Raw genomic sequence first — 110605 nt, 5'->3', positions numbered from 1 at the left:
GATTCGCCGCGGTCGCGGCAACGACCGCGCTGGTGCTCGGTCTGACCGCCGCGTGCGGGTCCAGTGGCGGTCCCAACTCCGGGACGATCCACGTCCTCGTCTACGGGGACGCCGCGAACAAGGTCGAGAAGCAGATCGTCGATACCTTCAACAAGACCTCGAAGGTCAAGGCGGTGTTGGACACCATCCCCGGCGCCGACTACCAGTCGAAGCTCAACACGATCATCAACACCCCGCAGGCCCCGGACGTCTTCTTCAACTGGGGCGGCGGCAGCATCGCGCCGTTCGTCAAGAAGAACCTCCTGCTCCCCCTGGACGACATGATCGCCAAGGACCCGGGGCTCAAGTCCAACTTCCTTCCCTCGGTGTTCAACACCGCGGTGATCGACGGCAAGTCCTACGGTGTCCCGATGCGCGGCACGCAGCCGGTGCTGCTCTTCAACAACAAGAAGGTCCTGGCGAGCGCCGGCCTGAGCGTCCCGAAGACCTGGGACGACCTGATCAACGACGTCAAGGTGCTCAAGGGCAAGGGGATCACGCCGATCGCGCTCGGCGGCGGCGACCAGTGGCCCACCCTCATGTGGTTCGAGTACGTTTTCGACAGGCTCGCAGGGCCGGACCTGTTCCGGAAGGCGCTCGCCGGTGACAAGACCGCGTGGGCCAGTCCGGACAGCCAGAGGGCCCTGGGCATGCTGAAGCAGCTGACCGATGCCGGTGCCTTCGGCAGCAACTTCGATTCGGTGAAGTTCACCGACGGCGGTTCCCCGGCGCTGCTGGCCAAGGGCAAGGCTGCCTTCGAGCTGATGGGCTCGTGGGAGTACTCCACCCAGCAGTCCGGCAACCCCGACTTCGCCAAGAACGACCTCGGCTACAGCGCCTTCCCGTCCGTCCAGGGCGGCAAGGGCGACCCGAAGGACGTCGTCGGCAACACGAACAACTTCTACTCCGTGCTGAAGAAGACCAAGCACCCCGACGCGGTGGCGGCGTTCCTCAAGCTCATGTACTCCGACGAGTTCGTGAAGGCCCAGCTGGGCATCGGCAACCTGCCGACCACCACCAACACCGCCAACTTCCTGTCCACCTCGGCCAGCCCGGACTACTCGCAGTTCCAGTTCAACCTGGTCAAGCAGGCGCCCTCGTTCCAGCTGTCCTGGGACCAGGCCTACCCTCCGGCGGCGGCCACGCCGCTCCACACGGCGATTCAGAAGTTCTTCGACGGCAAGACCGACGCCGACGGCTTCATCCACGCGATGCAGTCGCTGTCCAACTCCTGAGCAGGATCGATGAGCTCAATCTCTCTCGCAGCTGTGTCCGGCCGTCGCTTCAAGGCGCGCCGGGCCGGCGTCGGGGTCATCCGCCCGGGCTTCGTCTGGGCGGTACCCGCGACCGTCTTCTTCCTGCTGTTCGCGATCCTCCCGCTGGTGCTGGTCGCGGTGCTGTCCTTCACCAGCTGGGACGGCATCACCTCACCGCACTTCAACGGGACGGCGAACTGGACCAAGCTGATCCATGACCCGGTGATGACCCAGAGCATCTGGCTCACCCTCGTGCTCACCGTGCTCGGAGTCGTCACGCAGACGCCCGTCAGCATCCTGCTGGGCGTCTGGGCGGCCGGACCCCAGCGCAACCGGGCCGTGCTGTCGGCGATCTTCTTCGTCCCCCTGCTGCTCTCCGCGACCGCGGTCTCGGTGCTGTGGCGCGCCCTGCTCGACCCCAACTTCGGCCTCCCGGGACAGCTGCCCTGGCTGTTCGGCAACGGCAACCTGCTCGGCAGCCAGGCAGGCTCGATCGCGGTGCTGACCTTCGTGGGGATGTGGCAGTTCACGCCCCTGCACGCGCTGCTCTACCAGGGCGGCGCCCGCGCCATCCCCCAGGTGCTCTACCAGGCCGCATCGATCGACGGCGCCGGCACGGTGCGGCAGTTCGAAGGCGTCGACCTCGCCGCAGGGACACCGCACCGGGACGCGATCGTGCCGCCATCCACCGTCTTCACGCCTACCACGCCTACGCGGGGGCCCAAGGCATCGCCATCTGGCGCTACAACGGCCATGAGGCCGTCGACCCGGTCGAGGACCAGGGCGCCCTCGACTTGCTCGCCGAGCGGCTCGGTCCCACAGGCGGGGTGGGGTGCACCTGCCCCACAGCGTGAACGCCCGGACCGATCCCTCCACCACGAAGGCAGCGCATTTGTGATTACCGAGGCACGACTGAGACTGCGCCATGACTCCTACGCCGAACTGCCCGACGGGCGACGAGTGAGTCGCTGGATCTTCGGGCCGGCGACCGGGGAGTCCACGCCGAGGCCCTGAACCTCGGTGCCGGCCCGCACGCCCGGCACGCCCCGACCGAGACGCCGCGTCCGCCGACGTCGTGCTCAGCCCCAACTGCTGGGCGGAGCCCGCTGCTTCGGCGCTCCGCCAATCGCGTCGTGCATGGCGAACCGTCCCTCGACGGCGTCGTGCACCGCCTGGAAGCTCAGGCTGGACAGCACCACCCTCCATGGGGTCCCTTGCGCACCGGGTCCGCCCCCCCGGTGCCGCACCGCGGTGATCAGCTTTCTGAACTGACGCGGACTCAACCCGGCACGGCGCCCTGGCGCCCGAAAGGAACACATTCTGTGCGTACGTACGACAATCCTGTGATCAGTGGGTTCCACCCCGATCCAAGCGTGTGCCGGGTCGGTGACGACTACTACCTGGTGTGCTCCAGCTTCGAGTACTTCCCCGGGCTGCCTCTCTTCCACAGCAAGGACCTGGTGCACTGGGAGCAGATCGGCAACGTGCTCGACCGGCCCGAGCAACTGCCGCTGCCTCTCCCCGGAGCCAAGGCGTCCGGCGGCCTCTACGCCCCCACGATCCGCCACCACGACGGCCGTTTCTGGGTCATCAACACCAATATCGACGGCGGCGGCAACTTCGTCGTCTCGGCCGAGCGGCCCGAGGGGCCGTGGAGCGACCCGGTGTGGATCGACCTGCACGGGATCGACCCCGATCTGGCGTGGGAAGAGGACGGCACCTGCTGGTGCGCCTTCTCCGGGCCCGAAGGCGGCATCAACATGGCCAGGATCGACCCGGTCAAGGGGGAGGTATTGGAGGGGTCTTTTGCCACATGGTCGGGCAGCGGTCTGAAGTACCCCGAGGCGCCGCACCTCTACCACATCGGCGACTGGTGGTACCTGCTGATCGCGGAAGGCGGCACCGAACGCGGCCACAGCGTGTCCGTCGCCCGCGGCCGCTCGCCGCGCGGACCCTGGGAAGGCGCACCCGCGAACCCCCTGCTGTCCCACAGCGGTACCGGCCGCTCCATCCAGAACACCGGCCACGCCGACCTGGTGGAGGCTCCCGACGGCAGTTGGTGGATGGTGCTGCTCGGTGTCCGGCCCCGCGGCTTCACGCCCGACGTGCACGTGCTCGGTCGCGAGACGTTCCTGACCCCCGTGGAGTGGGACGAGGACGGCTGGCCCGTCGTCGCACCCGTTCCCGAGAGTCACGTGGCCCCGGGTGGTGCCTGGCACCCCGTTCCGGCCCTGCCCGCCCGCGACGACTTCGACGAGTCCGCCCTCGCGCCGCAGTGGGTCTCGCCGTTCACCCGCCCGGAGGGCTCCTGGTCGCTCACCGAGCGCCCTGGCTGGCTGGTCCTCAACGCCACTGGTGCCACCCTCGACCGCCCCGGGTACACCTTCGTCGGCCGCCGCCAGCAACACCACGACTGCCGCGTCACCGCAGCGATCGACCCGGGTACGGGACGCGGCGGCCTCTGCGTGCGCCTGGACGAAGCCCACCACTACGAACTGGAGGTCGGGAACGGAGAGGCCGGCGTCGTCGCCCGCATCGGTCCGCTGCGCCAGACAATAGCCAGCCGACCGGTCCCGTCCGGGCCGCTGACCCTCACCGTCGCGATCCGGACGTCCGACCTCGTGCCCGCGTCGCCCGAACTCACCGATGGCGGGACCACCGGCCCTGACACCGTCGCCTTCTGGCTCGGCGATCCTGACGCCTCGGACGCCCAGCCACTCGTCGAACTGGACGGGCGCTACCTGTCCACCGAGGTCGCCTGCGGATTCACCGGCCGCGTTATCGGCATGTACGCCACCGAGGGCGCGGTCGCCTTCGACTGGTTCGAGTACGCACCGGCCTCGGCACCCTCCGCTTGACGCCCGGCGTTCGGCCGCGTGCGTCCCCCGCGTCCGTGCGGACACCGCACGCGGCATGCCGCGAGGTCGCCCTGTCTTGTGCCTGCGTAGCCGGCGCCGATTGCAGAACGTCTCGATGACAGCGAAGACCTCTGCGTGGGCGGTGGCACGGTCGGACCAGGTGCCGGTGCCGGTCTCTTCCTTGAGCAGGGCCCAGAGGCTCTCCGCGGCGGCGATATCGAAGCGCGATCCGGTGCGGCCACAGCTTTGCCGCAGGTTCAAGTCCCTTATCCCGCCCCGGAATGCGGCTCATGTGTATGCGCCGCTGCGATCCGAGTGCGTGATGCGTCCGGGCTGCACGCCGCCGCGGTCGTGTATCTTCACGGCGCGTCGACGACGAGGGAGGCGCGGCGGTGGTCGGCCATGACGTAGCCGCCGACCTCGACGGTGGCCAAGTCCAGCCGGCGGACGAGGTAGAGCCAGCCCTCGGCGGTGGGGAGAAAGGTGATGCCCCCGACCAGCTTCGTGCCCGGCCGCGCGGCGTGGAAGTCGCGGCCGATCCGGTCCGGCGCCCATCTCGACTTCTCGTCCGGCCGGGTCAGCGAGCGTCGTCGGCGGTGGTGGAAAGACCGCCGGTGGCGATGACGGACTACTCGGACGAGTTCCCCGGCCGATGCCGTGGCCCTGTACGAGTCCACGCCCGGGGCGGCGTACAAGAGCATCGCCGCTGACCTGGGCATCAACCGGGCGACCCTGCGTGAGTGGGTTCTGCGGGACCGCGAACGCCGTGGTGTCGGAGTTCGGGTGGCCAAGCTCGTGACGGGTGAGCGGAAGCCGGCGACCGGACGGGACGTACTCCCCAAGGTGCCTGATTTCGCCAGGGACCAATGTCTGGTGCTGTACCTGGGGCACGACTGCGACGTGTCGTTTCTGACACACGAATTCCTCTTCGAGAAGTTCGGGGACCTCCAGAACGTCTGACGGTTCCGGAGCCGGATGGTGTGCGGCCTGACCGGCGGGTGTCCGGGAGCGCCACGGCTACGTGACGACGGTGCGATCAGTGGCGTGAGAACTGGACCCCGGTCGGTTGCGCGAGGTTCGGCCGCGGCGCGATCCCGGTGATGGGCAGCCGTTCACCGTAGATGTCCGTGATTCTGAACGCGCCGCCGCACTCGCTGCCGTCGACGGAGAGGAAGTAGTCGTAGTCGGTACGCGGCAGTTGCTGCCGGACATCCGCGGTGCGGACCTCAAGCGCGGCCACCGGATTGGGGTGGCCGATCGCCTGGATGCCGCACCAGTAGGGGCTGGAGCCGGACTTGTACCGGATGGAGGTGGGCCGGCCGTACCGGGGCTCAGCAGGCTCCGCGTGATCGGGATCCGGCCGACACTGAGGTCGGTGAGAGTGGCGAACGCCTGTCGGCTGAGGTCGAGTTGACCGGGTGGTCGCAGGGCGCCGGGCATTCGTTGGTGATCCGGACCGTGACGGAGGCGCCGTTCGCCGCGCGCACGAGGACGTGCGGCCCGCACGCCCTGGACGACTCGTCGTCGGCCGTGTTCATCGCCGCGAACATGAGGTCGGGGCTGGGGCCGAACAGGCAGGCGCCGTTTCCGTCGCCGGCCTCGTAGGCGGTGGCGACACCCTGGGAGGTGGTGCCGGGCCGGCTCCGAACGGCCGCCGATGCCGTGGCGGGCGTCGGGCGCGGGAGCCGCGGGGTGTCTGTGACCGATGGCTCTGCAGCCGCGGACGCCGCAGCGTGCGTCGCGGTCGCCGTACCCGGCGCCGTCGAGGTGCCGGCCCTGGGGGGGAGGTCGTGCTCGCCTGGGCGGTGGCGGCGGTCCCGGCGTCGGCCCTGCGGTCGGGGAGCAGCGCCAGGACCAGAGCGGGCAGAACTCCCGTGGCGGTCAGCGCGACGGCGGTGCCCAGCATGAGCCTGTGTCTGCGCGGCGCTGTCGCGCTGCTTGCCTCGCCGTCGTGGTCGCTGTCCTCGTGCCAGTCCGTTCGGGGGATCGAGCCGATGGTGCACTGCTCAGTGGCCGCAGGAAGCGAGAACGTAGCCGACCAATTTCCACACTTCCCGTTTCGGTTCGCGCCGCCGCTCGGTGAGCACCGCCCGCCGCTGGCCCCTCACCTCGGCAGCCTGCCCCGTCCCCCCGGCCGCGATCCCGTACGCGACCAGCACGAGCAACCGTGTCCGACAGGGCTCAGCGGTTGAATGTCAGGCGTGGTACCGCGTTGCGGGCCAGTGCGTGGGCCTGGTCGGGCCACCATGTGCCGGCGGGTGGGTCGACGATGCCGTATTCGGGATCGATCGTGCCGCCGGCGTTGCGTGTGCAGCTGCCGTCTGATTCACCGGGGGTCTTGATCCACAGGTAGGCGTCGACGAGCGGGACGCCGGTGTGGGCGGTGGGGCGTGGGCCGAGACCGCGGCCGGGCGCGTTGCACCAGGCCTCCGGGTCCCCGCTGTACTTGCCCGGCGGAGGGGTCCAGGCGCCCAGGCCGTTGCGGCTGGTGTCGATCACGAAGTGCCGCAGCTCGCCGGCCGGCGCGGTGCCTGCGTTCTGGTCGAACCAGGCATCGGTCCACCGCCAGGTGCCGGGGTCCGCGGGGGAGACGGCGTCGCCGGGGGCGCCGTCGTTGGGGGCGGCGGACGAGTAGTACTGGCTTGCGCACCAGTCGGTGTGGCCGCGTGCCTGCTCGGGGCCTTCGGTGGCGTACCAGACGCACTTGGCGATCCAGGTGCCGTATCGGGCGTTGTGGTCGGTGGGGTGGTTGTTGGACACGTTCAGGGCGAAACCGTCGCCGTACTGGACGCCGGCGTCGAGCAGCCGCTGGGCGATGTCGCCGACGGCCCGCCACTGGACGTTGCCGGCGTCCAGGTAGACCGCGGTGCGGGGCCTCGCCTTCAGGGCTTTGACGGCGTATCGGAGGTCGGCGATGCGTGCGGCGGTGAGTTCGCCGGTCGGGTCCGTGGCGGGCCCGCAGTCGTTGGGGAGGTTGGCGAGGCCGTCGGGTTCGACTACGACCACGGCCCTGTCGCCGCCGATTCCGGCGGCGAAGGCGTCGATCCATTGGCGGTAGGCGGCGGAGGACGCGGCTCCGCCGCTGGAGTACTGCGAGCAGTCCCGGCCGGGTATGTCGTAGGCGACCAGCACGGGGGTCCGGCCGACGGCCCGGGCCCGGCGGACGAGCGTGTGTACCGTGGCGCGCACCTCGTCGGGCGTGCCCTGGGTGAACCATTCGGCCTGCGGCCAGCTCGCGAGTCTGGCCATGTTCGTGGCGTCCTCGATGTCGCCGTTCCCGAGGTCGACGAGGGCCTGTTTCGCCGCCTTACTGTGCGGGTCCACATAGAACTTCGTGGCCGGGGTGATCACGTCCTGCGTGGGCGTGGGCGTGGCCTGAGCCTGTGTCGCGGTGAGGGCGGTGCAGACGGTGAGCGCCGCGATGACGGCGGCGGCGCGGCGCCGTAGGCTGCGTGGTTTCATGACTGCTCCTGGGCGGTGGATGGACGAGGGGAGGTCTGGAGGACGGCGAGCGGTGGACCCGGCGGGGCTGCGGCGGACGGCGCCCGTGGCCCGGTGGCGGGGCAGGAACGCGCCAGGTCGGCCAGACGGGGATCCGGGATCAGTAGCCGTAGATCATCTTGTAGGCGACCTCGGGGAGGAACTGTCCGGCCGAGGTGCCGGCTCCGACGCCGCAGTTGCCGTCGGACTCGCCCGGGTTCTTGATCCACAGGAGCATCTCGGCGCCTCCGCCCGTCTGGGTAGGGCTGCCGATGCGGCGGCCTGAGGGGTTGCACCACTGGCCGTCGGAGCCGTGACCGTTGCGGCTGGTGTCCACGACGAACGGCTTGGTGTAGCCGTAGCGGGCGCCCAGTTCGCTGTTGACGGCGTTGCCGTAGGCGATGTTCTCGGCTGTGGTGAAGTAATTGGAGATGTTGAGCGAGAAGCCGTGGGCCTGCCGAAGCCCGGCTTCGTGGAGGCGCTGGGCCATCGCAGCCGGGCTCGCCCAGGCCGGGTTGCCGGCGTCCAAGTACACCCAGGTGTTGGGAGCTTGGCGGTTGAACTGGGTGAGGGCGTCGGTGATCATGCCTTCGCGTTCGTCGATCTGAGCCTGGGTCATGCAGCCGTAGTCGGCGAGGGAGTCCGGTTCCAGGAGGACGATGGCCGGGCGGCTGGCGATCCCGCCGGCGAACTGGGCGATCCAGCTCGCGTAGGCGGACGGCGAGGCGGCTCCGCCGGCGGAGTGCCCGCCGCAGTAGTCGCGGTGGTAGATGTTGTACGCGACGAGGAGGGGCAGCTTGCGTTGGGAGGCCGCCGCGCCCGCGTAGGCGCCCGTGGCAGTGCCGATGGTGCCGCTCCAGGAGCCGAACCATAGGGCCATCGGAGTGTTGGCGATGAAGGCGTTGATCGCGGGCGCCCGGCCGTCGCCGGGGTTGGCGGCGACCCACCGTTTCGCGCTGGAGTCGGGGTCCACATAGAACCCGCTGGTCATGGTCGTCGGGTCGGCGGCATGGGCGGACGGTGCGGCAACGAGCACCAGCGGCAAAGCGAAGAACGCCGTTACGAGGGCGCGGAGTCTGCGGCGCATGGCTGTACCTCGTTTCCGGGCGGGGATGCGCCGCATGCTCTCGTCCGGAGCGTGCGGCGCGCTGAGGAAGTGCGGGGTGAAAGCATGGGAGCGCTCCCAAACTGGCAGCGGTCCCAGGGACTTCGAGAACCGTGGGCTGTGGCCGGTATCGTGTGGCCCGCCGCTCGACCTGTCAAGAACATCGCCCGTCCCTCCCTTCACATGGCGGAAAGAAGGCTCTACCGTCTCGGAACTGGAAGCGCTGCCAACAGCGCGGCCGACGGGGGAGGGGCTCACGGGCCATGGCAGGAAACGCGCCACGCAGGCAGTCGACGATGGACGAGGTGGCCGGACTCGCCGGTGTCTCCCGCTCGGTGGCCTCCCGCGTCCTCAACAACGCCCCGCATGTCAGCCGCGCCAAGCGCGAGGCGGTCGAACGGGCCGTCCGGCAGCTCGGTTACGTACGCAATCCGACCGCCCGCGCGCCGGCGACCCGTCGGACGGGAGCGGCGGCCCTGGTCGTCGCGGGAGAGGACCCGTCCATCTTCACGGACCCGTTCTTCGCTCAGGTGATCGTGGGAGCGTCGGCCGCGCTGGAGGAGGCCGCCCTGCACCTGATGCTGTGCCTGGCGGCCTCCGACCGGGGCCGCAAGCGGGTGGAGGAACTCCTGCGGTCCCGGGGCGCCGACGGCGCCATTCTGATGGCGCTGCGCGACGGGGACCCGCTGGCCCGGACGGCCGAGGAAGCAGAGATGCCCGTCATGTTCGGCGGACGCCCGGTCGGTCCGGCTCCCCGGTGGTACGTCGACGTCGACAACGCCGACGGGGCGCGCGAGGCGACCGAGTACCTGATCTCGCATGGCCGGACCCGCGTGGCGGCCATCTGCGGGCGGCTGGACACCGAGGCGGGGCGTGCCCGGTACCGCGGCTACCGGGGCTCCATGCTCGCGGCCGGACTCAAACCGTACCCACCGCATGAGGGGGACTGCACCGAGCCCAGCGGAGCCGCCGCCACGGCCGCGTTGCTGGCCCAACATCCCGACAGGGACGGGGTGTTCGCTGCCGACGACAGCATGGGGGCGGGAGCGCTGCGCGCCTTGCGTGAGGCCGGCCGGCTGGTCCCGACGACATCGCGGGGGCCGGCTTCGACCACCGCGCCGTCGCCCAGGTCACAGATCCGCCGCTCACCACCGTCCACCAGCCCACAAGGGCTCTCGGAACGGGAGATGGCGCGCATGCTCGTCCCGCTCGTCAACGGACTGGAACCTACCCCGCTGCCGTAGTTGCTCACCTGAACGGGTGAGCCTGGCCGCCTTCGTGGTGAGACCTGCGGTCCTTGACGAGCCCGATTTCGGCACGAAGCCGTTGTGCGAGGAGGCGGTCGCGGAGCGCGTGGTCGTGGAAGAAGCCGTTGTCCCACAGGACGGCGGCGACCTCGCTGGTGCGGGCCGTGCGGCACCTTCCATCTACCGGGCGATTCGTGATGGCCGGCCCGATGAGGCGCTAGGCCACGCCGGCACGCCTCGACAGCAGTCACCGATCTGTGTCGGCGTACCCGCCGTCGTGGAACTGCCCGTGAAGTCGCGGCACTTGCCCGCACCCACCGCACGCAGCACACCCGTCCCGCTGGGCGGTGTGGCGGTCGACGATGCGTACGGGCACTCGGGCGACAGATCGAGATGCCGGGGAGGTCGGGCAGCGGAATTGGGTGTAGAGGGTGTCGTTGTCGACGAAAGTTTTGAGCCAGGGGATCAGGAACCTTCATCCCGGTGCCGGATCTGGTAGTCCGACGCTGCCGGCGGGGGGTGCCGTCAACGTGATCGTCGCCGCCGGTTCGGTCGTCAGTGCGCCCGGCGGCGAGATCTCGTCTCATCGCGTCTTCTTCGGGTTCGGGCGCCGATTCCCTGCGGCCGTGCGGCGCAAGGGTGATGAGTTCGCGGCGGTGAGCCGGCGTAAGACGTCGCAAATCACTCGACGGACTGGTCTCAAGCGGTGCTGAACGAGCGCCTTGGCACCCACGGTGTTTCACGGGCGTCTGGGCATCATGAAGGCACAGATGGGCGAGGAGCGTCTGAGTGCCATGTGCCCACGGGGAATGACGTCGGGCCGGGAACCGTCCGGTGGTCAATCGTTTCACGCCTTACGCAAGGTGCGGCGCGAACCGGTTCCACGCAAGCGCTTCGACGGATGAGGTTACGGCCGGAGGCGTGCTCGGTCAATGGCGTGCCGCGAGTCGAAGTCGGATGCCGACGCAGGGGCGATGCCCCGCCGCTCGGCCGGTGCACTCGGCAACCGGTGGCCCGGCATCCGAGTTTGTTGGCTGCGCTCCTGTTCACCGGCGGCATGGCAGGTCATCCGGGTGGTCCGGGACCAGCCGGAGGCCATACCCGCCCGCCCTGCCGGTCCGCGCGGCCGGCGGACACGCCACCACCTGCCAGCCACGCCGCGGGGCGCGCGTGGACGCGTCGGTCGGCTCTGACCCGCTGGAATCCAGCCGTCGAATCGATTCCGCGACAAGGTTTGCGACAGGGGCTCCAAGAGCCTTGACAGTGCCGCGAAATCGGGAGCACCGTCTCCCCCCGAAACCTCTCTGCAATCTCGCTGCAAAGACAGCACATTCAAGCGCTTCCGGATTCGCCGACGCCACCACCAAACCCGACCGGGTTGCGTCGGCATGGTGGGGAGATCAGATGGGCACCGTACGTGCAAGACGCCAGCTGCTGTCCGGCCGCGGTGGCGTCCGGTTGTTACTCGCGGCGGTACGACGCCGTGGCAGGCCGGAAAGCGTGCCGGATCAGGCACACGTCCCTCCGCAGGCAAGCTCGCCCCGCTCTCGGCACTCTCGGCGGACCATGGTCGTCCGGGTGGGGGCCGCGGCCGCGCTCGTCGCCGGTACTCTGATCGGCGCCACGGCTGCGGCCGGCACAGCGCGGGCCGCCGCCTCCGGGCCGTGCGACATCTACGCGGCGGGCGCTACGCCCTGTGTGGCGGCGCACAGCACGACGCGAGCGCTGTACGCCTCGTACGACGGGCCGCTCTACCAGGTCCGGCGCGGTTCGGACAACACCACCCGGGACATCGGTGTCCTGGGCGCGGGCGGCTATGCCGACGCCGCTGCCCAGGACTCGTTCTGCTCGGGGACGACGTGCCTGATCACGATCGTCTACGACCAGTCCGGCCGTGGCAACAACCTCACCCAGGCGCCCGCGGGCGGCGCCGCGGGCGGGCCCGACAACCTCGCGAACGCGACCGCCGCGCCCACCATGATCGGCGGGCACAAGGCCTACGGCGTCTTCGTGGCGCCCGGCACCGGTTACCGGAACAACCACACCAACGGCATCGCCACCGGGGACAGCCCCGAGGGCATGTACGCGATCTTCGACGGCACGCACTACAACGGCGGCTGCTGCTTCGACTACGGCAACGCCGAGACGAACAGCAACGATGACGGCAACGGCACCATGGAGGCCATCTACTTCGGCAATATCAGGGTCTGGGGCTACGGTTCGGGCAACGGTCCGTGGATCATGGCCGACCTGGAGAACGGGCTGTTCTCCGGAGTCGACCAGCACTACAACGCGGGCGATCCGACCATCAACTACCGGTACACGACCGCCATCATCAAGGGTGGGGCGAACCACTGGGCGATCCGTGGCGGCAACGCCCAGTCCGGGGGGTTGTCCACCTTCTACGACGGGCCTCGTCCCAACGTCTCGGGCTACAACCCGATGCGCAAGCAGGGGGCCATCATCCTGGGCACCGGCGGCGACAACAGCAAGGGCGCCCAAGGCACCTTCTACGAAGGGGTGATGACCTCCGGCTACCCGTCGGACGCGACCGAGAACGCCGTCCAGGCCAACATCACCGCGGCCGGATACAGCAATTCGTCTTCCGGAGGCGGGACGAGTACCGGCGCGCTGCACGCGGTGGGCGCGGGCAAGTGCCTGGACGTGCCGAACTCGTCCACCACGGCCGGCACACAGCTGCAGATCTGGGACTGCAGCGGCGGCACCAACCAGGCCTGGACCCACACGTCGTCCAACCAGCTGACCGTCTACAGCGGCAGCAGCCAAATGTGTCTGGACGCGTACGACAACCAGACGTCCGCCGGGACCAAGGTGGAGACCTGGCCCTGCAACGGCGGCGCCAACCAGCAATGGCAGCTGAACTCCGACGGCTCCGTCACCGGCACCCAGTCCGGACTCTGCCTCGACGTCACCGGTGCCTCCACGGCCAACGGCGCCCTCGCGGAACTGTGGCCGTGCAACGGCGGATCCAACCAGCGATGGAACCTCAACTGACCTGACGGCTCCGGTTTCGTGGCCGGCACACCGCCGGTCACGAACCGCTCGCCAGCAGGCCTCGACACCACGGGACAACACCCGCCGGCACCGGAGGATGAAGCATGTCCAGAGCCAGAGCGCTCCGTGGCCTGTGGGCCGCCCCCGCGGCTGTGCTCGCCCTACCGGCCGGCAGTCCCGCCGCGGCCGGGGTCGGGTACGGGGGTCCGGTGGGGCGCCGAGCGGCGGCTGCCGACCTGTACGTGGCGCCCGATGCGTCCCCCGGCGGGAAGGGCACGGCCGAGCAGCCGTTCGCCTCCGTCGACCAGGCGCAGCAGCCCGCGCACCGGCTCTCGGCTGATTCGAACGTCGTCGTCCACCTGGCCGGTGGCACGTACCGGCCGTCCAAGCCACCGACCTCCGGCTCCGGCGACGGCGGCCAGAACGGCCATTCCATCACCTACCAGGCCGCGCCCGGCCGACAGCCGGTCGTGTCAGGCGCCCAACAGGTAGTGGGTTGGCAGGTGCATGATCGGAGCAGGGATATCTGGTCGGTCCATGTCGGCACCGGCGTGAACACCGGCATCCGCTTCACGGAAACCTCCTGGCTCGGCCCGAGCGGACCCGACGGCTACGCGGACCAGCAGAGCGGCGCGCACATCACCGGTACCAACGCGATGCCCGCCAACTGGCTGAGCACTTGCAAGTCCGGATGCACACGTTTCGAGGCCACCCGTAACCACTGGGCTCAGGCCGGCAGCGGCATCCAGGTCGGCGGGATCCAGCCGGACGCGCACCACCCCGGCAACCCACAGATGACCAACCAGAACATCACCATCAGCAACAACAAGGTCAGCGGGGTGGGTGACGACTACAAGGAGACCCCGGCCATCCTGTCCACCTGTGTCACCAACGCGACGATCACCCACAACCAGTGCGACCACCTGGCCTACGACGGGATCGACATCGGCTGGGGCTGGGGCGTCAACGCCCCGGGCGGCAGCCGCGAGTACGTCAACCGGGGCACGTACACCTATCAGCCCGTCTACAGCACTCCCACGACGCTGAAGAACAACACCGTCTCGCACAACCTGATCTACGACACCAAGAACGCGATGTTCGACGACGGCAGCATCTACAACCTGTCCGCGAGCCCCGGCTCGGTGATCTCCGACAACTACATGTACGACAACAACCACACTGACGACAGCACCTTCTTGGGTAACTGGTACGCCACCAGGCCCCCACACGACAACGTGCTCACCGGCAACGTCCGGGTCGGCGGTACCAACTGGCCGCAGGGCGCCAGGCAGGTGATCGAGCTGGCAGGCGTCCAGCCGTCGGGCGGTGACGGCTTCCCGACCGGTTACCACCAGTTGGTGATCGGTGGCGACAGCCTGTGCCTGGACGTGCACGGCGACTCCGGCAGCGCGGGCGCCGCGATCGACCAGTGGACCTGCAACGGGCAGAGCAACCAGCAGTTCCCGTTCGTGCCGGCCGCGGGAGGTTACGGGCAGTTGCCGGTGCGGAACTCCGGGCAGGTGGTTGCCGTGTCGGGCAGCTCCACGGCTGCCGGCGCCCCCCGACATCGTGCAGCAGGCTCCGGGCGGAGCGGCCAACAGTCTGTGGCTGCCGCTACAGCAGTCCGACGGCTCGTACGCCTTCCGGAACCAGGGCAGCGGCCTGTGTCTGCACGTCCACGGCGGCGGCCACGACCCCGGCCGGCAGCTCGGCCAGTGGCCCTGCAAGGACGCCGCCGGGACCAACCAGAACGTCACTCCCCGCTGGCTGCAGCAAGGGGCAGCTTGTTCAACCCCCCCGCTATTTCCCCCACTCGTGAGGAACGCACATGAAGAAGTGCTCGGTAGCTCTGGCCGCAGCGCTGACGGCCGCGCTCGGCGTGGGCGCCGCACTGCCCGCCGCGGCTGCCACCGAAACCGGTGCGCCGCCGTCCGCCGAGCGGGCCGCCGCGCCCGACCCGTTGCGGCTGATGCCGTTGGGCGACTCGATCACATGGGGCGTCGGCAGCCCGTCCGGGAACGGCTACCGGGGCTTCCTGTGGAACCGGTTGGCGGCCGAGGGGCATGCCCTGGACTTCGTGGGGTCGGGACGCAACGGCACGATGTCCGACCCGGACAACGAAGGCCACTCCGGCTGGCATATCGACCAGATAGCCGGCATCGCGGACTCCGTGCTGGCCCGGTACCGGCCCAACGTGATCACCCTGGAGATCGGCACCAATGATCTGAACGGCGGCTCCCAGGCCGAGCCCGCCGCCGAACGGCTCCATGCGCTCATCGACCAGATCACGGCTGACGCCCCTGACGCGACCGTCCTCGTCGGCACCCTGATCGTCTCCACCAACAGCACCGAGGAGGCTACCCGCCCCGCGTTCAACGCCAAGCTGCCCGGCATCGTCCAGGCTGAGCAGGCTGCCGGCAAGCATGTGCGCCTGGTGGACATGAGCGCTCTGACGACCGCGGACCTGTCCGACCCCCTGCACCCCAACGACAACGGCTACAACAAGATGGCGGACGCCTTCAACGCCGCGGTCCAGGCCGCGGACGCGGCAGGCTGGATCAAGCCGCCGGTCTCCGTGGGCGGGCCGGTGCACTCCGGGGTCGCGGGGAAGTGCCTGGACGTCAACGGCGGCAACAGCGCCAACGGGACCGCCGCACAGATCTGGTCCTGCAACGGCGCTGACGCGCAGTGGTGGTCCGCGCGCTCGGACAGCACCTTGCGGGCGCTCGGGAAGTGCCTCGACGCCACGGGCGGTGGTACCGCCAATGGCACCAAGATCGAGATCTGGGACTGCAACGGCGGCACCAACCAGCAATGGCAGGCGTACAACGGCGGTTACCGCAACCCCGTTTCCGGCCGCTGCCTCGACGACCCCGGTGCGTCTGCCACCGACGGTACGCAACTGATTCTGTGGGACTGCAACGGCAGTGCCAACCAGCAGTGGACCGCTCTGCCGGTCTCCTGAACCTCGTGAACCGACTCCACAAGATGCCCGTCTCGTGATCGCCGTCTCCCCCCCACACACGAGGAGAATGATCCTTCATGTCCTGGTTCAACGAAGGACCCCGTCTGGGTAAAGTCCTGGCCTCGGCCACCGGTTTGACAGCCGCCACGGTACTGGCCCTGGCCGGGACGGCGGCCCCCGCCGCCCACGCGGCTTCCGGCACGCTGGGTGCGGCAGCGGCCGGCAGCGGCCGCTATTTCGGCACGGCCGTCACTGCCGGAAAGCTCGGCGACTCGACATACTCCACGATTCTCGACCGGGAGTTCAACATGATCACCCCGGAGAACGAGATGAAGTGGGACACCACCGAACCGTCCCGTGGCAACTTCAACTTCGGCCCGGCCGACCAGATCGTCAACCACGCCACCGCGCACGGTCAGCGGATGCGGGGCCACACGCTGGTCTGGCACTCCCAATTGCCCGGCTGGGTCAGCTCCATCACCGACGCGAACACCCTGCGGAGCGTGATGGACAACCACATCACCACCGAGATGACCCACTACAAGGGCAAGATCTACGCCTGGGACGTGGTCAACGAAGCCTTCGCCGACGGCGGCAGTGGCCAGCACCGCAGTTCGGTCTTCCAGAACGTGCTGGGCAACGGTTTCATCGAAGAGGCCTTCCGCACCGCACGGGCGGCCGACCCGGCGGCCAAGCTCTGCTACAACGACTACAACATCGAGAACTGGTCGGACGCCAAGACCCAGGGTGTCTACAGCATGGTGCGCGACTTCAAGGCGCGCGGAGTGCCCATCGACTGCGTCGGCTTCCAGTCGCACTTCGGCGTCGGCGGACCGCCCGCCGGCTTCCAGACCACGTTGTCGAACTTCGCCTCGCTCGGCGTCGACGTACAGATCACCGAGCTGGACATCGCGCAGGCGTCGCCCACGGCGTACGCGAACACCGTCAAGGCGTGCACGAACGTCGCCCGCTGTACCGGCATGACGGTGTGGGGGATCAGGGACAGCGACTCGTGGCGGACGGGGGAGAACCCGCTGCTGTTCGATGCGCACGGGAACAAGAAGCCCGCCTACGACGCCGTCCTGTCCGCGCTGGGCGGTGCTACGGGAAGCTCGGGTGGCATCGTCTCGGGAACGGTGTACTCGCTGACCGACGTCGCCACGGGGCGGGTGCTGGACGTGCCGGGCGGGGAAACGGCGAACGGTACGTCCCTGCAGGCCTGGGACCCCAACGGCGGTGCGAACCAGCAGTGGCGGGCGAGCCAGAACAGTGATGGTTCGTACACGCTGACGAACGTCGGCAGCGGGCGGGCCCTGGACGAGCCGGGCGGTCAGACGGGCAACGGCACGCGGATGGAGATCTGGGACGCCAACGGCGGCGCGAACCAGCACTGGCGGGCGAGCCGGAACGGCGACGGTTCGTACACGCTGACCAACGTCGCTTCCGGCCGGGCGCTGGAAGTCGCGAGCGGGCAGGGCGCCAACGGGAGCCCCGTCCAGGTCTGGGACTCCAACGGCGGCGCCAACCAGCACTGGAGCCTCAGGTGACGTAGTCGCGCCCTGGGAACGAACGCCCGCGCCCGGTACGGCGGCCGTATCCGGACGCGGGTTTCGCGAGTCTTCCCTGCACAAGCTCTCGGGCGCGCCGACGGGAGCGCTCGACGCCGTTCGGAGCCCCTCAGGAAGCCGTCGTCCTGGGCAGCGGCCGCGGCCCCTGCAAGCCTGGCGGCGCCAACCTGAGCGCCGGCACCTCCAGGCCGACGTCACTGCCGCTGCCTTTCACTGATTGCCCGTCAGTTCCCAACTCGTCCCAGGAGCAGATGACTTATGCCAACGACCACTAGGACAGCCAGGCGCCTTCGGCCGCTGCCTTCACTGCTGTCCCTGCGTAGAATCCTGGCACTCACCTTCTCGGCCGCGCTGCTCATGGTGGCCGCCCCCCTGCTCTCGCTCGGTGCGGCGCATCCCGCCGCAGCGCTCGGCAACGGGCTCGCGGCGACCCCGCAGATGGGCTTCAACGACTGGAACGCGTACGGCTGCAACGTCTCCGAGTCGCTGATCAAGTCCACCGCTCAGGCGATGCACACCAACGGCATGCAGGCGGCGGGATACTCGTACGTCAACATCGACGACTGCTGGCTGACCCACAGCCGCGACTCCGGCGGCCACCTGGTGCCGGACCCGGCCAAGTTCCCCGACGGCATCAAGGGCACCGCGGACTACGTGCACTCGCTGGGGCTGAAGCTCGGGATCTACGAGGACGCGGGCACCGCGACCTGCGCGGGATACCCGGGCAGCCTGGGGCACGAGACCACGGACGCGCAGTCGTTCGCGTCGTGGGGCGTGGACTACCTGAAGTACGACAACTGCAACAACACCGGTGCACCGGCGCAGACCCGGTACACCGCGATGCGGGACGCCCTGGCGGCCACCGGCCGGCCGATCCTGTTCAGCCTGTGCAACTGGGGCCAGGAGAACGTGTGGACCTGGGGCGCGGGCGTGGGCAACAGCTGGCGCACCACCGGGGACATCACCCCCACGTACTCCAGCATGCTGTCGATCTTCCACAGCAACGTGGGACTGGCCTCCTACGCGGGCCCCGGGCACTGGAACGACCCGGACATGCTGGAGGTCGGCAACGGCTCGCTGACGGCGACCGAGAGTCACAGCGAGTTCAGTCTGTGGGCGGAGATGGCCGCGCCGCTGATCGCGGGCACCAACATAGCCTCGGCCAGTGCGGACACCTTGTCCACGCTGACCAACTCCCGGGTGATCGCGGTCGACCAGGACCCCCTCGGCAGACAAGGGACCATGGTGGCGTCCTCGGGCGGCCTGGACGTGCTGGCCAAGCCGCTGGCGGGCGGGGACGTGTCGGTGGCGCTGTTCAACGAGACGGACTCGACGGCGACCATCACCACCACCGCGGCCGCGATCGGGAAGACCGGGGCGTCCACCTACACCCTGACCGACCTGTGGTCGGGCGCGTCCTCGACCACCTCCGGCACGATCAGCGCCTCGGTACCGGCGCACGGCACGGTGCTGTACCGGGTCGCGGGCGGCACGAGCGGCGGCGGCACCAGTGCGACCGGTGAGCTGCACGCGGTGGGTGCGGGCAAGTGCCTGGACGTACCGAACTCCACTACGACCGCGGGTACCCAGGCGGAGATCTGGAGCTGCAACGGCGGCGCGAACCAGACCTGGACGCATACCGCCTCCGAGCAGCTCACCGTCTACTCCGGCAGCGGCCAGATGTGCCTGGACGCCTACGACAACCAGACCACCCCGGGGACGAAGGTGGAGATCTGGCCGTGCAACGGCCAACCCAACCAGCAGTGGTCGCTCAACGCCAACGGCACGATCACCGGAGTCCAGTCCGGCCTGTGCCTGGACGTCACCGGAGGGGCCACGGCTGACGGAACCCCCGCCCAGCTGTGGACCTGCAACGGCGGCAGCAACCAGCGGTGGACGCTGGGATGACTCACACCTCCCCTCGGCCACCGGCAGATTCGGGACCGCCGCGCGGCGACACCGCCACAGCACAGGTCTCCTCACCCGGAGCAGCAAGCGCTCGCCGACGAAGGCGAAACCCGGCCGTGCTCCTGATGGCCCTGGCCGTGTCGGGCACCCCGACGTTCGCCACTTCCTCGCGAACCAGCACGCCCTCTGCGGTCCGAACGGCGCAGGTCTACGCCTTCGCAGTCGGCGCGTCGCTGCCCTGTGACATCCATGCCGCGGGTTGTACGCCGTGCGCGACGGCGCACTCCACGACCAGGGCGCTCTTCGCGTCGTACAACGGGCCGCTCTACCAGATCCAGCGTGCCTCCGACCACGGTTACCGCGACATCGGAGTGCTCGGCGCGGGCGGATACGCCGGCGCCTCGTCCCAGGTGTCGTTCGGCGCGGGCACGCCGTGCACGATCACGAAGATCTACGACCAGACCGCCAGGCACAACGACCTGCCCATCTCCTGGGGCGGCTGCTGGAAGGGCCCCGGACCGGGCGGATCCGACGTCGGAGCGGACGCCATGGCCCTGCCGGTGACCGCGGCCGGCCACCATGTCTTCGGCCTCAAGGTCACCCCCGGCGTCGGCTACCGGCTCGACCACGCGAGCGCAGTGGCCACCGGCGCCCAGCCCGTGGGCATCTACATGCTGACGTCGTCGAACTACACCAGCCAGTGGTGCTGCTTCGACTACGGCAGAGCGCCTCCCACGAGCTGACCGTCTCCTCCGGCGGCAGCCGCCTGTGTCTGGACGCCTCAGGACAGGGCGCCAGCCCCGGCACCAAGGTCGTCACCTGGACCTGCAGCGGCCAGCCCAACCAGCAGTGGACGCTCAACGCCAACGGCACCGTCACCAACACCCAGTCCGGTCTGTGCCTGGACGCCACTGGCGCGGGAACGGCCAACGGCACCCCTGTGGAGCTGTGGACCTGCTGCGGCGGCAGCAACCAGAAGTGGACGCGCAACTGATCCGGTGACGGCCGAGATTACCCACCCCGTGGACGACGCTGAGAGGCTCCGCATGACTTTCTCCTCCCTCCCGATCAGCCGGCGCCGGCTGCTGGCGGCGACCGGCGCGGCCACGGCCTTCGGCATGCTGCGGTTCGCTCCCGCGGCCGCCGCGACCGACGGCCCGGCGAACTACACCGCGAGCTGGTCCTCCGTGGACCAGCACCCTCCCGCCCCGGCCTGGTTCCAGGACGCCAAGTTCGGCATCTACTACCACTGGGGCGTCTTCAGCGTCCCCGCGTTCGGCAACGAGTGGTATCCGCGCAACATGTACATCAGCGGCTCGGCCGAGAACCAGCACCACATCGCCACCTACGGCGACCCCTCGGTATGGCCGTACAACAACTTCATCGACGGAGCCCGCGACAAGGCCGGCAACCACGTGCAGTTCGCGCCCAAGCTCGCATCCCGGGGCGGCAACTGGGACCCGAACGCCTGGGCGCAGCTGTTCAAGGCCGCGGGCGCGAGGTTCGCCGGCCCGGTCGCCGAGCACCACGACGGCTTCTCCATGTGGAACAGCCGTTCCAACCCGTGGAACTCCGCTCGGCGCGGTCCCATGCTCGACCTCGTGGGGCTGCATGCGCAGGCCATCCGCGGGCAGGGGCTGAAGTTCATGGCTTCCCTCCACCACGCCTACCACTTCAACGGCTACTACGACCACGTGCCGAACCAGTCGGACCCGACACTGCGCGTCCTCTTCGGCCAGCAGGGCCCGGCCGCCGAGAACCAGCTCTGGTACGACAAGCTGGTCGAGGTCGTCGACGGCTACCAACCGGACCTGATCTGGCAGGACTTCGACCTCAACCTGGTGCAGGAATCGGACCGACTCCAGTTCCTCGCGGACTACTACAACCGGGCCGTCTCCTGGAACAAGGACGTCGTCGCCACCTACAAGGACGGATTCGACAACAAGGGCGAGGTCTTCGACTTCGAGCGCGGCGGCCCGGCAGGACTGCTCACCCCCTACTGGCTGACCGACGACAGCATCTCCTCCTCCAGCTGGTGCTACACGGTGGGCATCGGCTACTACTCCACCCAGGCACTGCTCCACTCACTGATCGACCGGGTCAGCAAGGGCGGCACCATGCTGCTGAACATCGCCCCGATGGCCGACGGCACCATCCCTTCCGGACAGCAGTCCATCCTGCTCGGCATGGGCGACTGGCTCGGCCGCTTCGGAGAGGCGGTTTACGGCACCCGTTCCTGGACGAGTTACGGCGAGGGCCCCACCAAGATGGGGGGAGGCGCGTTCAGCGGACCGGTGGCCGGCAAGCCGCAGGACATCCGGTTCACCCGAAGCCAGGACAACAAGGTCCTCTACGTCACCGCGCTGGGCTGGCAGGGCGGCACCATGACCGTCACCACGCTGAGCTCGAACCAGATCAACCTCAGCAGCCTGACCGGCGTCCGACTGCTCGACAACGCCGCCGGCACCTACGTCGATCTGCCCGCACCGACCCAGGACGCCACCGGCCTGCACCTGGCCATGCCCTCGCCGAACCCGCCGTTCGACGCCCTGGCATACACGGTCAAGCTGACCTTCTCCGGTGAGATTCCCGTCCTGGGCGCACCGGGCGGCTCCACGACCTGGGTGAAGATCGCCAACGTGACCAGTGGACTGGTGCTCGACAGCGGAGGCGGCGTCGCCTCCGGCTCCACCCTCAAGCAGTGGAACTACGACGGCAGCGCCAACCTGCAATGGCAGCTGATCGACCTCGGCAACGGCTACTACCGCATCATGAACCGCACCAACGGCATGGCCGCCGACAGCTGGGGCAACTCCGCCAACGGCGCCCCCGCCCGGCAGGCGGCCTGGAACGGCGGCACCAACCAGCAGTGGTCGCTGAGCAGCCTCGGCGGCAACCGCTACCGGATCGTCAACCGGGCCACCGGCACCGCGCTCGACGGCAGCGGCAGCACCGCGGCGGGCTCGACGGCGGTGATGTGGACTCCGAACTCCAGCACCAACAACGAGTGGACGATCACCGGTGTGTGACCCCCCGGCGACAGACGCTCCGTCCCCATTCCTCAACCAGGGAAGAAGGAGTGCATGAAACGCAAACCGCTCTTGATGTCCATCGCGGCCGCGATACTTCTCGTCCTGTCAGCTGCGGGCACCTCGTCCAGCAGCGGCCTCGGCGCGCCCGTGCCGGCCATCACCGGCGCGGCCGGGGCGACCGCCGGCTGTGGCAGGGCTCCAACGCTGACAAGCGGCACCCACACGATCCAGAGCGGCGGCCAGACACGCAGTTACATCCTGCGGGTCCCCGCCGGCTACGACATCAACCATCCCTATCGGCTGATCTTCGGTTTCCACTGGCGGGGCGGGACCGCCAACGATGTCGACTCAGGCGGAACGGACGGGTACAACTGGTCCTACTACGGCCTGCGGCGCCTGGCGGACAACGCGAACAACGGCACGATCTTCGTCGCCCCCCAGGGCAACGGCAACGGCTGGGCCAACCCCGGCGGCCAGGACGTCGCCTTCGTCGACGCCATGGTCAGCCAGATCGAAGCAGGTCTGTGCGTCGACACCACGCAGTTGTTCTCCGCCGGCTTCAGCTACGGCGGTGCGATGTCCTACGCCCTCGCCTGCACCCGGGCGACGGTCTTCCGCGCTGTCGCGGTGTACTCCGGCGCGAACCTCAGTGGGTGCAACGGCGGCAATCAGCCCATCGCCTACGTGGGTCTGCACGGCATCAGGGACAACGTGCTGCCCATCTCGTCGGGACGGGAACTGCGCAACACTTTCGTCCGGGCGAACGGCTGCACCGCGCAGAACCCGCCCGAGCCGGCGTACGGAAGCCTGACGCACATCATCACCAGCTACTCAGGATGCAAGTCCGGATACCCCGTGGTCTGGGCCGCGTTCGACGGAGCGGGCCACGACCCCGGTCCGATCGACGGATCCACCGGTGACGGCTGGCGCACCTGGACGTCGGCAGCCGTGTGGCAGTTCTTCACACAGTTCGGCTCGAACCAGCCGCCGCCCTCCGGCAACCAGGAGATCGTCGGCCGGCAGTCGGGGCGCTGCCTCGACATCAACAACTCCACGACGGCCAACGGCACGCAGGCACAACTGTGGGACTGCAACGGCGGCTCCAACCAACGGTGGACCTACGCCGCCGCGAAGCAGCTGATGGGCTACGGCAACAAGTGCCTGGGCGTCGGCCAGTCCGCGGGCAACGGCACCCCCGCGGCGATCTGGGACTGCACCGGGCAGTCGGACCAGCAATGGAACGTCAATCCCGACGGCACGATCACCGCAGCGCAGTCGGGGCTCTGCCTGGACGCCAACGCCCAGGGGACCGCGAACGGTACGAAAGTCCAGCTGTGGAGTTGCACGGGCGGTGCGAACCAGCACTGGCGCCTGGAGAACTGACACGCCGGGGCCAGGCAGGGCACCACGCCCGCCTGGCCCCGCAGACCCCGACCAATGCCGAGCCGGACGGACCCGCGCAGCCCCCCCCCGCGCTGCTGACGGGAAACGTCGCGGCATCCGGGCTATCAAAATGTCGTGGGAACAGCCCGTCTGTCTGCCTGCCTGGCGGCAGCGGCACACGCCGTGTCGGTGGGCGACTGCGCATTCGCTCTGCTGGGCTTCGACCGGGACGACTTTCGCATCGACTTCGACCGGGCATCGTTCGTGGCGGCCGAGGCGGGGGCCACGTCCGTGATCATGTGGGCAACTCGCGGCATGTGCCGATACTGCCCCGTGAGGGTGCCCGAGGGCGGGGAGTGTGACGCCGGTGGTGTGATGGGTGCAGTGGTGGGCTGTGTTGGTGGACGGTAGTGTCGCCGCGGATGCGGCCGGTGCGCCGGAGAAGACGCCGACGATGGCTATGGCCACGGCTGAGGCAGCAAGACGTGCGCGCAAAGGAACTCCCTTTGAGCAGACCAAGCGCAGGGTGACTTTATCGGGATATGAGTTGCCTCGTGCACGTGCCACCACGCCGTGGCTCCGCAGACTCCGAATCCGGCACCGACATGTGTCAACGTCTCGTTCTTCCGCAGGTGTGCGAGAAGCAGCAGGACCAGGAGAGGTGCTCGACCAACTCGTGCGGGACGCCGAGCATGGAGGGATACGGAAAGCCCCCGGCCGTCGGCGTGCTGAGTGGGATCTCCACGCCAACGACTCAGAGGCGCGGCTGGAGTGATGCGTGCGGGCTGGATTGTTGGCTCCAACCCTGATACATGACCTTGTCATGGCCATGAATGTGATGGAACTGCATACTATCAATCGTTGGGAGGCGTCCTTCCTGCGCGAGGAGGTGGGCGGCTACTTCACCCACGGCGTCGAGTGCATGCCCGGCGCGACGGTACTCGACGTGGGCGCCAACATCGGTGTGTTTTCAGCGGCCGTCTATGAGCGGTCGGACGGGGACGTGCGGATCTACGCCTTCGAGCCGGTGCCGCCACTGCATGCGATACTCGAACGCAATGCTCGTGAATTCTTCAACGGACGTCTGACCGTGCTCCCTTACGGCCTGGCGTCCCGTGACGACGAGCTCGATTTCAGCTACGTTCCGGCCGCCACGATCTTCTCGTCCTCCTCGCGGGATCAGGGGAACATCGAGGCAGAGCGTCGGCGGGTCACCGCCAGCGTTGTCGAAATGATCCGCCGGGGCGGCCTGGGGCCGGTCCTGCGCCGCGTACCCGTTCCCGTCCTCACTCTTCTCGTCAGCCGCAAGCTGCGGGTGATGCGGCGGCTTGAGACGCACCGGGTGAAGGTCAGGCCCTTGTCATCGGTGCTCGACGAGCAGGGCATTGACCATATCGACCTGCTGAAGGTCGATGTGGAAGGCGCCGAACTCGATGTACTCAGAGGCATCGAGGAGCGGCATTGGCCGTTGGTCCGCCAGGCCGTCGTCGAGGTGGAGCGCTGGCAGCAGAACCGCGACACAGTCCGCGAGGTCTTCCTCACGCAAGGCTTCACTGTCAGCACCGAGCAGGACCCGGTGCAGCAGGCCGGCGACATCGGCATGGTGTTCGCGGTCAGGCCCTGACCACGCGCAGCCCGGCACTCGATTGCGAACTCCAGACCGGTGGCGGTCATCCCCCCTGCGGGGCTCGTAAAGTCATTGGTGCAGGTGGGAGGCTGCGTGCGAGACGCCTGGGCGGTGACTGGGATGCTGCATCCGTGATCGTCGCGATGCCGTACGGGGCCGCCCGGGCGTTGCTGTCCGTGCCTCGGTCCTGCTGCGCCGGGACACGGCGAAGGACGCCGAACTGCTGGTGCTGTGGCACGAGAACGTGCTGCTGCCACGGCAACTCGTCGGTCCGGTCCGGCACGAGCCTGAGCACCGGTCAGGAACCCACTCGCTTGACCATGTCCTCGATCGCGTTGATGACTACATCCGGCCGGTCAATGGGGATGTCGTGTGAGCTGTGCTGTGCCACGACGAGGTGGCGGTCGGGTGCGGTGCTGACGAACTCCTGCTGGGCCTGCTTCCACAGCTGTGCGTCGACGGGCGAGGTCGTGAAAGGGGTCTGGGAGGAGACGATCGCGATGGCAGGAACGCTCTGAGGCCAGCTGAGTTTGTGGTACGCGATGTGCACGGGGCCATAGTTCTCGGCCTCGGCGAGGAGTTGGCGCGTCGCCCTGGTCTGTGGCTGGTTTTTCAGCGCCGCGATCCGCTGCTGGTTCGCCGCTACGATCTTGGCCGTCTCGTTGTCGGTGTAGAACTCGGGCAGGCTCGCGTCCACCAGTACCGCGCCGGAGATCCAGTGCGGGTGTTCGTTGACGAAGTACGTGGCGATCTCTCCGGCGAGCGAGTGGGAGACCAGAACCACGTTCTTGGTGACGCCCAGTTGGGTCAGCCCGGCCGCGAGGTCGGACGCGGCGTTCTGTGCCTTCCACGGCCCCGGAACGTCGCTGCTCCTGCCTTCCCCTGAGCGGTCGTAGGTGATGACCTCGGACCCTGTCCGCTGCGCTATGACGGGCGCCACCTTCTTCCAGTACGACGCGTCGAGTCCTCCTCCGGCGTCGAGGACGACGGCCGGCAGGCGGCCGGGGGTGACATAGAACGCCAGCTTATGCCCGCCGTTGGTGATCATGTGGAGGGATGGCTGGGCGCCCGTTGTGGAGGCTGAGGCTGGGGTAGTCGGGGACGTTGTTGCGGCGGGGTGTGAGGCTGCCCGGGCGGGGCCGTCGCAGGCGGCGAGTCCGCAGGCGGCGAGCGTGACGCCGGCCAGGGCGGCGGCGGTGCTTCGCAGACGCCGCAGGCGTGTAGTGGGGTTGGCCACGGAAGTTCCTTCCATGAAGGACAAGGAGAGCAGGGGCCGTTCGGGGCGATGGTCGGTCACCTCGGTCCGCCGAAGGCTTTCTTGCGGGTCCTAGCCTTCATCCGGCACGTGGCTGGCCGCGACGGTGCATGCCCCCGAGGCTGGGGGGTGCCAGCCCTACCTCAGGGCCTGCGGGAATCACCCGGTACGAATGAGGCCGATGGGTGGACCGTTACGGCTTTGCCGGAGGCCCTCTACATCATGGAGGGCCTGCTGAAGAACGCTTCCGAGGTGCGGCCGGGCACGATCCACGTTGATACGCAAGGGCAGTCGAAGCCGCCGACGAGAAACAGCTGACCAAGACCATCGCCCGTTGCGGGCGGGACGACCTGCTCTGCATCGACGAACTGGGCTACCTCGAACTCGACCGCCGTGGAGCCGAGATGCTGTTCCAGGTTTTGACCGAGCGGGAGGAAAAGAACAGCGTGGCCATCGCTTCGAACGAATCCCTCGGAGGCTGGACCAAGACATTCACCGACCCCCGGCTCTACGCGGCCATCGTCGACCGGCTCACCTTCAACGGCACCATCATCGAGACCGGCACCGAGTCCTACCGCCTCGCCAAGACCAAAGCCAAGCAGCAGGCCGGAGTGCGTACTCAAGAGCAGCGGGGAAGGTAGGTGTGCCCCCAGCCACGGGAGTTCCACCGTCATACCGGCGAACCCGGCCAGGCAAGGACTCGACAGCCCCTCCAACAACGCCGGACTCCGGCACAATTGGCGAGCCCCCCCATGCGGGTCACCAACCCGCCCAGGCCCGGCCCGAGGGATCCACATGATCGAGTGCGTCCGCGCGGTCCTGCTCACTCCCGCCGACAGGCTGCTGCTGATCCGCCGCACCTGGCCCGGCGGCATCCCCTACTGGACCCTGCCCGGCGGCCACGTCGAGCCCGACGACCTGGACCTGCGCGCAGCACTGACCCGCGAGGTCTGCGAAGAGACTGGCGGCACCCCGGATATCCTCGGCCGTCTGCTGACCTTCGACGATACCCACCAACGCGACCACGTCTACCTTGCCCGGATCACCAGCTGGTCGGAATGCAGCCGAACCGGGCCGGAGATCGGCGACCCTGACCACGGCACCTACCAGCTCGACGAAATCCCCCACACCTCCGCAGCCCTGCACACCCTCCCGTTGCTCCCCGAGGCTGTCGCATCATTTCTGCAACGGACGGCTGCAACCAGAGAGGACCTCACCATCCTTGCCAACCCGACGGCACCGTGAGGACCCTTGACGCCCGTCCGCCGGCCACTGGGGCCAACTGACACCGGAACTCGGGGCCATCCGAGACCGGATCAGCTCTCCCAGTCGGCTGCCCGTAGGGCCATCTCAGGCCGGAAAGTGGGGCCGGTTCAGACCGTTGACGCCACAGGAATCACTTGCCCACGGCCCAACCGTCCATCTGACGCCGCTCACTGAGCGGCGGCTGCTTCGTCGTGGCGCGGGCCGGGCCGGGAGATGTTCCGCCCGGCCCGCGCTGCGCAACCCCGAGAACCTCCGTCCCAGGCGGATACCGTGTCGGCGGCTTCGAGCCGCTGGGCAGGCAACTGGCCCGAGCCGCGGTCCGTGCCACTGGCCTGGCCGCGATCGGGTGCGCTGAGGGTCCCGAGGGCGTTGAGATTTTAGAGGTCGTGCAGGCAGGTGGTGTGGATGAGGCGGGCGGGATCCGCCGAGTCGTCGACAGCGTCCCGTGCTGAGTGGTCGCATCGCCAAGAAGCGGCCGTGAAATCCATTGGGCGCCCGTTCGACTTCGACCTACCATCGCGCGCATGACGACTCATCACGACATACTCGAAGCCGCGCTGGCCCGGATCACCGCCGGTTACGTGTTCCCCGAGAAGACGGCTGCCATCGACGCGGCGATCCGGCGTCGGCTGGACGAAGGCGCATATCGGGACCTGGACGTGCAGGAGCTCTGCGAGCGAGTCACGGTCGACCTCCAGAACGTCTGTCCGGACAAGCATTTGCGGTTGTTGTGGGCCGAGGAGCCGCAGTCGATGGACGAGGAGCCGGAGGACGTTGCTCGCGCCCGTTTCGCGCAGTACGCAAGGGAGAGCAACTACGGCATCCGGCGGGTGGAGCAGCTCGACGACAACATCGGCTACCTCGACCTGCGCATGATCGCCCCCGCCGATCTGGGTGGTCCCGCAATCGCTGCTGCCATGCAACTGCTCGCTACCAGCGAGGCATTGGTCATCGACCTGCGGCAGTGTCGGGGCGGCTCACCGGAAGGCGTGCAGTTGTGGTGCAGCTACTTCTTCGCTGACGACGGGGTGCACCTGAGCGACATCTACGAGCGCGCCACTGACTTGACCCGTCAGTACTGGACCCTCGGGCACCTCGCCGCACCGCGCTACCTCGACCGCCCGGTCACCGTGCTGACCAGCGACCTCACCTTCTCCGGCGGAGAGGAGCTGGCGTACAACCTGAAGGTGTTGGGGCGCGCCACCTTGATCGGCCAGACCACCCGCGGTGGCGCCCACCCCACGGACCGTGTTCCGGTCGCCCCGCACGTCACCGTGACCGTTCCCGCCGCCCGCTCGATCAACCCGGTCACCGGCACCAACTGGGAAGGCGTCGGTGTCGAGCCCGACCTGGCTGTAGCGGCCGGGGACGCGCTGAAAGCGGCGCTGGAGCACCTGCGCACGCGGATCGGCTGAGCAGCGTCCGACGCTTCACAGACAGGCGGCGCGGAGGCAGGTGCAGGTGCCGGGATCATGGAGTTACGACCCTCTGCGATCACGGGAGAAGACTGTGCCTGCGCTGCCTTCATGGCTGGTCGAACCGCTCTGGGACCTATTCGCCGCCCTGCTGCCGCAGCGACCGCAGTTCGAACCGCTCCACGCGCTGGGCTGCCACCGACGCCGTATCCGTGACCGGTCGTGCTCGACAAGCTGCTCCAGGTCCTGCGATTCGGCTGCTCGTACGAGTCGATCGCAGACTCCACCTGCTCGGCCACGACCCTCCGCAACCGACGCGACGAGTGGATACGCCTGGGCCTGTCCGCGCGCTTGAAGCGGATCGCCCTCGACGCCTACAACCGCGTCCTCGGTCTCGTCCTGGACCAGATCGCCATCGACGGCGCCATCACCAAGGCCCCCGCAGGCGGCGAAGCGGCCGGACGATCCCCGGTCGACCGAGGCAAACAGGGTATGAAACGTTCGAACATGACCGACGGCTACGGCATCCCGCTCGGCCGGGTCCTGGCCGGCGCCAACCAGCAAGACTCCGGCTACGACTCCACCAAGTCCCGTACGGTGCTTGGCAATCGGAGACTGCACGGCCAGATCGCCCGCAAGGGGACCAAGGCGCCGGTCCAGGGGACCCAGCGGTGGCACATCGAGCGCACCCACGCCTGGCAGTACGCCTTCCACCGGCTCGCCCGCCGTTACGAACGCCGGATCACGGTCATCGAAGCCTCCTCCGACCCCGCCGATACGGTCATCACCGTTCGCAGCCTGATCCGCCGGGCGCGGATCACCCACCACTGGGATGTGCGCTTCCGACGCCGATCATGAGCGGCCGCCTATCTGCGTGGCTGCCCGGCTGTGACCTGAGGAGGGCTGGGGGAGGAGCGGTGCGAGGTTGTCCCGTACGAAGTCCGCCGCCTCCTTGACCGATTCGCCGGCCCCGGTCTGGTCTTCGAAGACGCTGGTGGCGAGCATCACTCCGTCTCCGGCATCAACTCGCGGCCCCTGCGGTGGTGACCGGCGGTGACTCACCGCCGACGGGAGATGGCGATACCGGTCAGGCAGAGCACGCCGCCGAGGAGCCCGTATGCCGTCGGGATCTCGGCGAGCAGCAGCCACGACAACAGCACTGACACAGCCGGAACGGCGTAGGTCACCGCGGAGAGCCGACCGGCGTTCATGCGGCGCAGCGCGTAAGCCCAAGCGGTGAAACCGATGGCCGTGGGAAACACGCCCAGGTAGACGGCGCCGAGCACCGCTCCGGTGGACGCTACCTGCAGCTCGCCGACCAGCTGAGGCGTCCAAGGCAGCAGGACCGCAGCGGCGACGACACAGCCGAGCCAAATCGCGGTGAGCCCGTCGACGTGGCGCAACGTGACCTTCTGGATCATGACGCCGGCGGCGTACAGCACGGCGGCCAGTAGGCACAGCAGAACGCCTGCCCAGTCACGTTGTGCGGTGGCCCCGGTCGCGATGATCGCGGTTCCGCCCAGCGCGACGAGCGAGCCGACGATGAGAGATCGTGAGAAGCCTTCACCGAGAAACCTCCCAGCAGTGACAGCGACAAGCAGCGGCGCGAGGTTCACAAGCAATGCCGCAGTCCCGGCATCGACGTGCCGTTCCCCCGCGTTGAGGGCAACGGTGTAGCCGGCGAGCCACAACACGGCGTACGCCGCGATCAGCAGGAGCGCCTTGCGGGACAGGCGGACGCGGACCGCACGCTTGGCCACCGCGATCACTGTGAGCGTGGCGGCCCCGACGCCTAGCCGGAGCAGCGCCAGGGGCGCAGGGGACAGCGCGTGCCCAACGCCGCGGATGGCGACGAATGCCGAGGCCCACGTCACTACCGCGAGCCCGGCGGCGGCCGCGATCTTGCCCATGTCTGTTGTGCTGGTGCTGCCGGCGGGCGGGGCGGTCTGAATCAGATCGGTCACCCAGCCATCGTCATCTCCGCCTTCTGTACAGCACAAGCGACGAGTTCTGTACATCCGTTAAGCATGGCTGTACATTCACAACATGTTGGACATCCCACGGCTCCGCGTCCTGAGGGCGGTCGTCGCGACGGGGTCGATCCGCGCGACCGCCTCCGCGCTCGGCTACACACCGTCCGCGGTGAGCCAGCAGCTCGCCACCCTGCAACGGGAGACCGGGCTGCAGTTGTTCGAACGATCCGGTCGCGGTATCGAGCCCACTGCGGCCGGCCGGACCCTCGCTGCTGAGGCCGACACGTTGTTCGAGGCATTCAGTCAGGTCGAGCGGGTGGTCGGCGATCTGCGCGCCGGCCGGGTCGGCAGCCTTTCGATCGGCTACTTCGGCTCGGCCGGCGCGGCATGGCTGGCGCCGACTGTTGCCACGCTGCGTGCGGAGTTCCCGGACCTCCGGCTGGACCTGATGCTGACCGAGTTCACGCCGGGCGATCCGGACGTTGACATCTTCGTGGAGGAGACGGGTGTCGAGCGCCTCGGGTCCGTCGACGTGCACAGGCTCACCGAGGACCCCTACCTCGCCGTCGTCCGCGTCGACGACCCCCTCGCGGAGGTGCCGGAGGTGCCGTTGGCGGATCTCGCCGAGCGGCATTGGGTGGACAACGACCTCCGCGCAGGGGCGTGCCGCCAGGTGCTCCTGAACGCCTGCGCGCAAGCCGGGTTCTCCCCGAGTTTCGTGGTGGAAACACACGACTACCGGACTGCGATGTCCTTCGTGGCAACGGGAATCGGGCTGACTGTGGTGCCGGCGCTCGGTATCGGCGAACTGCCGGAGGGCCTGACGACGGTCGCCCTGGTGTCCCCCACTCCGGTCCGGAATCTCAGTCTCGCGGTGAAGAAGTCGATTGCGCGGCACCCCGCCGCCCAGCGCGCTGTCGAGCTGCTGGAAGGCCTGGTGTGCGCGGGCACATCCCTGGCTGGCTGATGGGCCTTGAGGCAGCGGGCGCCGCATTCTGAACGCCTGCCCGACGTACCGAAGTCATCGTCCGCGTCGGCCGGTTCAGCCGGACAGACCGGGACCCGTCAACTGCTGGCCCTGCGCTTCCGACAACGTTGCCCGCCCGTGGTTGCTTCGCCGGCCTCCACGTTCTTGTTCTTCGTCATCGGACCAGCTCCAGGTTGCTGCTCGTCGGCCGGGTCCCGGAACGGGCACGGGGCCCGCATGCGGCGCCGTACCGAGCGGCGGAGAATGGGAATGTGATCTTCCGCGAGGGGCGGGCAGGTGGGCGGGCAATCCCCTGGCGGCCGTCGACCGTATACAGAGGTGTGTCGGGTTTCCGGTTCCCCGTGGGCCGCCTTTCGGACGAGGCTCTGCTGTCCGGGCTGGCCACCGGTGATCCGGAGCTCGCGGTCGTCTTCGTACGAAGGTTCCAGCACCGGGTCTTCGGGGTCGCCATGGCTGTCACCAGGGATGAGCAACTGGCCGAGGACATTGCCCAGTCGACGTTCGAACGTGCATGGCGCCACGCCCAGATCTACGACTCACGCCGGGGCTCGGTCGCCACCTGGCTGACGAGCATCGCGCACAACCTCGCCGTCGACGCCGTCCGCGCCCGGCGGACCGAGCCGATGGCACCCGAGGACCTCGACGCCCTCATCGGCGCCGTCACCGAGACCCCCGAGCGCTGGGCCCTGGCCGACGAGACCTCCGTCCAGCTGCGGGCCGCCGTCGCGCGGCTGCCCCGGGAACAGGCCCGCGCCCTGGTGATGGCGGGCATCTACGGCATGACCGCCCAGCAGATCGCCGACGCGGAGCGGATCCCCCTGGGTACCGCGAAGACGCGGATCAGGGCCGCCATGGCCAAACTGCGCACCACGCTCGCGCCCGCCAACGGAGGCGACCATGTCCAGTGACGCGCACTGCGAGCGGCTGCGGGAGATCGGCGCCGAACTGGCGCTGGGCGTGCTGCCCGGCCGGGAGCGAGCCGAGGCGCTCGCCCATCTGGACCGGTGCGCGGACTGCCGGGAGTACGTCCGCCAGCTCACTCTGGTCGGCGACCGGCTCATCGGCCTGCTCCCGGATCGCGAGCCACCGCTCAGCTTCGAGACCAGGGTGGCGCGCAGGCTGGCCCAGCGGGCGGGGGCGAGCGAGCCTGCCGCGGGCGCCTTCGGCCGCGCGACCCGGGATCTGCGCGGGCGCGCCAGGCGGGCCCGGCTGCGGCTCGCGGCCGTCGCCGCCGCGCTCACCGTCGCCGTCGGGTTCGCCGGCTGGGGGATCGGCACCGCCGTCGAGAACGTCGTCGCCTCGTCCGGTCCCGCCGCCGAGTCCGAGCTCATGCTGGTCGGGGACATGGTCTCCACGGCGAGCGGCGGCGGCACCGTCGGTGAGGTCTACGCCCACCCGGGCAGCCCCGGCTGGGTCTTCGTATCCGTCGCTCTCACCGGCCCGCACGCCTCGTACACCGGCCGGGTCACCTGCGTCCTTGAGTACTCCGACGGCACGACCGTGCGCGTCGGCGACTTCCCCCTGACCGGTGGACGCGGTGGGTGGGGAGTGGCTGCCCCCGGCGACCTGTCGACCCTCTCGGGCGCCAGGCTGACCACGCTCGACGGTACCGCCCTTGCCACGGCCCACCTGCGCACGGGTCACGTCGTGGAGCCGGACACCTGAGCCGAACGGCACGTCAAGGCCGCTCAGGACACCAGCGCTCCCGCGCTCAGCCGGTGCAGCCGGGCGTATGTCCCCCCGCTGCGCAGCAGGTCGCCGTGGGCGCCCTGTTCCACGATCCGGCCGTGGTCGAGCACCACGATCCACGTGGCGTCGCGGACGGTGAGCAGATTGTGCGAGATGACGATCGTCGTCCGCCCGGCCATGAGCCGGCGCAGCGGATCCATGATCCGCCGGCCGGAACGCACATCGAGCGCGGTGGTCGGCTCGTCCAGCAGGAGCACGGGCGAGTCCCTCATCATGGCGCGGGCGATCGCCAGGCGCTGGCACTGTCCGCCGGACAGGGTCCGGCCCCGCTGGCCGACCAGGGTGTCATAGCCCTGCGGGAGCCGCTCGATGAACGCGTGGGCGTCGGCCGCCCGTGCCGCCGCGACGATGTCCGACTCGCTCGCCGCCGGCCGGCCGTAGGCGATGTTCTCCCGCACGGTGCCGTGGAAGACGAGCGTCTCCTGGAGTACCACGGCGACGCTTTCCCGGACGTAGGTCAGACTCAGCTCCCGCAGATCGACGCCGTCGAGCCGGACCGCTCCCCGGTCCGGGTCGTAGAAGCGCAGCTGGAGGCCGGCGAGCGTCGACTTGCCGGCCCCGCTGGCCCCGACCAGCGCCAGCGTCTCGCCCGGGGCCACGTGGCACGACACGTCCGACAGCGCCCACGCGCAGGTCCCCGGATACCGGAACCATACGCCGTCGAACTCGACCTCACCCCGCGCGCGGCCGGTCCGTCGGGCCCCGCCCGGCACCTCCACGACCTGTGGGCGCTGGTCCAGCAGCTCGATGATCCGTTCGGCCGAGGCGGCGGCCGTGGAGAAGGCGGTACCCAGTGCTGACAGGCCGTGGACCGGGCCGTAGAGCTTTCCGATCAGCGCCAGGAACACGAGCAGTCCGCCGAGTGTGAGCTGGCCCTGGGCCACCTTCCAGGTGCCCAGGCCCATGACCGCGAGCCCCCCCGTCACCTCGATGATGTCGACGACCGGTCCGTAGACGGCCCGGATCCGCACCGAGGCCATCGCCGCCCGGAACCGGCCCGCGTTCTCCCGCTCGAACCGGGCCTGCTCCCACTCCTGCCGGTTGTACGCCTGCACCAGGGCCACGTTGCCGAGCGCCTCCTCGGCGACCGCGCCGAGTGCGCCGCCGCGCCGTCTGCGCTCCCGCGAAGCCACCTTCAGCCGTCGGGCGAAGTGGCGTGCGGCGGCCCAGAACAGCGGCACGATGGCGAGGGAGAGCAGGGTCAGGTCCCAGCGCAGATAGAACAACAGGCCCAGGAAGAAGACCAGTTGTACGACGTAGTACAGCACGTCCGCCACCCCCGACAGCAGGAACGTCTCGACCGCGTCGATGTCCCCGGTGAGGCGGGACAGCAGGTCCCCGAGTCGTCGGCGCTCGAAGAAGCCGAGCGACAGCCCCTGGACGTGCCGGAACACCGCGGAGCGCAGTGTGAGCAGGAAGCGCTCGCCGACCCAGGTCGACGTGACCTCGTCCGCGTACGCCAGCACCCCGGAGCCGACGACGAGCCCCAGATAGAGCGGCGCGATCCACAGCAGCGGCCGTAGGTCCCGGGGGACGAGCACGCCGTCCACGACGGTCTTGAAGAGCCAGATCTCCGCGGCGTCGACAGCGGGTCCGGCCAGGCTGAAGAAGAGAACCGGGACGAGCCAGCGGCGGCCGCCGTGTGTGTAGGGCCAGAACCGCCGGAACACCGCGCGCGGCGAGACGGCGGGCGCGGGCGCGACAACGCTGTCGACGGCCTCGCCCACCGCCGACGGACGCCACAGGATGTGCACCATGTGATGCGTTCCCCGGAGAGCGGCGAAGCGGACCGGTTCACCCGGCCACCGGTCCGCTCGGCCTGGTGTGTGGTCTCAGTAGCGGTCGTCGTGGTCGTGGCGGTCGTCGTGGTCGTGCCGGTGGCCGTGACGGTCGTCGTGGTCGTGACGGTGGTGATCGTGCCGGTGCCCGTGATCGTCATCGTGGCGGTCGTCGTCACGGTGACCACGGAACGCGGGCAGGAGACTGGTGAAGACAGCCATTGTGTTCCTCCCGAAACTTGCTGTACCCGGGATACGTTCGGGAGCGGGAAAGGGATGTCTCCTCAGGGCGACTTTTTTGCCGACCGGCGCCGAGAAGACCAACCGCGACCGTCTCAACCAGACCGCCAGAGCGGCCTCAAAGCCCACGAGGCGAGCCCAAGCCGCAGATGACCGGTGGCCCGCACGCGCCCCGAGAGCGGCGAGGGGGTGGCGTCCCGGGCTGACTGTGCAGCCCGTACCGGGTGAGGCCCTGCGGTTTGTACACGGACAGTGCCGTCGCTGCCAGTAGTGCCACCGGGGGGCAGCGGATTGGACGACGAGTTGGACCCGCAGCCTTTTGAGTTCGCCGCCGGATCACGTCGCGGCCGCGCCATCTGGGAGATCCGGTCGATCGGGCTCGTGTGGATGAGCAGGACCAGGGTGGAAAGGCGGGTGATCACCAGCTTGATCCCGACGCGCTCGTACCGGAACAGGCCCCAGGCAGTACCGAGTGACGAGACCAACCCGGCAGCCAGGGAGGCGAGGCACAGCGGGACGAAGACGAACCAGCCGATCGGCCCCATGACGGCGTAGACGGACCACACCAACAGGGAGTCATGGCTCGTCAGGCAGGTGATCGCGAAGATGAGCAAGACGGCTGTCGCGCCGACCCAGCCGACCGAGACGGTGCCGTGCGCGGTGAGCGCGAGCTTTCGCAGGCGGGGGCGTCCTCTGCTCGAAGCGGAGCCCGTCCGCCCCCTCGTCCTTCGTTCAACTCGCTACGACGAACTCGCGGTCCGCTACGAGGCGACGGTCCTCGTCGCAGCCATCAACGAGTGGCTGTGACCCGCACATTCGACCTGAAGGAGCGTCCGGACTTGGCGCCGTGGAGGCCAGCTGTCGGGATCGCGCCGCAGCTCACGGACGCGGAGCTGGTCAGACCTGGTCCTGACCACCCTTGAGTACGCGCTCGCGAGCTGGGAAGTCGAACCGGGCAAGCTGATCCACCATGCGGATCAGCGCTGTCAGTACACATCCGTGAAGCTCCCAACTCGACTACTGTGGGCGGGAGTTGACCAGATGACCAGCGCCTCCCGCACACCGGGGGAACCTCACCGGGTCGACTGTGGTGGCGGTTGGATGTGCGCTGACGTCCGATCGTGCTGGAGGTGCTGGGTTGGCCGAGCCTGTCCGTGTGTACAGACCTGCTGACCAGGAGGGGCACAAGCTTCAGCAGATCGTGCGCCGGGGCAGCACCGGCTCGGTGCGCTGTCGGGGCGCGATGATGCTGCTGGCCTCGCGGAAACCGGGTGCCGCTGATCGCCCAGCTGGTCCAGGCCTACGAGGGAACCAACCGGGAAGTGATCCACCGGTTCAACGAGATCGGCCTGGCCTGCCCCGGCCCCCAGTCGGGGGAGCCGTTTCCACCCCTCAACTACCGTCTCGCCGCCCAGTTCCTGGTAGCGGTGACCGGCACGATGGCCGACCGGTACAGCCCCCAACTCATCACCGAGCGCAGCGGCCGCTGGCGCACCGCGTTTCCGCCCGGCCGACGCAACGCACCGCCTCGGTCGTCCCCCAGGAGGGAAAGATCCTCGACTACGACTACGGTTTCGGGCTGCACCCGACGGGGCGCCGGCCAGAGCGTCTTCCGGGGTCGCCGCGGCGGCGCCGTCGAGACGGTGGCACGCTCAGCATGATCGGTGCCGACGACAACCGGCAGATGTCCGTCTCCGTGAATCCGGGGAGGTGGAACACGCTCGACTCCGTCGACAAGCCGCAATCCCTGTCCTCTTGGTGGCCCACTTGCGTGTCCGTACCGCGTGGCGATGTACGGCTGACGGACCGAACAGGAAATCGGCGGAGTCGGCCTCACGCCGACCGGGAGCGGTCGACCAGCCCCGCTGACCGTGCAGCGCGGCGACAGCCAAGTGGAACACCTCGCAGAGGCAGTGGGGGTCAGTTGACCGGCAGTTCGTTGTTCTCCCCTCGGGAGGTAGTGCCGAGCAACGCACGTGCGACGTCTTCCAGTGGCCCGAGCAGCGGGTTGGGGTCGTCGGCGCGCGTGACGAGTACGACCTCGCAGGGATCGATGTCGATGACGGGCACCAGGGCGATGTCCTCGCGCACAGCGGCGCGTCGATCGCCGGCAGGGAAGATCGCGACACAGTGGCCGGTGGCGATGAGTTCCAGCTTGTCCTCGTAGCTGTCGTCGATCGCGGGCGGGGGTGGTGCCGGGCGGTCGCCGACCGGCTTGGGCGTGCTCCAGACAACCGGGGTGCTGACGCAGGCCACCAGTTCCTCGGCCGACAGAGTCCGCAGGCTGACAGCTTTCTCTTTCGCCAGATGGTGTCTGGCCGACGTGACGAGAACCCGCGACTCCTCATGGAGCTTGGTCACCCGGAAGCCGTCCGTGGGGAAGGACAGCGGCCTGTACGCGACGAGGGCGTCGATCCGCCCCTCGGCGAGGGCGTGCATGTCACGCCAGCCGAGGTGCCGGGTGCGGACCTGGCCGTCAGGGTGCCGGCGGCGCAGTTCCTGCATGCAGGCGGTGATGACCAGTCCTTCGGCGTAGCCGACGGTGATGGTGCGGGGCTGGGCGGCTGCTCTGGCCGTGCGAGCGGCTTGCTCGGCCTCTTGGAGCAGCATCCGGGCCCTGGGCAGGAATGCCTGACCGGCGTCGGTGAGGCTGCTGCCCTGCGGAGAACGGTCGAAAAGCCGGACGCCGAGCTGAGCCTCCAGTCGCTGGATCTGACGGCTCAGCGACGGCTGCGCCAGGTGCAGCCTGGTGGCGGCCCGGCCGAAGTTGCCGTACTCCGCCACGACCGTGAAATAGCGCACGAGCCGCAGATCGACGTCCATTCGCCCAGGGTACGTCGCCTGTCGTCATACGCCTGGGACATGACGGCATACGGAACAGGTCTTGGACAGGGAGTGCGGGTGGATATTTGAGTTGGGGGCATGACCACTTATGACGGCAAGAAGATCGTGATCACGGGTGGAAGCAGCGGTATTGGCCTGACTACGGCCCGGTTGTTCGCGGACGGTGGGGCGCACGTACTGATCACCGGCCGCACCCGGTCCACCCTGGACGCCGCGCTGGAGCAGTTGGGGGACAAGGCGGTCGCCGTCCGCAGCGACGCCGCATGCCTGAAGGACATCGAGGCGCTGGCTGACACGGTCAGGGAGCACTTCGGCGCGGTGGACGCGCTGTTCGTCAACGCCGGTGTCACTGCGTCCGCGCCGTTCGACTCGACGACGGAGGAGATGTACGACGCGATGTTCGGCATCAACACCAAGGGCCCGTACTTCACGGTGCAGGCGTTGGCGCCGCTCTTGCGCGAGGGAAGCGGCGTGGTCCTCACCACGTCGGTGGTGAACGTCCTCGGCCTCGACGAGCTCAGTGTCTACTCGGCCACCAAGGCAGCCCTGCGGTCGATGACGCGCACCCTGGCCCGCGAGTTGCTGCCGCGCAAGGTGCGCGTCAATGCCGTGAGCCCCGGCCCGATCGACACCGGCATCCTGGACCGCTCCTTGCCCGCCGACGTCGTCGAGACGATGAAGGACACCTACCGGAGCACCAACCCCATGCAGCGGCTGGGGAAGGCCGAGGAAGTGGCCGCCGCGGTGGCGTACTTGGCGTTCGGTGCGACCTTCTCGACGGGAACGGAGTTCCCTGTCGACGGAGGAGCATCGCAACTCTAGGTGCTCTGACCGCATCGGTTCACCGTCGTTCAGGCCGCGGCGGCAAGGGGACGTCCTCCCCAGCGGATGCCCCTCTCGCTGCGGATGCGGGCGCGTTCCTTGCGCTCGGCGGCCAGGACGTCGCGGTGGCGCGCGTTGGCGCAGGTAGGCGTGGAGGGCTCGGGCCTGCACGGTGTGGTCGGGATAGGTCGAGTTGGCGACGGTGAACTGCCGCGGCGGTCCACAGTGCGCCTCGATGGGGTTCGCCCACGAGGCGTAGGTCGGGGTGAAGCACAACTCGACCTTGCTCTTGCTCGCCCAACGGCGGATGCCGGCGCCCTTGTGGGCGGACAGGTTGTCCGTTTGTCCGTGATCACGTAGACCGGGGCGCCGTCGAGCCGGACGGCGCGGATCGACTTCAGCGCGGCCAGCGTGTTCACGGAGCCCTCCTTGCGCCGGTTGACGCCCCACAGGGTGTCGGCCGCCGACCGACTAGCAGCCGTGGATGAACCGCACCCCGTGGGTGCGGTGGTAGGTGGCCGGCACCCGGTCGGGGGATTCCTTCCAGGTCTTGGTGCGCTGGAAGGCGACACCGTGGCGGGCGATCAGGCAGCGCAAGGTCTCGCGGCCGATGCGGATGATCCGGCCGTGGGCTTTGCGCAGGTAGGCGACGAGTTTGCGCAGTGACCAGCGGGTGAAGGGCTGGCCGAGCTTGGTGGGGCGGGTGGTGGCCGTCTGGATGACGAAGTGTTCATCGTCATTGCCGAATTGGCGGGGACGGCTGCTGGGCAGGCAACGGCGGCCGAGCCGTGGCCGGTACCACTGGCCTGGCCGCGACCGGGTGCACTGCGGGCCCCGGAGGGCGATGAGATCTTCCGGGGAGAGATCCCGCCCGGGTACGAAGGATGGGCCCGCCGACCGGCTCGGCTGCGCCGCTATCCGGCAGCCACAACGTGCCCGGCTGTCACTTGAGGAGGGTTGGGCAGGAGCGGTGCGAGGTTGTCCCGTACGAAGTCCGCCGCCCTCTTGACCAATTCGTCGGCCCCGGCCTGGTCTTCGAAGACCCTGGTGGAGAGCATCACTCCGTCCCCGGCATCAACCCAGTAGTAGGCCACGAAGCCCGGGACTTGGCGGAGGAGGGGGACGAACCCCTCGTCCACTCGGCGCCCCGCTTCGGCGGGATCGGTCATCCCTTCGTACCGCCCGACCATCGTGTACTTGGCTGATCTGCTCACGGATCCCGAGGCCACCTGATCCAAAACGACCTACCCATCCCCGGGCGTCGTCGCTCGGGGTACGTCCGGAAGGCACTCGGATAGGTGCATCGGCCAGGGGACGTCGGCCCGTCGGGTGGAACGGGGGTGTCAGATGGCGACGGGGGCGAGGCCGACGTCCTTCGCCCGCTTCATGCCGACGATGCCGCCGGACGAACGCTTCGTTGAGGCCGCAGCCGACGAGGGCGGTGTGCAGTTCGTCGAGCGGCTGGCGTTCGTGGCGGACGGGGCGGCCGAGTCGCTCGGTCCAGATGTCGGCCAGGTCGTTGGGGGACAGGTCCTGCGGGCCGAAGGCCGGGACACTACCGGCGCCGGCTCAGGAGCGGCCAGCAGAAGACCGGCGGCCACGGCGGCGATATCGGCGGCGACGAGAGGGCTTCGCGGTCGCCGTCGACGGCGTCGGTGAAGACGCCCTCCTCGCGGATCGAATCGGCCTCCTCCAGGAGGTTCTCGAAGAAGGACGGGCCGGCCAGGGCCCGGAAAGGTCGTAGCCAACGGATGGACGGTGATCGATGTGGACGAGGCGTTGGGGTACTGCGCCTGCGGAGCACTGCTCTGGAGTCAGGGCCAGGGACTCGGCGTGGACGGTATGAAACTCGCGCTGCTTGCCGGTATGTCGCCGGCGCCCCGGCGGAACCGGGACCAGAGTGGAAGGCGCGTTGCCGCTCCGCTGGCCATGCGAGGTGCTGGAAGAGGGCTGTGGTCCAGCTGGGGTGTGCTGCCTTGAGGGCCGCCGGCGCTGAGGTCGGACTGCGCAAGGGGCTTGTGGGGGCGTCCAGTTGGCGGACGTAGCGGGCTGGGGGAGTGTCGGTGGCGCTGCTCCGACACCCCTGTCGACTGCGAAAAGTAGTGCTGCCGCTACTGAATGTAGTCGCGACGCTGGGTGTGTGCAGTCGGCCGTGTGGCCGGCTCTCTGCCCGCATCCGGCGTCGGCTCCCGCCCGGCGTCATCCCTGCACCCTGCCCTCGTTGCGTTGGATCGAATGCCCGGCCGCAGTCCTTCCATGAAAGCAAGAAACGCCATGAAACTCTCAGCCCACTTCGCAGTCGGCATCGCGCTCATCACCGCCGCCATGCTGACGACAGCTGCTCCCGCATCCGCCGACGCTTCGATCATCCGAGGCCGGGGCCGGGATGCGTGCACCCGCAATTACGTCTGCCTCTACGACAACTGGGACTACAACGTCCCCACTGCAGCCCGCATCCTGCGGACCACTGAGGACATCACCCACCTCGACGACTACAACTTCAACGACGTCACCAGCTCCGTCGTCAACAACAGCCGGTTCCTCGTCCGCATCTACCCCGACTGTGACTTCAAGGGAGTGCCCGTGACACTCCTGCCCGGTGAATCCATCAGCTTCAACAACGGCAACGGCTTCAACGACGTGGCCTCCTCGGTCCAATTCCTCCCCTATACCATCGGATAGCCGCACAGCCGTGCCCGTGCTCCTCCCCGGGCGCCCCAGTGGCACCCACCGGGGAGGAGTCAACTCGCGGCCCTCCAAGGAATGCTTCCGAGCCAGTCACGCGCAAAAGCCCGCGTGCTTCGCGAGCGCGCGATCCGTGAGGTCCGAGCCACCGGCCGCCCGATCGCCCACGTTCAGACCGAGGGCCCATCCCCAAGGAAGCCCTGCGTGGTTGGGTCCGCGAGGGCGACGACCGGCTGACCAGCGCCGAGCAGGGCGAGCTCAGGCAACTCCGTATGGAAGTAGCGGAGTTGATGTGCGGGCGATCGAGATCATCAAAGCCGCCTCCGTGTTTTTTGCGCAGGAGATCGACCGTCAACGGACGACGCCGAGCAGGTGATAGACCACCTGCGTGACAGAGGTCTCGGGGTCGATCCCGTCTGCCGGGTTCTTGAGCTGTCGCCGTCGACGTGTTTCGCTCGCAAGAAGCGGCGGACGTCGGCCCGCTGGCTCCGCGACGAACAGCTCATGCCGCTGATCGAGGAGATCCACGCGGAGTCGGGCGGCACCTACGGTGCCCGCCGGATCACCCGCGCGCTTCGGCGCAAGGGCCCGCGAGGTGGCCCGCTGCACGGTCGAGCGCCTGATGGCCGAGCTGGGCCTGGAGAGCGTCATCCGTGGCCGCACCACGGTTCCGGAGTCGATGCCACCCCGTCCGCTCGACCTGGTCGACCGCGACTTCACCGCGAGCCGGCCCGATCAACTGTGGGTCGCGGACATGAGCACTGCCAAGATGGTCTTTCGTCTCATGCGCCTGAAATCCGCCCTGTTCTCTGTGTTTTGAGAGCATGACAGGAGATCCCTCTGCCCCCGTCCGCCGGGAGCACTGGGACTGGCAACGCATCGTGCGGAGTGTCCAGTTGCACAGTGGCGCGGGGGTTCCGGTGCCGGACTGCCAGTGAGGCCTTCGCTCACCCACTTCCGGAGTACGTCCGGCGACGCCCCCAGCGGGCTGCCGAGATCGAGACCGGTCGGCCGTGCGTCTGGCATCCTGAGCCTGGGACGTCCGTCTGCTCGTGGGAAACCCGGGCATCCGAGAACCTGTTGACCCAACGACGAACGACCAACGGCAGCACAGCACGCAGGGGGCGTCGTCCGGTCGGGTGCAGCGCACCCGACCGGCTACCTGACGCACCGCCTTCCGCCCCGCCCTCCACGGCTGAGGCGGGGCGGTCGTGCGTTCAGCATCTCGGGCTTGCGGCGCCCGGATGTGAAGCCCGGCGCGCCCCTCGGTCCGCGTGAGAGGCGCGCCTGTCTTTAGAGGGCGCTGTTGTTGCAGCCCATGGTCGAGCCGATGCTGGTCTGCTGTGCGCCCGGGTTGCCCTCGCCGTTGAGGCCGTTGCCCAACAGTCCGTTGAGGAGTCCGACCTCGCCGAGGACGTCGAGGTTCAGGTCGTGCGACCTGCATGTGGAGCTCTGCTGGATGTTGAAGTGGTCGCTGTGGCCGCCCTCGCCGCCGGCGTGGGCGGTGCCGGCGGTCATGAGTCCGACGCTGCCGAGGGTAGCGACCAGGACGGCAGCCTTGCGAAGCTTGTGCATGTGGTCTCCGTGAAAGTGAATGGGTACGATCTCTGGTGGATCGACTTCTTCCGCGTATGAGACATTAATGTGAAATGTCGCAAATCGGACAATGGCGCGCCGGTTGTGGGCTGCGGTGGCTACACGCGTGCGGGCGCCGGTACCGCTCATAGGCTGATGTAGGGACTCACGGGCTGTGGCACAGGCCGTGGTTGCTGACCAGCGGTTGTTCCGCCGTCTCAGGTCGGTGGCACCGCCGGCAGTCCCACGTACGTGGCACTTCCTCACGGCCGGCCTGATCGGGACCGGGCCCAGAGGGATAGGTGACCGGTACCGGGGCGGGCGAAGGCGTCCTCGAAATCGTCGAGGGCGAACCGGCTGTCGATCACGGGGCGGAGGGCGCCCTGCGCGGCCAGCGCAGCGATCGTCTTCAGACCGGGGCCGATGGCTTCCTCGGGTTCGTTGGGGATGGCGTAGCCGGTGAGGTGTTTTTCGCCGATGCGCAGGTCGACGACGTCGAGTTCGGCCTGCTCGCCGCCGGTGAAGCCGGGAGAGACCACGGTGCCGCCGTTTCGTACGGAGCGAAGCAGTTCACCCAGCCGTACTCCGCCCACGGGATCCAGGGCGGCATCCGCCCCCCCCGCCTGCCGGTGGCCTCGGCGACGGCCTGGTGCAGATCGCGCGTGGACAGGTCGGTGATCGCGTAGGCCCGTGCCTCGGCTGCGCGCTGTGCCTTGTGCGGGGTGGAGACCACGGCGACGGGGCGGGCGTCGAGCGCCTTGCCGGTCTGCGCCAGTGCGCCGCCCATGCCGCTGATGGCACCGGAGATCAGGACGGTCTGCCCGCGCTGTACGTGGGCGGCGTTGGTGAGGGCGAGGTAGGTGGTGAGGTAGTTGACGGTGAGGGCGGCGCCTTCGGCCCGGTCGAGGGTGGTGGCAGGGGAAGGAGATGCTGGTCGGGGACGGTGACGTACTGCTGGTAGAGGCCGTCGATGGTGACGCCGATGTCGCCGTGGCCGTGGACGGCGACGCGGGTACCGGCGGGGAGGGTGGCGCTCTCCTCGACGGTGCCCGCTCCTTCGTTGCCCAGGACGATCGGGACCGGCAGGCTGCCGAAGGCGCCGGTGCGCAGGGAGTTGGCGAGCTGGTTGATGGGCGCCGTACGCACGCGGACCAGGGTCTGGCCGGGGCGGCGTGCGGGCACGGGCCGTTCCTCGACGGTCATCTCGCCGGGAGTGCCGGAGCGGCGGGTGGCGATCGCCTTCATGAGAGGGGATGCTCCTGGTCGCGCTGTCGCGCTGTCGTTGGCGAGGGCTGAGGCTGTCCCCAGGGCCAGGGTGTTCGGGGACGGCCTCAGCGGGTGCCGGGTGGGACGGGGATGGTGATCAGCCGCCGATGAGCGGGAAGCCGTGCAGGACCTGCTGGACGTGGACGACGTCGCGCGGGAAGAACTCGGCGATGGTCGTGCCGACGACGTCGTACGCGCCGTTGATGTCGTGGACGATGCGGTTGACCTGGGCGCTGGTGAGGCCGCCGGGTACCTTGCCGAGGCCTAGCGGGCCCTCGTTCGCGTCGACGGCGTCGACGTCGAGGTGGACGGCGACACGCGAGCAGCCGGTGGCGGCGAGCCAGTCGAGCAGCGGCCGACTGGAGGCGCGCGGGGAATCGGGGCCGAAGGCGGTGATGCCCCACTCGCCGACATGGGCGTAGGAGTCCTCGACCCGGTCGTGCAGGCAGACGAGGGCGACCCGGTCGGCCGGGACGGTGGCCGGGAGGGGCTGGGACATCGCGGGGTCGCCGTGGCTGGTGATCACGGGGGGTCCGATCGAAGCTCAAGCGCCTGGTGACGCGGGGCCGGATGACGGAGAACACCCCCGGCGTGTTTGTTCTGCTGCCCGGCAGCGGGAACGAGCCGTGAGGGGATGGCGACCAAGGGGCCCTTCTCCGTACGGTCGAAGGCGCCGACCAATTCGCACCGCCCCAGAGAAAAGAGCCCGCGGTGGAACGCTACGACACCCCGCCGAGTGCTGACCTGTTGGCGGCCTCGGTGAAATTCTTCGACGCCCTCGTGGCCCAGCTGCACGACCCGGCCACCGGCCGACTGGCCCACCACGAACTGGAAGAACTCGTCGATACCCGCGGCCGGCTGCTGATGCGGCAGCTCCTGCGGGACCACCTCGACCTGCGCGCCCTGCGCGAGGAGGAAAGCGTCCGCACCCGCCGGCCGTGGTGACCGGCTCCGACCGTCTGGTCCGTTCCCGCCTGGAGCGTGGCCATCAGCGGCAGCCGGCCACGCTGTTCGGCACCGTGACCGTCCGCCGGTGCGCATGGCGGAGGCCTGGCGCCGTCAACATCTACCTGGGCCGATGCCGCTTTGTCGCTGCCCGCACGGCGGCACTCGCACTCACTGGCCCGGCTGGCCGTGCTGGAATCGGTGCGGGCCTCGTTCGACACCGCGACGGCGGCGATCACGCGCCGCTGTGGGGCGGTGATCGGCAAACGCCAGGTCGAAGACCTCGTCGTGGACGCCGCTGCGGACATCGACGCGTTCTGCCGTGCACGCATTCCCGCTCTGTGCACTGCCCGCACGCTGCTGGTGATCTCGGTGGACGGCAAGGGCATCGTGATGCGCCCGGACGCCCTGCGCCCGGACGCCCTGCGGCCCGCGCCCCGGGAGGCCGCTGCTGCCCGTCCTGGCCTGCTCCGCACCCGGCTGGCTTCCGGGGAGAAACCGGCCCGCAAGCGCATGGCCACTCTCGCTGCCGTCTACGACGCCGACCCCGTACCCCGGCGTCCGCACGACATCATCGCCCCGCCTGGCGGCCGCCACGGCCCGACGCAGGCTCAGGCCAGGACCTAAAGCTGCATCGAAGTGGCTGCACGGATCCGTCATCGACGATGCCGCCACGGTCGTCAAGGCGGCCTTCGACCAGGCCGAAGCCCGGGACCCCGGCCATCGCCGTCGCTGGGTCGTGCTCGTCGACGGCGCCCGCCATCAGCTCGACCTCATCCAGACCGAAGCCGCCTGCCGTGGCATCACCATCGACATCGCCGTCGACTTCGTTCATGTTCTTGAGTACCTCTGGCAGGCAGCCTGGTCCTTCCACCACAGCGGTGATCCCGCCGCCGAGGACTGGGTCGCCGTCCACGCGCTCACCGTCCTGGCCGGCGGTGCCCAGGCAGCCGGATCGATCGGGAAACAGGCTGACGTGGCAGGCTGACACCTGCTCAACGGCACAGCGTGGACGCCTGCATCCGCTACCTCAGCAGCAAGGAAGCGTTCCTGCGGTACGACCGCGCTCGCCGCGGGCTGGCCCATCGCGACCGGCGTGATCGGGGGCGCATGCCAGCATCTGATCGCCGACCGGCTCGACATCACCGGAGCCCGCTGGGGACTCGCGGGGGCCGAATCCGTCCTCAAGCTCCGCGCCCTCATCAGCAACGGCGACCTCGACGCCTACTGGCGTCACCATCTTGCCCACGAGCATCACCGCAGGTATCAGGACCCTGACCAGAACAGATACCGCCCGGCAGCCTGAGCTCAGCAGGGTTCGGACAGAAACGTGGTGACCGCGGCGGCGAACTGCTCCGGAGCATCGTGATGCACGACGTGACCGGCAGCCAACTCGACGAGGCGGGCCAGTCCGCCGCGGCGGGCGACCATGTCACGGGCGTGATCGGCCGTCAACTCGTCACTGTGTATTCCGTGGATCAGCAGGGTCGGGCAGGACACCGCTGTCCAGTCACCCCAGTGATCACCGTTGAGAGCCTTCTGGGACGCCACAGTGTCGTCGATGCCGAACGAGAAACCCCAGCCCTGGACCCTCTGCCGGAACGAGCACTCCAGATAGGGCGCAGTCCCACCCAAAGCCGTGACCAGTTCCTCTCGGGACGGCACGTGAGAGGGGAGACGCGTGGTGAACGACCAGTCGCAGGCGACGACTGCACCGATATCTTCCACAATCAGCTTGCTGACCTTGTCCGGGTGCCGTGCGGCGAACTGGTAGGCATTCACCCCGCCCAACGAGTGGCCCAGCACCGCCACGGGGCCGACTCCCAGATGCCGATGGAAGGCGACGACATCGGCAACGTAATCGTCCCGCTCGTAACGACAGGCGCGGTCGGACTCTCCATGACCGCGCTGATCGAGCGCGATCACCCGCCACCGCGGCGCCAACACCTCTGCGAGCGACGCGAACGCAGCTGCCTCGTTGTAGTGCCCGTGCAGGACCACAAGCGGCCGGCCCGGACCACCGAAGTCCAGATACGACAGCTTCCGCCCACCCGCCATGAGGAAATCACGCATAACGCGGATCATAGGGGTCAACACCGACAACCACGGCTGAACAGCGGCCAGTACGCAGCCCGTCCGCTTCAAGGGAGACAGCCCGCACCCAAGACGAGCTACACCCATCTCACTTTGAAGGCTCTTCGCAGTTGAGGGTGTAGCGCCGAGAATGTGGAGCTGTTGGACGGTTGGGTGTGAGTCGTCAGGAAGTGCGAGAGTCGTAGTTCTCGCGGTTTGCAAGGACCTCGGCCATGTGCGTCTGCGCCCAGTTTCTGAGCCCGCGCGTCATGTGGTGGAGCGAGAGGCCGAGGTCGGTCAGCTCGTAGGAGACGGTGACAGGGACGGTTGGCGTCACGGTACGGGTGAGCAGACCATCGTGCTCCAGCGAGCGTAGCGTCTGGGTCAGCATCTTCTGGCTGACCCCGGCCAGAAGACGATAGATCTCGGAGTAACGCATCGCCTTCGGAGCGTCTGCGTGTGCTTCACCGGGCTGGCCAGGGCCGTTGTCGCCGCCCAGCGCGCACAGGGTCAGGACGACCCACTTGTCCGAGATTCGGTCGAGCAGCTGCCGACTGGGGCACCCTGCCAGGAACGCGTTGTACTCCATCTTGGCCTGAGCCCTCTTCTGGGCCGCCTTCGTCGTCGTCACTGATCGCACCTCTCACCCATGGGTGGGTTACGCACTCCAAAGTGCCTACTTCCCGACAGGAAGTTTCTCTCCAATGCTGATGCAGGGAGGCAGCAGGCGCCACCCCCAAGTGCACGACGAAAGGTCACACGATGAGCACACCCTCCCTCTCTCTTCCCGGCGGCACCTGGACTCTGGGGGACCTGACCGTCACCCGGTTCGGCTACGGCGCCATGCAACTGGCCGGCCCGTGGGTCATGGGGCCGCCCGCCGATCGCGAGGGTGCCCTGGCCGTTCTGCGTGAAGCGGTCGACCTCGGTATCTCCCACATCGACACCAGTGACGCGTACGGGCCGCGCGTCACCAACGAGTTGATCTGCGAGGCGCTGCACCCCTATGCCGAGTCGCTGCACATCGTGACCAAGGTGGGCGCGACCCGCGACGAACAGGGTGGCTGGCCTCCGGCCCGGCGACCCGAAGATCTGCGCCGCCAGGTCCAAGACAACCTCACGTCCCTCCGGCTCGACGTACTCGACCTGGTCAATCTCCGGCTCGGCAACGCCGAAGGTCCTCAGCCCGGCTCGCTCGCCGAGGCGTTCGAGACGCTCGCCGAACTCCAGCAGCAGGGCCTGATCCGCCACCTCGGACTCAGCAACGTCACCTCGGAGCAGGTCACCGAGGCGCAGGGCATCGCGCCGGTCGTGTGCGTGCAGAACATGTACAACCTCGCTCACCGCCACGACGACAAGCTGATCGACCGGCTCGCCGCCGACGGCGTCGCGTACGTGCCCTTCTTCCCCCTCGGGGGCTTCACCCCGCTTCAGTCCTCGGTGCTCTCGGCGGTCGCCGCTCGATCGGAGGCGACACCGATGTCGGTCGCACTGGCCTGGCTGCTGCAGCGATCACCGAACATCCTGCTCATCCCCGGCACGTCATCGACGGCGCACCTGCGCGAGAACATCACTGGCGCGGGACTCTCCCTCTCTCATGAGGACGTGGCCGAACTGGACGACATCGGCCGCTGAATGCCCCAGAGCTGAACGGCCCACAAGCCACGACCGAAGCCACCGTTCACGTTCCGGCCCCGGTCACCTTCGCGCGACCAGGGCAAAGCGGAAAGATTCGCCCTCCCCTGGACGACTGCAGATCATCAACCGTCAGGAACTTGCGTCACACCGGCGGTGGCAGCTCACCCCGCGTCGGTGGCCGGGTAGGCGTCGAGGACTCCCGAGGAAGGGGGTTCCTGCACCAAGCCCATCCGGAAGATCTCGACGTTGCACGACGCTACCCCTGCGGCGGGCTTCGCCCGCGCTGGCATGAATACGTTCTGCCGCCTTGACGAGCTCGGGCTCAAAGTCACCGGTCAGCGACTCGCCCCGGATCGTGCGGTTCTCGCGTGCCGGGTCGTCGAGTCCGATCAGTGGTGCCGCCGCTGCGGTTGCGAAGGCACACCGCGTGAAAGCCCTTCGCGAAGGCCGTCAGTTAGCCGGCAGAACTGGAACCTGAGAGGTGGGGCAGGTCAACCTGTCACCCAAACCGGCAGCAGACCCCACCGCATTGCTGACCAGCTCGGACACCACCAGCAGCACCGCGTCCGCCTCCGCGCCGCCATCGGGTGCGAGCACGGCCAGAACACTCCGTGCCACGTTCGCCATGCGCTCGGCCAGCTGCGGGCTGGCGCCCTCGAAGGGGGCATGGTCCTCCTCGGGTGAATGGGCCATCCAACCCATCCGGCTTCGCTGCGCACGCCGTGCATCATGAAGTAGGCCGGGCCCGTGCAGGCGTCCCATTCGACCTCACGGCTTTGGAGCAGGCGGGTGATCGCGGCCCGGACTGCCTCGTTCACCGCGTCGTCGATGGTGTGGCCGGAGCCGACGGTGAGCGTGTCCGCTTTGACGGTCCACACCTGACGCTTTTCGGATTCGATGGTGACGAATACGGCGTGCTGCGCCATGGCCTGCCGGTACGCGGCGTGGAAAGCGTCGGTGCCGGTGGCGTCCGGGCTGCGGTGAGCGGGTCAGGCAATCGGCAACTGCTCCATAGCGGGCATCGTGACAAAGCCCTGCCGCTCTCGGCTGTGGTGACGTGGCGGACTGCCGGAGCCGCCATGCGACCGCACCAAGCCGGCCGCCTTCCGCCATGGGCGAACTGGGCCTGATCAGTACGGTCGGGTTGTTCGGTCCAGGCGGACGACGACGATGGCGATGTCGTCGTCGGCGCCGCTGGCGAGGCCCAGGCGGGCGAGGAGGGTGTCGGCGAGGTGTTCCGCGCCGAAGTCGGTGCAGGTGGCGAGCGTGGAGGTCAGGCGGGTCAGGCCGGTGTCGATGTCCTCGTCGCGGCGTTCGATCAGGCCGTCGGTGTAGAGGATGAGGGTGTCGCCGGGAGTGTAGGGCGTGTTGGCCTGGGGGCGGGGGATGTGTTCGGGGCGGGCGCCCAGGGGTGGGTCGGTGGCCTGGTCGAGCAGGTCGCAGGAGCCGTCCGGGTGCAGCAGGACGGGCGGGGGGTGGCCGGCGCTGCTGTAGATGAGCAGGTGGCTGTGGCAGTCGACGAGGACCTGGACGGCGGTGGCGGCCAGTGCTCCCTCGACCGAGCGGGCGTACAGTCCCAGGACCTCCAGGGCTTGGGCGGGGCCGTGGACGGTGCGGGTGGCGGCGCTCAGTGCGCTGCGGAGCCTGCCCATGATCGTGGCGGCCATCAGCCCGTGGCCGACCACGTCGCCGACCGTGACGGTGAATCGGTCCGCGGGCAGGTCGACCGCGTCGTACCAGTCGCCGCACACGTTCAGTGATCCGGTCGCGGGCAGGTAGCGCACGGCGATATTCGGGTGTCGGGCCAGGTCCGGGGAATGGAGCATGGCTTCTTGGAGGGCGACGGCGATGTGCCGTTCACGGGCGTGGGCCTGCCGCAGTTCCTCGTTCAGCTGCTGCAGCTGTCGCGCCCGGGCGTACAGCTCGGCCTCCATGGCCGCCTCCCGGCCGGGGCTGACCGACGGCGGGTGCGCACTGCGGTGGGCACGGACGACGTCGGTCATGTCCTCGGACCGGTGGATGATCCAGGCGACCTTGCCGTCCGTGCCAAGGACTGGCACGTTGATCGCGGTCCACCACCGCTCCTTGAACACCTCGGGATTGCCCTGGACCGGGATGTCGTACTTCTGCAACGCCATGTGATCGGTCTGGCCAGAGGACAGGACACGGTGCAGTGAGGCCTTCAGCGTGTCCACCCCGTCAGCCTCCGGGTCGGCGGGGTTGTCCGGGAAGACATCGAAAAGGTACTGCCCGAGCAGCTCGACCCGGCTCCGTCCGGTCACCTCGCAGAAGGCCCGGTTGGCAGCGCCGATCACCAGGTCCGTGCCGAGCACCAGGCACGGGCTCGGAAGGGCGGCGAACACACCCAGGTAATCAATCTCCGGTGTCACACGCATTCCCTGCCAGCGGCTCCCTCTTCAATTTTACGAGAGTCCGGTCCCCGCGCCCGCCGGGCTCGCTCGTGAGCAGCGGGATGTACCGCTGCCTCGCGGCCGGTGCCGCGGGACGGCGTATGACCGCGTCCCGGGAAGAGGCCTCCGCATGGCCAAGCGATGTGTCGCCTGGCGCCGACTCGTAGGCTGCAGCCATGACCGAGATCCAGCGCCCGACGACCCGCGACGCCTTCGAGCTGCTGCTGGCCGGTAACCAGCGCTTCGTCGCGGGCACCCCTGAGCACCCGAACCAGGACGCCACCCGCCGCACCGAGATCGCACCGTCCCAGCAGCCCTTCGCCGTGCTGTTCGGATGTTCCGACTCCCGGCTGGCCGCCGAGATCATCTTCGACCGCGGCCTGGGCGACCTGTTCGTGGTGCGCACCGCCGGCCACGTCATGGGCCCGGAGGTACTGGGCAGCATCGAATACGGCGTAGACGTGCTGGGCTGCCCGCTGGTCGTGGTCCTCGGACACGACTCGTGCGGCGCGGTCGGCGCGGCGTGCGCCGCGCTGGAGGACGGCATGACACCGGCCGGGTACGTCCGGGACGTCGTCGAGCGGGTGACGCCCAGCGTGCTGGCGGCGCGGGCCGCCGGAAAGGTCGAGCCCGAGGAGATCCTCGCCGAGCACATAAGGCACACCGTCGACCTGCTGCTGGACCGCTCCCGGGCGCTCGCCGAGAAGGTCGCCGCCGGGCAGGCGGCCGTGGTGGGCCTGTGCTACCGCCTGGCCGACGGCAGCGCGCAGCTCGTCGCGGCCCGCGGCCTCGATGTGGCGGTGCCCGCCGCGTCCTGACCGCCACGGCCGTGGCCGCTCGGGCACGCCACCAATCCGATGCTGGTCACGCGGAGGCCCGGGGCCCCGCGGCGCGGCGGAGCCGGTTGGCGATCGCCAGTCCCAGCCCCTCCTCCACCGGCAAGGAGGCGACGATGAGGTCGCACCCCTGCTGGTCGAGTTCGCGCAGGAACCCGTACAGTCCGCGCGCATAGGCAGCCGGCGAAGCGGGGACCGTCACCACGGCGTGTGCCTTCACTGGAGCGTCGGCGAAGGCGGGGGGAAGAAACACCCCAACCCGCTGCCCCAGCTCCTGCGCGAGCTCCGCTTCGGCGATGACCTGCTCGGGCTCGACGAGGACGACTCGCGCACGCGGCGCGTAGTGCGACGGATGCTGGCCCGGCACGCGGACACGGCTGGTCGAGGGGACCGCGAGCGGGCACCCCAGCACCGCTTCAAGGTCCTCTCGCGTCACCCCGCCGGGACGCAGGATGCTCGGGATCTCGCCCGTGGCGTCGACGATGGTCGACTCGACGCCGACCGAGCAGGGACCACCGTCCAGCACGAAGTCGACCGCCTCCCCGAGCTCGGCACGGACGTGGTCCGCCGTGGTAGGGCTGACCGAGCCGAAGCGGTTGGCGGACGGGGCCGTGACACCGCCGCCGAAGGTCGACAGCAGCGCGAGGGCGACGGGGTGATCGGGCACGCGCACGGCCACGGTCTCCAAGCCACCCGTCGCTTCGAGGGGCACTCGGCGACCGCGCCGCAGGACCAGCGTGAGCGGCCCAGGCCAGAAGCGTTCGGCCAGCAGGCGCGCCGTCGCCGGCACGTCTTTGACCCAGTCGTCCAGATGCTCCGCGCCGCCGATGTGGACGATCAGCGGGTGGGACGGCGGACGTCCCTTGACCTGGAAGATGCGCGCGACGGCGACGGGGTCCTCGGCGTTGGCGCCCAGTCCGTAGACGGTCTCGGTCGGGAGGGCCACCAGGCGGCCGGCGCGCAGCACACGGGCCGCCTTCTCGATGTCACTGGTTCTTGCTGGCACCTTCGCAATCTTAGACGGGTAGATCCGAAGTGATCAGTGGTCGAAGGCGATGAGCGGCCGGGCGTCTGGTGCGCCGGTCTTGTTGTCGTGCCAGATCCCGGCTGCCATCGCCGGGACGCGCTGGGCGACGCGGATGGCGACGCCCTCAATGGTCCGGCCGCCGTGTTGATCCAGGTCGAGTCGGCCCTTGAGGGTGTCGTTGACCGACTCGATCAACTGGCGGACCTTCTTGAGCATCGGTTCGCCGTATCGTTCCTTCTCGCGTTTGAAGGACGGCCGCAGCAGCTGGATGCCGAGGCGGGCGAGGTCCTTCTCGAAGGCCTTCGACGCAAAGCCCTTGTCCGAGATGAGCAGGATGCCCTCGCGGTTGGCGATCAGATCGGCGTCGACCTTGAGCATCGCAGCGAGGACCTCGCGCTCGCCGATCTTCGAGTTGGCCGGCGCCCACATGATCGGCATCCCGGTCAGGATGCAGACCAGGTAGGGGCGCAGGCCCCAGAAGAATCGCGAGTGTGAGGCGCAGTAGCCGTAGCCGGCCCAGCCTGCCAGGGTTGAGCGCTGCACGGTCGGGCGCGACATCCCGCACGGGACCGGGGTCGAGTCGGTGAACCAGTGGTTGCCGAACCAGAAGTCGCTGCCCCTCGCCAGGTCCCTGATCACGCCTTGACCAGCGGAATCGCGGTGCGGAGCCGCTTGTTGCAGCCCGCGCGCTGCGGCAGGTACGGAAACTTGCCGCAGCTGCCGTCACACACGGATCATCGAGGCCCTCGCCGCCTTGGTGGAACCGAACGGGAGACTTACTCCAGCTCCTCCGCCAACAGGTCCATCAGCAGCCCGTCGTGCCAGCTGCCCTCCGGGCCGCGCTCGTACTGCCGCATGATGCCCACCGGGCGGAAGCCGACCTTGCGGTAGCACCGGATGGCGGCGGCATTGTCGGCGGCCGGGTCGATCACCAGTCGGCGGTATCCGTGATCATCGATCAGATGGCGTGCCAGGGCGCGGACGGCGTCAGTGCCAAGACCGCGCCCGTGCACCGCCGGGTCGAGATAGATGTCGATGTTGGCATGGCGGTAGTCCGGCTCGTCCTCGGCGCCCCACTGGATAGCGCCGACCACTCTGCCGCCGTGCTCGACCGCGAAGGTCCGGGCCCCGGGATCTTCGAGGTCCTCGGCCACCGCGGCCGTCAGGTCGTCGCCGCCCCGCCAGCGCGCGTACACCTCAGGCGTGGTCCGGATCGCGGCCAGAGCCGGGATATCGCCCACCGTCGCCGGGCGAAGCGTCACCAGGGCTCCGCGCAGGACCATCCGCATGCCACTGATCATCCCCGACTTCGGATCCACTCGTCTAGAGGTTGTCCCGTATGGGGCGTGAGTTATTCAGTGAGGGCCAGGTTGTGGAGCCGGGCGATGCCGGGCAGCGCGTGGTGAACGCCGTGGTCCTTGAGTCGGCAGTCCCGCAGAATTTTCCAGTTCTTCAGCCGGGACAGGGCGTGTTCCACCCGGGCTCGCGCCCGGCGGTGGTCGGCGTTCTCCGCCTCCTGGCGCGGACTGAGGTGCGTCTGTCCTCGTCGTTTGCGGTGCGGGATGAGCAGGCCGGTGCCCTGGTATCCACCGTCGGCGATGGCCGGTGCGCCGCGGCAGACCCGGTCGACGCCGGACTCCGTGAACGCCCGGCAGTCGTTGCGGCTGCCGGGCAGCGGCATGCCGATCGCCACCACCGGGCGGCTGTTGGCGTCGATCACGACCTGCAGGTTGGCCGGGTACCGATAGTTCTTGCTGGACGCGGCCACGCTGCGATCACGGGTGGGCACCAGGGTGCCGTCGACGATGTGGACGGTGTCTTTGCGTGGCCGCCGGGCCGGCCACATGGCCGGCAAGGGCGCCAGGCGGTCGAGGACGCGGTCAGCCGCAGACTTTGAGACCCCGAACAACGGCGCCACCTGCCGCAACGTCAGGTTCGTGCGCCGGTACGTCGCCACGGGCAACACCCGGTCGTCCAGCGGCAGCCGCCAGGGCCGGCCGCACTGCACGTCGCCACCGCGACGCCGCACCAACGCCACCAGCGGGGTGAACTGCGACTCGCTCAGCCCGGCGAACAGCTCGATCCACTTCGGATCATCCGCTGAGATCACCCCACCCATGCCCAGCCAACGCAACAACCGTCCCACCGGATACGGGACAACCTCTAGCCAGGAGCGGGTGCGCCCTTGGCAGCCAATGCCGACGGCGCACGACGTTGCGCCCAACTCCCCCTGGTCTAGGGCGAAACCGCGACTCGCGGCCTAGGAATCGATCTACGCTGATCGCTGGACACGTGATACCTGATTTGAGCGCAGGCCGCCGAAAGGCCTGGGCCCGGTGCTTGCAGGCGCGGCCATCCGCCGCCTGTCGCAGGGCCGCACCGCGGTGGCGTGCGAGCCGGGATCGGCCGACGGCCGCGAGATGACCGAGGAAGAGCACCCAAGCGCCCGCGAAGCTCGGCCAGTTGTGGTTCACCATCGGTTTCCAGTCCTTCCAGGACGGCGTGCACTTTCTCGACTGCCACCTGAAGCGCCTCCAGGGCCTCCTGGCCGCACGTCAGCAGGAGTTCACCGAGCTGTGCCACTCCTGGCGCAAGCAGCACCCCCTGCTGCGTCGACCAAATGACCATCTGCCGCCGGGCCAACCCGTGCGGCGGCAGGGGGTCGGTGAACACCAGGCAGTGTCGGCGTGGCGGAGGATGTCGACGTCGTTGTTCACCGCGTCGCGCAACACGATCTGCGGCTTCGTCCCGTCGGCGGGGAAGGTCAGGTTCTTGGAGCTGCCCGACCGCCCCTTGGTGAAATGGAAGCCCGTTGTTTTGCGTGTCCGGTGGCCAAGGCTCGGTGTCCTCGCTGGGCACCCGGTCGGGCAGTCCCAGACGTGCGCCGAGGCGACGCGGGCGGCGGTTCGGCGAAGGCGCACACCCATGGCCACGGTGGTGGTTCCTCGGCGGGGATCCTCATCCGCGCCGACAGTGCTGGATCCGGCGCTGGTCTTGACCGGACGAAAGATCAGCGGCCATGATCGCTGCGACGCTGACGGGGGAAAGCGATCACCGATGGCTGCTCCACCTCCCTCTCAGCACATGAGGATCTACGTCACACCGGCCGGCACGGGGGGATTTGGTCTCTCGGGCTGACCTCTCGGGGCCGTCGATCCAACACCCAGAGGAGGCAGGAACCCATGTTCAAACGGAACAAGGCCCGACGCCCGATAGCCATGATCTCCACAGCGGCCGCGGCAACCGCTGTTGTCTTCGCGGGAGGGCTCATCGGCGCCCCGTCCGCACAGGCAGCCATGAGTTCCGGCGGCTGCCGACTGACCGGCTGGGCCGGCACAAACCCCGGCGTTTCCCTATACCCCTGTGACTTTCAGGGGGCCGAAGGCTCGATCGGACTGGACGTCAAAATCTCAAACCCCAACGGGCTGAACATCGACCCGTGCGCTCAATTGCTGTTGGTCAACGCCAACGGCAGCACCAGCTGGAGCAGCGATCTGGGTTGTCACGGGTGGACGACATCCACGTTTGAGCAGTGGATCGACAGCGCCTACCCGGCTGGATACGCCAACGGCACGTACGTCATGCAGGTGGGCTACTGGTACAACGGAAGCTACTACGGCAACGCCCAGAGCGCGCGGATCCAGCTCTACTAGCCTGCGCGTTGCACTTGCGGCGGCGTCCGGATGTTGAGCGGGAACGCGAAAGTGCCTTCTGCGCGGGGACGATGAGGCTTGTCCAAGGTCTCCGTCAGCCCAGCGGGAAGGCACGTTCCACGTGCACACTACCGGTTGCGCCCCTCGCTCGTCCTCTCCGCCGACGAGCGAGAGCAGTGGCATGTCCGGACGTGACGCTTTCGCCTACCGGACTCACCCATGAAGTCTTCGCCTGGCTGCCGGCGTGGTCACGCGCGCCCCGAGGTTCCATGGACTGCGGGTGGTGCTGAATGCGGGCCCTCGGTGAATGGTCGCTGCCCCTACTGATCTCTTCGGATTGGAGTCGGGGGTGGTGACGTGTGGTGATCCCTGCGGTAGGCCGGTGGTATGCGGTACGCGCAGGGTGGTGGGCTGACCGCGGAGCGGCGGCGGTTTCGTGAGACGATCCGGTACGAGGCGGGTGAGCGGTTCGGCCGCGGTGAGAGAACCGCGGTGATCGCGAGGGATCTGTGGGTGGGCGAGCGGTCGGTGGAACGCTGGCGGCGTGCCTGGCGGGAGGGCGGGATGGCCGCGCTCGCTTCCGTGGGGCCGCCGAAACTGCCCAAGCTGTCCGACGGCCAGTTCGGCGAGCTGGACCAGGAGTTGGTCTGGGACCGGCTGTGCACGGCTGGGAGGACCGGCGTTGGACTCTGGGTCGGGTCGGAGCATTGATCGCCTGGAAGTTCTCATTGGATTGCTCGTCGGCGGCGGTGTGGTGGCTGCTGCGCCGGCACGGCTGGTCCTGGCAGTGTTCCGCCCGCCGGGCCCTGGAGCGCTACGAGCAGGCGGTGGGCCTGTGGAAGAAGGATGTGTGGCCGCAGGCGGAATGACTGCGGCGGCGCTGGGCGCGTACATCGTGTTCGAGGACGAGGCAGGGTTCTCGATGACGCCGCCACGCGCCCGCACCTGGGGCCGGCGTGGGCACACGCCGGTGGTGCGGGTACGGGGCCGGTCCTGGCGCCGCTGGTCGATCGCCGCGATGTGCTGTTACAAGCCGGGCGAGATCTCCCGTCTCATCTACCGGACGCGCCGCCACCGCAAGCACAAGGGCAAGGGACGCGACAGCTGCGCCTGGAGCGACTATCGCGACCTGGTCGTCCGCGCCCACATCCAGCTCCAGGCCCCGATCGTCGTCATCTGGGACAATCTCAACACCCACCGGGCGGCCGGAATGCACGATTACGCGGCCGCACACGACTGGCTCACCATCATCCAATTGCCCTCATACGCACCGGACTTGAACCCGGTCGAGGGCGTCTGGTCGCTGCTACGGCGCGGTCCCATGGCCAATACCGCCTTCACCGACGACGACCACCTCGAACGCACCCTCCGCCGGGGCCTACGACACATCCAGCTCCGCCCCGACCTGATCGACAGCTGCCTGGCCGGCACCGGACTCAAACTCACCCACCAGCCGACAACAATCCGAAGAGATCAGTAGGAGTGTGGTTGCAGATGAAGTGCATCGTGCTCGGGCGGAGTTGGTGTCATTCGTGGCGGATGTGTTCGCGTCGGTGCCGCGCAAGGACCAGCGGGCGAAGGGCGACTGCTGTCTGCGCGGGCTGATGCTGGACGGGCGCCGTAAGTCGATCCAGCCGATGGCGGGGCGGCTGCCGGATGGCAATGAACAGAACCTGCAGCAGTTCGTGAACCAGTCGACCTGGGATCCGGTGCCGGTGCGGGCGGCGGATCGCCCAGCGGATGGTGCCGCTGATCGGGCCGGATGCCTGGGCGGTCGATGATGTGTCGTTCCCGAAGGACGGGAAGATGTCCGTGGCGGTCGCGCGCCAGTACTGCGGGACGTTGGGCAAGCGGGCCAACTGCCAGGTCGCGGTGAGCGTGCACGCGGTCTGTGATGCCGCGTCCTGCCCGCTGCAGTGGCGCATGTTCGTGCCCCAGGAGTGGGCGGACGATCCGGTACGGCGACACAAGACCGGGATACCGCAGGAGGTCGGGCACCGGGAGAAGTAGCGCCTGGCCCTGGACAGCATCGATGAGCTGGCCGGGTGGGGGCTGGTGCCACCGGTGCTGGTGGCCGACGCCGGCTACGGGCAGATCGCAGACTTCCGCGACGGCCTGGACCGGCGGGGCATCGGCTATGTCGTCGCGGTCCGCTCGGATGTGACCGTCCACCCGCACGACGCCGAGCCAGTCACACCGCACTGGTCCGGCAACGGTCCCAGGCGGGAAGGCTTCCGCGGACCGATGCGCTCGCACTTCCTGGCGCTGCGGGTGCAGCCGGCCGGCATCAGGGCCCGTCGTCTGGCCCGGGCCGCCGCCACCGCCGAACACCGCTGCTGGGACGGTGTCCTGCCCGAAGTCACGCTGCTGGTCGAATGGCCCGAAGGCGCCGAAGCGCCTACCGACAACTGGCCGTCCAACCTGCCCGCCGGTATCACGCCGACCGAACTGGTCCGCCTGGCCAAGATCCGCTGGCGCATCGAGCACGACTACCGGGAACTCAAGCACGGCCTCGACCTGGACCACTTCGAAGGCCGCTCCTGGACCGGCTGGCACCACCACGTCACCCTGGTCACCGCCAACCACGCGTTCCTCACCGAACAGCGGCTGGCCCCCAAAGCCGATACAGCGGACTCACCCCCTGCCAGATCCTCGACACCCTCCATGACCTGCTGAACTGCTGGACCGGCACCCGCACCACCTGCCACCGCCCCCTGCCCAGAACAGCCACCACCAGCCCAAACCCAAGAGCCAGGGCAACCTGACGGAGTCCTACTAGAAGGCTCATGAAGATCTTGGGGTTCTGGCCCCGCCGCGTGAGCGGCCGGGCCAGACTCGTTTCGTGGTGATGGGGGAACGGGCCGGGCAGACAGTCGGGCCGGATGTGTGGGAGACCTGCCGGGAGTTGATTCCGGCGGGGAGTGTGTTCGCGTTTCTGTCCGAGCACCGTGGTGCGCTGTTCCCGGCGGAGATGTCCGCGGACATGTACCCGTGGGCGAACGGGCGCCCGAGCACGCCTCCGCAGATCCTGGCCCTGGCGATCACGCTGCAGGCTCGCTCGCGGAGCAGGCATCCGGTGCACAGGCACCCTCGACGAACCCGGTCAAGATGCCGTGCTCGACCGGCTCCTCGACCTTGTGCTCGTGCTGGCCCTGCGGACCTGGTGTGCCGGAGCGAATACGGCGCCCGCGTGGTACCGGGCCCTGGCCGATCCGGCGATCCGTCAGGCGGTAGGACTGCTGCACGAGGAGCACGGCCGTCGGTGGACGGTCGCCGAACTGGCCACCCACGTCGGCATGTCACGTGCGGCCTTCGCGGCCCGCTTTCCCGCCCTGGTCGGCGAACCCCCGCTCGCCTACCTCACCGGCTGGCGAATGACCATGGCAGCAGACCTGCTCCGGGATGGCGAGGTGACCGTGGCCGCCGTGGCCCACGAGGTCGGCTACGAAGACCCCTTCGCCTTCAGTGTGGCGTTCAAACGCGCCTGAGGCGTCAGCCCCTCGGCCTGGCGCCGGCAAGCACACCGGCCGTGAAGCGGTCGCCGCAAAAAAATGTCCTCACTGCGCTCATACGATTCCCGGGGAGGCGCCATCGTGCGTGCCATGCGCTATGACCGGTTCGGTGGACCGGAGGTCTTGGAGGAGGTCGAGATGCCCGACCCGGTAGCGGGTGTGGGCGAGACCTTGGTCGAGGTGGAGGCCTCGGGCGTCAACTTCGGCGACATCAAACAGATCGCGGGTGAACTCACCGACGGCCCCTATGCGATGAAAGGACCCCTGCCGCACGTCCCTGGTATGGAGGTCGTCGGCCGGACAGCAGACGGTCGCCGAGTCCTCGGATACGTCCGGCAGGGAGGCTACGCCGCAAAGACCGTGGTCTGCGACCGCGACTTGGCCCTTGTGCCGCAAGGTGTGAGCGCCGGGGCGGCCCTGGCTCTGCTCGTCCAGGGCCTCACTGCGTGGCACCTGTTGCGGTCGGTGGCCCACCCGCGACCCGGGCAGAGCGTCGTGGTTCACTCCGCCGCGGGCGGGACGGGCAGCCTGGCGGTTCAGCTGGCCCGCGAGTTCGGGGCGGGCCGGGTCATCGCGACGGCGTCGTCCGAAGAGAAGCGTGCCCTCACCCTCGAACTCGGTGCGGACGTAGCCATCGACAGCGGCGCGGAAAACTACCGGGAGCGGGTCCTTGATGCCAATCACGGACAACCGGTCGACGTCATTCTCGATGCCGTCGGCGGACCGGTACTCGACGCCGCACTGGACACGCTCGGGTTTCTGGGACGGCTCGTGACCTACGGAGCCTCGTCCCGGCGCGCTGCCACCGCCGTCCCGCCATCCCGCCTCGCAGTGGACAGCATCACGGTTGGCGGGTTCTGGCTCACCCCACTCATCACCCGAAACGGTGCGGGCGGTAGGCCACTTGAGGAGCTACTCGCCCTCACGGCGAGCGGCCGCCTGCGACCGCTGGTCGGCTCGGAGTACGACCTCGGACGCGCTCGCGATGCGCACGAGGACCTCTTGGCGCGTCGGACGAAGGGCAAGCTGGTCTTGCTTCCCTGAGCCCGGCCGACCCGCTGTCGACTCAATCCACGCGGTAGATCTGGTACTCGATGGTGCGTGGTCCGGCCAGTCGGCCCTCACCGACGAACAGACTCTGGGTGAGCCAGCGGTACTGGGGGGCGCCGGTGTCGAACTGGGCGACCATCCGCATGTGCTGGTCGCCGAACCTGGTTTCCCGCCCTTCCCCCAGCGCGACCAGGAATGCCGGGCTCTCCCGGATCAGCGCGTTGTCGTAGCTCAGCATGATCACTTCACCGTCGCCGTCGGCCAGCGTCACTCGCAGGTCCTGTCGGCGCACCTGGTCCGCGCCGAGCCGGATCCAGTCCATCCCGGGAGTGACCAGCGTGGCGTCGATCCGCTCACCGATGAGGCGCGCCGTGTTCACCTGCCAGCACAGTCGTGCCCCCAAAGGGCTGCCGGTGGTCGGACCCCATGGGCCGTCGATGGTTTCCCGGTAGATCATCTCCGGTACCAGTTCCATGTCGGCTCCAATCGCTTCGAATTCCGAACCACTATCATGGTTCGATATGCGAAGCGCAAGCGGTTCTGGAGCGGTCGAGGGTGCACCGAGGCCGGGCCGACCCGTGCGCGGGTCGAGCACCGGTCGGCCGATGATGGCTGCGCTGGACCTGCTGGGCCGCCGGTGGACGCTGCGTGTGATCTGGGAACTTCAGCAGGAACCGGCCGGCTTTCGCGAGCTGCGCCGACGTGCGGACGACATGTCCTCCAGCGTGTTGGCCGATCGGCTGAGCGAGCTGTCCGAGGCGGGCATCGTGACCACCGACACCGACGGCGTCTACCACCTCACCGAACTGGGTAACGCGCTCCGCCCCTCACTCGAACCCCTGCGCGCCTGGGCAGAACGGTGGTCGGCCGAGCTGTCCGTCCATCGGGGAGGCGACAGCTGAGGGCGAACACCGACGCATGCCGACGACTCCGGTGAGGGCTTGGATCCTTTTGGTGGTCTCGGCTGCAGTGCGGTCAGGGGAGGCGAGGAGAGCGTCGAGGGCCATCGGCACGGCCGCGCGGGCGAGCAGGCGGGCGACCTGCGACAACACGTCATCTCCCGCTGTGCCGTGTTCCGCCTGCGTCCAGCCGGGCTTGTGCAGCTCGTACTGGCCGTACGGCTCGTCAGGACTCTCAAGGCTTCCGTGGCGCGCCGGGCGAGCTTCGCGCGGGTGTCGACGGTGAACCGGGAACGGTTGCGGTAGGCGTAGACGCCGGCGGCGGGCGCCACGATCCCGGCGGCCACGGGATAGGCGCGGGCCAGGCGCGCGGCACCGTACAGGCCGTAGCCGGTCCCCATGACCATGGTGCCGCCGGCCTCCATGCCGGCCTCCGCCCTGCCGATCCGTCCCAGAGCGGCCCGTACGTCTCTCCACCCCGGTACGGCGATGCCCTTGCGGATCGGGTCCGGGTCCTCATGGGCAGCCCAGTCACGGAGACGACGTGCAGCAGCGGCACGTACTGCTGCCACCACAGCCGCTTTGCCGCCGCGAGATCGAAGGCGCCGCCCTCGCGCTTGAGATCGGCCAGCGCACGGGGGACCTTCGCCCACTAGTGCGGGATACAGCCGCGCAGCGTGCCGTACCGCATCTCGGCGAGGATCGAGGACGGCCGGCCGCGGATCACCGCCGCGGTGACGTCCGTCGTGAGCACCGACGTGTCGAAGGCCCCGAGCAGAGGCCGACACCGGTCGTCGGGCGGGGGCGGGCGTAGAGGCTGCACATGACGGGAGCGTAGGCCCCCAGCAGGGCCCTGGCGCATGGGTTTTCCCGGAGGCGGAACCTTGGCAGGACCAGGCTGTCAGCGGGGTGGGCCATCATCGGTGGATGCCGCAGAAGAAGCCCCTCCCGCCGACCTACCGAGAGCGCCTCCTGGAGCAGCTCGATGCGATCGAGCGGGACTACCTCGCTGTGCTGGATACCTCCGAGATCGAGTACGTGAACCCGAACAGGCCGGGGGAGGCCTTCATCCTCGACGCCGCGAACTGGGGCTGAGCACCGAGCGGCTCGGCGCTGGAGTCCCAGCGGATGGACCTGCTGCGTCGCCTGTGGGGCTGGGAGCCGCGGTTCCGGCTGCTGTTCCCGCACCCGACTCCCGAGGCGGCTCGGACCGATCTGCCCGGTGTAGGCGGCGAGGTCAGGATTGTCGAGCAGAGCGTTGGTGTCGACGGCCGGGCGCACCGGCCACGGGTCCATCGGCAGCAGATCGGTCAGGCTCCGCAGTTGCTGCACCGACGCCTGCAGGAGCTCCACCGCCTCTGTCATGTACTGCGGGACGGACCAGTCGGACCACTACATGGCGCACCTGCTGCCGGTCGTGCTGCGCGAGCTGGATGACAAGAAGCGGGCCGGACGGACGGATGTCCAAGTCCGAAGCGCTGCCCGACTGGCTCGACCTGGATGTCCCGGACGACCGGTTCATCGCCTCGACGCTGCTCTTGCAGGCCCGGCACCCCGGCTCCGCGTGGTACGTCGCCACCAGCGACATCAGCCTCCGGACCAAACTGCACGCCGTCCCAGTGCCGTTCATCGAGCCCTGACCGTACGGCCCGAGATCGCCCGGCAGGAGGTGAGGCCTGTGCGGCTCACAGCCCATTTCCGCAGGTAGACGAGGAGCCGTCCCGCGACGGCGAGGCCGGGGCTGGACCCCTGAGGTCAGGCCGTGGCCTCGACCAGCCGCTTCATGCCGGGCTCGTCGGTCACGCAGCCCACCAGGCCGAGCGTCCGGGCCAGCGCCAGATTGCGCTCGCCGTTGACGGTCCGGGCCATCACGTCGATGCCGGCGGCGCCGCACTTCTCCACGATCGCCTGGTTCAGCTGGCGCAGCTCCACGCTGACCAGGGTGGAACCGACCTTCTGGGCGCGGCCGACGAAGGTGTCGCGGTGCGCGCTGGGGCCTGCCACCAGCACGGTGCGGGCCTGCGGCAGCAGGTGGTGGATCTCGATCAGCGCCGCGTCGTGGAACGACAGCACCGAGACCCGGTCCAGCAGGTCGCGGTCCGTGAGCACCCGGGCCAGCGACCGGGCGGCGGCCACGTCCTTGATCTCCGCCTGGATCGGCAGCGTCGGCCCGACGGCGTCCAGCACCTCCTCGAAGGTGGGGATGCGCTCGCCGAGTCCGGCGTCGAGCTTCTTGAGCGTCTGCAACTCCTGGTCGGCGATCGGACCGGAGCCGTCCGTCGTGCGGTCCAGGGTCTCGTCGTGCATGACGACCAGCGCGCCGTCCTTGCTCAGGTGCAGGTCCAGTTCGATGCCGTCCAGGCCCTCGCGCTCGGCCCGCAGGAAGGAGCGCAGGGTGTTCTCCGGCTCGGCGGCCATGACACCGCGGTGGGCGTCCTTGGGTGTGGTGGTCCGGGGCCGCCGCAGGGGCGCCGTACCCCCGCCGCGCAGCGGGCCACCGCCCGGCGCAGCGCCAGGCCTAATGGGCCGTACGGCCGCGCGCTTTCTGAGGCGCGGTCACGCCGACCGCTGCACCGGATGTGGACATCGGGGTCCTCGGTTGCCGACCGATTCAACCGGGTGAACCATGGCATAGGTGCAGTTTTCATCCTTCGAGTAATGAGGATGGGGTTTTCGCCGGGGCTTGCGCGTGCGACCCGTGGAGGACTCATGTACACGACTCGATCCCGTGCCCGTTCCGCCGCCGTTTGCGCCGCTACCCTGTGCGTCATGGGTGCCACGTCGCTCCCGGCTCTCGCTTCCTCGTCGCCCTCACCGTCGGCGGTCTCCGTTCTGGACAGGCAGCTCCTGCCCGCGGCCCACCAGGGAAATCTGTGGGAGATCACGACCAGCCAGCAGGCTCAGAGCGCCGCGACCACCGCCTGCGTCAAGCGGGTGAGCGCCGACTTCATCCGCGACCACCGCGTCCTTGACGCCGGTGTCGTCAAGGACGCGGCAAGGCTCGGCGTGGCACTGCCGTCCGGGCAGTCGGGCGCGCAATTGAGGCAAACCGCTGCCCTCAAGTCCCTCGCCGGCACGCCGGCGTACGATGCCGCGTGGCTCAAGGCCCAGTACCCGGCCCACGTGCAGACCCTTGCGCTCGTCGACAAGGTGATCGCCTCGGGTACCAGCCCGCTCGTTACTGACCTTGGCGTTATAGCGTCTGGGTCTCGTCGGACCTGGTGACAGGGTCTGTCGTGGCTGGTAGCCCGGAAGTATGCGGTATCCGGACGGGGGCGGGCTGACCGCCGAGCAGCGCAAGCGCCGCGAAGAGGTACGCATACGGGCCGCTGGCCTCTTCGAGGAGGGCGTGAAAGTCCCGTGCATCGCCCGGGAGTTACGGGTGAGCGAGAAGTCGGTCTACCAGTGGTGCCGTGCCTGGAAGGCGGGCGGGCGGGAAGCGCTGCGGTCTCAGGGACCCCCGGGCTACGACTGCCGACTCCGCCCCGACCTGCAGGCCAAGCTTGCCGCCTGGCTGGAAGAAGGGCCGGCCGCGCACGGCTGGAGTGACGACCAGGTGTGGACCGCCGCACGGGTACGCACGCTGATCGGGCGGAAGTTCCACCTCTCCTACAGCGTTTCCGGAGTCACCCGGCTGCTGCACCGGATGGGCTTCAGCGTGCAGATGCCCGCCCGGCCCGCCGCCGAACGTGACGAGGACGCGATCACCTCATGGCGGGAGGCGACCTGGCAGGAGGTAAAACCCTCCGGGCGGCGACCGGCGCGTTCGTCTGCTTCGAGGACGAAGCGGGCGTGACCGGCCGTCCGCCCAAGGGCCGCACCTGGGGCCGACGCGGCATCACCCCGAGAGTCAAGGTCTCCGGCCGCAGCCGGGGACGACTGTCGGCGGCCGGGCTGCTGTGCTATCGGCCCGGCCTGCCCGCCCGCCTGTGCTACCGGCTGCGCCGGCACACCGGCCGCAAGGGCGAGCGCCGCTCGCTCGGCGAGAGCGACTACATCCACCTGCTGGATGGCGCCCACCAGCTGCTCAAGGCCCCGCTGATCGTGGTGTGGGACCGGCTGAGCACCCACATCTCCAAGACGATGAAGGCACTCGTGGCCGAGCGGGAATGGCTGACCGTCATCCTGCTGCCCGGGTATGCGCCCGAACTCAACCCGGTCGAGGGCCTGTGGGCGCATATCAAGCGCAGCCTGGCCAACCTTGCCGCCCGCACCCTCAGCGAGCTGGAGACTCTGCTGCGCAGACGGCTCAAGGCGCTGCAGTACCGGCACAGCATCCTCGCCGGGTTCCTCGCCGGAACGGGCCTCGCCCTCGACAGACCGAACTGACCCTAAAACGCCGAAGTCAGTAAGTCCCTGGCCAAGAGCGCGCGCCCGGTGGTCGCACGCCACACCCAGATGGTCAACCACGGCGTGTGTCAGGCGTAGACGGCGTCAACGACAACGCCGACCTGGAACGCACGCTCGTCCCCGACGCCACCCGGCCCCGGATCACCCCGGCTGCTGAGCTGCGGGGCCGCCGGCGGCTGTCGGCGGCCCCCTGCCGGCGGGTCAGCTCAGTCCGCTGACGGTGCCGCCGTAGATTCCGTTGTCGACGGACAGGGCGTAGCCGTCGCCGTTGCTGAGGTACCAGTGGGCGAAGGAGCCGTAGGCGTTTCCGAACCGGAGCACGACCCGGTTCGAGGACCAGGAGACGACAGTGACACCGATGCAGTTCGCGCCGTTGCCGTCGCTGTAACCGGCCTCGAAGTTGTTGTCGTCGATGAAGTAGAGCTGGTTGCCGTAGGCGTTGCCGTTGCCGGTGTACGTCCCGCAGCTCGTGACGTTGTTGTCGGCCCCCGCGGGCGCGGTGGTCCCGAAGCCGGAGCCGCTGACCGTGATCGTCGGTGAGGCCACCCCGGGGCCGTGGGTGCCGCTGAACGTGACCGAGGTGATCGAGGGCTGCGCCGCAGCTGCGGCGGTACCGGCCTCGGCGGGCGCGGCCGTCGCCGCCAGACCCGCAGTGAGTGTCAGCGCCGTTGCGGCCAGCGCGAGTCTGTGTGCCATGCTCATCTGTGCGTTCTCCTTTGGACGGTGGGACAGGGCACGTGACCGGTGCCCGGGCTGAGGGGATGTGTGTCTTCGTGGTCCTGTGCAGGACGTTCCTCACTGTGACGGGGCGGCATTTCAACCGTCTTACAGTTTTTCCGGATTTCAACCGGTCTGCGATCCTCCTGTGGTCGGGTCCGCCGGCCCCGCGGAGGGATCCGCTGACGCTCCGGCCCACAAGGCGGGTGAACCGGTGATCCTCTGCCGAGTCCTCGGCCCGATCGAGGTCGAGATCGACGGTGTGCCGGTGGAACTCGGCGGGCCGCTTCCCCGCAGGCTGCTGGCAGCGCTCGCGGCCGGTGCGGGGGCACCGGTAGCTCTGTCGGCGCTGGCCGAGGTGGTCTGGGACACCGAGCTGACGGCCGAGGTCACGAACGCGATCCGGGTCACGGTCCATCGGCTGCGCAGCGCGCTGGGCCCGGGGGAGCGGGCGTGCCTGGAGTCGACCCGGCAGGGCTATCGGCTCGCGCTGACGCCGGAGGCGACCGACCACGGCCTGTTCGAGCAGCAGGTCGAGCGAGGCATGGCAGAACTGGCCGACGCCGATCCCTCCGGCGCCGTACGGACATTGGAGGCGGCGCTGGCTCTGTGGCGGGGCCGTCCCTGGGCGGAGCTGGGTGAGTCGCTTCACGTCTTGGGACTGCGGGCGCGGATGACGGAGCTGCGGGAGATCGCGGTGGAGGAACTGGAGGCAGCGCGGCTGGCCCGTGGCGACACCGCTCGGGCGGTCGCGGCCCTGAGCCAGTCGGTGATCGAGGCGCCGTACCGCGAAAGGCGTTGGGAACTGCTCGCCCTGGGCCTGTATCGCAGCGGCCGGCAAGGGCACGCGCTGGCGGAGTTACGGCGCGTGCGCGGGCTGCTCGTCGAGGAGCTGGGTGCCGAACCCGGCCCGGCGTTAAGGGCGTTGGAGCGGCGCATGCTCGCGCACGACCCGAGTCTGCTGGCCTTGCCGGCGGCGGCACGGCCGGATGAATCGCCGTCCGCCGAGCCGGATCCGCCGCCTCCAGCGGTTCCCCGGCCTCTGCTCCGGCCCCTCACTCGGCTGATCGGCCGCGTTCGGGAACTGTCCCTGTTGGACACGGCACTCACCGAATCCCGCCTCGTCACGATCATCGGACCAGCGGGCGTCGGCAAGACCCGCCTCGCCGTCGAGCAGGTCGCCGACCGCGCCGACGCCCGGCTCGTGCGGCTGGCCGACATCCGCGGCGCGGAGATGATCGCACCCAGCATCGCCGTGGCCGTGGGCGTGGCGCACACCACCGGCGATCCGCTCGCCGCGGTCGCCCGTGTGCTCGCCGACCGGCACGAGGTGCTGGTGCTGGACAACTGCGAGCACCTTACCGACGCGCTCGCCGATGTCGTACTGCCGCTGCTCGCACAGTGTCCCGGGCTGCGGATCCTGGCGACCGGCCGATGGCCGCTGGGCCTGGACGGTGAGCGGGTGCTCACGCTGGCGCCGCTGCCGGTCGGCGGCGAGGACGGCACGGCGGTGGAGCTGCTGTTCGACCGGGTGCGCGCCCATCGCGCGGGCTGGACCCCCACCGCACACGACACCGACGCGGCCGTCGCCGTCTGCACCGCGCTCGACGGGCTGCCCCTGGCGATCGAACTGGCCGCCGCGAGGGCGCGGTCGTTCGGTCTGGCCGACATCGCCGCGTATGTGCACGAGCGGCTCGACGCCCTCGGCGCCCCGGCGCGCGGCTCGGTGTCGCCGCACGACTCGCTGTCGGCCGCCATTGCCTGGAGTGTCGATCAACTCCCCGATGAGGAGCGCATGTTGCTGGTGCGGCTGTGGCCGTTCGACGGCGGCTTCTCCTGGCAGGCGGCCGCAGCGGTCGGTCCGGCCGACGCCGGCGGCGCGGTGTTCGCGGGTCTGGCGGCGCTGGTCGACCGGTCGGTGCTCACCGCCGATGTGTCCTGCGGGCAGGTGCGCTACCGCCTGCTGGAGACCATCCGCCGGTACTGCCGCGACATCGATCCCGACCGCGACGCCACGCGCGAGGCGCACGCCGAGTGGGTACGGTCCTTCGTCGCCGGCCAGGCCCCGCTGCTGACCGGGCCCCGGTCCGGGCAGGCCACGCACGCGCTGGCGGGCGAACTGGCCAACATCCGGGCCGGTATCGCCCACGACCTGGCACACGCTCCCGTGCAAGCCCTGCGTACGACAGGCGTGTTGCGCTATCTGTGGGTGATGGCCGGACCGGTGCCCGAGGGGAGGCGCCTGCTGCGACGGGCCCTCGACGCGTGTCCCGAGGCTCCACCCGCCGATCGTGCGACCGCGTTGATCGGGCTGTCCGTGACCTCCAGCCATGTCGGTGACACCGACGCCGCGCTCAGCGCCGCCGACACTGCGCTCGATCTGCTCGACGAGGAGGATCCGGCACACGACGAGTTGCTGCTGGAGGCACACCTGCGCCGCTGCAACGCCCTCGCCGACATGGAGGCGGGCGAGCGTATGCGCGCCGCGGCACTGGCGTTCCAGGCGGCCTGCGACCGCCGGGACCCTCCGGGTTCCCTGCGCGCGACGGCGCTGTGGGGCATCGCCCTCGTCCACTTCCAGGACGGGGACACGGCTGCCGTGACCGAGACCCTGAGCAGGGCGCGCGAGATCGCCGCCGGGTGCGGATTCACCCCGGGGGCGGCCATCAGCGATCTCCAACTGGCCTGGTATCTCCTGGCCGACGAGCAGGCAGCCGAGGCGGGGGCGCGCCGAGCGCTGGAGCTGCTGGTGCGCGCGGTGGCCGCTTTCGAACAGCAACCCAACGGCTCCGACGAGTTGGGGGCCCTGTACGCGGGCGTCTTCGCCCTGGCCGTACTCGGGGCCCGCGACACGGCCGCGCGGCTGCACGCGGCGGTCACCGACCACGCCGAACGCGGCGGCACCGATCCGGGCCGGTACATGCGCTTCGCCGGACCGAGCCTGGAGGACCGGGTGAAACGGCTGCTCGCGTCGATCCCTCCCGTGGCGAGCGGCGGCACGATGGCCTGGGCGGAGATGGTGACGCTGTTCACCGGCGCGGCCGGCACCCTGTCCGCACCGTCGTGACCCGCCCTGCCGGAGGGCACTTCAGGTGTAAGCGTGCTGAAATGCCGGCCGGGCACCGTGGGGGACGTGCTGCGCTCCAGGAACAGGACGCAGGAACAGGACGGAGGAGAGCATGACCGATCCCCCGCTCACCGCACGCGACATCGCGGTCCGCTGCGTGCGGATGATGGCCGACGGCAGCCTCGCCGACTTCGAGAAGCTCGTCCACCCCGATGCCGTGAACCGCGAGAGCCGAGCCGAGTCACCGGCGGCTCGCGGCCGGGGACCGCGGGCCTTCCACGCCAGCGCACTGTGGCTGCGTGCCGCCTACTCCGACCTGGGGTGGACGATCGAGGAGGCGGTGGCCGACGGTGACCTCGTGGTCCTGCACACCACCATGTCAGGCCGGCACACGGGCACGTTCGTCACGTACGACGAGAACGCCGCCCCCTCCGGGGCGTTCCCCGCGACCGGGAGGACCTTCGCCGTCACCCAGACGCACTGGTGCCGCATCGCCGACGGCCAGTTGATCGAGCACTGGGCCAATCGAGACGACCTCGGCCAGGCTCTGCAACTGGGCTGGGCACCACCCACGGCCCTCTACGTCCTGCGCATGCGGCGAGCCATGCGCCGGGCCCGGCGCGACCACGCCCGGGTGGGGACACCGTGAAGGCCTGAATGACGGCGCGCTGTAACGGTGCCCCGAGTCCGTCACCGCGTACTGCTGAGGTCGCCCATCACCTCACGGAGAGCAGCTCCTGGGCCGGCCGGGCGGCGTGGGCAGCGGGTGGACGAATTGCGCGGCCACGCACGCGCTCAGCCCGGCAATCGTGAACTGACGCCACAGCCCACGGGAAGCAAAGGGGGAGTACTGCCGGTGACCACCGGCCACCCCGCCCGGCAGGCAGCGCCCCCGGCGCTCGGCCCCGCATCCACGAGGACCAGAACGCCGCCGTCACCGCCTGCACCCGCCGGCGCAACGCCCGCGTCGATGGCCTCGACGATCTCCGCCGGACGAGCTTCGAAGGCCGCCGCGTCGGGACGTTCACCCGCCTGGTCCGGTGGAGGAGTCGAGTCCAGCGCCTGGCCGGGCCCTGCCGCGAACACGGCGGCCCGCTCGGCCGGATACCGCCCTCTCTGCTCCATCACCGGAACAGGAGTGCGCCCATGCGCCTCTACGCTCGGACTCCGGCACGCCGGAGCCGCCAGGTGCTCGCTGACCTGGTCGCCTTGGCCCTCATCGCGGTCGCGGTGGCGTTCGCGATGACGGTGCACGGCGTGATCATGCGGCTGGCCGAGCCGGGTCGCAAGGCGCGGACGGCTCGCCACTCGAAGATCACCACCGGACGCTCATCCCAAGGAGTTGATCGGTTGCCCGACACTCTCTCAGGTGAGGAACTCGTCGATGGTTGCCGCGATCTCCTCGGCGTGCGTCTCAAGGGCGAAGTGGCCGGTGTCCAGGAGGCGGATGACGGCGTCGGGGAGGTCGCGCTTGAACGCCTCTGCGCCGGCGGGCAGGAAGAACGGGTCGTTCCGGCCCCACGTGGCCAGGAACGGCGGCTGGTGCTTCCGGAAGTACTCCTGGAAGGCCGGGTAGAGCGCGACGTTGGTGTGGTAGTCGCCGAAGAGATCCAGTTGAATCTCGTCGGCGCCGGGTCGCGCCAGGTAAGCGTCGTCAAGTGTCATGCCGTCCGGCGAGACCGCAGTCGGATCGGCCGTACCGTGCGTGTACTGCCAGCGGGTTGTGTCGGGCGACAGCAAGCCGCGCAGCGCGTCGCGGTTGGCCGGCGACCGGTCCTGCCAGTAGGCACGGATCGGGTTCCAGCCCTCGCTCAGACCTTCCTCGTAGGCGTTGCCGTTCTGCGAGATGATCGCGGTGATCCGCTCCGGGTGCTTGGCCGCGATCCGGAAGCCGGTCGGCGCGCCGTAGTCGAAGACGTAGATTGCGAAACGGTCCAGGCCGATCACCTCGGTGAAGCGGTCGATGACGCCCGCGATGTGCTCGAAGGTGTAGTCGAAGTCGATGCGCGGCGGCATGTCGGACTGGCCGAAACCGGGCAGGTCTGGGGCCACGAGGTGGAACCGTCCGGCCAGGTGGGGAATGAGGTCGCGAAACATGTGGCTCGCGCTCGGGAAGCCGTGCAGCAGAAGCAGTGTCGGAGCGTCGGTGGGCCCGGCCTCGCGGTAGAAGATGTTCAGGCCGTCGACGTTCGCCGAGCGATAGGCGATGGAGGTCATGATGTTTCTCCCTTGACTGTGTAACTGGTGAAATGCCTCTAGTCAGGTTACTTTCCCGACTTGGTCACGAGGGCTCCCCGGTCGTCGATGCGCTGCGGGCGGCGTCCAGGATGATGTCCGCGACGACGTCGGGGGCGGTGACCATCGGCGCATGGTCGACCGGCTTCGACACCTGGCGGGCCGACATGCGCTCGGCCATGAACCGCTGGGTCTCGGGGGCGATCATGCGGTCCTCCTCGGCCACGAGGAACCAGCTCGGCCGGTCCTTCCATAGCGGTCGCTGCACCTCCGTAGTGATGTTGGACAGGGCGATCGGCCGCTGGGCGGCTGCGAGAAGTGCCTGCTCCTCGGCCGTGGCGCGCTGGGCGAACGCGGCTGCGAACGCCTCCCGCGGGAGCCAGATCAGGCCCTCGGGGTCGGGGTCGAGCGCGGGGGCCTTCGGATGCGGTTCGGCGCGGCCGAAGACCGCGGCGACCGTCTCGCCCTCATCCGGTGCGAGCGCGGCAACGTACACGAGGGCTTGCACCTTCGGATTGCGTGTCTCGGCGATCACTGCGCCGGCATAGGCGTGGCCGACCAGCACGACCTGGCCCTCGACCCGATCGAGCGTCCGCTCCAGCGCAGCCACGTCCTCCGCCAGTGATGTCAGCGGCAGCTGCGCCGCGACCACGTTCGCACCCGCATCCTGCAGGGGTCCGATCACCTTGCTCCAGCTCGAACCGTCCGCCCATGCGCCGTGTACGAGCGCTACGGACACGCCGTTCAGGGACATTTCCCACTCCTCTGGATCCGGCCGCCTCGAAGTCCGACACCTAACCTCCTTGCGACAATTTGAAGGTTAGATAGTCGGTTCGTAACTTGTCAAGATCGGACAGGGTGGTTACTCTCGATTCGAGGCTGACATCGACCCATGGAGCGTGTTCCGTGTCGGACCACCGGCCGCCGGCCATCTTCATCGCCGACGCCCTCGGCCTGGACTTTCTGAACTCGGTCGCCACCCCGGCAGGTACCCAGGTCGACTGGATCGCCGACGGCGAGGGTCTGATGGCATGGCTGGACCAGGCTGAATTGGTGCCGGCCGAGGTGCTCGAGAAGCTGCGAGCGGAGGCCATGCCGGGGGAGATGGACCATGTCGCCGCCCAGGCGAGAACCCTTCGTGAATGGTTCCGGGGGTTCGTCGATGTGCGGAAGGGGCGGTCCGTCCGGTCCGAGGACGCCCGCGATCTGGAGCCGCTGAATCAACTGCTCGCACGCGATGAACAGTTCGTGCGGGTCGTGGCCGGCGGGCCCGCAGGCCACGACGGTCTGGAACTTCGCACGGAGCGCCGATGGCGGACGCCGGATTCGCTGCTGCTGCCGATCGGGCAGGCACTGGCGACGGTCGCCAGCCAGGAGGACTTCACGAACGTCAAGGCGTGCCAGGGATCGACCTGCACACTGGTGTTCGCCGACCATACGCGCAGCCGCGCTCGCCGCTGGTGCAGCATGGCGACCTGCGGCAACCGCGCGAAGCAAGAGGCCCACCGAAACCGCGCCAAGGCACCACGCTGAGGTCGGCGACTCCGGCCGGGGCGCCGCAGATTCTGTGACCGCCTGAGGGCCTGGCTCCGCCGGGGACGGGGGCAGGTGTCTCGTGAGCGGATCCGGATGGAGGCCGCCGAGCAATTCGCCGCAGGTGCCTCCACGCGGCATCGCCTCTGTCATCGCTGTTCGCCTGGCGCGCGGCCTGGCGATCCGCCGACCATGGCGGTGAGCTCCGCGGCCACTGCGGCAACGTCGGGTGCCGTCCCTACTCCGAGTCAGATCGCAGAATCCCGTTGATCACCTGCCGGTGGTCGCATCAACGCCCGCTGCGACCACCGGACTTCGGCAGACATGGCTCAAGCCCGCATCCACTCGTCTTCGGTCAGGTCTCCCTGCCCCACGACCAGAGCAACGATCTGATCGCCAGACAGTCACAAGATCCGCCGGACAGCAGACCCTGGAGCCCCTGATGCGGTCGATGAGGTGCAGGGGGCTCGCAGGCGTGTCAGGCGCCCGAGCAGTCCGCCCCGCTCTCGCCGCGGTCAGCCGGTGGGGGTGATGCCGTCGTGGGCGACGCGGAGTTCCTCGGGCCCGCGCAGCAGCATGTTCGGCCGGTATGGCGGCGGGTCGGCGACCGGGCGCGGGATACTCAGCCGCGTCGCGATCGCGGTCAGCGCGGCCTGCCCCTCCATCCGGGCCAGCGCGGCACCGAGGCAGTAGTGCACGCCGCCGCCGAAGGCGAGGTGCGCGTTGCCGGTCCGCTCCGGCCAGAACCGGTCCGGGGCGGCGAAGCGGCGCGGATCGCGGTTGCCCGCAGCGAGCATCAGGGTGACGCGGTCGCCGGCCGGAACGACCTGGCCCGCGACGCGGATGTCGGCGGTGGTGTGCCGGCCGTTCATCTGCACCGGAGGGTCGAAGCGCAGTACCTCCTCCACGACGGCCGGTGCCAGGCCGGGGTCGGCGCGCAGCCGGGCGAGCACGTCCGGGTTGCGCAGCAGGGCGAGGGTTCCGTTGGCAATCAGGTTCACGGTGGTCTCGTGGCCCGCGATGAGCAGCAGGCCCAGCGTGGCGGCGAGTTCGACGTCGACCATCCGGGTCGCCGGGTCGCCGTCGGTGAGCAGGCCGGAGATCAGGTCCGTAGCCGGGGCGGCGCGACGCTCCTCGATCATGGGCAGCAGGTACGCCAGCCAGTCCGCCCGGGTCACCTCCAGTTCCGCGATCTCCTGCTTGCTCAGGGTCTCGACCGGGTCGAGCGCGCGGGTGAGGCGACCCGCGAAGGAGTGGAACACCGGTTCCTCCTCCGGCGGCACGCCGAGCAGCGCACAGATCACGGCAACCGGCAGCGGATAGGCCAGCGACGCGACCACGTCGATCTCACCCGGGCCGGAGCCGCCGTGCTGGTCGAGCAAGCCCGCGACCATGGCCTCGATGCGCGGGCGCATGCCCAGGATGCGCGGCGTGAACTGATGCACCGTCTGTGCGCGCAGCGCGTCGTGGTGCGGCGGGTCCAGGAGCAGGAACGGCCCGCGGAACGGCCTGCCGTCCGAGCCGAGCGGGCCGGACGGGCCGTCGGCGGGGGCCGCGTCCTGGGCGCTGAGCCGGGGGTCGCGCAGCAGCGCGCTGATCTCGCAGTGGCCGGAGACGAGCCAGGTGTGCGCGTCGAGTTGCCAGATCGGCTCCCTGGTGAGTTCGGCGAAGTACGGGTAGGGATCGTGCCGGTTGGCGTGGTCGAGAAGCCGGCCGAACAGGGCGGCGGCGGGGTAGGGGCGGGCGCTGGTCACGGTCGTCCTCCGTGTCCTAGGGCTGCGATGTCGGAGAGGGAACGGGACAGTGCCGGGCCGAGGAAGCCCGCGCCGAGCACGGAGCTCCCCCCGGGTGAGTCGGTGGCGTTGATCACGGGCGGGAACGCCGCCCGCTCGGTGACGAGGGCGGCGTAACCGTCCATGACACGCGGCGAGTCGACCGCGACCGCACCGACGGTGATCCCGTCGCGGCCGTACGCGGCGACGAACGGACCGGACGTGAAGGAGCCCTGGGTGAGCGCGACCTCGTCGGCGAGCTGCGGAAGTCCGACGGACTTGATGTTCATACCGAACTGGTCGGACCAGAAGGCGGGCAGCGCCGCGGTGTGCCGCAGGTCCGACGGCGAGCGGGTGAGATTGTGCGCGACGACCTCCGCCTGGTCCACGGCGTTGGCCCAGTGCTCCAGCGACTGCGGTCCGGAGTCGAAGAGCGGATGCCGCGACCGCGCCACATCACCCGCGACGTACACCCCCGGTACGACGGCGCCACCCGTGTCGACGGCGCGGCAGGCCGTGTCGCAGTCGACGCCGCCCGTGTCGGCGCCGAGCCCGCTGCCGGTGAGCCATTCGGTGTTGCGGACCGATCCGGTGGCGACCACGGCGACTTCGGCCTCGACGTCATCCCCGTTGGACAGCCGGGCCCGCCGCAGCCGGCCGTCGGTACCGCCCTCCAGCGCGCTGACGGTGGTGCCGAGGCGCAGATCCACCCGGTGCGCCCGCTGCCGCGCCCCGATGACCGCCCCGACGGTCCCGCCGAGCGCGCCCGCCAGCGGCGCGGTGCCGCGGTGGGTAACGGTGACCGGGATGCCGAGGTCCCGGCAGTTCGACGCCACCTCCGAGCCGGTGAAGCCGCCGCCGATGACGAGCACCCGGAACGGCCCGGCGGTGAGGTCGGCGCGCAACCGGTCGGCGTCGTCGCGGCCCCGCAGCACATGCACCCCGCCGAGCGCCGCTTCGTCGGCGACCGGCCAGGGCCGGGCCCGGCATCCGGTGGCGATGACGAGCGCGTCGAAGCGGACGGCGCGGCCGTCGGCAAGGTGCACGCAGTGGTCGGGCAGGTTGAGCCCGGTCGCGGCCACGCCGGGCAGCCAGCGGGCGTTCAGGTCCCGGCTCCGCGGCAGCTGCACCCGGTCGGTGCCGATCCACCCGGACAGCACCGCCTTGGACAGCGGCGGGCGGTCGTAGGGTTCGTGCGGCTCGTCGCCGATCAGCACGAGCTCGCCGGTGAACCCGTTCGCCCGCAGCGACTCCGCAGTGCGCAGGCCTGCCAGCGACGCGCCGACGATGACAATCCGCCGGAGGCTCCCTCGGTTCGGGCCGGTCATTCCTACACCTCCCCGGCGCCGGCCGCCCGACCCAGGGTGATCGCCTGCATCGGGCAGGCCAGTGCGGCCCGCTCCACGGCCCGGTCGGACTCCGCGTCCGGCACGTGGTCGTACTCCAGCGACTCCGTGCCCCGGAACCGGAACACCTTCGGCGCCGCGTACACGCACTGCCCATAGCTCTGGCAGCGGTTCAGGTCGACAACGACCCGCATGACAAGCCCCCTTTCCGGTGGCGATGACTGTCGGATCCGTCAGGAGCCGGCCGCGGCGCGCTGCGGCCCAGCCTTCCCGGGCTCGGCCTGCTCCTTCTTCATCGACCAGACGGTCCACAGCGTCAGCCCGCCCATGAAGGTGACCATGAGCAGCTGCGAGACGTTGGATGCGACTCGGATCGGCAGCAGGTAGACGGCTGCGATGCGCAGCGAGGCGTCGATCAGCAGCGTGGTGCCCCAGACCAGGGTGACGCGGCGCCAGCGGGCCCGCATGGCACTCGTATTCGCGGTGGAATGGAACTGTGCCGCCTGCTCCGAGCCGGCCTCGCCGGCGAATCGCAGGGCGGCGTAATAGGCGAGAGGACGCCTGACAAGGCAGCTGCCGACGAGCACCAGGCCGGCTGTGGCGGACTGCGCCGAGTCCTTGGCGAGGACGAACCGGGCGTCACCCGTGGTGAAACTCAGCAGCAGACTCGCGCCGAACAGGAAGACCAGAACAGTGCGAACGGGTCGATGCGGCGCTGCCGGATCGCCACCCAGAGCACGCGTAAGCCGGCGACGGCGGTGCCTGCCAGCAGCGCAATGTAGGTGTTCGCACCGAGCAGTTCGGCGGCGAAGTAGGCGATGGCCGAAAGGCCGACATCGTAGAAGAGCGTGGTGACCATCGCACGCACCACGGAGCCGGATCGCCGTGTGGTGGTGCCGGTTTCGGTGCGGGCAGCCGGACCGGACGGGTTCGAGGGCATGGCAACTCCCAGTCATGAATGGGCAGGTGGAGGGTTGACGTTCTTTTCCGGGCCGGGAACGAAGGAAGCGACAGCCGGCGGAATTTCCCGTTTCGAACGAGGCCGACGCTATGTCAGTCCGCGGTGCCGGACATGCGGCGTCCGCCGTAGATCCGGGTGGAGCCGTTTCTCCACCCGGATCTACACCACTCGCCGCAGGACGTCCGTGCCGGGAGGCCCTAGCTTCTCCGCCAGAGCACTTCCAACGCGCGGATCAGCGGAGGCGATTGAGATGAGCGGCCCTGTGGAGATCGTGTTGGTCGTGGCGGCGGTGGGCTACCTGCTGGTCCGCCGCAGGGCGGGGGAGCCGGCACAGGGCAGGCGGATGCTGATGCTGCCGGCCGTGCTGCGCCCTGATCGGCTCGTCGGAAGTGTCCGGGATGGTCCGCACGCCGTCGTCCGTGCCGTACCTGGCCACCGCCGCGGCGATCAGCGTCGCGTTCGGAGCACTGCGCGGTGCCAGCGTGCGCGTCTCCCGGCACGACGGCTACGCTTTCGTCCAGTAAACGGGCATCACGGTCGCGCTGTGGGCGCTGAACCTGGCGGTCGGGTTCGGCGGGAAGTTCGCACTCCGCTCGTTCGACCCGAAGGACGAGGGCACGATCGGCGACGGCCTGCTGCTCACCCTTGGGCTGGGCATCCTGGCCGAGGGCGTGGCGGCCCTCTACCGATCGATGCGCTGCGGAAGTCAGGTGATGTGGAGTCAGGACCACGTGTTCGGACGGAACACTCGACCCGAGGCGCCTCGCGACCACCACTGACGATCTGGACCCCGCCACGATGACCAGCACCGAAAAGCGGCCGCCGGCTCCGGCCGGGCCCTTCTGGGATGAAGTGGTCCGGCCGGTCCTCACGATCGTTGCGATCACCCTTACCGTCGCCCAGTGGCCGTCCCGCCGCATCCTGCTGCCCGCGGTCGCGCTGCCGCTGTTCGTCCTCGCCTCGATCGGCGCGGTCGGCTCGCTGTTCCCGTGGACCCGACTGAGCAACCGTCAGCAGCTCGCCACGATGACCGCCTCGATGCTGTCCGCTTCGATGCTGCTGCCGCTCGTGCACGCGACCGACGCGGCCTCGCTCCTCCCGTACATCGCCGCGTCCACGGCGGGCTGGAAGCTCGGCTCCCCCCGGGCCGCCGTCGGTGTCGCCGTGACCGGTTCGCTCGTCGCGACTGGCGCAACCTGGCTCGTCCAACTCCGGGTGCCCGACGCACCGCAGTGGCCGTGGTGGGCTTTGTTGTCCGCCGGCCTGCCCGTCTACATCGGAGTGTCCACGCGGTACCGGCTCGACGCGCTGCGCAGCGCCGAGCGCGCGGCTGAGGAGGCCCAGCGTGCCCGGGAGTCCGAGGCGCGCGAGGCCGCGCTGATCGAACGCGGACGCATCGCCCGCGAGATTCACGATGTGCTCGGCCACTCGCTGTCCGGGATCGCGATGCAACTGGACCTGGCCGACGCGCTGCACGAGGGCGGCCGGGAGGAGGAGGCGACAGCGGCCGTGCGCCGGGCTCGCGCGCTCGCCGTGGACAGTATCGGCGAGACCCGCCGCGCGGTGCACGCCCTGCGCGCGGGCACCCTGCCGCTGCCGGACACGCTGCGCCAACTCGCCGAACATCACGGGGTCGACTTCGCGATCACCGGTGCGGGTGGTGAGGGCGATCCCATCGGTGCCGAGGCGACGCACACGGTCGTCCGGGTGGCGCAGGAGGCGCTGACCAATGCGGCCAAGTACGCTCCGGGCGCGGAGCGCAGCATGCGCCTGGCCCTCACCGCCGACCGCGTCACGCTGACTATGCGCAACGGACCCGCGACCGGGCCCCGCCGAGGCGAGCTGGCCGGCGGCACCGGGGTCGGCCTGGTCGGCATGCGCGAACGCGCCGCATTGCTGGGCGGGACCCTGCAGGCGGAGCCGACCCGGGAGGGCGGCTGGATGGTGGAACTGGAGCTGCCTCGATGACCGGCAACCGCACCGGCGCCATCACCCTGGTGGTCGTCGACGACCAGGCGACCATCCGCGAGGCTCTCGCGGTCATGCTCGACCTCGCCGAGGACGTGACCGTGGTGGCCACCGCGGCCAACGGCGCGGAAGCGGTCGCGGCCGCCGAGGGGCACCATCCCGACGTGCTGCTGATGGATCTCAACATGCCGGTCATGGACGGGGTGGAGGCCACGCAGCGGATCCTCCGGGACCGACCGGACAGCAACATCCTCGTATTGACCACCTTCGACGACGACGAGTCCATCCTGGCCGCGCTGCAGGCCGGTGCGAACGGCTACCTGACCAAGGAGGCCGATCGCAACATGATCCTGAACGCCGTGCGCACCGCGGCCCAGGGCCAGACCGTGCTCGCCCCCGAGGTACAGCGCCGCCTGCTGACCCTCGCCTCGCGGCCCGTGCCCGCACCGGCCACTCCGCACCCGGCCACCGCCCCGTCCCCGCCGGACGACCGGACCGCCAACCTGACCGCGCGGGAACGCGAGATCCTCGGGCTGATCGGTGAGGGCCTGCGCAACCCGGAGATCGCGGCGCGGCTGGTGATCAGCGAGGCCACGGTGAAGACGCACATCAACAACCTGTTCGCCAAGGCGGACCTGCACTCCCGCGCCGACGCGGTCCGCTATGCCCTGCGCCGCCATTACCAGGAGAAGTAGAGGCAGGCTGAAAACTCGTCACGGCACCTGCAGGGTCACGCATTTCGTGGCACCGTTGGGCGGGGACGTCGTCGAACATGTCGTCCATCGCCTGTGTGACAGCGGCCCGGTTTTCGGGCCGGGTCGCGTTGAGGACCGCGTTGGTGAGGTCGATCAGGTCGATGTCCCCGAACAGCTCGGTCAGGTCCGCGATGGGCTCCGGGTCCAGGACTGTGCTGTCGGGGCGTTCGCTGTCCAGGTAGCAGCTCATGGCGTCGACGTAGTCGGCGAGCCGGCAGGCCATGGCCGGGGTGACGTCCACCGACCATCTCTTGGACGGCGAATGCCTTGCGCCAGCCGCGTCGAGTGCTTGTTCCCGATGCGGCCATGGCATGATCGCAACCTTCGCGGCCCCGGAGATTGCCGCATCTTGGGGCAGCGGGGTCGCGCTGAGCCACGTGCCGGGCGACCGCGTTGACGTGGGACGGCTGGGCCAAGGACCGAGACGGCCTGGCATCCCCGTTCCCGTAACGAGCCACCGACGAAATACGGTTCTCCAGGTGACGGAAATGCCAGTCGTAGGGTCAGCCGGCCGGACGGCCGCCCCGTAGGAATTGATTCCACCTCCCCGACCGAGCCCTACAGCCCAGCCAGAACCTGGACCAGGCGACTGGGCCGCACCCTGCTACGGCGACCTGCAGCGGACCCGGGATCCGGCCCGAACGGGCCGAGACAGTGCTCCCGTCTCAATGTCGTGACCTTGGCGTCGGAGCTGGCCGACGGCGAACGGGTCAAGCTGATGCGCCTCAGCTACAGCGACACTGCCGGCAGGAGGGGACTTCGCCCTCTACCTGATGGTGTCCCGCGAAGTGCAACGCCGTTGCATCAGCCGTCAGGCCCGGTCACCTGGACCGACAACGGCACTGGCCCGCCACGGGAAGCAGCCGGCCACCCGGTCCATCAGGCCCTCGAAACCCGCTTCAGCCACTGCCCGGGCGCTACCGTGACGGCGGCCGCCGCTTCCTGATCACGGGGCACGCCCCGTCATACAGCGACGGCCATCATCATGTCCGAACCCGGCCCCCACCTCGCCGACCAGCGCCGACACCACCCGGATCACGAACTACAGCTGCCGTGAGAACACGGAAACCCTGCTCAGCAACCAGAAAGCGCTGCTCGTGCCGACGCCGTAGGCGAGGTGGGCGGTCAGATCGTCACCCAGCGTCTTGGTGTCGTACGTCCAGATGGGTTTGTAGAGTCCCGCGATCGGAAGCAACACATATCCGCTGAGCCACACGAGCGCACCGTACGGGAGCCCGTAGAGGACGTGGGGCTTGCGCAGCGAGGCGCTGACGACGCCGTAGCAGACCGCGTTGCCCATTCCATAGGCCCAGTGCATGAACGCGCTGATGGGGAACGCCGCGCTGTTCGGCAGCTTGCGCAGGGTGAAGGCTTCGGCCAGGCGCTTTCCGACCTGCCCGGGATCCGGCGCCTCCTGCCAGGTGCGGACCTGGGCGAACTCCCAGCGCAGTGCGTTGTGTTCGCCGTCGGCCCGGCGCTGGCGCAGGAACCGCACGGTGTCCATGCAGAGGGTGCCGATCACTCCCGCCGCGAGACCCGCACCGACAGCGCCGAGCGGAGTCAGCTGCTTGCGAGTGCGCATAGGTCGATCACTCCCGATTCCGGTTCTTTCAGAAGCCGGCGCTCTGGCCGCCGTCGACGTGCAGGATCTCGCCGGTGACGAACGAGGCCTGTTCGAGGTACATGATGGCCTCGACGACGTCGTCGACCTCGCCCATCCGCCCGAGCGGGTGCAGCGCGGCGAGCGTGCCGCCCGGGTCGTCCGGGTGCATCGGAGTGCGGATGACGCCGAGTGAGACGGCGTTGGCGCGGATGCGGCGCGCCGCGTATTCGATGGCCAGCTCCTTCGTCGCCGCGACCAGGCCGCCTTTGGTCAGCGAGGCGAGCGCCGCGGGTATGCGCGCGTTGGCACGGTCGACCAGCGTGGTCGACACGCACAGGACGTGCCCGCCGTCGCCGCCCGCGAGCATCGCGGAGATGGCGCTGCGCGTGACGTCGAAGAAGCCGCGCAGGTTGACGCCGATCACCAGGTCGTAGTCGGCGTCGGTGTATTCGGTGAATGGTTTCTCCCGGTAGACGCCGGCGTTGTTCACCAGCGTGTCGATCCGGCCGAAGCGGTCCAGCGCCTGCGCGACGATCTGCGCACCGGTACCGGGCCGGCTCAGGTCGCCGGGCACGGCGAGTACGTCCGGATCGTGCGACGAGGGGATGGACCGGGCGGTCACGACGACGGCGTACCCGCGCCTGCGGTACGCGTCGGCGACGGCCGCGCCGATGCCTTGTGAAGCCCCGGTGACGATTGCCACCTTCTTCTCCGCGCTCATGGGTATGTCCAAGCTGAGGTACTCGCGCTGGAAGTCTCCGGCTCACGGCGGGCCACACGCGGCGACGGCGCCCACCGGCTCTCACTCTACGTGTCGCCGAGCCCCGGCGCCGCGCAGAACTCTTCGGGTGCGGCCGGCGGCCGACCGTACGACGCTGGAGACACCGGCCTGTCGAGCGTGGGAGGAGCACAGGTCATGGCCGTTCTGATCGTCGTGAACGTCGGCATGCCCAAGGACGTCCCCTGGCATGGCAGGACCACCCACACCGGCATCTGGAAGCGTCCCGTCGCCGGGCCCGTGATTGCGCGCCGGCTCAACCTGGACGGCGACGGGCAGGGCGACCTCGCCGGGCACGGCGGCGAGCAGCGTGCCGTGCTGGTCTACCAGTTGAGCTCCTACCGCCATTGGCAGGAGTACCTGGAGCGGGACGACTTCACGTACGGCCAGTTCGGCGAGAACCTCACCGTGGACGGACTCGCCGACGACGAGGTGTGCATCGGCGACCGCTCCGAGATCGGCGGTGCGGTCTTCGAGGCCACCCAACCCCGTGTGACGTGCTACCGCGTGGGGTTGCCGCTCGGCGAGCCGCAGATGGCCGCCCTGCTGGTGTCCCATCGCCGCCCGGGCTTCTACATGCGGGTGCTGGCTGAAGGGCGGGTGCGGGCCGGGGACGAGATCGTGAAGATCGCCTCGGGCCCCGAGGAGATGACCGTCGCAGAGATCGACGCGCTGCTCTACCTGCCCGGCCACGCCCGGCCGCAGCTCGAACGGGCCCTGCGGATCCCCGCGTTGAGCCCCGGTTGGAAGACATCGCTGCGAGCCTTGCTCGACGACGCCGATCGCGGCTCCGGCGCCGTGGGTGGAAACCGCGGGCTGACCACCAGCAGCCCGCCGCCGGCCTGGCCCGGGTTCCGCCGGCTCGAAGTCGCCCGCATCGAGCCTGAGAGCGCGAGCATCTTCTCGCTCACTCTGGCGACAGTTGACGGTGAGCCGCTCCCAGCCGCGCTGCCGGGGCAGTTCCTCACGGTCCGCCTGCGGCCGGACCCACAGGCCTCCGCGGTCATCCGCAACTACTCGCTCTCCGGCCGACCGGGCGCCGAGACGTACCGCATCAGCGTCAAGCAGGAGCCACACGGCGTCGCCAGCACCTACTTGCGTCAGCACGTGAAGGTGGGTGACGTTCTCGATATCGCCGCTCCGCGCGGCACGTTCCTGCTCGCGGACGCGGACACTCCGGTCCTGCTGCTGTCCGCCGGTGTCGGTGTCACCCCGGTCCTGACCATGCTGCACGCTCTGGCCGCGGAGCGCTCGCAGCGCGCGGTGTGGTGGCTGCACGCGGCCCGGGACGGCGAGAACCACCCGTTCGCCGACGAAGTGCGCGCACTGCTCTCCCAGCTGCCCGCAGGGCGATCGTTCGTGTCCTACAGCCGTCCGTCCGGCGTCGACCGCCCAGGTGTCGACTACACGGTCAGTGGGCGGTTCAGTCCCGAGTGGATCCGCAGCCTGGAGCCGCCTCAAGACGCCGACTCCTACATCTGCGGGCCGAGCGCGTTCATGCGCGACATGACCGGAGCCCTGGAGGCCGCCGGCCTGCCGTCCTCCCGGATCCACACCGAGGTCTTCGGGGCCACGTCCGCGGTCACCCCCGGTGTGGTGACCGGATCCGCCCGGGCAGCGCACCAGCCGACCGCTCCTCCCGGCGGTCGCCCGGGACCGTCCGTGGCTTTCGCGCGCAGCGGGCTGATCGTCCCCTGGCACCCTGACTGCGGGTCGCTGCTCGGGCTCGCCGAGGCCTGCGACGTCCCCGCGTCGTCTGTCCCTCGCCCTGTCTCGCACCTTTCTCCCGGTTTCCTGACCGGGCGTGCAGCACCTGTGGAGGACGCGCCCAAGCGCCTGTGTTCTCGGGCTGCGGTCCGAGCGGCTGTGGAGATCACTGCTGCGTGGCTCGGCGTGGAGATGGTACGGATGGGTGGAGTCTGTAGGTCTTCTTGAGTGATGTCTATATCTCGACCTGAGCTTCACGGTCTGGATGAGTGACGCTGACGGGGGCCTGCGACGGGGTGCTTCAGGGAAGTTGGTGGGGGAGTTGCCACACGACTTCGCCGGTGTCTTGGCCGTCCTGCCAGGCGGCCAGAATGCGGCTTCCCGCCAGCCGGTCCAGCAGCTCCGCCCTGACGAGAGGAGCGTCCGCGCAGGTGAGCGGGGACGTCCATGACGGTGCTGTGCTGCGTGGAGGTGGCCACCCGTCACGACAGCCAGCGTTGCAACACTGCCCCACACTTCAGATGCTCCAGAACCCGCCCAGCCGACGTCAGAGCCGGCACCTGCCCGGCGACGCCACCCCACTGCGGGTCTGGCTGTGGTCCTCCAAGACCGGCCTGACCGGCATGGACGTCGACGTGCGCTGGCAAGCGTTCTTGAGACGCTTCGACCTGGAACACACCTTCAGAATGATCAAGCAGACGCTCGGATGGACCCGCCCGAAGCTCCGCACGCCCGAGTCTGCCGACCGCTGGACCTGGCTCATCATCGCCGCCCACACCCAGCTCCGACTCCTGCGCGCAGCTGCCGCCGACCTTCGCCGCCCGTGGGAGAAGCCGGCCGAGTCTGAACGTCTCACCCCTGCTCGCGTCCCGGACACCCACTCGGCTCCCGGGCCGACACCTTCGGAGAGCACGTGCGATTGAAGGGTTAGGTATCAAGCTAAGAGGCTCCCAGCTGCGGTTCTCCTGACATGGCCAACGATTCTGACGCGCAACGGCCTTCCTGCTTACGACATGACAGCGTTCGCAGAGGAGCGCAAGCTGGGAGGAGTGGAGGGGGCGACACCTGGCGATCGATCAGGCGAGGCGAGCTGTACATATGGCGTCGAGGCCCGCCGGAGGTTTCGTGGTTCCTGCCCAGCACGTCCGCCGAGTTCGTCGGGTACTGAGAGACGAAAGGTCACTCATGCCGCAATCCATGCGCGCGCTCGTGGCCGGAGAGGTCGGCGAGCCTGCCGATGTCCTGCGGCTGGAATCCCGGCCTGTTCCCACGCCAGGAGCCGGTCAGGCGTTGATCCGTGTGAAGGCGACTCCGATTCACGCCAGTGATCTGCACGTGCTGCGTGGCCGCTACGGTTTCTCCCCCGAGTTTCCCACTGTTGGTGGTCACATGGAATGCGTGGGCCGTATTGAGGCCCTGGGCCCGGATACCGAGGGACTGAAGATTGGCGAGCGTGTGGTGGTCGCTGCTGTCCCTGCGGTACCAGGCCCGCGTGTGGCCGGCACCTGGCAGGAATACCTTGTTGCCGATACGCGAAGGCTCCTGCCGGTCTCCGACCGTCTGAGCGACTCCACCGCCTGTCAACTCGCCGTCAACCCGTTGACCGCGCTGATCCTCGTGACTCGCGAACTTGACGTACAGCCGGGTGAATGGTTGTTGCAGACGGCCGCGGGCTCCACTGTTGGCCGGCTCGTCATTCAGCTGGCCAGGCATCTGGGTATTCGCACGATCAATGTCGTGCGGCGGCGCGCTGCCGTCGAGGAGATCAAAGCGCTCGGTGGCGACGAGGTCATTTGCACTGAGGACGAGGACCTGTTGCAGCGTGTGGCTGAGATTGCAGGACTGGCTGGCGTGCGTAAGGCCATCGACTGCGTCGCGGGTCCCGTGGGTGCTCAGGTGTCCCAGGCGTTGGCTCCGGGAGGTGCGGTCGTGGTCTACGGCGCGCTCTCCACCCATCGGCAGACCGACCCGGCGGCGCTGACGATTCCGCTGCAGGCACGCTCGGTCATCTACGAGACCAAGGTGGTCCGTGGCTTCTGGCTGAACCGCTGGTTCGGCACTGCCTCACCTGAGGATGCGCTGCGCGCGCTGTCCCAGGTCCGCAGTCTCGTCGCTGATGAAGTGCTGAGCATCCCCCAGGGCCGGCCGTTCCCGCTCGAACGCTTCGCTGAAGCCATCGCGTTCGCCGAAACACCCGCTCATGGCGCCAAACCGCTCCTCGTCTTCGAAGACGGCCGGGACAAAGACGACGAGTAGGACGCGGTATTTGGATAGCGGCAGCCGGCGGCGGGGGCGCAGAGGAGCATCTGATCCGTAGCTCTACAGAGATCGGTCAACCAGGGTCATAGAGGTTGCTATTCGGCCCCTGACGGCCGTTGTCGGTCGTATTCGGTTGCTGAGGCTGCTGTACTTCTCTGCTGTACAGCGCGGGCGGTGGCGAGGTTGTTGCGGCTGTTCAGGGTGTCGGGGTGGGTGTCGCCCAGGACCTGCTCCCACTGGGCGAGGACCGCCTCCAGCAGGGGGATGGTGCGGGCGGTGTGGCCTTGGTGATGGAGGCGATTGGCAGTGGTGTTGTACGCGTCGATGAGCGGCGCGTCGCGGTGTCCGGGTGGGGCTGTGGCAGCGAGGGTGACGAGGTGCGGGATGAGGGCGTCCCACTGACTCTCGGCGGTGCTCTCCTGGCTCGGAGGCAGGGCCAGGCTGTGAAGGACTGCTTGTTCGGCGCTGTCGCGTCCTTGGAGGTGCCGGGGCCGCTGCGGGTTGTCGCTGGTTCGGGGCGTGCGGAGAACGGTTTGGACCAGGCGGTGGATACTGAGGGTGCTTTCGGTGGTGGTGATCATGCTGTAGGCGGCAAGGGCGCCGATGGCTTCCGCGATGTCGTCCGTGACGGTCCCGGGCGGGGTGAGCAGGGTGTGAGGGATGTCGTCGGGGGCGAGCCAGGTGGCGGTGTGCAGCAGCTGAACGGCCAGCGGATTCGCTTGCTCCAAGGCGCGGAGAGTGGCAGTCCAGATGCGGGCGATGGTGCGTTCGGCGTCGAGGCTGATGCCACGGCTCTGGGCGAGGTAGGCACCACCCTGCTTGATCGCCAGAGGAAGATGCCCCAGGTCAGTGGCAAGAGCATGGGCATCGGCCTGCTGGCGCGCAGTGGGGGTGGTGAACACGAGACGGCACAACAGGTCTGTTGCGTCGTCCGGGTGGAGGTTGCCCAGGGCCAGGGTGGGGGCAGCGTCGGGCCAGCCGATGGTACGGCGGCTGGTGGCCAGGTGGTGCCCTTGGTGGAGTGCCCCGATATAGGGGGCGACGTCGTTGGGGTTGTCGACGTTGTCGTGGACCGGCAGCCAGCCGGGATGTCAGGCCAGCCACTGCCGTGCCCACGCCACCTGAGTCCCACGCCCGGCCGTTGCGGCCCAACCGGGAACCAGAGTCTGGGTGAGGCTGGCCAGGGAGGTCTCGATCTCGTCGGGGGAGGTGGCGTTGATCCACCAGATCAGGGTGTAGTCGCCGCGGTGACGGTGGGCGTAGTGCAAGGCGAGCGTGCTCTTGCCGATCCCGCCCAGGCCGTGCACGGTTCCGCTTTGCGTGATCGCACCCTCGCGCTGGTCGGTCAGGGTGCGCCGCAGCCAGGTCAGTTCTTCCTGACGGCCCGGGCATAGCGGCGCCGGAGGCAGGTTCGAGGTGCCCGGCGCCGCGGTGACTCTCTCCGCCGCCTGCAACGCCTCAGCAGGCAGCACGACGTCACCCGTGTAGGCATTGCCGATGTGCTGAGCTGCTATCGAGCGGTCTGCACCCACCTTGATCCGCGGCCCGAACGCGGCCTCGTCCGTGCTCACGACCGTGGCGGGGTGTGACCGTCACTCGTGATTGCGGTGCCGATGTGCTGCGCGGCAATCGACCGCTCACCAGATGCCGTGATGGTGACCGCGCCTGCGGCCGAGGCGGGCAGCATGGCCGACAGTTCCTCCCGCAGTTCGGGATCGTCCTGCAACGCGCGCCTCAGGAGCCGGCCCAGCACAGCCGTAGAGTAGGTGTCGTCCTGCTCGTCGGCGGCCTCGCCCACGACCCGTTCCAGCTCTGTCCGGCCCGTCTCGTCCCCGCGCCGCCAGAGCAGTTGCAGGATCCGCTAGCCCAGACCGACCGTCGCCTCGCGGCAGCATCTTGGGTCCGGTTCAGCACTGCCACCCCGTACGCGCCCACCGCGGCTGTCACCGCCGGGCTCGCCTGCTCGACCAACTGCACGATCTCAGCACTCACTTGATGTCCCCGACCTATGCGGCTCCGAAAGAACACCAGGGCAGAAACACCACCGCCGTCTTGAAGCCAAAGCGCCCGAATCATCCACGGCGGTTCCCATACTGCTTGGCGTCTCCCGCCTCGCGCGATCAGCTTGGGAAGCTGCGCGTATTCACGGCCGCTTCGGGCGCTGAGCTGGGCGAACGGAAGGCTCGTGGCCTCGTCAGGCTGGGCCGCTCTCACCGTGGTTCCCCGCTGTTCCCCGCTCGATCTGGTGCGGTTGTGGTGCGACGTGCTCTCATCAGTGGACGGCCATCGTGCTCCACGACTCCTTTTGCTAGGCCATTTAAACCTCAGGAAGATCCCGAAAGGTGGAGCGGTGCGGTCGGATTGACAGGCCGTTACGAAACTGTACGTGTGGCGTTTCTGCCTCAGTCTCGCCATTGTTCCGGGATCCACTGAGGAATTCCGATGGTCAGTGCTGTAGTGAGATTCCCATCGGGGGCAGGAAAATGTGCTGGTGTCCGGCAGCGTTGATGTCATCGGTGGATTTCAGTCTGATACGGCGGCCGCCCAGGACGGTGGCCTGCTAGAGCCTGCCTATTGACAGAATGGGGTCAGGCGGATCGTGGCGCTGGCCTGGTGCTTCGGTACGTTGCGCGATTGCGCCGCACGCATGCAGGCCACCGGCGGAGCGAAACGGCCGAGAGGAGAGCGTGTCTGGGCGCATCAAATCCCACCGTCACTTTTAACGTGACGCTCATGAGGACTAATTTTCTGTCACCCTTGGTGCGGCGGCTGTCCGCGTTGACGGCCGCCGTGGCCATCTCAGTGACGGCTGCGGCAGGCGCCGCCTCGGCCAATGGCACGTTCCTCGGCCGACTGCACACCGTGCGCGATATCGCCTCCACGGTCCCCGCGAACGGCGATGTGAACCCCTATGGCACCGCAGTGGTCAGCCAGGACGCCGGGAAACTCCGCAAGGGCAACGTGCTGGTCAGCAACTTCAACAACAGTAAGAACCAGCAGGGCACGGGCACCACCCTGGTCCAGATCAGCCCGCGGGGCCACGCCAGGCTGTTCGCCCGGATCGACCCGGCCAACGTGCCCGGACTCTGCCTCGGCGGCGTGGGTCTCACCACTGCCCTGAGCATCCTGCCCGGCGGATGGGTGGTGGTCGGCAGCCTGCCGACCACCGACGGTACCTCCGCCACCGCCCAGGCCGGCTGCCTGCTGGTCCTGGACAGTCACGGCCGGGTCCGCGAGACGTTCGCCGGGCACGGCATCAACGGCCCGTGGGACATGACCGCCGCGAGCCACGGAGACTGGACCGACCTGTTCGTCACCAACGTGCTCAACGGCACCGTGGCCGGCGGCGGAAACGAAGTGGACGGGGGCACCGTCCTGCGTATCACCCTCAAGCGCCATGGCGACCAGCCGCCGGAGCGGGTGCGGACCACCACGATCGGCTCGGACTTCGCAGAGCGGACCGACCCCGCCGCCCTGGTGGTCGGCCCGACCGGCGTCGGCCTCGCCCAGGACGGCGCGCTCTTCGTCGCCGACACGGTCAAGAACCGCATCACCGTCATCCCGGACGCGCTCACCCGGAAGTCCAGTGCCGGCACCGGCCCGGTCGTCAGCAGTGGCGGCCGGCTCAACGGCCCCCTCGGCCTTGCCGTCGCGCCCAACGGCCACATCCTGACCGTCAACGGCGGTGACGGCAACATCGTCGAGACCACACCGTCAGGCCGCCAAGTAGCCTTCCGGCAACTCGACAACAGCGGCTCCCCGCCGGGTGCGGGCGCGCTGTTCGGTCTGGCGGTGGACCTGGACCGTGACGCGGTCTACTTCGTCGACAACGCCACCAACTTCCTCAACGTCCTGGAGTGATCCACCAGCAACGCCAAGGGCCCCGGGCATCTCCGGGGCTCCTCACTATCGCCTGTGCACACTCGGCACGATTCGAGCCTGCAACCTTCTGATCCGTAGCTCTACAGAAGATCGGTCAGTGGCGGTCATAGAGGTCGCTGTGCGGTCGTACAAGGGGGCTGTCGGTCATGGTCGATTGCTGTGGTTGCTGTACTTCGCTGCTGTACCGCCACCGGCGGCGCCACGCATTCCAAGAGCGCCATCACAGCCAGCACATGCGAGACCTCGGCCTCGTCCAACACAGTGCCGACATCCTCACCGAACCAGCTCGGGCGTTCGATCTGCCTGCCGAACGCAATGAGGCCGAAGGCATCGTGGACGAACTCTTCACCGCCATCGAGCGCATCGGCCAGATATTCTCCTTGCTGTCAGCTGAAGTGGATGTCGCTGAGGTCGATCGAGACCATGACCTGATCGAGGGTGGGGTAGCCATCGGCGTCGCGGCGGTAGGCCCGGCGCTTGGTGGGCAGCACGATGCCGTCCGCTTCCACGCAGTCGTAGACGTACTGCGCGGCGGCGAATCCGCCTGCCACGTCGACGTGATAGTCGTGTCGGCGCAGCAGCCGGTCGGGACCGAAGTAGAAGTCCTGGTGGGTGCTGTGGCTGGCGATCTCGGGTGGGAACGTGGCGCGCAGTCCTCGCCACAGTTCGTCCCCTTCCCGCCACGGCTCGATCTCCCTGACCGTGAAGCCGGGCATGGCCAGCAGGAACGGTGTGGTGAGGTAGGTCCACAGGGCGTAGCCGTTGAAGTATGCGCGGTCCAGCGGGTCCCAGGGGGTCTCCAAAGTGTGGCCGCTGAAGGACGACCGTGGGTCCTCGCGTTCGGCCACCACTCGCCCGTCGAGCTTGTCGATGCTCACACGTCCGGGCGTGAAGTCGGTCTTCTGGTCAGGAGAGCCGAAGGGGCTGACCGAGGCGTGCTCCTCGTGGAGGAGAACGGTCATCTCGCGCGGCGCGGGATCCTGCGGCAAGCCTTTCACGGCGAACAGATGACCGCCGCTGACAAGGGTGGCTCGCGCCTGAGTCAGCTGGCGCCAGCGTGTGTTCCCGCCGTGGGCTTCGATCGCCTCGGTGAGTAGTTTGTTCATGGAGGTCTCCTGGGGTGCGGCGCCCGCGCAACGCCCGCGGACTCAAGGCTGAGGCTGATGCGGTCGACACAGACGGTTCGTCGACGGGTCCGGGAGGCGAAACGCTCTCCCGCCCAAATCTACGGACAGGTGCCTCAGGCCAGGGGAATCCGTGGGCCCGTGATCACCGAAGCGGCAGACGAGAGCTTGAGCCCCGACAACCGTCCGTGACCGGGTTGATCCATGCGGGGGCTGTCGTGCGCGGCTTCGGGAGCGGTGTTCTCGGAGGTGACGCGGGCGCGCGGTACGAGCCGGGCTGCAGCCTCGGCGATCGCAAATCCGCCTCGGGGAGCAGGCTCGTAAGCTTCGAAGGACGGCGGCCTCGCCGCGTCCCCCGAAGGCCGCGCCAATGCCGGCGCCCTCCAGGAGGTCGGTCGACCACGCGAAGGTCGGCAGGTCCTCCGTACGTCGCCGCGCACGGGGCACGACCCATGGCGAGGCAGCGGCAGCCCTTGGCTTGTTCTTTGACCTCCGTCCGCTTGGGCCTGCGGGCGTCTCTCCGATAGGGCACGGCTTCTGATCACGTGGAAGGGGAGAGCTGTTTGCGCACCCATTCGGGATCGGGGTTGGTGTGTGGCTGGCCTGCCACGACGACGGTCGGCACGGTCTCGTTGCCGTCGTTGGCTGCCCTCACCGCTGCAGCTCCTGCCGGGTCACGCCAGATGTTGACCCAGTGCAGCTGGCGGGCGCTGCGGCCCAGCCGGATGCGCAGTCGCATGCAGTACTTGCAGCCCGGCCGCCAGAAGACGACCGGCCGGCCGTCGACCGCGCTGCGGCGTCGTGCCTCCCGTGCGCCGATCGACCTCGGGAAGATCAGGGGCGAGTTCATGCCGGCGAGCACCAGGAACACCAGCAGGAGTGCTGCGGCTGCACCGGGGTTCCCCTCGAAGATCAGCACAGTCGCGACGGCTGAGCCGCAGAGCACAAGCAGTATCGGCAGGATCCAAGCGCGCATCATGATGACGAAGGTTATCGGCGAGTCGAAATACTCCTCGAACTAGGCCGCTCACCTGGGCGTTCGCCGGACACAGGGGCTACCTTCGCCTGATCATGTGCTCCGACCAAGGTGCACCGATCGAGACGAAAGCCGTGCGGGTGAGTCTGCTGCCTGACACCGGTCCCGGGGAAGCGTTCGCGCAAGCGTCAGGCTTCCGGAGGACTTATTCGACTGCCTGACCGCGCGTGGGGACGAGCAGTTCGAGCTCGTGGACGCGTTGCTGTGCGCGGACGGCCCGGTGACGACGCCGGTGGACCTCACGCTGGTTGCCGGGCACCGGCGCGGGTACGGCGCGATGTACGCGAGGCGTTGAACAGGGGGAACATTGACGTGCCCCGGCTACGGCAGGTACTCGCTGGTCTGCCGATGCCGCGGGCCGCCGACGGACGCCTGGTCCTGGCGGTCGACGTCAGCAACTGGCTGCGCCCCGACGCGCCGACCAGTGCGGACCGCCTGTTCTGCCGTGTCTACGGCCGCAGCGGACGGTCCTCGGACCAGTTCATCCCTGGCCGGCCGTACTCGCTCGTCGCCGCCCTCGAATCGGGCCGGACGTCCTGGTGCCAGCTCCTGGCGCCGTCCGTCTCGGACCCGAGGACGACGTCGCCGAGATCACCGCTGCGCAGCTCCGCCGTGTGGTCACCGACCTGATCGAGATGGGCCGCTGGCACTTCGGCGACCGCGACATCCTCATCGTTTCGACGTCGGCTACGACGCCCCGCGCATGGCTCACCTCCTTGACGGCCTCCCGGTCGAGGTGCTGGGCCGGATACGCTCGGACCGGGTGATGCGACGGCCGACGCCCTCGCTCAAGGAGTACGCCCTGGCCTGTCCCCAGGGCGGGCGACCGCCGAAGCACGGCAAGGAGTTCCGCTTCCCCAAGCCGGAGACCTGGGGCGAGCCGGACGCGGCAACCGCGCAGGTCACCGACCGGTACGGCACCGGCCGCGCGATGGCCTGGGACCGCATCAACCCCCGCCTGACCACCCGCTCCGCGTGGTCGACCACACCGGCGAACTCCCCATCGTCGAAGGCACACTGAGCGTTTTCAGCGTTGCCACTGATCGGGTGACGGTGGCAGGTTGAGGGCGAGGTCCGCAACAGACGGGGCTCCCGTGCCGTTGAGCTGTCCGGCAGAGCGCTGAGGCTGTTCAGCACTACGGCAGCGTGCGGGGCCAGCAACTGCCAGGCCGACCACGGCGGCCGGTCCTCGGGGGTCGCCGGTCTCCGCGGCGGCTTCGGCCGTGGCGTTCAGTGGACGCGCGGCCAGTTCCGCAAAAGCCAGCAGGTCCGGGACAGGTGCCGGGCGGCTCGTGTCGTGTACCAGCGGGTGCAGCCGTGCGACCGGCAGCGCGTCCAGCCCGGCCGCGGAGTGCCACGTCAGCTTGAGCCTTCCTCCCGCCGCCGGTCATCGCCGGCTGTGGCGGGGATGGCGTTGTCGATGAGGACGGCGGCGATGGCGGCGGCGGTGGGGAAGGCGTCGGCGTTGAGGACCCGGGTGCGGGCCGCGGCGCCGTCGATGAGCAGTGCGAGCTGCTCGCCGAGCTGTTCAGGGTGGGCGGCGCCGGCTTCGCGGGCGGTGTCGGCGAGCCGCGCGGCGACGGCTTTCTTGTACTCGCGCGCGTACTGGGATGCGGGGTGCTGGGGGTCGTGGAGTTCGACGGCGGCGGCGATGTAGGGGCACAGGGGGGTGGTGGGGGGGATGTCGAAGACGGCGAGGAGCCGTTCGCGGGGCGTGAGGTCGGTGCGGTCGAACACGCCGGACAGAACGGAGGGGTCGAACCGGCGCAGGTACTCGGCGACGAGTTCGTCCTTGCCGGTGAAGTGCTGGTAGGCCGTGCGCTTGGACACCTCGGCCGCGGCGCAGAGCTGGTCCATGCCGGTGCGGTTGATGCCCTGCTCGCGGAACAGCTGCCGGGACGCGCTGAGGATGCGCTCGCGGGCGCCCCGGCCGCGGCGGCGACCCGTGGGGCCCTTCTCCAACTCCGTCATGGATCCACCGTACCGCAGCTGGGTAACGACCGGTGTACATAGTTTGCGTCCCCGCTGCCCGCCCCGTACCGTAAGAACACAGGGCGGTGTACATAACACCGTCGCCCCAGGTACACACGGCACCACCGACCCAAGGGAACGACCATGGGAAAGCTCGACGGCAAGGTCGCGGTCATCACCGGCGGCACCACCGGCATGGCGCTGGCAGGCGCGAAGCTGTTCGTCGACGAGGGAGCGCACGTCTTCATCACCGGCCGCCGCCAAGACGCCCTGGACGAGGCCGTGAAGCAGATCGGCCGCAACGTCACCGGTGTCCAGGGCGACGCCGCCGACCTGGACGACCTGGACCGCCTGTACGACACCGTCAAGCGGGAGAAGGGAAGCCTCGACGTGCTGTGGGCCAGCGCCGGCGGCGGCGAGCCCGCCCCGCTCGGCGAGATCACCGAGGCCCAGTTCGACACCTGGTTCGGGCTCAATGCCCGCGGCACCCTGTTCACCGTCCAAAAGGCCCTCCCGCTCTTCAACGACGGCGGCTCCATCTTCATGACCGGCTCCAACGCCTCCCTCGGCGCTTTCCCCGGCTGGAGCGTCTACGCCGGCAGCAAGGCCGTCCAGCAGGCCTGGGCCCGCGTCTGGCTCAACGAGCTCAAGGACCGCCGCATCCGCGTCAACGTCCTGACCCCCGGCCAGGTCGCCACCGCCAAACAGGAAGAACTCTTCGACGAGGCCACCAAGCGCCAGTTCGAGTCCTTCATCCCCCGCGGCCAGATGGGCCGCCCCGACGAAATCGCCACCGCCGCCCTCTTCCTCGCCTCCGACGACTCCAGCTACGTCAACGGCATGGAACTCGTCGCCGACGGCGGCACCACCGCCATCTGAACCGAACAACCACAACCAGGGCAGGAGATCTCATGAGCAACATCAGCATCATCGGCACCGGGAACATGGCCCGCACCATCGGCGCGCGGGCGATAGCGGGCGGCAACACCGTCGAGGTCCTGGGCCGCGATCAGTCCAAGGCCGCTGACCTGGCCAAGGCTCTCGGCGGCGGCGCCACGACAGGAGAATGGGGCACCGCCCCGGCCGGGGACATCGTCATCGTGGCCCTGTTGCACGACGGTGTCGTGCCGGTCGTCGCCCAGTACGGAGACGCTCTCGCGGGCAAGGTCATCGTCGACATCAGCAATCCGTTCAACTCCACGTTCGACGGGCTGGCCCACCGCGAGGAGACCTCGATCGCGCAGGAAGTCGCCAAGGCGGCCCCGGCCAGCGCCGGCGTGGTGAAGGCGTTCAACACCGTCTTCCGCCATGTCCTGGAGAAGGGCCGGCCCGACGTCTTCATCGCCGGCGACAATGCACAGGCCAAGGCACGTGTGGAGGCGTTCATCGAGAGCCTCGGGCTGCGCCCGCTGGACGTCGGCGGCCTGAAAATGGCGCACTGGCTGGAAGGAGCGGGCGTGGTCACGGTGGGCCTCGCCAACCACGGGGTGGGGAACTTGGACTTCGCCCTCAGCATCACCGAACTTCCCGTCTGAGCAAACGATTGACGGAGCCCTCTTCGGAGCGGCTGCCGATCGGGGGACTGAGCCGGCGTGAGGGCGGGGTGCGCAACGGACAGGGCTCCCGTGCCGTTGAGAGAGTGTTCGAAGTCTCAACTCAGCAGTACAGGAGCCCTGTTGGTTCCCTACCCTGCCGCACTCGACCTCCCGCACACCCTGGTTGAGTGAGTCACCATGCTCATCGTCACCCGTGAGGGTGACAGGCGCTGCAAACTCCCGCCGCACCGGCGCGCACTCGTCGCGCTGGTGTACCTGCATCGCCACGACACCCTCGCCCGGATCGCGGCCGGCTTCGGGATATCCGTCGGCACCGCCCACGCCTACGTCACCACCGTCATGGGCCTGCTCGCCGACCGGGCCCCGTGCGTGCTGAAGGCGCTGCGCGAGCACGATCCCGAGTTCGTCCTTCTGGACGGCCCCCTCGCCGAGTGCGACCGCGTCGGCGGCAGCCGCGCTGATTGCTCCGCCAAGCACCGCCGCCACGGCGTGAACATCCAGGTCGTAACCGATTCGATCGGCGAGGTTCTGTGGGTCTGGCCCGCGCTGCCGGGCCGCACCCACGACCTGACGGCGGCCCGCACCCACAAGATCATCCGGATCTGCGAACGCCAGGGTGTCCCCGTCCTCGCCGACCGCGCCCACACCGGTGCCGGCCTGCACGTCACCACTGGCCTGAGACGTCCGCCCTGCGGTGAACTCACCCCCACCAGCGCACCGTGAACCGCGCCCTCGCCCAGACCCGAGCTCCCGTCGAACGCGGCACGGCGCGACTGAAGTCCTGGCAGATCTTCCGCAGATCCCGCATCAGCCCAAACCGCATGACCATCATCGCCAAAGCCATCCTCACCCTGGAGAGGCAACGCTCAAAACGCTCACTGAACTAGGGCCCCGGGGGTCCCTTTCGGTTGCTGGGGTAGCCTGCTGCGGCACCTGCACCACCTGCGGCCGCCCCCTCACCGCAAGCAGAACCACAGCCAGAACCTAACGAAGCACTAGGCAGTGTCCTGGCGATCATGGGCGGAACCAGATGACTACGCTGCCGCTGTCGCGGTGCCGAGGAAGACGTAGCCGCGCTTGTCGTAGCGAGTGGCGACCGTCCTGTGCTGCTTCAGACGGTTGATCGCTCGTTCGATGGTGTTGCGTTTCTTGTACCGCTCTTCGTCGAAGCCTGGTGGCCGTCCGCCGCGTGAGCCTTTGCGCAGGCGGGCTGCCTGGCTGTCGGTCTTCTCCGGGATCGTGTGCCGGATGCCGCGTCGTCGCAGGTATCCGCGGCAAGGTCCGTTGCTGTAGGCCTTGTCGGCGGCGAGGCTGTCGGGCTTGGTGCGGGGCCGGCCCGGACCTGGTGTGACGATCAAGGACAGGGGGCGGCAGCGGCCGTCGGCGCTAAGGTGGAGCTTGCTGGTGAACCAGCCCCGCGAGCGGCCCAGGCCCTCACCTCCAGCACCACCTCCACCAGACGGGCGTGCAGGCTCTGCCACGCGGTCTCGCCCTGGTGTTCTGGCGGTGTGCGGCCCCCTTTGGAGCCTGTACCGGCGGCGGGGCGGTGCGCGCGTCGGCGGCGTGCTGGTGAGCGCGGACGATGGCGGAGTCCACCGAGATGTCCCAGTCGATCTCACCCGCCGCGTCGGCCGCGGCCTGAACCTGCTGGAGCAGGCGTTCCCAGGTGCCGTCGGCCGACCACAGCCGGTGGCGTTCATAGACGGTCTTCCATGGCCCGAACCGTTCGGGCAAGTCACGCCACTGAACACCGGTCCGTACCCGGGTGCAGAATCCCGTCGATCACCTGCCGTGGTCCCGCCACCGGCCACAACGCCTGTTGCTGACCGGCAGGAACGGCCGCAGCCGTTCCCACCTGGCATCCGTCAGCTCTCCTCGCCCCATGTCCACATCAACGACCAGGGCGCGAAGCAGTCACATGATCGGACGGACAAGTCCTCGCAGGTGCTGGTATCCGCTTCCAACTGTGCACACTGCGGGGGAGACCTCAGTGGTCGCCTGCGCGTTCGTTCCCCGGGCACAGATCGAGCGTGGTGCACAACTGGAGCACCTGGTACATCCGGCCGTCGTGCCCCACACCCGTCTCCCCCTCGCCGTGCGGCAGGAAGCGCCACTGCGAGGGCTTGGTGTGCCGGGTGCGGTCCGTTTTCTCCACATGAGCGTGAAGGGTGCGGGCTCTTGAGTCGTTCGTCTCCACCAGGACCTCGTCCGCGGCGATCGGGAAGTGGTCGTGCAGAAGGCACAGGCCGAAACGGTTCAGGTTCCCGTGCTTGGCCAGCACCGCCACCAGGTCCCGGACGAACTCCGCGTCCTGTGGCCCCAGTCCCTGGGATTCCTCGAAGCGGGGAAGAGGGTTCCGCGGAACGGACGACACCGATGTGTCGGTCATGACCCCTCCATCAAATAGTTGACGCTCCAAATAGTTGACGGTCGTTGGATTCCATTATCAGCCACTGGCCGATCTTCTGCAATTCAACGGAAAGCGGCCGATGGAGTGGGCCGCCGGATCACTCGCCGCGTGTCAGGGGGGCATGGCATATGACAGGGGTCTAGCCTCCGTGGGGAGGAGGTTTCGGGGCGATGAAGGGCATCCGGTGGCAGCGCCTTTTACTGCTGATGATGGTGGCCGTGGTGGGGTGGGCCTGTCCCTCGGCACAGGCGCTGCAGAACAACAGGGAATCCTGCTGGGAGAGTCGGCTCGACACCAGTCACGTGACGGCCAGACTCCGATTCGACCAGAACAGCAAACGCTACGTCAAGGTCTATTCTCGTATGACGGTCGACGTGCCTCTGAAAAAGTGGCCCGCAGCAAGGTTTCTGACCTACGGTGAGGAGTCGGCGGAATATCAACACGCAATGCAGTGCCTGCTGCGCGGACCTGACAGCGGCCGACGACTCAAGGAATGGCGCCCAAATGATCCAGTGGTGACGGCCTCCAGTGAGAAAGTCACGGTGCAGTATGACGCCTTCGCCTGGATCGAGGACTACGACCCGATTCGGCTCGGCCCTTGGCAGATCACCAAAGCAACGGAAAAAATGTGGCAAGTGCGACTTCGGCCGCCCACGTTGCAACATGCGCACTGGCAGCTGGTTGAGGTCGACACGGACGGCATGCATTTCAACGACCGCTCCCGGCTGGCATCGTCCTCCACCGAGAACGACCTGGTATGGAGAAACCAGAAACCCACCCTCATCGATTTCGACATCGAACTTCCCTGGCTGCGTACCTGGCTCCTGAGCTATGGCCAGTCATTCTGGAGCAAGCTCGGAGTCGCGGCCTGGTGGGTGTGCGCCTCCGTCGTGATCGCACTGACCGCGCTCCGTACCCAACGGGCGCATTCCGCCGACACGACCGGGACACCAGGCTCCTCGGCGCGGGTCGGAGCCGTGGGCAGCGGAGGCAGCGACGGCCTCACGCGGATCGTCCTGCAATGGGCCCTGCTCAGCGGGGCGATCGCCCTGACGCTGAGTCTGGTCGTCTCCCAGCCCCCGATCAGCTCCCGGTGGCGCAACCTTGTGTGTCTTGCCGCCGGCCTTGCCCTGGTCCTGGTCGCGCGCCCCTGGTGCAGCGCCATACCGGTCACCGCCCCGGACACCACAGCCGATGGCTCCGACATCGCCCGAGACCACCGGCGGCGCCAGGCGCACACCGTGATCGGCGTGGCGTCGACGATGGCGGCGGTCGGCGCGCTGGTAGTCCTGGCGCCTCAGATGTTCGGACTGCCCCAGAGCCTCGCGTCGAAAGCGGAGCCCAGCGTCCTCGGCAACGTCGGCTACGTACTCATGGGCCTGGCTATCCTGTGGTTGTGGCTGGCCGCCATGGCTGCCTGGATGTGGCGTTTCGCGCGCGAGGGCACACTGGTCCCCGCCTCCTGGACCCGCCGGTGGGACAAGACGCCGGTGCGCTGTATCGCGGTGGTCTCCGCGCTGCTCCTCGCGGTCGCAGAAAGCATGCTCGGTTGTTTCTGGTGGGTGAACGAGAACCAGTGGAGAAGGACCACCTGGCTCACTGATCCCGACCCCGTGTCCAGGCATGGCACCTACGCCAGTTCCTACCGTGCGGGTTTCGCGTTCAGCGATCTGACGTGGATGTTCGACTACAGCTGGCTCTTGACGGGTGTCGCACTCTTCGCCCTGCTGCACTTCCGCGCCAGGACACAAAGCACACGGTCCGGCCGTAAGCGGGAACGGCCCGCCCTGGGCCCGGAAGGGCCCGACCTGCTGCTGACCGCGGCCGTGTTCGCCTTCACTGTGGGGCTGCGGGGCGCCACCTTCGCGGGCTTCTACACCCAGTACGGCGTGTGGCTCATCCTGAACATCGGCTCGCTGCTCGTGGTTCTCGCGGCGGGGCGACGGTGGTCGGTCCTCAGCCAGATGGGTCACCACTTCTGCGTGAAGAGACTGAGAACGAAGAGGCGTCGAGGTGAGCTGATGACGAAAGCCCACGAATACCGCTACGTCAACCACCAGTTGCAGTTGCTGGACCAAGGACGTGCCGGGGATGTCACTTGCGAACAGTTGGAGGGGCGGCTACGGGTGCTGCGCCATTGGCTGGTGGACGGATGCGGCCGGAAGAACCCACCCGACCACCTTTCCGTCCTGGACGCCGCCCTGGCCTGGGGCCCGGAGGGCGACTGGTGGACCAACGGCGTGCACGCCGCGAAGGTGGCCTTCTGCTTCGGAGTTCCGGCCAGCGGAGCCCTGCTCTATCTAGACTCGCAGGACCCCTGGAACATGACACGGCTTGCCTTCGAGCCCACCGCGATCCCGGCGCTCGTCGCAAGCATCATCGCGTATCAGACGGCGTGGGCCGGTGCCGGTTTCGTCCTGGGCACGCTGTGGCGTCTGCTCCCGGGGCGCCACAGTCCCGCTCGCGCATGGAGCCTGACCTGTTCCTACGCCGTGCTCCCCGGCCTGGCCGCGTTACTGAACAAGTTCACCCACGCGGACTTTCGCGACCTGCTTCTCTATTCCCTGCTCATGCTCATCATCCTGACGATCACCAGCATGTGGATGGACACATCGACCTTCAGGCAGGAGCGACAGTACTGGCCCAGCCGTTTCGCACTGCTCGTGTCCATCTACCAGCTCCGGGGCCTGTCCGCGCACGTCGCCTGGATTCTCGCCCAGGTCGGGGCGGCCGTGGCCATCTGGAGTCAACTGGTCAAACGCTAGCCAGCCCGCCCCGGACCGCCGCCGGCCTACGGGGTCGTGTATCAGGCCGACGGCGTGCGGCCGGTGGAGGCGATCCGCAAGTCCGGTCTGGAATGCGGCTGAACGTCCGCAAGGAACGCCCGCACCCCGGCCCCCAGTTGCGCTTCAACGAAGACCGCGCGCAGAAGGCACTCATGGTACTCATCGAGTTCCGGGCCAAGAACCCTGGTGGGTGATCGGACCTACGGCACCCTCCTGTCCGACCGGCCCGCTGAGTCAACCGAGCACTCTCTCGGCCACGTCGACGCTGGACAGAGGCACCGGCTCCAGACTGACCCCCCGCGGGGCTGCCAGATACTGGTCGAGATTGGGCGGCCGGTAGCTGGTGTCGTCGTCGTAGCGCTCCTTCGCCGACACTGCCAAGAACTCGTTCCCATCGAGCCGGTGCTCGTCCGCCGTGCATCCGATGGGCCTGTGCAGCGGCTTGGCCAGTCGCCATAGTTTCGTCTGTGAGGGGTGCAACGGGCCCGACGTGTCCGGCTGCACGCGGAAGTCGATGCTCTCCTCCGGCGTCATCTCACTGGGGCCGGCCGCGCTGAGCGTCTCGGTTTCGAACTCCAGCCCGTGTCTGCGGGCCTGGTCGACCATCCACAGCAGGGCAATGTCGGACAGGCCCGTCTCCTTGTAGCCGCCGCCGACATCGCAGTGCGTGCCGGCGAACCACACCTGCTTCAGTTCCTGGCCCTGCTCGGCGGCGCCGGGCTTCTGGTGCCACAGCGTCGGCTGGAATGCCGAGCGCTGCTCGTCGATGGCCAGTGCCTGGAAGGCGGCCTTGACCAGGCTGCTCAACTCAGTGTCGTGGAATGCCCACCGATGGTTGAACTCTTCCACGGCCGACTTGAGCCACCCGGAGTCCGGGACCGGGATGCCGAGGGCACCGACGGTATCCCACACTCCGATGAAGTGGATCTCGGGCTCGTGCGCGAACGAGCGGCGGAACAGAGTGGAGGCCACGCCGGTCGGCTTCTCGATTCGGTCGCGGTAGAGAGCCCAAGCCGCCTTGATCCGGTTGGCCTGGTCTCGGCGTACGATGCCGCTGTTGCGCACCAGCCCCGCCAGGCTGCGGACGGTGAATGCGCCCCGGCTGAAACCGAAGAGGAACAGCTCGTCGCCGGGCTCGTAGGCTTCGACGAGGAAGCGGTAGGCGTCGATGATGTTGCGGGACAGGCCGATGCCGAACGCGCCGCCGCGCAGGTGGTCCGACCATTGGGTGCCTACGCCGCTGTGGTAGTAGACGAGCTGGTCCTCCCCGGCAGTGGGCCCCGGGCGTACGGACAGGGCGAGCTTGGCGACGTTGGTCTTGCTCGGCTGGTCGGCGAAGTCCCATGTGCCGTCGCAGCAGACGACCAGACGCTTGGTCATGACCATTCCTCCTCGACAGGGTGAAGTACCTTCCGTCCCGCACCGAGCGTCGTCCTCGACGCAGAAGGAACGGTCTAGTAACCGCGCGGAGGTCGGCTTGGGTCGGCCTGCTGGACGAGGGCGGCGAAGTTGGAGCCGGACTGGTTGACTTTGTAACGGGCACGCACGTAGTTGATGGTGGCGCACATGTCGGCCACCACGTCGTAGGGAGTGGTGGCCGTACCCGCCTGGTGGTACTCGGCGAAGGTGATGGGAATGCACTGGGTGGCGCCCCGGGAACAGTTCTGCGGATGCCTGTCGGGCATGATCGGCCCATGGGCGTTGACGTCCGTGGTGTTCACCCGCCAATGCGGGTCGTTGTAGGCGGACTCACGCTTGGTGATCGTGACCAGTGCCGGGACCCCGTAGGACGGGTCCATGCCGGTGAGGCGGCACGCAGTACGTGCGTACGCCTGCATCGCGGCTTGTCCTGTCTGGTTACCGGGGTCCTGGTAGGTCACCTGGGTCAGACTGAGCCTGCCTGCGGGACCTGCGCTCCGGCAGTCCACGGCAAAACCGCTCTGACGGCCCAGCTCCGACAGTGACGCGCAGCCGGGGATGCCGTCGGCGTCGGCACCGGTATAACCCTGAGCACGCTGCTCTTCGGCATAAGCGGCTCTGGTCTGGTCCTCGAAGTGGCCGGTGGAACCGGCCGGGATCATATGGCCACGGGCGATCAGGGCACGTTGAACCGTACGAATATCCTCATTCGACAGGCCGTACTGGACATTGGCGAGCGCAACCATGGTGATGTGCTCCTCTCAAGAGGCCGCCACGGCACGTCACTCACCACGCGAGCCGTCGTGGCCGAGGCGCCGCCGGGGTCTTGTCCAACAGATCTCGTCGAACCGCCCAAATGGCCCTGCCTGACGCTCTCTTTCCATGTTCGACCGTGGGCGGGAGATGTCAATTCGAGGCGAGGTGCGCTAGGCGGCCGCATTGATTAGCGTGGGCACAGGACCTGCGAATGGAAGAAAGGAGGGATGTCATATGTCCGTCCCTTCATTGAACCCGCAGTCGTCTAAACCTCAACGACGAAGCAATACCGTCTGGGTGGTCCTGGCCGGCCTGCTGGTCCTGGGCCTGCTCAGCTGGCTGGCTCTGGCCCTGCTGTGGAAGAACGCCGACAAACTGCCCAGCGTCATCGGTTCCATCGCAAGCCCGATCGTGGCCATCGTCTCCGCCTACCTCGGACTCAGGATCGGCAGCGAGCAAGGACTGGCCGGAACCACCGCGGCCACCGAGTCCCGCGAGAGAGCCGAGAAGAACGTCACAGCCATCCTCGCGGACCTCCCACCCGAACAGGCCGCGAAGTACACCCAGATGATCGGCGCACCGACTGCGCCGCCCAACACGGCTCCGTGGGCTGCGCCCGTCGCACCGCCGCAGAGCGGTGCGAGTGATCAGCAGTAGTCGGCTGTCAGCACCATGCGACCAATGCTGCCTTGTCCTTGAAGTTTCCGAGATCCTTGTCCACCGGCTGGGCGCTGTACTGGTGGAAGACCCAGGGATGTTCGATGTCGGGCTTGCCGGGACGGCCGTTGTATTCGGCGATCCACAGGCCGTCGCCGGCGAACGACGTCGTGTCACGGTGCAACCAGAAATCGCGGTCGCAGTACAGGATCACTTTGTGGCCGGGTGCTTTCTGCTGTACCCGTTTGATCCATGCGTCCTTCCACGCCCCCGATATTCCGGGGTCCTCCCAGTCCAGGGCGAGGATGTCACCGTCCACGAGATGGATCTGGGACAGGAAGTAGTCGGCCTGAACTTCGAACGGTCCAGGGCGGGCGAAGTGGTAGAAGCCGGTGACCAGTCCCGCGTTACGGGCGGTCTGCCGCTGGGCCACCCACTTCGGGTTCGTGTAGCTGTGACCCTCCGTGACCTTTATGAACACGAAGTCGAGCCCTGAGACGTCGTATCTGTCCGACTGGATCGAGGAGACGTCGATGCCATTGGTGCTCACCTGAGGCCCCTTCCCTCGGAGTGGACATTTCGAATTTAAGAATACGTCGGTCGGTCAAGTGCCGCTGGGAACGGGAGTAGTTGAGGAGACAATTTACTCCGAGGTCTTCGTGGTCCGGCTCCGAGAGCGGCGGGAATGGGGGTGCTGCTTCCCGATGGGCGGCGTAGGGTGGTGGGTGAGCAGAACATCTGGTCCGGAGCGTCGAATCGTGCCCTCCGGACCCTGTAGGGCAGCGTCCCGTGTCCGGGGCCCGAACCGAGAGACCCGACTGATCGGCCCCGGTTCCAGGCGCACCCTAATGACAGTCCGTGCTGTGCGCGGGTACGTGATGCGCGGGAAACGACCATGAGTGGTTTCTCCGACCAGCTGATGGTCCGGTACCTGGATCCGACGCGGGTCCAGCAACTGCTGGCACCCCCGGACGATCCGAACCGGGCGCGGATGCGGTCCTTGCTGGCCGCGGTCTACGAACCCAGCACCCTGGAGGTGCGGTTCGTGGACGCGGTCCAGGTCACCTCGACCACCTTCCAGGTGCCGGTGAGCGCGCCGGTGACGGTGCGTGGGAACTGGGAGAAGCTGCTGCCGGAGATCGCACAAGCGCGCGCCGTCCTGGAATTCCCGGGACTGGCGCCGCCGCTGTGGATCGACCTGGCGCTCGAGACTGTCGTCACGGCGAGGGTCGCGCTGACCGACGGTGCGTTGGAGTCCCTGGCCTCCGAGCAACTCTCGGGGCTCTCCCAGGCGGACTTCGTCGCCCGGTTCGCTTTCCTCGACCTCGACGAGCTGATGCGCCGCGCCAAGGTCGCCGACTACCAGGAACTCCAGGCGGAGTTCCCCCGGCTGTACCGGCTGCACTACGCACAGCCGCCGGCCTTTGACCCGAACGCGCCCGCCCGCCGATACCGGCTGCGTGTCTCCGTGTTGTTCCTCCCGGACCTCGACCTCGCCGCAGCGCTGCGCCGGCTGGTCCAGAGCCGACAGGCGCTGGACGACACCCGCCCGCGTCCCGAGGAGTACGACGGCGGGACCCTGCTGGCCGCCAGCGCGTGGCTGGCGGTGTTCCCCGAAGCCGCGCTCCCGGCCGCCGACCCCGTCGGAGCGGCGAAGCAGACGACCGACCTGCTCGCCGCCGACGGCTTCGTTGCGGCGTTCGAGGGGATTTCGTGAGTCGCCAGGATTTCGTACATCAGTGAGTTGGGCCGAAGGAGGCGGAGAGGACACCCAGCACAGGCGGGCGGAGCAGCCCAGGGGGCGCGGCCGACGCGGTGCGCAGCGGCGTGCCGGGTTGCGGCGCCGCGTGCGGCAGGCGCCGCAACGGGACAACGCTTCGTCAGATATCGCGTCGTCACGCAGCACGTAAGGAGCGGTCGATGCCGGTCAAGTACATCGATGTCCGAGCCAGCAGCGAACTGTTCGCGCCGGAGGTCAGGGCCTTCGGCGACATCGCCATCGTCGGCAAGGGCGGATTCGGAAGCCCGGCCTCGGACGCCGAGGAGTTCACCTCGCCGGGGGCGGCCACGCAGTACCTCAAGGCCCTCGGCGGGACCACACTGTCGGCCGACGCGGCCAAGGGCGCGAACAGCGTCACCGCGTCGGCGAGCGTTCCGGCGCCCGTGCTGGTGCGCTTCACCGCGGACAAGGTGACGGAGGTGCACACGGTGACCGCCGTCGCCCCGGTGCTGCCGCCCGCCCCTCCACCCGCCCCTCCACCCACCCCTGCGGCGGGCCCGCCTGTCGCTCCGCCCGCTCCGGCCGCGCCCGCCGCGTTCACCCTCACCCTGGACGCCCCGCTGAGCGCCGCCTACCCCACTGGTTCGAAGGTGACCCAGGAGAGCGACAGCGACCTCCTGCGCGCGGTCCGCACCGCGTTCGCTCAGACGCCGCCGCCGACCGTGGTCTGGGGTGTTCCGGTGGACTACGCCTCACCCCAGTGGGACGACGGGCTGACCAAGGTTGACAAGCTCGACGTCCAGATCGTGTTGCTGGCCAACACCCCGCTCAACGCGACGACCTCGGGCACCCTCACCGTGCTGAAACAGCATGTGACGGCGGACCTGGGCGACGGCAAGGAGCGGATCGGGGTGGCCATGCTCGACCCCGCCGTGAAACAGAGCGACCTCAAGTCCCTGGTCTCCCCGACGGTCATCGACGAGCGGATGGTGCTGATCGCCCACAAGTCGAACGACGACGTCGCGGCCGCCCTGGCGGGGGTCATCGCCGGGTACGAGCCGCACATCTCACTGCTGCTCAAGCCCATCAGCATCGCCATGACCGACGTGTTCTCCGACACCGAGATCGACGGATTCAACGACGTCCTGGTCAACTGGGTCACCAGGCCGGTCCTGCTGCCGGGCCAGGCGCTCTACCTCGGAGAGGGCTACACCTCCGACGCGAGCCACGACAAGAAGTACGTCGACATCGTCCGGACCCTCGACGACATCAACTTCCGGATCAAGGCCGCGCTGATCGAGGTGATCGGCAACCTGCGGATCTCCCGGGTCGGGCTGCGTGCGGTCGAGACCATCGTCCAGTCGGTGCTGGCCCCGCTCGTGTCCCGGCAGGTGATCGCGGACTTCAGCATCGTGATCCCGCTGCTGACACTGCTGGACAAGGACCCGGCCGACCTGTCGGCGGCGGAGGCACAGGAGATCAGCGACGCCCGGGCCGGTCGTCTCGTCGACATGACCGTCCAGGTTGTCTACGCGGGCGCGATCCACCGGTTGAAGATCGATCTCGTCCTCAAGGGCTGAGCGAGCGGGACGAGCGAGGGAGTGAGAGACCATGCCCGACGCCTTCAAGTGGGACAGCCGGCTGACGGTGATGCTGAACGGCAACCCGGTGACGCCGATCGACTCGTTCAATCCGACCTTCAACGTGCCGGTCCAGCCGTTGCATTCACTGGAGGCGGACAACGTCGCGCACATCGTCCAGCCGCACGCGTTCACCTTCACCATGGCGGTCAAGGCGATCGGCGCGGCGGTGGCGACGCTCACCGGCCTGGCGCTGTCCAGCACCGCCTTCAGCATCGGGGTGCAGCAGGCCAAGGGGAGCGACTGGACGTTCAAGAACATCGCCTTCAACGACTGCTACATCACGTCCGTGGCCAGCACGATCGTGATCGACGGGGTGCCGACCACCACCTTCAACTGCATCTGCCTGCAGGCCGTCCCGGCCTAGGCCCGCGCGCCCGAGGAGGACCCGATGTCGGACTCGAACCCGCTACCCGAACCGGACCAGGACAACGCGCAGGCGGTCGAACGTCCGGGGCTGATCGAGGTACACCCGGGCGACCGCGTCGTGCCGGCCCCCGGTTCGCAGGCGGCCGTGTCCGTCCGCTCCGGCACCGAGATCCACTACTACTTCCCGATCCACGTCGTCCTGACGGGGGATGTCGCGGAGACGGCCAAGAAGGACATCGCGTCCAGCATCTGGAACGCGCTGTACAAGGCGCTGAGTTGAGCGCGGGTACCGCAGAGGCCGGTCGGACAGGCGGGACCAACAGAACCGGAGGAGCCCGGGAATGCCACGGATGTCGTGCCACTTCCCGATCACGGTGTCGATCGTCGGAGAGCCGTCGGCAGCGGGTCTGGAGCAGCTCGGGCGGGCCGTCGAGGAGGCGCTCGCCGAGCGGTTCCGGCAGGCCCAGCAGCTCCTGACGACGGTGACCGCCCGTGAGCACGCCGTCCCGGTGGTGACCGGCGGCGAGCCGAGGGACCCGCTGCGGACCGGTCCGGGCAGGCGGATCTACCGGGTGCCCTCCTTCGACGGCGGCGGCGCGCTGAAGCCCGTACGGCTCGCGGCAGCCGCGCCCCCGTCGCGCGATCCGGCGCTGCTCTCGGACGCCCAACTGGACACCGAGTACCTCCAGGTGCGGAGTTGGCTGCTCGGCCACGGCGCGCCGGACGCGGCCCACGCCGGGATGCGGACGTACGCGGACGCGCTGGAGGAGGAACTGCGCCACCGGTCCGCGGCCGCGACCGGGGCCGGGGCCGCGACCGGGGCCGGGGCCGCGACCGGGGCCGGG

101 protein-coding genes and 17 pseudogenes (1 of these 118 cut by a window edge) are annotated in these 110605 nt (G+C 68.9%); 69 read left to right on the top strand and 49 right to left on the bottom strand.

Annotated elements, in window-relative coordinates; translation table 11 throughout:
• From ACFC8N_RS23925 to ACFC8N_RS23915, 3 genes are all read left to right on the top strand, one after another.
• A protein-coding gene (locus tag ACFC8N_RS23925) for an ABC transporter substrate-binding protein (protein WP_376289584.1) crosses the window boundary here: on the top strand, window positions 1-1274 show its 3' portion. It extends 46 nt beyond the left edge of the window; only the last 1274 of its 1320 coding nucleotides appear in the window; its start codon lies beyond the left edge, outside the window; the stop codon is at window positions 1272-1274.
• A 9-nt stretch (window positions 1275-1283) separates the two neighbouring features.
• Window positions 1284-2309, top strand: a complete 1026-nt coding sequence (locus ACFC8N_RS23920; protein ID WP_376289582.1) for a hypothetical protein — start codon at window positions 1284-1286, stop codon at window positions 2307-2309.
• A 308-nt stretch (window positions 2310-2617) separates the two neighbouring features.
• Complete coding sequence (locus ACFC8N_RS23915; protein WP_376289580.1) at window positions 2618-4153, top strand: glycoside hydrolase family 43 protein; 1536 nt, start codon at window positions 2618-2620, stop codon at window positions 4151-4153.
• A 359-nt stretch (window positions 4154-4512) separates the two neighbouring features.
• Here the strand turns inward: ACFC8N_RS23915 and ACFC8N_RS23910 are convergent, their stop codons facing one another.
• On the bottom strand, window positions 4513-4854 hold the full coding sequence (locus ACFC8N_RS23910) for a hypothetical protein (RefSeq protein WP_376289860.1): 342 nt from the start codon (window positions 4852-4854) through the stop codon (window positions 4513-4515).
• On the opposite strand from ACFC8N_RS23910, the pseudogene ACFC8N_RS23905 reads away from it, so the two are divergent.
• Window positions 4811-4900: pseudogene (locus ACFC8N_RS23905) on the top strand (hypothetical protein); the annotation flags it as partial. The gene ACFC8N_RS23910 and the pseudogene ACFC8N_RS23905 overlap by 44 nt on opposite strands.
• A gap of 36 nt (window positions 4901-4936) precedes the next feature.
• Window positions 4937-5113, top strand: a complete 177-nt coding sequence (locus tag ACFC8N_RS23900) for a hypothetical protein (RefSeq protein ID WP_376289857.1) — start codon at window positions 4937-4939, stop codon at window positions 5111-5113.
• Window positions 5114-5189: 76 nt separating this feature from the next.
• Here the strand turns inward: ACFC8N_RS23900 and ACFC8N_RS23895 are convergent, their stop codons facing one another.
• The 3 genes from ACFC8N_RS23895 to ACFC8N_RS23885 form a co-directional block, all read right to left on the bottom strand.
• Window positions 5190-5393, bottom strand: coding sequence for a hypothetical protein (locus tag ACFC8N_RS23895; protein WP_376289578.1), 204 nt, complete (start codon window positions 5391-5393; stop codon window positions 5190-5192).
• 941 nt (window positions 5394-6334) lie between these two features.
• Entirely contained in the window at window positions 6335-7615 is a 1281-nt protein-coding gene (locus ACFC8N_RS23890) for a glycoside hydrolase family 6 protein (RefSeq protein WP_376289576.1), read from the bottom strand.
• A gap of 139 nt (window positions 7616-7754) precedes the next feature.
• The gene (locus tag ACFC8N_RS23885; protein WP_376289574.1) at window positions 7755-8720 is read right to left on the bottom strand and encodes a glycoside hydrolase family 6 protein; all 966 of its coding nucleotides are present in this window, start codon (window positions 8718-8720) and stop codon (window positions 7755-7757) included.
• 281 nt (window positions 8721-9001) lie between these two features.
• On the opposite strand from ACFC8N_RS23885, the pseudogene ACFC8N_RS23880 reads away from it, so the two are divergent.
• From ACFC8N_RS23880 to ACFC8N_RS23825, 12 genes and pseudogenes are all read left to right on the top strand, one after another.
• A pseudogene (locus tag ACFC8N_RS23880) lies at window positions 9002-9982 on the top strand (LacI family DNA-binding transcriptional regulator).
• 1569 nt (window positions 9983-11551) lie between these two features.
• On the top strand, window positions 11552-13000 hold the full coding sequence (locus ACFC8N_RS23875) for an arabinofuranosidase catalytic domain-containing protein (RefSeq protein WP_376289572.1): 1449 nt from the start codon (window positions 11552-11554) through the stop codon (window positions 12998-13000).
• 104 nt (window positions 13001-13104) lie between these two features.
• Window positions 13105-14502, top strand: a pseudogene (locus ACFC8N_RS23870) (RICIN domain-containing protein); the annotation flags it as partial.
• 67 nt (window positions 14503-14569) lie between these two features.
• Window positions 14570-14659, top strand: a pseudogene (locus ACFC8N_RS23865) (hypothetical protein); the annotation flags it as partial.
• A 169-nt stretch (window positions 14660-14828) separates the two neighbouring features.
• Window positions 14829-15965: a ricin-type beta-trefoil lectin domain protein gene (locus ACFC8N_RS23860; protein WP_376289570.1), complete on the top strand. Its 1137-nt coding sequence runs from the start codon at window positions 14829-14831 to the stop codon at window positions 15963-15965.
• A gap of 77 nt (window positions 15966-16042) precedes the next feature.
• Window positions 16043-17509 (top strand): annotated as a pseudogene (locus ACFC8N_RS23855) (endo-1,4-beta-xylanase); the annotation flags it as partial.
• 282 nt (window positions 17510-17791) lie between these two features.
• Window positions 17792-19441: an RICIN domain-containing protein gene (locus tag ACFC8N_RS23850; RefSeq protein WP_376289568.1), complete on the top strand. Its 1650-nt coding sequence runs from the start codon at window positions 17792-17794 to the stop codon at window positions 19439-19441.
• A 125-nt stretch (window positions 19442-19566) separates the two neighbouring features.
• Window positions 19567-20184, top strand: a complete 618-nt coding sequence (locus ACFC8N_RS23845; RefSeq protein WP_376289827.1) for an arabinofuranosidase catalytic domain-containing protein — start codon at window positions 19567-19569, stop codon at window positions 20182-20184.
• Complete coding sequence (locus ACFC8N_RS23840; protein WP_376289566.1) at window positions 20145-20435, top strand: RICIN domain-containing protein; 291 nt, start codon at window positions 20145-20147, stop codon at window positions 20433-20435. Before ACFC8N_RS23845 ends, ACFC8N_RS23840 begins: the two co-directional genes overlap by 40 nt.
• Before the next feature lie 52 nt (window positions 20436-20487).
• Window positions 20488-22470, top strand: a complete 1983-nt coding sequence (locus ACFC8N_RS23835) for an alpha-L-fucosidase (protein ID WP_376289564.1) — start codon at window positions 20488-20490, stop codon at window positions 22468-22470.
• Window positions 22471-22545: 75 nt separating this feature from the next.
• The gene (locus ACFC8N_RS23830; RefSeq protein WP_376289824.1) at window positions 22546-23856 is read left to right on the top strand and encodes a ricin-type beta-trefoil lectin domain protein; all 1311 of its coding nucleotides are present in this window, start codon (window positions 22546-22548) and stop codon (window positions 23854-23856) included.
• Window positions 23857-24679: 823 nt separating this feature from the next.
• Window positions 24680-25480 (top strand): FkbM family methyltransferase, encoded by an 801-nt coding sequence (locus ACFC8N_RS23825; RefSeq protein WP_376289562.1) that lies wholly within the window; start codon window positions 24680-24682, stop codon window positions 25478-25480.
• 301 nt (window positions 25481-25781) lie between these two features.
• Here the strand turns inward: ACFC8N_RS23825 and ACFC8N_RS23820 are convergent, their stop codons facing one another.
• Window positions 25782-26531, bottom strand: a complete 750-nt coding sequence (locus tag ACFC8N_RS23820; protein ID WP_376289560.1) for an alpha/beta fold hydrolase — start codon at window positions 26529-26531, stop codon at window positions 25782-25784.
• A 237-nt stretch (window positions 26532-26768) separates the two neighbouring features.
• On the opposite strand from ACFC8N_RS23820, the gene ACFC8N_RS23815 reads away from it, so the two are divergent.
• From ACFC8N_RS23815 to ACFC8N_RS23795, 5 genes and pseudogenes are all read left to right on the top strand, one after another.
• Entirely contained in the window at window positions 26769-27056 is a 288-nt protein-coding gene (locus tag ACFC8N_RS23815; RefSeq protein WP_376289558.1) for a Tn3 family transposase, read from the top strand.
• A pseudogene (locus ACFC8N_RS23810) lies at window positions 27029-27379 on the top strand (ATP-binding protein); the annotation flags it as partial. The gene ACFC8N_RS23815 and the pseudogene ACFC8N_RS23810, both read left to right, overlap by 28 nt.
• A 154-nt stretch (window positions 27380-27533) precedes the next feature.
• On the top strand, window positions 27534-27983 hold the full coding sequence (locus tag ACFC8N_RS23805) for an NUDIX domain-containing protein (protein ID WP_376289556.1): 450 nt from the start codon (window positions 27534-27536) through the stop codon (window positions 27981-27983).
• Window positions 27984-28528: 545 nt separating this feature from the next.
• Window positions 28529-29419: a S41 family peptidase gene (locus ACFC8N_RS23800; RefSeq protein ID WP_376289554.1), complete on the top strand. Its 891-nt coding sequence runs from the start codon at window positions 28529-28531 to the stop codon at window positions 29417-29419.
• 94 nt (window positions 29420-29513) lie between these two features.
• Window positions 29514-30277, top strand: a pseudogene (locus ACFC8N_RS23795) (transposase).
• On the opposite strand, the gene ACFC8N_RS23790 reads toward ACFC8N_RS23795, so the two are convergent.
• Together ACFC8N_RS23790 and ACFC8N_RS23785 are read right to left on the bottom strand one after the other, a co-directional pair.
• Complete coding sequence (locus ACFC8N_RS23790; RefSeq protein WP_376289552.1) at window positions 30272-30424, bottom strand: hypothetical protein; 153 nt, start codon at window positions 30422-30424, stop codon at window positions 30272-30274. The pseudogene ACFC8N_RS23795 and the gene ACFC8N_RS23790 sit on opposite strands and share 6 nt — an antisense overlap.
• A 53-nt stretch (window positions 30425-30477) precedes the next feature.
• Entirely contained in the window at window positions 30478-31383 is a 906-nt protein-coding gene (locus ACFC8N_RS23785; protein WP_376289550.1) for a DMT family transporter, read from the bottom strand.
• 82 nt (window positions 31384-31465) lie between these two features.
• Between ACFC8N_RS23785 and ACFC8N_RS23780 the strand changes: the two genes are divergently transcribed.
• From ACFC8N_RS23780 to ACFC8N_RS23770, 3 genes are all read left to right on the top strand, one after another.
• On the top strand, window positions 31466-32359 hold the full coding sequence (locus tag ACFC8N_RS23780) for a LysR family transcriptional regulator (protein ID WP_376289548.1): 894 nt from the start codon (window positions 31466-31468) through the stop codon (window positions 32357-32359).
• A 341-nt stretch (window positions 32360-32700) separates the two neighbouring features.
• Window positions 32701-33288, top strand: coding sequence for a sigma-70 family RNA polymerase sigma factor (locus tag ACFC8N_RS23775; protein ID WP_356024775.1), 588 nt, complete (start codon window positions 32701-32703; stop codon window positions 33286-33288).
• Window positions 33278-34045 (top strand): zf-HC2 domain-containing protein, encoded by a 768-nt coding sequence (locus tag ACFC8N_RS23770; protein WP_356024773.1) that lies wholly within the window; start codon window positions 33278-33280, stop codon window positions 34043-34045. The genes ACFC8N_RS23775 and ACFC8N_RS23770 overlap by 11 nt, the downstream gene beginning before the upstream one ends.
• 23 nt (window positions 34046-34068) lie before the next feature.
• On the opposite strand, the gene ACFC8N_RS23765 is transcribed toward ACFC8N_RS23770, so the two are convergent.
• The 3 genes from ACFC8N_RS23765 to ACFC8N_RS23755 all read right to left on the bottom strand — a co-directional run bounded on the left by ACFC8N_RS23765 (window position 34069) and on the right by ACFC8N_RS23755 (window position 36761).
• Window positions 34069-35886: an ABC transporter ATP-binding protein gene (locus tag ACFC8N_RS23765; RefSeq protein WP_376289545.1), complete on the bottom strand. Its 1818-nt coding sequence runs from the start codon at window positions 35884-35886 to the stop codon at window positions 34069-34071.
• Between the two features lie 75 nt (window positions 35887-35961).
• Window positions 35962-36129, bottom strand: a complete 168-nt coding sequence (locus tag ACFC8N_RS23760; protein WP_356024768.1) for a hypothetical protein — start codon at window positions 36127-36129, stop codon at window positions 35962-35964.
• A gap of 113 nt (window positions 36130-36242) precedes the next feature.
• A complete protein-coding gene (locus ACFC8N_RS23755) occupies window positions 36243-36761 on the bottom strand; it encodes a hypothetical protein (protein WP_376289543.1) in 519 nt (172 codons plus the stop codon).
• On the opposite strand from ACFC8N_RS23755, the gene ACFC8N_RS23750 reads away from it, so the two are divergent.
• The gene (locus tag ACFC8N_RS23750; RefSeq protein ID WP_356024765.1) at window positions 36754-36954 is read left to right on the top strand and encodes a hypothetical protein; all 201 of its coding nucleotides are present in this window, start codon (window positions 36754-36756) and stop codon (window positions 36952-36954) included. The two genes, ACFC8N_RS23755 and ACFC8N_RS23750, sit on opposite strands and share 8 nt — an antisense overlap.
• A gap of 331 nt (window positions 36955-37285) precedes the next feature.
• Window positions 37286-37517: pseudogene (locus tag ACFC8N_RS23745) on the top strand (IS630 family transposase); the annotation flags it as partial.
• Window positions 37518-38067: 550 nt separating this feature from the next.
• Here the strand turns inward: ACFC8N_RS23745 and ACFC8N_RS23740 are convergent.
• The gene (locus tag ACFC8N_RS23740) at window positions 38068-38970 is read right to left on the bottom strand and encodes a LysR family transcriptional regulator (RefSeq protein WP_376289540.1); all 903 of its coding nucleotides are present in this window, start codon (window positions 38968-38970) and stop codon (window positions 38068-38070) included.
• Window positions 38971-39069: 99 nt separating this feature from the next.
• Here ACFC8N_RS23740 and ACFC8N_RS23735 point away from each other — a divergent pair, with 99 nt between their 5' ends.
• On the top strand, window positions 39070-39813 hold the full coding sequence (locus ACFC8N_RS23735; RefSeq protein ID WP_376289539.1) for an SDR family oxidoreductase: 744 nt from the start codon (window positions 39070-39072) through the stop codon (window positions 39811-39813).
• Between the two features lie 29 nt (window positions 39814-39842).
• Here ACFC8N_RS23735 and ACFC8N_RS23730 read toward each other — a convergent pair.
• Both ACFC8N_RS23730 and ACFC8N_RS23725 read right to left on the bottom strand, forming a co-directional pair.
• Window positions 39843-40599: pseudogene (locus ACFC8N_RS23730) on the bottom strand (transposase); the annotation flags it as partial.
• A gap of 128 nt (window positions 40600-40727) precedes the next feature.
• Window positions 40728-41027: a hypothetical protein gene (locus ACFC8N_RS23725; protein WP_376289538.1), complete on the bottom strand. Its 300-nt coding sequence runs from the start codon at window positions 41025-41027 to the stop codon at window positions 40728-40730.
• A gap of 1060 nt (window positions 41028-42087) precedes the next feature.
• Between ACFC8N_RS23725 and ACFC8N_RS23720 the strand changes: the two genes are divergently transcribed.
• Complete coding sequence (locus ACFC8N_RS23720; RefSeq protein ID WP_376289536.1) at window positions 42088-42495, top strand: peptidase inhibitor family I36 protein; 408 nt, start codon at window positions 42088-42090, stop codon at window positions 42493-42495.
• A 354-nt stretch (window positions 42496-42849) separates the two neighbouring features.
• On the opposite strand, the gene ACFC8N_RS23715 is transcribed toward ACFC8N_RS23720, so the two are convergent.
• Window positions 42850-43026, bottom strand: coding sequence for a hypothetical protein (locus ACFC8N_RS23715; RefSeq protein ID WP_362823767.1), 177 nt, complete (start codon window positions 43024-43026; stop codon window positions 42850-42852).
• A 67-nt stretch (window positions 43027-43093) separates the two neighbouring features.
• Here ACFC8N_RS23715 and ACFC8N_RS23710 point away from each other — a divergent pair, with 67 nt between their 5' ends.
• On the top strand, window positions 43094-43318 hold the full coding sequence (locus tag ACFC8N_RS23710) for a hypothetical protein (protein WP_376289855.1): 225 nt from the start codon (window positions 43094-43096) through the stop codon (window positions 43316-43318).
• A 473-nt stretch (window positions 43319-43791) separates the two neighbouring features.
• Here the strand turns inward: ACFC8N_RS23710 and ACFC8N_RS23705 are convergent, their stop codons facing one another.
• The 4 genes and pseudogenes from ACFC8N_RS23705 to ACFC8N_RS23690 form a co-directional block, all read right to left on the bottom strand.
• Entirely contained in the window at window positions 43792-44073 is a 282-nt protein-coding gene (locus tag ACFC8N_RS23705; protein WP_376289534.1) for a hypothetical protein, read from the bottom strand.
• A 263-nt stretch (window positions 44074-44336) separates the two neighbouring features.
• Window positions 44337-44687 (bottom strand): annotated as a pseudogene (locus ACFC8N_RS23700) (zinc-binding dehydrogenase); the annotation flags it as partial.
• Window positions 44688-44880: 193 nt separating this feature from the next.
• Window positions 44881-45318 carry an alcohol dehydrogenase catalytic domain-containing protein gene (locus tag ACFC8N_RS23695; RefSeq protein WP_376289532.1) on the bottom strand — a complete coding sequence of 146 codons (438 nt, stop codon included), beginning with the start codon at window positions 45316-45318 and terminating at the stop codon, window positions 44881-44883.
• 118 nt (window positions 45319-45436) lie between these two features.
• Entirely contained in the window at window positions 45437-45865 is a 429-nt protein-coding gene (locus tag ACFC8N_RS23690) for an arginase family protein (RefSeq protein ID WP_376289530.1), read from the bottom strand.
• A 185-nt stretch (window positions 45866-46050) separates the two neighbouring features.
• On the opposite strand from ACFC8N_RS23690, the pseudogene ACFC8N_RS23685 reads away from it, so the two are divergent.
• Window positions 46051-47590, top strand: a pseudogene (locus tag ACFC8N_RS23685) (ISKra4 family transposase).
• 2 nt (window positions 47591-47592) lie between these two features.
• Here ACFC8N_RS23685 and ACFC8N_RS23680 read toward each other — a convergent pair.
• Both ACFC8N_RS23680 and ACFC8N_RS23675 read right to left on the bottom strand, forming a co-directional pair.
• The gene (locus tag ACFC8N_RS23680) at window positions 47593-48357 is read right to left on the bottom strand and encodes an alpha/beta hydrolase (RefSeq protein ID WP_356039400.1); all 765 of its coding nucleotides are present in this window, start codon (window positions 48355-48357) and stop codon (window positions 47593-47595) included.
• Between the two features lie 184 nt (window positions 48358-48541).
• A complete protein-coding gene (locus tag ACFC8N_RS23675) occupies window positions 48542-48988 on the bottom strand; it encodes a winged helix-turn-helix transcriptional regulator (RefSeq protein WP_376289528.1) in 447 nt (148 codons plus the stop codon).
• A gap of 131 nt (window positions 48989-49119) precedes the next feature.
• Here ACFC8N_RS23675 and ACFC8N_RS23670 point away from each other — a divergent pair, with 131 nt between their 5' ends.
• Together ACFC8N_RS23670 and ACFC8N_RS23665 are read left to right on the top strand one after the other, a co-directional pair.
• Complete coding sequence (locus ACFC8N_RS23670; protein ID WP_356039394.1) at window positions 49120-49992, top strand: aldo/keto reductase family oxidoreductase; 873 nt, start codon at window positions 49120-49122, stop codon at window positions 49990-49992.
• 249 nt (window positions 49993-50241) lie between these two features.
• Window positions 50242-50439, top strand: a pseudogene (locus tag ACFC8N_RS23665) (ISL3 family transposase); the annotation flags it as partial.
• A 6-nt stretch (window positions 50440-50445) separates the two neighbouring features.
• Here the strand turns inward: ACFC8N_RS23665 and ACFC8N_RS23660 are convergent.
• Together ACFC8N_RS23660 and ACFC8N_RS23655 are read right to left on the bottom strand one after the other, a co-directional pair.
• Window positions 50446-50688, bottom strand: a complete 243-nt coding sequence (locus tag ACFC8N_RS23660; protein WP_376289853.1) for a hypothetical protein — start codon at window positions 50686-50688, stop codon at window positions 50446-50448.
• 437 nt (window positions 50689-51125) lie between these two features.
• The gene (locus ACFC8N_RS23655) at window positions 51126-52385 is read right to left on the bottom strand and encodes a SpoIIE family protein phosphatase (RefSeq protein WP_362823754.1); all 1260 of its coding nucleotides are present in this window, start codon (window positions 52383-52385) and stop codon (window positions 51126-51128) included.
• Between the two features lie 197 nt (window positions 52386-52582).
• Here ACFC8N_RS23655 and ACFC8N_RS23650 point away from each other — a divergent pair, with 197 nt between their 5' ends.
• Window positions 52583-53224 (top strand): carbonic anhydrase, encoded by a 642-nt coding sequence (locus tag ACFC8N_RS23650; protein ID WP_362823753.1) that lies wholly within the window; start codon window positions 52583-52585, stop codon window positions 53222-53224.
• A 46-nt stretch (window positions 53225-53270) separates the two neighbouring features.
• Here the strand turns inward: ACFC8N_RS23650 and ACFC8N_RS23645 are convergent, their stop codons facing one another.
• The 4 genes from ACFC8N_RS23645 to ACFC8N_RS23630 form a co-directional block, all read right to left on the bottom strand.
• On the bottom strand, window positions 53271-54248 hold the full coding sequence (locus ACFC8N_RS23645; RefSeq protein ID WP_376289526.1) for an L-threonylcarbamoyladenylate synthase: 978 nt from the start codon (window positions 54246-54248) through the stop codon (window positions 53271-53273).
• Between the two features lie 33 nt (window positions 54249-54281).
• A complete protein-coding gene (locus tag ACFC8N_RS23640; RefSeq protein WP_376289524.1) occupies window positions 54282-54908 on the bottom strand; it encodes a transposase in 627 nt (208 codons plus the stop codon).
• Window positions 54909-55045: 137 nt separating this feature from the next.
• Window positions 55046-55552, bottom strand: a complete 507-nt coding sequence (locus tag ACFC8N_RS23635) for a GNAT family protein (RefSeq protein WP_356039417.1) — start codon at window positions 55550-55552, stop codon at window positions 55046-55048.
• Window positions 55553-55620: 68 nt separating this feature from the next.
• Entirely contained in the window at window positions 55621-56388 is a 768-nt protein-coding gene (locus ACFC8N_RS23630) for a transposase (RefSeq protein WP_376289822.1), read from the bottom strand.
• A 1063-nt stretch (window positions 56389-57451) separates the two neighbouring features.
• On the opposite strand from ACFC8N_RS23630, the gene ACFC8N_RS23625 reads away from it, so the two are divergent.
• The 7 genes and pseudogenes from ACFC8N_RS23625 (at window position 57452) to ACFC8N_RS23595 (ending at window position 62478) form a co-directional block, all read left to right on the top strand.
• On the top strand, window positions 57452-57922 hold the full coding sequence (locus tag ACFC8N_RS23625) for a hypothetical protein (RefSeq protein ID WP_356039381.1): 471 nt from the start codon (window positions 57452-57454) through the stop codon (window positions 57920-57922).
• A gap of 387 nt (window positions 57923-58309) precedes the next feature.
• Window positions 58310-58633, top strand: a complete 324-nt coding sequence (locus tag ACFC8N_RS23620; RefSeq protein ID WP_376289522.1) for a helix-turn-helix domain-containing protein — start codon at window positions 58310-58312, stop codon at window positions 58631-58633.
• Window positions 58630-58791, top strand: coding sequence for a winged helix-turn-helix domain-containing protein (locus tag ACFC8N_RS23615; protein WP_376289520.1), 162 nt, complete (start codon window positions 58630-58632; stop codon window positions 58789-58791). Before ACFC8N_RS23620 ends, ACFC8N_RS23615 begins: the two co-directional genes overlap by 4 nt.
• A gap of 53 nt (window positions 58792-58844) precedes the next feature.
• Window positions 58845-59402, top strand: coding sequence for a transposase (locus ACFC8N_RS23610; protein ID WP_376289820.1), 558 nt, complete (start codon window positions 58845-58847; stop codon window positions 59400-59402).
• A 4-nt stretch (window positions 59403-59406) separates the two neighbouring features.
• A pseudogene (locus tag ACFC8N_RS23605) lies at window positions 59407-60598 on the top strand (IS701 family transposase).
• 245 nt (window positions 60599-60843) lie between these two features.
• Window positions 60844-61410: a helix-turn-helix transcriptional regulator gene (locus ACFC8N_RS23600; RefSeq protein WP_376289518.1), complete on the top strand. Its 567-nt coding sequence runs from the start codon at window positions 60844-60846 to the stop codon at window positions 61408-61410.
• A gap of 114 nt (window positions 61411-61524) precedes the next feature.
• Window positions 61525-62478: a zinc-binding alcohol dehydrogenase family protein gene (locus tag ACFC8N_RS23595; protein ID WP_376289516.1), complete on the top strand. Its 954-nt coding sequence runs from the start codon at window positions 61525-61527 to the stop codon at window positions 62476-62478.
• A 22-nt stretch (window positions 62479-62500) separates the two neighbouring features.
• Here the strand turns inward: ACFC8N_RS23595 and ACFC8N_RS23590 are convergent, their stop codons facing one another.
• The gene (locus tag ACFC8N_RS23590; protein WP_356040373.1) at window positions 62501-62959 is read right to left on the bottom strand and encodes a DUF3237 family protein; all 459 of its coding nucleotides are present in this window, start codon (window positions 62957-62959) and stop codon (window positions 62501-62503) included.
• Between the two features lie 130 nt (window positions 62960-63089).
• Between ACFC8N_RS23590 and ACFC8N_RS23585 the strand changes: the two genes are divergently transcribed.
• The 3 genes from ACFC8N_RS23585 to ACFC8N_RS23575 all read left to right on the top strand — a co-directional run bounded on the left by ACFC8N_RS23585 (window position 63090) and on the right by ACFC8N_RS23575 (window position 65023).
• The gene (locus ACFC8N_RS23585) at window positions 63090-63386 is read left to right on the top strand and encodes a winged helix-turn-helix transcriptional regulator (RefSeq protein ID WP_376289514.1); all 297 of its coding nucleotides are present in this window, start codon (window positions 63090-63092) and stop codon (window positions 63384-63386) included.
• 924 nt (window positions 63387-64310) lie between these two features.
• Window positions 64311-64478, top strand: a complete 168-nt coding sequence (locus ACFC8N_RS23580; protein ID WP_376289512.1) for a hypothetical protein — start codon at window positions 64311-64313, stop codon at window positions 64476-64478.
• Between the two features lie 365 nt (window positions 64479-64843).
• Complete coding sequence (locus ACFC8N_RS23575; protein WP_376289510.1) at window positions 64844-65023, top strand: hypothetical protein; 180 nt, start codon at window positions 64844-64846, stop codon at window positions 65021-65023.
• A gap of 115 nt (window positions 65024-65138) precedes the next feature.
• Here ACFC8N_RS23575 and ACFC8N_RS23570 read toward each other — a convergent pair whose 3' ends face one another.
• Window positions 65139-65801: a glycerophosphodiester phosphodiesterase gene (locus ACFC8N_RS23570; RefSeq protein WP_376289508.1), complete on the bottom strand. Its 663-nt coding sequence runs from the start codon at window positions 65799-65801 to the stop codon at window positions 65139-65141.
• Window positions 65802-66152: 351 nt separating this feature from the next.
• Here ACFC8N_RS23570 and ACFC8N_RS23565 point away from each other — a divergent pair, with 351 nt between their 5' ends.
• The 4 genes from ACFC8N_RS23565 (at window position 66153) to ACFC8N_RS23550 (ending at window position 67951) form a co-directional block, all read left to right on the top strand.
• The gene (locus tag ACFC8N_RS23565) at window positions 66153-66608 is read left to right on the top strand and encodes a DUF4142 domain-containing protein (RefSeq protein WP_376289506.1); all 456 of its coding nucleotides are present in this window, start codon (window positions 66153-66155) and stop codon (window positions 66606-66608) included.
• Between the two features lie 31 nt (window positions 66609-66639).
• The gene (locus tag ACFC8N_RS23560) at window positions 66640-67179 is read left to right on the top strand and encodes a winged helix-turn-helix domain-containing protein (protein WP_376289504.1); all 540 of its coding nucleotides are present in this window, start codon (window positions 66640-66642) and stop codon (window positions 67177-67179) included.
• Window positions 67176-67712 (top strand): transposase, encoded by a 537-nt coding sequence (locus tag ACFC8N_RS23555; protein ID WP_362823332.1) that lies wholly within the window; start codon window positions 67176-67178, stop codon window positions 67710-67712. Before ACFC8N_RS23560 ends, ACFC8N_RS23555 begins: the two co-directional genes overlap by 4 nt.
• Window positions 67713-67798: 86 nt before the next feature.
• Window positions 67799-67951, top strand: a complete 153-nt coding sequence (locus tag ACFC8N_RS23550; protein ID WP_376289502.1) for a hypothetical protein — start codon at window positions 67799-67801, stop codon at window positions 67949-67951.
• On the opposite strand, the gene ACFC8N_RS23545 is transcribed toward ACFC8N_RS23550, so the two are convergent.
• Window positions 67935-68435 carry a hypothetical protein gene (locus tag ACFC8N_RS23545; RefSeq protein WP_376289500.1) on the bottom strand — a complete coding sequence of 167 codons (501 nt, stop codon included), beginning with the start codon at window positions 68433-68435 and terminating at the stop codon, window positions 67935-67937. The two genes, ACFC8N_RS23550 and ACFC8N_RS23545, sit on opposite strands and share 17 nt — an antisense overlap.
• A 229-nt stretch (window positions 68436-68664) precedes the next feature.
• Here ACFC8N_RS23545 and ACFC8N_RS23540 point away from each other — a divergent pair, with 229 nt between their 5' ends.
• The gene (locus ACFC8N_RS23540; RefSeq protein ID WP_376289498.1) at window positions 68665-71517 is read left to right on the top strand and encodes a BTAD domain-containing putative transcriptional regulator; all 2853 of its coding nucleotides are present in this window, start codon (window positions 68665-68667) and stop codon (window positions 71515-71517) included.
• A gap of 112 nt (window positions 71518-71629) precedes the next feature.
• Window positions 71630-72166, top strand: a complete 537-nt coding sequence (locus ACFC8N_RS23535; RefSeq protein WP_376289496.1) for an ester cyclase — start codon at window positions 71630-71632, stop codon at window positions 72164-72166.
• 716 nt (window positions 72167-72882) lie between these two features.
• Here the strand turns inward: ACFC8N_RS23535 and ACFC8N_RS23530 are convergent.
• Together ACFC8N_RS23530 and ACFC8N_RS23525 are read right to left on the bottom strand one after the other, a co-directional pair.
• Window positions 72883-73734 (bottom strand): alpha/beta fold hydrolase, encoded by an 852-nt coding sequence (locus tag ACFC8N_RS23530; protein WP_376289494.1) that lies wholly within the window; start codon window positions 73732-73734, stop codon window positions 72883-72885.
• Window positions 73735-73798: 64 nt separating this feature from the next.
• Window positions 73799-74506, bottom strand: coding sequence for an alpha/beta fold hydrolase (locus tag ACFC8N_RS23525; RefSeq protein ID WP_376289492.1), 708 nt, complete (start codon window positions 74504-74506; stop codon window positions 73799-73801).
• Window positions 74507-74658: 152 nt separating this feature from the next.
• Here ACFC8N_RS23525 and ACFC8N_RS23520 point away from each other — a divergent pair, with 152 nt between their 5' ends.
• Window positions 74659-75285: a CGNR zinc finger domain-containing protein gene (locus ACFC8N_RS23520; RefSeq protein ID WP_376289490.1), complete on the top strand. Its 627-nt coding sequence runs from the start codon at window positions 74659-74661 to the stop codon at window positions 75283-75285.
• A 515-nt stretch (window positions 75286-75800) separates the two neighbouring features.
• Here the strand turns inward: ACFC8N_RS23520 and ACFC8N_RS23515 are convergent.
• Genes ACFC8N_RS23515 through ACFC8N_RS23495 form a run of 5 tightly spaced genes read right to left on the bottom strand, consistent with a single transcriptional unit; the run spans window position 75801 to window position 79343 of the window.
• Window positions 75801-77039 carry a cytochrome P450 gene (locus tag ACFC8N_RS23515; RefSeq protein WP_376289488.1) on the bottom strand — a complete coding sequence of 413 codons (1239 nt, stop codon included), beginning with the start codon at window positions 77037-77039 and terminating at the stop codon, window positions 75801-75803.
• A complete protein-coding gene (locus tag ACFC8N_RS23510; RefSeq protein ID WP_376289487.1) occupies window positions 77036-78385 on the bottom strand; it encodes an NAD(P)/FAD-dependent oxidoreductase in 1350 nt (449 codons plus the stop codon). The genes ACFC8N_RS23515 and ACFC8N_RS23510 overlap by 4 nt, the downstream gene beginning before the upstream one ends.
• A 2-nt stretch (window positions 78386-78387) precedes the next feature.
• The gene (locus tag ACFC8N_RS23505; protein WP_376289485.1) at window positions 78388-78597 is read right to left on the bottom strand and encodes a ferredoxin; all 210 of its coding nucleotides are present in this window, start codon (window positions 78595-78597) and stop codon (window positions 78388-78390) included.
• Between the two features lie 39 nt (window positions 78598-78636).
• Complete coding sequence (locus ACFC8N_RS23500) at window positions 78637-79062, bottom strand: VC0807 family protein (RefSeq protein ID WP_376289818.1); 426 nt, start codon at window positions 79060-79062, stop codon at window positions 78637-78639.
• Window positions 79059-79343 (bottom strand): hypothetical protein, encoded by a 285-nt coding sequence (locus ACFC8N_RS23495; RefSeq protein ID WP_376289850.1) that lies wholly within the window; start codon window positions 79341-79343, stop codon window positions 79059-79061. The genes ACFC8N_RS23500 and ACFC8N_RS23495 overlap by 4 nt, the downstream gene beginning before the upstream one ends.
• A 419-nt stretch (window positions 79344-79762) precedes the next feature.
• Here ACFC8N_RS23495 and ACFC8N_RS23490 point away from each other — a divergent pair, with 419 nt between their 5' ends.
• The 3 genes from ACFC8N_RS23490 (at window position 79763) to ACFC8N_RS23480 (ending at window position 82027) form a co-directional block, all read left to right on the top strand.
• Window positions 79763-79888, top strand: a complete 126-nt coding sequence (locus ACFC8N_RS23490; protein WP_376289483.1) for a hypothetical protein — start codon at window positions 79763-79765, stop codon at window positions 79886-79888.
• A 274-nt stretch (window positions 79889-80162) separates the two neighbouring features.
• Window positions 80163-81332, top strand: coding sequence for a sensor histidine kinase (locus ACFC8N_RS23485; protein ID WP_376289481.1), 1170 nt, complete (start codon window positions 80163-80165; stop codon window positions 81330-81332).
• Window positions 81329-82027: a response regulator transcription factor gene (locus tag ACFC8N_RS23480; RefSeq protein WP_356035120.1), complete on the top strand. Its 699-nt coding sequence runs from the start codon at window positions 81329-81331 to the stop codon at window positions 82025-82027. The genes ACFC8N_RS23485 and ACFC8N_RS23480 overlap by 4 nt, the downstream gene beginning before the upstream one ends.
• 1102 nt (window positions 82028-83129) lie before the next feature.
• Here the strand turns inward: ACFC8N_RS23480 and ACFC8N_RS23475 are convergent.
• Both ACFC8N_RS23475 and ACFC8N_RS23470 read right to left on the bottom strand, forming a co-directional pair.
• Window positions 83130-83669, bottom strand: coding sequence for a hypothetical protein (locus ACFC8N_RS23475; RefSeq protein WP_376289479.1), 540 nt, complete (start codon window positions 83667-83669; stop codon window positions 83130-83132).
• Between the two features lie 28 nt (window positions 83670-83697).
• The gene (locus ACFC8N_RS23470; protein WP_376289477.1) at window positions 83698-84411 is read right to left on the bottom strand and encodes an SDR family NAD(P)-dependent oxidoreductase; all 714 of its coding nucleotides are present in this window, start codon (window positions 84409-84411) and stop codon (window positions 83698-83700) included.
• 195 nt (window positions 84412-84606) lie between these two features.
• Here ACFC8N_RS23470 and ACFC8N_RS23465 point away from each other — a divergent pair, with 195 nt between their 5' ends.
• The 3 genes and pseudogenes from ACFC8N_RS23465 (at window position 84607) to ACFC8N_RS23455 (ending at window position 88431) form a co-directional block, all read left to right on the top strand.
• Window positions 84607-86403 carry an MOSC domain-containing protein gene (locus ACFC8N_RS23465; protein WP_376289475.1) on the top strand — a complete coding sequence of 599 codons (1797 nt, stop codon included), beginning with the start codon at window positions 84607-84609 and terminating at the stop codon, window positions 86401-86403.
• A 356-nt stretch (window positions 86404-86759) separates the two neighbouring features.
• Window positions 86760-87044, top strand: a pseudogene (locus ACFC8N_RS23460) (transposase); the annotation flags it as partial.
• 328 nt (window positions 87045-87372) lie between these two features.
• Window positions 87373-88431 carry a zinc-dependent alcohol dehydrogenase family protein gene (locus ACFC8N_RS23455; protein WP_376289473.1) on the top strand — a complete coding sequence of 353 codons (1059 nt, stop codon included), beginning with the start codon at window positions 87373-87375 and terminating at the stop codon, window positions 88429-88431.
• A gap of 98 nt (window positions 88432-88529) precedes the next feature.
• Here ACFC8N_RS23455 and ACFC8N_RS23450 read toward each other — a convergent pair whose 3' ends face one another.
• The 3 genes from ACFC8N_RS23450 to ACFC8N_RS23440 all read right to left on the bottom strand — a co-directional run bounded on the left by ACFC8N_RS23450 (window position 88530) and on the right by ACFC8N_RS23440 (window position 90232).
• The gene (locus ACFC8N_RS23450; RefSeq protein ID WP_376289472.1) at window positions 88530-89336 is read right to left on the bottom strand and encodes a hypothetical protein; all 807 of its coding nucleotides are present in this window, start codon (window positions 89334-89336) and stop codon (window positions 88530-88532) included.
• A gap of 189 nt (window positions 89337-89525) precedes the next feature.
• A complete protein-coding gene (locus ACFC8N_RS23445) occupies window positions 89526-90005 on the bottom strand; it encodes a hypothetical protein (RefSeq protein ID WP_376289470.1) in 480 nt (159 codons plus the stop codon).
• Window positions 90002-90232, bottom strand: coding sequence for a hypothetical protein (locus ACFC8N_RS23440; protein ID WP_356035101.1), 231 nt, complete (start codon window positions 90230-90232; stop codon window positions 90002-90004). Before ACFC8N_RS23440 ends, ACFC8N_RS23445 begins: the two co-directional genes overlap by 4 nt.
• Before the next feature lie 935 nt (window positions 90233-91167).
• On the opposite strand from ACFC8N_RS23440, the gene ACFC8N_RS23435 reads away from it, so the two are divergent.
• Window positions 91168-92295, top strand: a complete 1128-nt coding sequence (locus ACFC8N_RS23435; protein ID WP_376289468.1) for a hypothetical protein — start codon at window positions 91168-91170, stop codon at window positions 92293-92295.
• A gap of 407 nt (window positions 92296-92702) precedes the next feature.
• Here the strand turns inward: ACFC8N_RS23435 and ACFC8N_RS23430 are convergent, their stop codons facing one another.
• Together ACFC8N_RS23430 and ACFC8N_RS23425 are read right to left on the bottom strand one after the other, a co-directional pair.
• Window positions 92703-93422 (bottom strand): hypothetical protein, encoded by a 720-nt coding sequence (locus ACFC8N_RS23430; protein ID WP_376289466.1) that lies wholly within the window; start codon window positions 93420-93422, stop codon window positions 92703-92705.
• 559 nt (window positions 93423-93981) lie between these two features.
• Window positions 93982-94419, bottom strand: coding sequence for a glutaredoxin domain-containing protein (locus ACFC8N_RS23425; RefSeq protein ID WP_376289464.1), 438 nt, complete (start codon window positions 94417-94419; stop codon window positions 93982-93984).
• 137 nt (window positions 94420-94556) lie between these two features.
• Between ACFC8N_RS23425 and ACFC8N_RS23420 the strand changes: the two are divergent.
• Window positions 94557-95496 (top strand): annotated as a pseudogene (locus tag ACFC8N_RS23420) (transposase); the annotation flags it as partial.
• A 339-nt stretch (window positions 95497-95835) separates the two neighbouring features.
• Here the strand turns inward: ACFC8N_RS23420 and ACFC8N_RS23415 are convergent.
• A complete protein-coding gene (locus ACFC8N_RS23415) occupies window positions 95836-96447 on the bottom strand; it encodes a helix-turn-helix domain-containing protein (protein WP_356035090.1) in 612 nt (203 codons plus the stop codon).
• Window positions 96448-96591: 144 nt separating this feature from the next.
• On the opposite strand from ACFC8N_RS23415, the gene ACFC8N_RS23410 reads away from it, so the two are divergent.
• The 3 genes and pseudogenes from ACFC8N_RS23410 to ACFC8N_RS23400 all read left to right on the top strand — a co-directional run bounded on the left by ACFC8N_RS23410 (window position 96592) and on the right by ACFC8N_RS23400 (window position 98890).
• Window positions 96592-97326 (top strand): SDR family NAD(P)-dependent oxidoreductase, encoded by a 735-nt coding sequence (locus ACFC8N_RS23410; RefSeq protein ID WP_376289462.1) that lies wholly within the window; start codon window positions 96592-96594, stop codon window positions 97324-97326.
• 32 nt (window positions 97327-97358) lie between these two features.
• Window positions 97359-97982 (top strand): NADPH-dependent F420 reductase, encoded by a 624-nt coding sequence (locus ACFC8N_RS23405; RefSeq protein ID WP_376289460.1) that lies wholly within the window; start codon window positions 97359-97361, stop codon window positions 97980-97982.
• A gap of 198 nt (window positions 97983-98180) precedes the next feature.
• A pseudogene (locus tag ACFC8N_RS23400) lies at window positions 98181-98890 on the top strand (transposase family protein).
• Between the two features lie 127 nt (window positions 98891-99017).
• Here the strand turns inward: ACFC8N_RS23400 and ACFC8N_RS23395 are convergent.
• A pseudogene (locus tag ACFC8N_RS23395) lies at window positions 99018-99887 on the bottom strand (IS5 family transposase).
• 103 nt (window positions 99888-99990) lie between these two features.
• Window positions 99991-100392, bottom strand: a complete 402-nt coding sequence (locus ACFC8N_RS23390; RefSeq protein ID WP_356035083.1) for a hypothetical protein — start codon at window positions 100390-100392, stop codon at window positions 99991-99993.
• A 191-nt stretch (window positions 100393-100583) separates the two neighbouring features.
• On the opposite strand from ACFC8N_RS23390, the gene ACFC8N_RS23385 reads away from it, so the two are divergent.
• Window positions 100584-103178: a DUF6185 family protein gene (locus ACFC8N_RS23385; protein WP_376289458.1), complete on the top strand. Its 2595-nt coding sequence runs from the start codon at window positions 100584-100586 to the stop codon at window positions 103176-103178.
• Between the two features lie 255 nt (window positions 103179-103433).
• Here ACFC8N_RS23385 and ACFC8N_RS23380 read toward each other — a convergent pair whose 3' ends face one another.
• The gene (locus ACFC8N_RS23380; RefSeq protein WP_376289456.1) at window positions 103434-104579 is read right to left on the bottom strand and encodes a DUF2235 domain-containing protein; all 1146 of its coding nucleotides are present in this window, start codon (window positions 104577-104579) and stop codon (window positions 103434-103436) included.
• A 74-nt stretch (window positions 104580-104653) separates the two neighbouring features.
• A complete protein-coding gene (locus ACFC8N_RS23375) occupies window positions 104654-105364 on the bottom strand; it encodes a hypothetical protein (RefSeq protein ID WP_376289454.1) in 711 nt (236 codons plus the stop codon).
• Between the two features lie 307 nt (window positions 105365-105671).
• Between ACFC8N_RS23375 and ACFC8N_RS23370 the strand changes: the two genes are divergently transcribed.
• The gene (locus ACFC8N_RS23370) at window positions 105672-106031 is read left to right on the top strand and encodes a hypothetical protein (RefSeq protein ID WP_376289452.1); all 360 of its coding nucleotides are present in this window, start codon (window positions 105672-105674) and stop codon (window positions 106029-106031) included.
• Between the two features lie 7 nt (window positions 106032-106038).
• On the opposite strand, the gene ACFC8N_RS23365 is transcribed toward ACFC8N_RS23370, so the two are convergent.
• Window positions 106039-106581 carry a glycoside hydrolase family 25 protein gene (locus ACFC8N_RS23365; RefSeq protein WP_376289450.1) on the bottom strand — a complete coding sequence of 181 codons (543 nt, stop codon included), beginning with the start codon at window positions 106579-106581 and terminating at the stop codon, window positions 106039-106041.
• 345 nt (window positions 106582-106926) lie between these two features.
• Here ACFC8N_RS23365 and ACFC8N_RS23360 point away from each other — a divergent pair, with 345 nt between their 5' ends.
• From ACFC8N_RS23360 to ACFC8N_RS23340, 5 genes are all read left to right on the top strand, one after another.
• Window positions 106927-107748: a hypothetical protein gene (locus ACFC8N_RS23360; RefSeq protein WP_376289449.1), complete on the top strand. Its 822-nt coding sequence runs from the start codon at window positions 106927-106929 to the stop codon at window positions 107746-107748.
• A 203-nt stretch (window positions 107749-107951) separates the two neighbouring features.
• Entirely contained in the window at window positions 107952-109331 is a 1380-nt protein-coding gene (locus tag ACFC8N_RS23355; RefSeq protein WP_376289448.1) for a hypothetical protein, read from the top strand.
• A 31-nt stretch (window positions 109332-109362) separates the two neighbouring features.
• Entirely contained in the window at window positions 109363-109758 is a 396-nt protein-coding gene (locus ACFC8N_RS23350; RefSeq protein WP_376289446.1) for a hypothetical protein, read from the top strand.
• Window positions 109759-109782: 24 nt separating this feature from the next.
• Window positions 109783-110040 (top strand): hypothetical protein, encoded by a 258-nt coding sequence (locus ACFC8N_RS23345; protein ID WP_376289444.1) that lies wholly within the window; start codon window positions 109783-109785, stop codon window positions 110038-110040.
• Window positions 110041-110101: 61 nt separating this feature from the next.
• The coding region (locus ACFC8N_RS23340) for a hypothetical protein (RefSeq protein WP_376289442.1) at window positions 110102-110605 on the top strand (504 nt) is incomplete at its 3' end.

The sequence above is a fragment of the Streptomyces sp. NPDC055966 genome (assembly GCF_042269865.1).
Lineage (GTDB): Bacteria > Actinomycetota > Actinomycetes > Streptomycetales > Streptomycetaceae > Streptomyces.
The sequence above is the reverse complement of the archived record's forward strand: the minus strand, read 5'-3'. Positions and strand labels throughout refer to the sequence as shown.

What these genes read in the sequence shown, in the direction of transcription:
- ACFC8N_RS23390 (WP_356035083.1), bottom strand. Translation starts at nt 100,392, where the DNA reads ATGACCGACACATCGGTGTCGTCCGTTCCGCGGAACCCTCTTCCCCGC.
- ACFC8N_RS23380 (WP_376289456.1), bottom strand. Translation starts at nt 104,579, where the DNA reads ATGACCAAGCGTCTGGTCGTCTGCTGCGACGGCACATGGGACTTCGCC.
- ACFC8N_RS23430 (WP_376289466.1), bottom strand. Translation starts at nt 93,422, where the DNA reads ATGAACAAACTACTCACCGAGGCGATCGAAGCCCACGGCGGGAACACA.
- ACFC8N_RS23405 (WP_376289460.1), top strand. Translation starts at nt 97,359, where the DNA reads ATGAGCAACATCAGCATCATCGGCACCGGGAACATGGCCCGCACCATC.
- ACFC8N_RS23765 (WP_376289545.1), bottom strand. Translation starts at nt 35,886, where the DNA reads ATGGTGCACATCCTGTGGCGTCCGTCGGCGGTGGGCGAGGCCGTCGAC.
- ACFC8N_RS23820 (WP_376289560.1), bottom strand. Translation starts at nt 26,531, where the DNA reads ATGATCACCAACGGCGGGCATAAGCTGGCGTTCTATGTCACCCCCGGC.
- ACFC8N_RS23610 (WP_376289820.1), top strand. Translation starts at nt 58,845, where the DNA reads ATGACGCCGCCACGCGCCCGCACCTGGGGCCGGCGTGGGCACACGCCG.
- ACFC8N_RS23800 (WP_376289554.1), top strand. Translation starts at nt 28,529, where the DNA reads ATGACGACTCATCACGACATACTCGAAGCCGCGCTGGCCCGGATCACC.
- ACFC8N_RS23455 (WP_376289473.1), top strand. Translation starts at nt 87,373, where the DNA reads ATGCGCGCGCTCGTGGCCGGAGAGGTCGGCGAGCCTGCCGATGTCCTG.
- ACFC8N_RS23760 (WP_356024768.1), bottom strand. Translation starts at nt 36,129, where the DNA reads ATGGCTGTCTTCACCAGTCTCCTGCCCGCGTTCCGTGGTCACCGTGAC.
- ACFC8N_RS23910 (WP_376289860.1), bottom strand. Translation starts at nt 4,854, where the DNA reads ATGCTCTTGTACGCCGCCCCGGGCGTGGACTCGTACAGGGCCACGGCA.
- ACFC8N_RS23735 (WP_376289539.1), top strand. Translation starts at nt 39,070, where the DNA reads ATGACCACTTATGACGGCAAGAAGATCGTGATCACGGGTGGAAGCAGC.
- ACFC8N_RS23920 (WP_376289582.1), top strand. Translation starts at nt 1,284, where the DNA reads ATGAGCTCAATCTCTCTCGCAGCTGTGTCCGGCCGTCGCTTCAAGGCG.
- ACFC8N_RS23345 (WP_376289444.1), top strand. Translation starts at nt 109,783, where the DNA reads ATGTCGGACTCGAACCCGCTACCCGAACCGGACCAGGACAACGCGCAG.
- ACFC8N_RS23545 (WP_376289500.1), bottom strand. Translation starts at nt 68,435, where the DNA reads ATGAGCATGGCACACAGACTCGCGCTGGCCGCAACGGCGCTGACACTC.
- ACFC8N_RS23580 (WP_376289512.1), top strand. Translation starts at nt 64,311, where the DNA reads ATGCCGCAGAAGAAGCCCCTCCCGCCGACCTACCGAGAGCGCCTCCTG.
- ACFC8N_RS23770 (WP_356024773.1), top strand. Translation starts at nt 33,278, where the DNA reads ATGTCCAGTGACGCGCACTGCGAGCGGCTGCGGGAGATCGGCGCCGAA.
- ACFC8N_RS23480 (WP_356035120.1), top strand. Translation starts at nt 81,329, where the DNA reads ATGACCGGCAACCGCACCGGCGCCATCACCCTGGTGGTCGTCGACGAC.
- ACFC8N_RS23495 (WP_376289850.1), bottom strand. Translation starts at nt 79,343, where the DNA reads ATGCCCTCGAACCCGTCCGGTCCGGCTGCCCGCACCGAAACCGGCACC.
- ACFC8N_RS23490 (WP_376289483.1), top strand. Translation starts at nt 79,763, where the DNA reads ATGGTCCGCACGCCGTCGTCCGTGCCGTACCTGGCCACCGCCGCGGCG.
- ACFC8N_RS23360 (WP_376289449.1), top strand. Translation starts at nt 106,927, where the DNA reads ATGAGTGGTTTCTCCGACCAGCTGATGGTCCGGTACCTGGATCCGACG.
- ACFC8N_RS23650 (WP_362823753.1), top strand. Translation starts at nt 52,583, where the DNA reads ATGACCGAGATCCAGCGCCCGACGACCCGCGACGCCTTCGAGCTGCTG.
- ACFC8N_RS23875 (WP_376289572.1), top strand. Translation starts at nt 11,552, where the DNA reads ATGGTCGTCCGGGTGGGGGCCGCGGCCGCGCTCGTCGCCGGTACTCTG.
- ACFC8N_RS23535 (WP_376289496.1), top strand. Translation starts at nt 71,630, where the DNA reads ATGACCGATCCCCCGCTCACCGCACGCGACATCGCGGTCCGCTGCGTG.
- ACFC8N_RS23680 (WP_356039400.1), bottom strand. Translation starts at nt 48,357, where the DNA reads ATGCGTGATTTCCTCATGGCGGGTGGGCGGAAGCTGTCGTATCTGGAC.
- ACFC8N_RS23670 (WP_356039394.1), top strand. Translation starts at nt 49,120, where the DNA reads ATGAGCACACCCTCCCTCTCTCTTCCCGGCGGCACCTGGACTCTGGGG.
- ACFC8N_RS23375 (WP_376289454.1), bottom strand. Translation starts at nt 105,364, where the DNA reads ATGGTTGCGCTCGCCAATGTCCAGTACGGCCTGTCGAATGAGGATATT.
- ACFC8N_RS23850 (WP_376289568.1), top strand. Translation starts at nt 17,792, where the DNA reads ATGCCAACGACCACTAGGACAGCCAGGCGCCTTCGGCCGCTGCCTTCA.
- ACFC8N_RS23485 (WP_376289481.1), top strand. Translation starts at nt 80,163, where the DNA reads ATGACCAGCACCGAAAAGCGGCCGCCGGCTCCGGCCGGGCCCTTCTGG.
- ACFC8N_RS23505 (WP_376289485.1), bottom strand. Translation starts at nt 78,597, where the DNA reads ATGCGGGTCGTTGTCGACCTGAACCGCTGCCAGAGCTATGGGCAGTGC.
- ACFC8N_RS23595 (WP_376289516.1), top strand. Translation starts at nt 61,525, where the DNA reads ATGCGCTATGACCGGTTCGGTGGACCGGAGGTCTTGGAGGAGGTCGAG.
- ACFC8N_RS23410 (WP_376289462.1), top strand. Translation starts at nt 96,592, where the DNA reads ATGGGAAAGCTCGACGGCAAGGTCGCGGTCATCACCGGCGGCACCACC.
- ACFC8N_RS23350 (WP_376289446.1), top strand. Translation starts at nt 109,363, where the DNA reads ATGCCCGACGCCTTCAAGTGGGACAGCCGGCTGACGGTGATGCTGAAC.
- ACFC8N_RS23885 (WP_376289574.1), bottom strand. Translation starts at nt 8,720, where the DNA reads ATGCGCCGCAGACTCCGCGCCCTCGTAACGGCGTTCTTCGCTTTGCCG.
- ACFC8N_RS23590 (WP_356040373.1), bottom strand. Translation starts at nt 62,959, where the DNA reads ATGGAACTGGTACCGGAGATGATCTACCGGGAAACCATCGACGGCCCA.
- ACFC8N_RS23475 (WP_376289479.1), bottom strand. Translation starts at nt 83,669, where the DNA reads ATGCGCACTCGCAAGCAGCTGACTCCGCTCGGCGCTGTCGGTGCGGGT.
- ACFC8N_RS23660 (WP_376289853.1), bottom strand. Translation starts at nt 50,688, where the DNA reads ATGGCCCATTCACCCGAGGAGGACCATGCCCCCTTCGAGGGCGCCAGC.
- ACFC8N_RS23510 (WP_376289487.1), bottom strand. Translation starts at nt 78,385, where the DNA reads ATGACCGGCCCGAACCGAGGGAGCCTCCGGCGGATTGTCATCGTCGGC.
- ACFC8N_RS23470 (WP_376289477.1), bottom strand. Translation starts at nt 84,411, where the DNA reads ATGAGCGCGGAGAAGAAGGTGGCAATCGTCACCGGGGCTTCACAAGGC.
- ACFC8N_RS23890 (WP_376289576.1), bottom strand. Translation starts at nt 7,615, where the DNA reads ATGAAACCACGCAGCCTACGGCGCCGCGCCGCCGCCGTCATCGCGGCG.
- ACFC8N_RS23385 (WP_376289458.1), top strand. Translation starts at nt 100,584, where the DNA reads ATGAAGGGCATCCGGTGGCAGCGCCTTTTACTGCTGATGATGGTGGCC.
- ACFC8N_RS23575 (WP_376289510.1), top strand. Translation starts at nt 64,844, where the DNA reads ATGTCCAAGTCCGAAGCGCTGCCCGACTGGCTCGACCTGGATGTCCCG.
- ACFC8N_RS23415 (WP_356035090.1), bottom strand. Translation starts at nt 96,447, where the DNA reads ATGACGGAGTTGGAGAAGGGCCCCACGGGTCGCCGCCGCGGCCGGGGC.
- ACFC8N_RS23355 (WP_376289448.1), top strand. Translation starts at nt 107,952, where the DNA reads ATGCCGGTCAAGTACATCGATGTCCGAGCCAGCAGCGAACTGTTCGCG.
- ACFC8N_RS23860 (WP_376289570.1), top strand. Translation starts at nt 14,829, where the DNA reads ATGAAGAAGTGCTCGGTAGCTCTGGCCGCAGCGCTGACGGCCGCGCTC.
- ACFC8N_RS23705 (WP_376289534.1), bottom strand. Translation starts at nt 44,073, where the DNA reads ATGCACAAGCTTCGCAAGGCTGCCGTCCTGGTCGCTACCCTCGGCAGC.
- ACFC8N_RS23720 (WP_376289536.1), top strand. Translation starts at nt 42,088, where the DNA reads ATGAAACTCTCAGCCCACTTCGCAGTCGGCATCGCGCTCATCACCGCC.
- ACFC8N_RS23790 (WP_376289552.1), bottom strand. Translation starts at nt 30,424, where the DNA reads ATGCTCGCCACCAGCGTCTTCGAAGACCAGACCGGGGCCGGCGAATCG.
- ACFC8N_RS23830 (WP_376289824.1), top strand. Translation starts at nt 22,546, where the DNA reads ATGTCCATCGCGGCCGCGATACTTCTCGTCCTGTCAGCTGCGGGCACC.
- ACFC8N_RS23465 (WP_376289475.1), top strand. Translation starts at nt 84,607, where the DNA reads ATGGCCGTTCTGATCGTCGTGAACGTCGGCATGCCCAAGGACGTCCCC.
- ACFC8N_RS23695 (WP_376289532.1), bottom strand. Translation starts at nt 45,318, where the DNA reads ATGAAGGCGATCGCCACCCGCCGCTCCGGCACTCCCGGCGAGATGACC.
- ACFC8N_RS23750 (WP_356024765.1), top strand. Translation starts at nt 36,754, where the DNA reads ATGAGCAAGACGGCTGTCGCGCCGACCCAGCCGACCGAGACGGTGCCG.
- ACFC8N_RS23435 (WP_376289468.1), top strand. Translation starts at nt 91,168, where the DNA reads ATGAGGACTAATTTTCTGTCACCCTTGGTGCGGCGGCTGTCCGCGTTG.
- ACFC8N_RS23620 (WP_376289522.1), top strand. Translation starts at nt 58,310, where the DNA reads ATGCGGTACGCGCAGGGTGGTGGGCTGACCGCGGAGCGGCGGCGGTTT.
- ACFC8N_RS23425 (WP_376289464.1), bottom strand. Translation starts at nt 94,419, where the DNA reads ATGATGCGCGCTTGGATCCTGCCGATACTGCTTGTGCTCTGCGGCTCA.
- ACFC8N_RS23635 (WP_356039417.1), bottom strand. Translation starts at nt 55,552, where the DNA reads ATGGTCCTGCGCGGAGCCCTGGTGACGCTTCGCCCGGCGACGGTGGGC.
- ACFC8N_RS23560 (WP_376289504.1), top strand. Translation starts at nt 66,640, where the DNA reads ATGCGGTATCCGGACGGGGGCGGGCTGACCGCCGAGCAGCGCAAGCGC.
- ACFC8N_RS23525 (WP_376289492.1), bottom strand. Translation starts at nt 74,506, where the DNA reads ATGTCCCTGAACGGCGTGTCCGTAGCGCTCGTACACGGCGCATGGGCG.
- ACFC8N_RS23835 (WP_376289564.1), top strand. Translation starts at nt 20,488, where the DNA reads ATGACTTTCTCCTCCCTCCCGATCAGCCGGCGCCGGCTGCTGGCGGCG.
- ACFC8N_RS23825 (WP_376289562.1), top strand. Translation starts at nt 24,680, where the DNA reads ATGGCCATGAATGTGATGGAACTGCATACTATCAATCGTTGGGAGGCG.
- ACFC8N_RS23630 (WP_376289822.1), bottom strand. Translation starts at nt 56,388, where the DNA reads ATGGGTGGGGTGATCTCAGCGGATGATCCGAAGTGGATCGAGCTGTTC.
- ACFC8N_RS23815 (WP_376289558.1), top strand. Translation starts at nt 26,769, where the DNA reads ATGGTCGGTCACCTCGGTCCGCCGAAGGCTTTCTTGCGGGTCCTAGCC.
- ACFC8N_RS23780 (WP_376289548.1), top strand. Translation starts at nt 31,466, where the DNA reads ATGTTGGACATCCCACGGCTCCGCGTCCTGAGGGCGGTCGTCGCGACG.
- ACFC8N_RS23805 (WP_376289556.1), top strand. Translation starts at nt 27,534, where the DNA reads ATGATCGAGTGCGTCCGCGCGGTCCTGCTCACTCCCGCCGACAGGCTG.
- ACFC8N_RS23585 (WP_376289514.1), top strand. Translation starts at nt 63,090, where the DNA reads ATGATGGCTGCGCTGGACCTGCTGGGCCGCCGGTGGACGCTGCGTGTG.
- ACFC8N_RS23565 (WP_376289506.1), top strand. Translation starts at nt 66,153, where the DNA reads ATGGGTGCCACGTCGCTCCCGGCTCTCGCTTCCTCGTCGCCCTCACCG.
- ACFC8N_RS23530 (WP_376289494.1), bottom strand. Translation starts at nt 73,734, where the DNA reads ATGACCTCCATCGCCTATCGCTCGGCGAACGTCGACGGCCTGAACATC.
- ACFC8N_RS23740 (WP_376289540.1), bottom strand. Translation starts at nt 38,970, where the DNA reads ATGGACGTCGATCTGCGGCTCGTGCGCTATTTCACGGTCGTGGCGGAG.
- ACFC8N_RS23845 (WP_376289827.1), top strand. Translation starts at nt 19,567, where the DNA reads ATGGCCCTGGCCGTGTCGGGCACCCCGACGTTCGCCACTTCCTCGCGA.
- ACFC8N_RS23570 (WP_376289508.1), bottom strand. Translation starts at nt 65,801, where the DNA reads ATGGCCGCCGAGCCGGAGAACACCCTGCGCTCCTTCCTGCGGGCCGAG.
- ACFC8N_RS23625 (WP_356039381.1), top strand. Translation starts at nt 57,452, where the DNA reads ATGTTCAAACGGAACAAGGCCCGACGCCCGATAGCCATGATCTCCACA.